This window comes from Halioglobus maricola, from assembly GCF_009388985.1.
Classification (GTDB): Bacteria; Pseudomonadota; Gammaproteobacteria; order Pseudomonadales; family Halieaceae; genus Halioglobus; species Halioglobus maricola.
On record NZ_CP036422.1, the window covers coordinates 1,225,049 to 1,340,391 of the forward strand.

Sequence of the window (115,343 nt, forward strand, 5' to 3'; positions counted from 1 at the left end):
TTCTCTGCCTTGAAGACCCAGGTGCTTTCGACAGAGGTGCTGCTTTTTTCGCGTTGGGCGGCTTCATCGGGCGTGACAATGAATTGCAGCTCCTGTGACTTCTGCGCTTTTTCGTAGCGTTTCAGTTGTTTGCGTGACAGAACGTCGTCCGCGTTTTGTAGTACACCGGTTGCGGCAACAATGTGGTCAGCGGGCACCGTGATGGCAACTTCGTAGTCGCCGAGTTCGAGGGTGAACTCTCCTTTTCCCAGAAACTGCTTATTGTTCCAGCCTTCATAATCAGTATAGGCAGAGACACGCGGGAACCATTGGGCTATTTCATAGATGTAGTTCCCGTCTTGCTCGAAGTGCTCGTAGCCGCCGCGGCCGAACTTGCTGGCGTCGACAATGGCGTGATCCCACGCCACGTTGAATACGAATTGCTCGCCGGCCCGCAGGGGTTGGGGCAGGTCGATCCGCGCCATGGTCTTGTTCAGCGCGAACGGCAGTTTGTTGCCCTGGGCGTCGGTGATCGCGAGGTTGTTGACGCCGCCAGCGAACTCCATGCGGTAGAGCAGGCTGGCCATGCTCCGATAGGGGTACTTTTCGAAATTGGGCGCCGTTTTGGTGAGCATATCGTCCGAATCCTGGCGGAAGCGGTTCTGGTCCAGCTGCAGCCAGATGTACTTCAGCGAGTGCGGGCTGTTGTTGTAGTAGGTGACGGTCTCCCGCCCGGTCAGATGCTGGCGCGTGTCGTCGATGGTGACATCGATCTTGTAGTCGGCGCGTTGCTGCCAGTAGTCCGGACCGGGGGCGCCGCTGGCAAGCCGAACCTCGGTAGGCGTGTCCAGCAGGTGACCTAGCTGGGCGAATTTTTTGGCGCCAGAGCCGACCTCAGCGAGGGCGAAACAGGGCAGTGTGATGGCGATGACGGCCAGGAATAAGCGGAGTGTCATTGGTCGAAGCTATCTCGAATTATGAAACGGATAGTCGATGTGACGAATAGCGGTGCTAAACCCTCAATTTTAGTTAGGAGGCGGCTTGCGTAGGTCATAGAATCGGAGGTGCCAATTAACAGAGGTTCTTAGATGAGGGTTGCGAGATTTAAAATACTATTCCTGATGCTGATGCTGGCGACTGTTGCCCGGGCAGATGAGCGTTCGCTGGTTTTGGTAACGGGGGCTAGCAGTGGTATCGGTTTGGCGGTTGCCAATCACCTTGCCCAATCCGGGTACCGAGTTCTGGCCGGTGCACGCAGTGCCGAGGACATGAAGCGCTTGAATGCGCTGCCCTATATCGATGCATTTGCTCTTGATGTTACCTCTCAGGAAGACGTCGATAGAATGGTGCAGTATATTCGCGAAGGAGAATTTAAATTGTCCGGTGTCGTCAACAATGCGGGGGTGTTGATTGTCGGGCCGGCAGCCGAAGTGTGGGATTCCGAGCTTGATTATATCTTCGGTGTAAATGTACGCGGCGCCCATCGCGTGATCCGTGCGGTACTCCCATTGCTGATTGAGTCGGGCGGAACAATCGTCAACATGAGCTCTATCTCGAGCTATATGGCACCGCGAATGCTAGGTGCTTATGTCATGAGTAAGAGTGCCCTGGAGAGCTACAGTGAGGTCATGGCAGGGGAGCTGGCACCTCTGGGAGTGCGTGTGGTTTCGGTGCTGCCGGGACAGTACATCTCAAATATTGGTGATTCCGCCGCGGCGAGGGTGGAGGCACAGGAAGCTTCATTTATCGAAAGCCCTTTCAGGGCGGAAGCCGAGTCGACTCTCAAGGCGTTGCAACAGAACAGGCGAGCAGGGAATCCTTTCGAGGTCGCTGTCGTTGTTGAGAGTATTTTTTCGTCCGGCACAGAGGGGCAGAAGTTTGTGGTAGTGCCGCGCCCGCAACAACACAAGGCAATGATGCGCGATGCGATAGGGCGCGTGCTCGAGCTGAACCGGAACAGCTCTCACCCGTTGGGGCGGGAGGAGCTCCAGCGGCTATTTGTAAAAGAACATGAGGACCAATAGCTGGGCTTCTAACCCCCCTCTAGTGAAAACTCTTGGCGCAGGATATTCAGGAACCCGTAGCGACGCACGGCTTCTTCGAGTGAGCCGTGGCCGGCAAAGCCTTTCAAGGGCTTTAGGGTGACCCTGGCGGCGCCTCTGAGAAATTCCGCATGCATGGCGTCAAATTCCTGGTCCGGGCCGTAGTAGATGCTTACGTCTGTGGGTTTTGGGGCCATGTCAATCGCTCTGCGCATGCAGAGGTCGTCCGCGGTGAAGTCACCGAATACTTTGGCGGTTGCCGCTCTGCCGCGAATTTCAGGGCCGTTGAGGGTAAACTCGGCGGTCGTGCCCGGGCTGAAAGCGCAGACTTTGTCTGCCCCCAGCTCGAGCCCGTAGCGGAGCGCTCCGGTGGCGCCCGCGCTGAAACCAAACGTGTAGAGCTTCTCACTCCCTCTTTCCCGTATGATCTCGGCCAGCTTGGCTAAGGTTGAAGGACGATCGTGCCCCAGGGATGTGATGCCTTTGTAGTAGAAAAATTTCGGGGAGTCACGGAGGTAGATTGCGCTGAGGCCGAGACGGGCAAGAAAATAGTCGAAGGCCCGCACGGGGAGTCCGATTCCACCGGTACTGCTGTGAAAAACCAGAATCGTTGCAGAACAATCTCCCTTCGGACTGAAATAACAGTCGTCCAAGGGCGCATGTTCCAGTGGAGGCCGGAGCAGCTCTTCTTGCATAGGGATTTGGAAAACCCACTCTTTGTAGGAAGCCAATTCAGGGATGTCAGGGGAGTCGTGTAGGATGCGCTTCGCGCGCTCTATATTTCCCGCATGCAACTCACTTCTGGCCAGAATAGCATCGTGTTTTGGGTTTTCTCGAAGCGCTGCGGAATCGAGCTCTTTAAGTTTGACGGCGCCTTCGGGGTAGTAGCTATCGCAGAATTTCAGTATTTTTTGGAAGTAATTTATCTTCAGCGCGTCCCAGTTCGACTTCACTACTTCAAGGGCATTTTCATAGTCTGCTACCGATAGGTAGTGGACCAGGCGGCCATAGGCAATACTGGGATTTTCTGGATATCTCTTGTTGAGGGTCTGTAATTGGGTGGCGACCTCGTCTATAGGTTTCTCGAGGTACAGCAACTCCACCAGTTTTTGAAACGACTTGGTTTTGGTGTCTGGGGCCAGTGTCATCAGATCTTCAAAGGCGGCGAGGCCTTCGTTGGGGTTGCGCAGCGCCACTGCATATCCCAGTTTTCTCTGGAGTGCGACAGCGGGGGAATTGTAGTGCTTCGCTTCGAGTCCGCGGGTGACCAGAGACAGGGCCTCCCTGTTGTTGCCTAAGAGGGCAGCTTGTTTCTCCTGCAGTGGTAGTAAAACCTTCGCCGGGGCATCACACGCCACAAGATGTTGTAAAACCCGCGCTGCTTCTTCCCTCTCTTTAGCGTTCAGCGCCTGTTGGCATGCCAGTTGCAAAATCTTGGCGTCTTTTGGAAAGTGATGGACTAGGCTCTTTCGATAGTCTCGAATTGCTCCTTCGTTGCCTTCTTTTTGCAGTAGCTTGAGTTTGTGAGCAGCGGCCTCGGAGTGCTCTGGGTTGGCCTGCAGGTAATGATCCAGTTCAGCCAGCAGGCCGTTGTATTGCGCGGAAGTGTAAGAGTCATCCAGCCGTTTTATCTCGGCCTTAATGGATTTGAATAATTTGGGTTTCGATGCGGTGGTCATGGTCCGTTCTCTTACTGCTTGGGGTGGAAATGAAAGTTCTGAGAATTGCTCATTTGACTTCGGGCGCCTGCAGTCCGAACAACTGATAATACTCTCTGAAATCTACTTCATAGAGTTCTTCGCTTGAGCGAGGAATGGCGCTTTCAACACCTGAGGTGCGACGTGTCCTGCCCGCAGCATATTTGTAGGCAGGGCCCGAGATGGCCTCATCACAGGCGATACATGGACGGAGCCTGCCATCGGCATCGACAGTACGCTTGTCTTCAATACCGAATAGCAGGCGGAAAAATCCGTAGTCCGACAAGCAGATGCCACGGCACTCCGTTCGGGTGTGTTCAGCGTTGTAGGCCCAGACTTCGGCGCAGGGGCGACTGAGTCCGAGGGCTTCGCTGCATCTAGCCATATCTTCCACTTCGGATTCCCGGGTGCATTTTCGTGACGGTGTGGTCATGTCCCGAACGCGTAGAAAAGCCGCTAGGTCGGCTAGCGACGAACAGGCACCGCAGTGGCTGGCATGCGTAACGAGGTAGCCCGACTCGCGAGCCTCTGCGCTACTATTGAAGGTCTTTAACTTGTACTCCTGTTGCCGCTCCGAGGTAAAGCGCAGGGCACAGACTTTGGAGTTTGCGTCGCCGGCATTTATTCTCCGCGTCCACTCATAGATAGATTGCTGATGGTGTATGGCCGGTGCTAGCCCCGGCAATGTAATCTGCATTGGATCGTCTTCGATGGCCATGTAGTGAGGCTGGTAGGGGTTGGGTACGGCGAAGTTGTCCGGCGAGCTTTGGGGGGAGCGTTCCAGCTCGAGTGCAGCAACCACTTCATCCAAGTTGACTGCCCTGGTCTGTTCCATGCGCGAGATGAGTTCTTCAGTAATGTCTGTGTTCTGGGCGCCGGCGAAACTCACAACGAGTATCGGGGTGAATACTGTTAGAAAGCAGAGGGCGCGAAGGCTCATTGCAAGGGTGTGAAAGCACGATGTCATATAGCAAATCTCTTGGGGGCAGGGCGCCACTCAGGTGGTGCCGTTGGCCCTACATTTTCTGTTTGTCAGTACCGCGCGGCCATTTGGTAGAGAACAGGTCCGGGTTCAATTGCAGGTTGCGCGCCACGAAGCTATAGGTGAGGGTGATTTCCTCGCCTTTGCTGGAGGCTGAAATCACCTGCTGGGCGGGCATCCAGGACGCCTGATCAATCCACAGCTGGGCTTTGCCCATTACTGCGCGGGCCTTTTCTTTTTCTGGCGTAAGCTCCAGGCCCAGAGTGCGGTTGCTGTCGATGTCGCGCTCGCCCAGGGAGGTCAGCAGATAGTCGTCTTTCAGGTCCTTGCCGCTGTTGGTGAAGCCCAGGCGGATGTAGGGTTCCATACGGCCTTTGTGCTTGGATAGCTTGTAGGACTCCACTCGCTCCTGTTTGGGGTAGTGAATATAGAGATAGCTCTTGGTCACCATCAGTGTGCGTGGATCATCGCCATCGACGTTCAAGCGGATATTGCCCTTCTTGTCCATAAACACTGTGCCGGTCTCACGGCTGAGTTCACTGCCACCATTGTCGCGTCGCACCACTTCCACGCGCGCCATGGCCGATTGGAAGTCATCGGCCTGACGGTCCACCTGCTTCAGGGCATCGTCCAGGTCCCAGGTGATCTTGGGGCCATCGGCGAGGGCAGGGGTGGCGAGCGCTGCCAGCAGGGTCAGTGGTAACAGGATGTTCTTACTTAGGTTCATCATTTTTCTCCTTGGGGAGCAGGAACTGCTGGAAAAACAACACAGTGGCCTGCTGGTAAATATCGCGATTCTCTTTCTTGCGGTAACCGTGGCCCTCGTTCAGGGCATTCATATACCACACGGGCTGGCCCTGCTCGCGCAAGGCTGCGACAACCTGAATTGCCTCTGTCACCGGTACGCGGGGGTCATTCTCTCCCTGTACCACAAGCATCGGCAACTGGATTTTTTCCACGTTGTTCAGCGGGCTGATCGCTTCGAGGTGGGCACGCATTTGCGGGTCGCGTTCATCGCCATACTCGCCGCGGCGGTGGTCGCGGCGGTAGTCCTGCGTGTTTTCCAGAAAGGTCACGAAGCTGCTGATGCCAACGATATCCACGGCCGCCTTAAGTCTGTCACTATAGTGCGCCGCGCTGGCCAGCACCATGTAGCCACCGTAACTGCCGCCGAGCACTGCGACGCGGTCGGTGTCCAGGTCACCCTGGGTGGCGATCCAGTCGAGCAGAGCGCCAATGTCACGCACCGAATCCTCGCGCTTGAACCCGTTGTCCAGCTCCATGTAGTGCTTGCCGTAGCCGTTGGAACCGCGCACATTCGGTACCAGCACTGCAGCGCCGAGTTTTTCCAGCCAGAGCTGGTAGGTACTGGAAAAGTAGGGGCGCGCCTGAGATTCCGGGCCGCCGTGGATAGAAATTATGACCGGGTGCGGGCCTTTTCCAGCCGGTTTGTAAAACCAGGCGGGAATGGCTTCGGGGCCACCCGAGTCGCTGTCGAAAGTGGGGTATTGGATCAGCTCCGGTTCGACAAAGCCTGCGGTGTCCAGGCCGCCCACCTCGCTGAAGGTCCAGCGTGTCAGGTCGCCATAGCTGGTGGCCTTGCGACCCAGCTCCAGGACGAAAGTGTCCGAGGGTGTGGCGGGGGTGTTTAGTGTCAGGGCCAGATGCTTATTGTCGGGGCTGAAACCCATGCCTATGAGTACGCCGATGGGAATATCCTTAACTGGTTTGTAGCGCTTCTTTGCGCTGTCCAGCAGGTAAAGCTGGGAGAAGCCGTTTTCGTTGGCGGCAAACGCGAGACGGCCGCGGTCCTCGCTGAGGCTAACGCGGTCGATATGCCAGGGGATGTCGGCAGTCACCAGTATCGGTTCGTCACCCAGTTTCACCGATTGCCAGGCCAGCTGGCGGAAATCACCAGCCATGTCGGTGGTGTACCAGAAGCCTTGTCCGGTTTCGTCAAAGCCCACCGCATCGCTGCGGCTCGGTGATGCGGGGTCACCCGCCAGCCGCTGGTGATCGCCGCTTTCAAGATCCAGCAGATGCACCCTCGAATCGCCGTTGCTCACCAGGTTGGAGAACAGCAGGAAGCGGCCGTCGGCGCTGAAGTCCACGGGCAACCAGTAGCTGCCGTCGGGTGACTCAAACACCATTCTCGCTTCGTCGGGTTTGCCTACTTCCATTACCCAGATGTCATTGGAGGAGCCGTTGCGCCGGGTGCTGCGATAGGCGATGCGCTCGCCCGCCTGATCCCACACCAGGCTGGCATTAAGCGACTCGCCATCGGTGAGCATGGCAGGTTCATCGCTTGAGTCCGGTTCCAGTAGGTAGATCTGGGCATTTTCGTTGCCGCCAGTGTCCATGGTGAAAGCCAGCGCTGAACCGCCGGGCTGGTTTCGCACGCTGCGCACAGGCTCATCAAAAAACGTTAGCTGGGTGCGCGCCCCGCCGGGCCTGGTCACTTTGTGTAGCTGGGCGACGTCACCAAAACGGGTGCTTACATAAAGCCCGTCTGCATCGGGTGTCCAGGCGCGGAAGCTCGCCGAACGTACATTCTGGTAGCGCCGCAGATCGGTTTCGATCTGTGCGGGAATGGCTGGAACGTCTTCCATTACCAGTTGCCCGTTATTCGCCGTGGAGTGGGCTACCGTTGCCATGTTGGCCGCAAAGTTGGGCGCGGATATGAGCAGGGCGGCGCAGGCGAGGGTGGCGACGATGTTTTTCACGGTGATCTCCAGCAAAACAAGGGGTCAAGGATACCCCAAAGCCACGCTCCTGCGGAGCCTACTTGCGGGTCGAATTGCGGTAGCCCCGTGGCGATGCGCCGATGGTTTTGCTGAACAAGCGAGAGAAGTACATCTGGTCGTCGTAGCCCACCTGACGAGCGATTTCGCCGATGCCGAGGTCGGTGGCATCTAACAGATGGCAGGCGTGCTCCATTTTCATGTTCAGGAAATGTTTGATGGGCGAATATCCGGTGAGCTGCTTGTAGCGATTACTGAAGTGGTATTTGGACATGTTCGCCACAGCCGCCAGATCTTCCAGAGTGACTTGTTGGTCGATGTGTTCCAGCATGAAGGCCTGAAGCTGCTCGAGCTCAAAGCCCGATTGCAAACGTCCGGCATGCGCACTGATTTCCATGCTGACCTGGGTCATGAGGTGGCGCAGGTGATTGGAGGCATTGATAAATGCTCGGGTTGAGTAACCGGTGCGGCGAACCTCGAGCAAATTGGCGAAGGCGCCGATCAATAGTGGCGATACACCGGCTTCGGCCACAGGTTTGCCGTCGCGGTAGCCAAGGTACTGCATAAATAGCAGTGTGCTGGCACCCTGAAAGTGGATCCAGTAGAGCGTCCAGGGGTCCTTTTCGTCAGCCTGATAGGCGTGGGGTAGCCCCTGGGGCAGCAGCATCAATTGTCCCGGGGTGATTTCGCCGCTCCATTCATCGGTTTCCAGCCTGCCCTTGCCGGTAGTGCAATATAGGAGCAGGTTGTCATCGTGGCGATCGCGCAACATACGGTGGCCTGCGGCCTCTGGGTAGTAACCCATAGCGGTGGGGTAACACTCTTTGGTTAAAGGGTGTCGAGCGAGTTTCTCGACCATGAAGGTGGGGGTGATAAACCGCACGCCGCGGGTCGGAAGGGGCCATTTTGAAGGTGCACTCATAGCGCAATATAGTCCATAAAATTCGCAACTTAGTCAATGTGGCCCCCCTGAGGCCGGTGCTAGAATTCTCCGCACTTTAGAAAAGCCCTTTTTGAGAGGAACAGTCATGTCAGAAGAGAAGAGCCCCGCACAGGAAGTTGCCGAGATGATGGCGCGCGCCCGCGCCGCCCAGGAGCAGATCGCCGACTACACGCAGGAGCAAGTGGACGAGCTGATTACAGCCATGGTCTATGCCGTAGCTCGCGAAGATCGCTCAGAAGAAATCGCCCGCTTTACCGTCGAAGAGACTCAGCTGGGTAACTACGACGGCAAGTATCTTAAAATCCATCGCAAGACCCGCGCGACGCTGCTGGATATCATTAACGACAAATCCGTCGGCGTGATTGAGGAATTGCCTGAGCGTAATATCGTCAAAATCGCCAAGCCCGTAGGTGTGATTGGCGCACTGTCGCCCTCCACCAACCCGGAAGCGACACCGGTGATCAAGGGAATCTCAGCTGTAAAAGGCCGCAACGCAATCATTGTGGCACCGCATCCCCGCGCCAAGCTGACCAACAAGAAAATCTGTGACTACATGCGCGACGCCCTGGAGCGCTGTGGCGCCCCGGCAGATCTGGTGCAGAGCATCGACGTGCCGTCGCTGGACAAGACCAATGAGCTGATGGCCCAGTGCGACCGGGTCCTTGCCACAGGTGGAGAGGCCATGGTGACCGCGGCTTACTCTTCCGGTACCCCGGCTCTTGGCGTGGGTGTGGGTAACGCGGTTATCACCGTCGATGATTCTGCAGACCTCGATGAGGCTGCTGACAAGATCCGCACGTCCAAGACGTTGGATCTGGCTGCATCTTGCTCTTCCGATAACTCTGTACTGGTCTTCGAATCTATTTACGACGAGTTTCTGGAAAAGCTGAAGCACGAGGGCGGCTTTGTTGTTGAAGGCGAGGATAAGGCCAAACTGCAGAGCGTGATCTGGGAAGACGGCCACCTGAATGCCGGCGTTGTTGCCCAGTCGGCAATGAATATTACCGGCAAAGCTGGCATTGACCTGCCCGAGGGCAAGACTTTCCTGATCGTTCCGGAAACGGGTGCCGGCGCCGACTACCCCTTCTCCGGCGAGAAGCTGACTGTCACTATGGCCCTGTATAAGGTCAAGGATATCGATGAGGCTATCGAGCTGACCAACCAGATCCAGGCCTACCAGGGTCAAGGCCACAGCTGTGGTATCTACTCCTACAACGATGAAAACATCATGAAGCTGGCCGGTGCCACTCGCACTTCCCGAGTCATGGTGAATCAGCCCCAGGCGGCCTCTAACTCGGGCAACCTGTGGAACGGCATGCGCCAGACCTTCTCCCTGGGCTGCGGTTCCTGGGGTGGCAATTCCATCAATCACAACATCACCTGGCGCGACCTCGTCAACGAGACCTGGGTATCCAAGCCATTGGCAGAGACCAAGGTGATCCCATCCGACGAAGAGTTGTTTGGTTCCGTGATGGCGAAGTTCGACTAAAACCGGAAGGAGAAGAGCCTTGGATTTTTCCCTGAACGAAGATCAGATTGCCTTCGCCGACAGCGCTCGCGCATTTGCTGAAGGTGTTCTGGCTCCCAATGCCGCGGAGTGGGACGAGAAATCTATCTTCCCCAAGGATGCCCTGGCCCAGGCCGGTGAGCTTGGCTTTATGGGTATGTATACCCCGGAAGAGGCTGGCGGTCTGGGTATGAGTCGCCTCGACGCCAGCCTTATCGTCGAAGAATTGGCCAAGGGATGCACGGCAACCGCCGCGTTCCTCACCATCCACAATATGGCGACCAATATGATCGGCAAGTACTGCTCGGCGTCGACCATAGATGCGTGGTGTCCCGAGCTGGTGATGGGTAGCAAGCTCGCCTCCTACTGCCTCACCGAACCCGGTGCCGGTTCCGATGCGGCCTCCCTGCGCACAACTGCAGAACGGGATGGCGAGGACTATGTGGTGAACGGTGCCAAGGTGTTTATTTCCGGTGCGGGTGATACCGATGTCCTGGTGGTCATGCTGCGTACGGGTGGCCCCGGTCCCAAAGGTATTTCTGCGCTGCTTGTTCCCGCGGACGCCGAGGGCATTACCTACGGCAAAAAGGAAGAGAAAATGGGCTGGAACGCCCAGCCTACCCGTATGGTTACCTTCGACAATGTGCGGGTGCCCGTGGCAAATCGTCTGGGTGAAGAAGGGCAGGGTTTTTCAATCGCGATGGAGGGGCTGGACGGCGGCCGTATCAATATCGCCACCTGTTCCATCGGAACAGCCCAGCAGGCGCTGGAAGAAGCGGTGAACTACGTGCAGGAGCGCAAGCAGTTCGATACTGCGATCGCCGAATTTCAGGCGACCCAATTCAAGTTGGCAGACATGCTCACTGAGCTGGTTGCAGCGCGCCAGATGGTGCGCCTGGCCGCGAGCAAGCTGGACAACAAGGACAGTCAGGCTTCTACCTATTGCGCCATGGCCAAGCGCTTCGCCACTGACGTGGGCTTCAATGTCTGTAATGACGCCCTGCAATTGTATGGTGGTTACGGTTATATCAAGGAGTACCCCATGGAGCGGCATGTGCGCGATACGCGCGTGCACCAGATCCTCGAGGGTACCAACGAAATCATGCGAGTCATCGTTTCCCGCCGCCTGTTGATGGACGGCGCACTGGAGGTCATTAAATGAGCCTGAGCAACACTGAAAAACTAAAAGTAGAGATCGTTGGCCACGTTGCCAAAATCACTGTAGACAACCCCGCCGCTAACACCTGGGACACCGAAAGCCTGCCCGGTCTGGCTGACCTCGTCGAGAAACTGAACGCCGACAAGAACATCTACGCTCTGGTTATTACGGGTGCGGGCGAGAAATTTTTCTCCGCTGGCGCCGACCTGAAAATCTTTGCCGACGGCGATCCCGAGGCGGCTGGCATAATGGCCGCCGATTTTGGTAAGGCCTTCGAAACTCTGGCAGATTTTCGTGGAGTTTCCATCGCAGCTATCAACGGCTTTGCCATGGGCGGCGGCCTGGAAGTGGCCATGGCCTGTGATATCCGTATCGCTGAAGAGCAGGCCCAGATGGCCCTGCCTGAAGCCAAGGTGGGTCTGTTGCCCTGTGCCGGTGGAACTCAGCGCCTGACCCAATTGGTCGGTGAGGGCTGGGCAAAACGCATGATTCTGTGCGGTGAGCGTATCAAGGCTGCCAAGGCAGAGCAGATTGGTCTGGTAGAAGAAGTGGTTGCCACCGGTACCGCTCTGGAGAGTGCGATGGCTCTGGCTGAGCAGGTGGGCGAGCAGAGTCCGATTTCCGTATCCGCCTGTAAGAAACTCATTCATACAGCCCGTGACGTCTGTATCGCTCAGGGCCTTGCCGATGAACGAACCGAATTCGTCGATTTGTTTTCTACCGAAGACCAACGCGAAGGTGTCAATGCCTTCCTCGAGAAGCGCAAACCCGAGTGGAAGAACGCCTGATGAGTGCTCCTGTACTGTTTGAAGAACTTGCTGCGGGTAATGGCAAGCTCGGTCGCATCACACTGAGTGTCGCGGCTACCCTCAATTCACTGACGCTGGAAATGGTAGATCTGCTGCAGGAGAAGCTCGATGCCTGGGCAACCGATGACAGCATATCAGCCGTGTTTATCGAGGGCGCCGGAGAGAAAGCGTTTTGCGCTGGCGGCGATGTGCAGGCACTGCACCAGTCCGCGGTAGAGAAGCCCGGCGGTCCCTGCGATTACGCTGAGGCATTCTTTGCCCGCGAGTATCGCATGAACTATACCCTCCACACTTATGCCAAGCCGATTGTATGTTGGGGCCACGGCATTGTGATGGGTGGCGGTCTGGGGGTGATGGCGGGATGTTCTCACCGGGTCGTCACTGAACGCACCCGCATTGCCATGCCGGAAGTGACTATCGCCCTGTTCCCGGACGTGGGCGGCAGTTGGTTTCTGAACCACGCGCCGGGTAAGACCGGTGAGTTTTTGGCCCTGACTGGTGCGTCGATAAATGCCGCGGACGCTATCTATATCGGTATTGCAGACCGCTTTATTGCCAGTGATCACAAGCAAGCAGTCATCGATGAGTTGCTCGCGCAGCAGTGGAGTGGCGAGCCTGAGCGCAATCACGCGCTTGTGCGTCATGTGCTGCGGCCTTTCGCCGAGCAAAGTATTTCAGCCTCCCCTGCGGGGCAGGTAGAGCCGCATGCGGCGACTATCGCCCAGTTGCTGGATGGTGAAGATATTCACGATATCATTGATCGTATTACCGGACAGGACACCGACGATCCCTGGCTGGCCAAGGCGCGCGAGAGCCTGGGCCACGGTTCCAAACTGGCGGCGCAGTGGATTCATCGCCAGCTGTGGGAAACCCGCCACATGGGGCTGGCCGATATATTCCGTGCCGAAATCCAATTGGTGACCAACATCGTGCGTCATCCTGAATTTACCGAGGGCGTGCGCGCTCTGTTGATAGACAAAGACCGCAACCCTCAGTGGCAGTACAGCGCAAGCCGCGATGTGCCGCAGGATGTTCTGGATAGCTTCTTTACAGCGCCGTGGGCTGAAAACCCGCTGGCGGATTTAGGATAAGGATAGAGACAATGGCAACAATAGCATTCATTGGCCTGGGCAATATGGGTGGCCCCATGGCCAAGAACCTGATTTCGGCCGGCCACGCTGTCACCGTGTTCGACCTGGTGCCTGAGGCCTGTGCTGACCTGAAATCTGCAGGTGCATCCGTCGCGGCTTCGGCCGGAGAGGCAGCTGCCGGCAAGGACTACGTGATTTCCATGCTGCCCGCAGGCAAGCACGTGGCAGCCACTTACCTGGGCGACGATGGCCTGTTGGCCCAGCTCGATAACAGCACAACCTGCCTCGATTGTTCCACGATCGACGCGGCCACTGCGCGTGAGGTGGGCGAAGCTGCCGCGGCTGCCGGTATTGGTTTTATGGATACTCCCGTATCCGGCGGCGTGGCGGCTGCGGCAGCCGGTACACTGGCCTTTATGTGCGGCGGCACTGCTGAGACTTTCCCGAAAGCGGAAGCTGTTCTATCCGCGATGGGCAAGAATATCTTTCACGCTGGACCCGCTGGCGCCGGCCAGGTAGCCAAGGGATGCAACAATATGTTGCTGGCGATCCATATGATTGGCAGTGCCGAGGCCTTGGAAATGGGTGCCCGCAATGGCCTGGACCCGAAGGTGTTGTCTGAGATCATGCTAGCCAGTTCTGGCCGCAACTGGTCGCTGGAAGTCTATAACCCCTACCCGGGGGTGATGGAAACAGCACCGGCAAGCAATGACTACAAGCCCGGTTTCATGACCGATCTGATGGCGAAGGACCTGGGCCTCGCGCTGGAAATTGCCGAACAGAGCGGTGTGGACAACCAGATGGGAAAACTGGCCAAGGCGCTGTACAACAAGCATCAGGATGAAGGCAACGGCCAGCGTGACTTCTCCTCTATTCTGGAACAGCTTCAGGCCTGATGCCGGCCCCTGAGCAAACTCTCGCGGCCCTGCATGCCAGGGCCACTATCCGCACCACCGAACACAGCGAAACCCACATCACCTGGCAGCACTGGGGTGGTGAGGGTGCGCCGTTGTTGCTGGTGCACGGGGGTTTTGGGTCCTGGAGCCATTGGGCTGCAAATGTAGAAGCGCTCAGCCAGTCGCGGAGTGTATGGACCGTTGATTTACCCGGGCTGGGCAGTTCGGGAGAAATGCCACGGCCCTGGACGACGCAGCACTTTGCTCAGTTGGTGTTCGCTGGTTGGTGCGAACTGATAGGTGACGAACCGTTTGAGTTATCCGGTTTTAGTTTTGGCGCGATGGTCGGCGGGCAACTCGCCGCGCTTGCCGAAGAGCAGTGTTTGCGCTGCAGCCTAATCGGCGCGTCTGGCTTCGGCCCCCTGCATCGGCAGGTGGCGCTGCTGGCGCCTCCGGGGCCTGAGGTGCCCGTGGAGAAAGCGACTGCTGTTCACCGCGAGAATCTGGCGCGGCTAATGCTGCATACCCCAGGAGCTATCGACGATTTTGCGGTGTGTATCCACAGTGACAATCTCGCCCGGCACCGGTTTCGAAGCCGCTCGATGGCGAGAAGCAGTGATCTCGCGGATATTTTGCCAGAGATTCAGGCGCAGTTAGTGGGTATCTGGGGCGCTTGTGACGCTACTGCAGGAGGCCGGTCCAACATTGAGGCGCGCCGTGAACTGTTCCTCGCGGCGCAATCCGGGGCGGAGTTTTATGTGGTCGACGGTATCGGCCACTGGGCGATGTACGAGAGCCCTGAACGCATTAACCGCCTAATCCTGGGGGAGTAGGCGCATTACCGATTTGGCAGCGCTGATCTTGCCCTCGTCGAAGTACTCTTCGTGGTTGATCTCGATCTTATCCAGATCGTACAAGTAATTGACCATGATGCTACCTGATTGCTCCAGCCCCTTGCCCGTCAAATCTGCGCCCCAGTGCAAGCGGTGAAGGCGTGCGCCATTGCCGAGATGGAAGCGCGCTACGGGATCTTTCGCTAACGCACCCGATTTTTCCCGTATCAGATAGTGAGCGCAAAGCCGGGTGAGGGCGGCCTGCACCTCGGCCTCGACAACGGTGCGATTGACGGGTGCCTTGACCTTGTCAATCAGTGACGGGTCTACCAGTCCTTCGAGATCGGCATTCTTCAGCCAGCGGCGGAAACCGGGCACCGGCGAAAGGGTGACAAAATTTTTCAGCCCTTCGACTTCTTTCCTCAGGACTTCCACCACATTCTTGATCAGGAAGTTACCAAAGGAGACGCCCGCCAGCCCCGGGTGGCAGTTACTGATGGAATAGAACACGACGGTGCTGAATTCATCGGGATGCATGATCTCGCGGTTGCGATCGATGAGCGGTGCGATGGCACCGGGAATACCATCGGTGAGAGCCACTTCCACAAACACCAGTGGATCGTTGCCCATAGCCGGGTGAAAGAACGCGAAACAGCGACGGTCTTCCCGCAGGCGGCCGCGCAGGTCTTCCCAGCCGTTAATTTCGTGGACCGCTTCGTAGTCGATAAGCTTTTCCAGTACCACTGCGGGAGATGCCCAGTCGATGCTCCTTAACTCGAGGAAGCCCTTGTTGAACCAGGACACGAACAGGTGTTTCAGGTCGGCATCAACCGGCTTGAGTTCTGGGTGCTGACGCAGCAACTTGAGTAATTCACCGCGCAGGGCGACCAGGGTACGGGTGCCATCGGGTGCTGTATTAATGCGGCGGAATAGCTTCTGCCGGGGGGCTTCGGTTGCGCGTGTGATTTCCTGCAGGTTGGCGTATGCAGGGTCCTGTCGATAAAGCTCGGCTGCGGTCAGCAAGGCCTCGCGATCGATGTCGAAATCGGTAGCGAGGCGTTTGAAAAATTCCAGCCGGTCGTCGGTGGAGAGTTGCCGATAGCTTTCGGTGATCTCCTGGGCAAGTGCCAGCCCCGACGCTTCACCCCGATGCTCGATGAGCTCACTGCACAAGTCGACCAGGGCCTGGGTGGACCCGGCTGCGGCCGTGGTGACGGGACGGCGTCGGGCAAGAATTTCCCGACCGGCGGAGAGTACTGAGTTGAGCGCGCGGCCGAGGACGGTCACGCTTTCGTCGCCAGCTTGAGGGGCGATGTTTTCACTGGAGTGGGTCGAAGACATGGGGGCTCGCGAATTGGACAACTGTTCACTGATACAGTCTAGAGCATGCCATAACTCAGGGCGACCTCAACACTACTCCTTGAGGGTAGATTCGCAATGTACGGTCTGTGATCGTGTCCGAGCGTGCAGTTTCAATCACCCGCAATGAGGCGTAGCATGAATTCATATGACCCAGGGCACGTTGATACAAGAAGAGCTTCACACCAGGTTGGTGGCGACGTTTCCCGAGGCGGAAGCCGCTTCTGCCGCGAGGGTGGCACTTGGCCGCCAGTTTAATCTCGATCTCGCCAGGATGAGCTTGCTGACACCGGACCAGGCCGGTCTCATTACTCAGGGGAGCAAGTTTGATCATGGCCCTAGCGGCCGGGTTCTGCAGCGGCGCCAACTCAAATTTACCTTCATTGCGTTCGGCCTGATGCTGGTGGGGATGCTCGTGTTACACATCCTCGCTGAAGTTGGGGTCATTACTGAAGCACAGGTGACGGTGGGGCTCGGGGTTCTGATCACGGCCGCGATTGTGCTAACGGTGCACGGCCTGCTCTCCTGGCAGCACGTCCGTATTCTGGGTAATGCACGGGCCGGGATTGAAGAGGGCGCCTTACTGCTTATCGACCTGCACGACATCAGTGAGTCCTACGAGATCTGTCAGGCCCTCGATGACATGGGGGTGAATGTCTTCACCTCTTCTATAGGCGGACACGAGTGAACGACCTACCTGCCTGAATTGGCTACATGTGATTTCCTCCGGCCTAAATTAATGGCTTGGAGGGGTTGCAATTCAATTTCAAAGCACTGAGTATATATACAGTAGTTTTGCTGTATGGAATTGCGTGGGTAGCAGTCCATAGGGCAGTTTGGAATTAATCGAGCAGTTTTGACTAGTACGTGGGATGAGATGAAAAAAGTGGCTAAAGTAGCTAAAAAGGGTAAAGGGAGCATAAATATGGACGCAAATAAGGAAAAAGCACTCGACGCAGCGCTGTCCCAGATTGAGCGCCAGTTTGGCAAGGGAACCGTTATGCGCATGGGAGAGCAGGAGCATGTTGCTATTCCTGCAATCTCCACTGGTTCACTGGGGCTGGACGTCGCCCTGGGTATAGGTGGCCTCCCCAAGGGGCGGATCTGTGAAATCTACGGCCCTGAATCCTCCGGTAAGACAACCCTTACGCTGCAGGTGATCGCCGAGGCCCAGAAGGCCGGTGGCACCGCCGCATTTATTGATGCGGAACACGCCCTGGACCCCATTTACGCTGAGAAATTGGGCGTTCAAATGGATGACCTGATCATGTCTCAGCCGGACACCGGTGAGCAGGCATTGGAAGTTGCGGAGATGCTGGTGCGCTCTGGTGCGATCGACGTTCTCGTGGTCGACTCCGTGGCAGCACTCACACCCAAGGCCGAAATTGAAGGTGAGATGGGGGATTCTCATGTGGGTTTGCAGGCGCGCTTGTTGAGTCAGGCGATGCGCAAACTGACGGGCAGTATCAAGCAAACCAATTGCCTGGTGATCTTTATCAACCAGATTCGCATGAAGATCGGCGTGATGTTTGGTTCTCCAGAGACGACCACCGGCGGTAACGCCCTCAAGTTCTACTCTTCAGTACGCCTGGATATCCGTCGCATTGGTGCGGTTAAGGATGGCGATGAAGTGGTCGGGAACGAGACCCGGGTCAAGGTTGTCAAGAACAAGGTTTCGCCGCCGTTCAAGCAGGCTGAATTCCAGATCATGTACGGTAAGGGTATCTACCATATGGGCGAGGTCATCGACTGGGGTGTGAAGCTCAACCTGGTAGACAAATCTGGCGCCTGGTACGCCTACAAGGGTGACAAGATTGGTCAGGGTAAGGCCAATGCTTCCAAGTTCCTTGAAGATAATCCGGCCGTGGCGAACGAGATCGAGACTGCTATACGTGCCCAGACCCTCAGCACAGGTGAGCCGCCTGCAGCCAAAGAGGAGGCTCCTGCAGAAGCAGAAGAAGGCGCGGAGCAGGAATAAACCTGCCGATTTTCCCACGAGGCGCCGGGGCTCCACAGATCCCACTCTCGGCCCCGGCGCCTTTTTTATTGCTTTGTCTTTCGACTCCAGCGCATAGCTAGAGCTATCCATCGCGCCATAGAGCAGCACACCCCGGCAAAAATCAGAAACACGATGGGGAATGCGTCAAGCCAGGCTTTCTTGCGGTGCGCAGTAGTGTTGATGATGTATTTGTCTGGATGTAGAGTTTGTGGATGTCTGACCCTTGGCCCGATAACGACGATGAAGCAGGCGAGTTTGATCAGCTCACTGCTATCAATCCCAATGATGTTCGTATCGCCGCGATGAACTTTCTCGCCCGGCGAGAACACTCCCGCAAAGAACTCCAGCAAAAACTCCATAAGCGCTTCAAGGCGGCAGATTTGGTCGAGGAACAACTCGATCGTCTCGCGGAGGAAAACCTGCAGTCTGATAAGCGGTATACCGAGAGCTTCCTGCGTCAGCGTATCGGCCGCGGCCACGGGCCGTTGCGTATCCGCCAGGAAATGCGCCAGAAGGGCCTTAGCGACGGCGATATTGCGCGAGCCATGGAAGCGGAAGCTCCGGACTGGTTTGCACTTGCCGAGGCCACCTATCAACGCAAGTTCGGCGCGCAAGCGCCCGAGGATATCAAGGAGAAAGCCAGGCGTAGCCGTTTCATGCAGTATCGGGGTTTTAGCCATGATCACTACCAGCATTTGCTGGACTAGAGCCTACGTTTTTGTATTAGCGGGATGTCCATTATTGTCTTACCAATCGGAATGTGGTGTATTACCGCTCTAGACAGATGAATTTTGGGCCGCAGTGATAGCGGCCTCATGGTGGTGTGGCATGGCCGAGACTGAGACAAATAACCGACAGCGTCTTTACCGACAGATCGTTGAGCAAATCCTCCAATCAATAGATGCCGGCGAATTTCCCGCTGGGACACGCCTGCCGGCGGAGCGTGAGCTATCTGAAAAATTTGGCGTGAGCCGGCCGACAGTTCGCGAGGCCGTAATTGCCCTAGAGGCGATGGGGCGGGTGTCAGTCAAAACAGGTTCTGGCGTGTACGTGCTTGAGAGCAAGGGCGTTTCGAATGTCGGCGACAGCGTCAGCCCATTCGAATTACTGGAAACCCGCGTCCTGATAGAGGGCGAAGCGGCAGCGCTCGCTGCCTCAATGATCAGTGATGAGCAAGTCGAAGAATTGAAGCATGCGCTGGATGACATGGCGAGGGAGAACGAGAGCGGCAACCATCAGTCCGACGTCGCTGACAGGGCGTTCCACGCGGTTATCGCCGCTGCAACCAATAACCGGCTGCTCACCGCCATGATCGAGAATCTCTGGGATGTACAGGAGGGGCAGCATCATATTCGGGCGGCCCATCACTCTGTGTGTAAGCGAGATCCCGAGGCACGCTTGCAGGAGCACCAGGATATATATGATGCGCTCTCCTCACGTGACCCGCAGGCCGCGAGAACGGCAATGCGCAATCACTTCGGTCGTGGCATAAATGCATTGCACCAGCGCACGGAGCAGGAAGCGGTAGAAGCGGTGCAGCGTGAATTGTCGAAAACGAGAGAAAGGTTTTCCCTTACAAGGCTCAATCAAACCTCAACCTGAAACCGTTGGAGCGAAAGAAAATGCGCCAGGATCAAATAGATGACCAGGTTTTTGAACTGTATGACGAGTACTGTCACGGCCATATAGATCGGCGCGAGTTTTTCCGGCGAGCAGGGCAGCTGACGATCGCAACTGCTGCGGCGCTGGCGATGGCGCAAGCATTGGTGCCCAATTACGCTCACGCTCAGGAAATTATGTTTACCGACGAACGGATTAAAGCCACGTGGGTAGACTATCCATCTCCCGGTGGCACTTCCGGGCAAATGCGCGGCTATCTGGTCGCGCCCGCGGGTGAGGGGCCGTTTCCGTCCGTGCTCGTGATGCACGAAAATCGCGGTTTGAATCCATATGTGAAAGATGTCGCAAGACGTTTTGCCGTCGCTGGTTTCCTGGCACTGGCGCCAGATGGATTGGCTCCCATTGGCGGATATCCCGGAAACGACGATGACGGCCGCACCATGCAGAAAACCCTGGACCAGGCCAAGCTCAGGCAGGACATGCTTAACAGCGCGCTCTATGTTAAATCGCATGAGCTATCCAACAACAAGTTGGGGGCGACCGGTTTTTGCTGGGGTGGGGGTACTACCAATTTCCTGGCTACCGAGATGGGAGATGCCTTGAACGCAGGCGCTCCCTTCTATGGTAGCGCCGCCGCTTCCGACCAGGTCCCAAAGATCAAGGCTGCGATACAAGTCCACTATGCAGAAGAAGACAAGCGGGTGAATGCAATGCGCCCGGATTTCGAGGCGGCGCTGAAATCTGCCGGAGTCGATTACGAAATGCATATCTATGAGGGGACTCGCCACGGTTTCCACAACTACTCCACGCCGCGCTACCATGCGGAAGCTGCCCAGCTCGCCTGGGAGAGAATGGTTGCCTTCTTCCAGGCCCATCTGGCCTGATTGCCGCTCAATGACAACCGATCTTCGAGTTTGCTGCCCTAAGCACTTGTAAAGACACCTTGTCTGCAACTTTGCCAGACACTTCTACAGGGGTGTCTGACACTTCTTACCGTCATATAGCGCTATTTGATATTTCTCAATGAATTCCTCTTCGGGAAAAACCGTTTAAAAACAGCTATTTGCCCCTTCTGGGGCGCTTTCTGCCACCTTTTTCTTGGGTGTAAGACAATATTGGTCATATCAATTGTGTTGACACTTAGTTGGATATTGGCTAGTTTGTGCCGTATCGCATCACCTCATAATTTTAAAAGATGGAGAATAGAATAATGCGAGCTAAGACCCACACACACTCAAAAACCCGTAATCTCGCAGCACCTTTTCGTCTGTCACTAGCCGCCGCGCTAGTGTCAACCTTCTCAATGGGCCTTCAAGCCCAGGAATCTGAGGAGCAGGTGCTGGAGGAAGTAGTTGTCACCGGTATTCGTGCATCGCTTGCGAATGCCCTGGATCAGAAGCGCGATTCAGCCAACCTGGTGGAGATCATCCAGGCGGAAGATATCGGTAAGCTGCCTGACCAAAACCTGGCGGAAGTGCTGGAAAACATTCCTGGTGTACAGATTACCCGTACTGCAGGTGTAGGTTCCGGTGTCCAGATTCGTGGTACCAACGCGAACCGTACTGAGATCAATGGCGTTTCCACGTCAGGTTCTGGTACCGGTCGTTCAGGTATCGATTTCGAAGACGTTTCAGCCTCCATTATCGCTGGCATTGAAGTTACCAAGGCTTCAGAAGCCAAGACGATTGAAGGCTCCGTCGGCGGCACGATCAACCTGAAGACAATTCGCCCACTGGACATCGATGAGCCGCTGGTTGCTGCCCGCATCCAGGGTGAGAACAGTTCGCTGGCAGAAGACTCCAACGATCTTCAGCCTCGCATTTCAGGTACCTTCGGCAACAACTGGGATACCGACTATGGCAGCTTCGGCGCTGTAGCCAGCATCAGCTGGGCAGAGCAGGATGTCAGAGCGTTCCGCCCTCGTGCAGACCGCGATAACTATGTGGAAGCCGGTGTTAACCCAAGCTCTGACGAGCACTTCCTCCCGGCACAGTTCTTCGTGCAGGATTACGACAACTACCAGCGTGAAACTACAGTGTTCGCCGGTACCCTGGAGTGGGCGCCTAGCGAAGAGCTGAGTTTCTACTTCGATGCCATGTATAGCGAGCAGGATGAAGAGCAGCTCAGCTCACGCGTACAGACTTCCGGTATCAGTACTCTCAAAGACACTGGCATCGTCACTCAGTTTGAAACTGTAAACTTCGGAAGCCTGGACGGTGAGAATGGCCGTCAGAACCTCGGTAGCATCCCTGCCGCGGTCAAGGGCATTCTGCCTGCGCAAAACGATGACCGTTTTGACCCCAACCTGCGTCTTTCTACCGACACCAACTCTCGCGAGACTGAGAACAGCATCTTCAGCCTCGGCGGTACCTGGGATAAAGACAAGTGGCGGGTAAGTGCAGAGATCTCTACTTCCGAGAACGATACAACTACGCCTAACGTTCTTTCCACATTGAACTTCATCAACCCCAACACAGCGGTGGGTGATAACAATGAGAACGGAACGCCCATTCAGTACGACTTGACTGGCGGTTCGCTGGAGTTTGGCATTGCAGAAGGCGAGGCCAATGCGCCTACCAGGGAGCAGTTGCTTGACCCTGCCAACTATCGCCTGCGTGATTTCAACCAGACTCAGGATGAAGCAGAAAACGGCGAAGATGCTTTCCGCATTGACGCGACCTACTTCTTTGAAGACCTTCCCGTGTTGACGTCTGTTGACGCCGGTTATCGTTTCAACAAGACAACCAGTTTCCAGAATCAAATCCGTTCTAACTACGGTCTGAGAAGCATGGCAGATGCGCCTTCCGGTGATATGTTTGCCTCTGTTCTGGCCGCTGGCCCGGACAACTTCGATGACGCCGACGGTCGCGATCTTTACTTCCCGGATTTCCTGGTACTCGATCCCAAGCAGGCAATTAGCAGCCCGCAGGCAGTGCAGGACGTGTTGAACGCCGCTATCGCTGAGCACCAGGCGAACACCGGCTCGGACAAAGGCGGTATCGATTCGCCGACCTCCAGCACTAGCGGTTTCTTCGATATCGAAGAAGAGACTGACGCCTTCTACCTGCAGGCCAACTTCGAGTGGGGCATGTTCCTGGGTAATGTCGGTGTGCGTTATGTCGATACCGACGTAGAGTCCACTGGTAATACAGTTACAAATGATGAAGTAACCAGGACAACCACCAAGGGCAGCTACGACTTCGTATTGCCGCGCATTAACCTGGTGGCGAACGTGACTGACGACGTGCTGATTCGCGGTGGTTGGGGTGAAGATATTCGCCGCCCTGACTTCGATGATCTCTCAACGTCATTTACTTTTGACACAAGCCCCAACCCTGCTGTCGAACTGGGTAACCCAGGTCTTGAGCCGGAAGAAGTTGAATCCTTTGATATCGCTGCTGAGTGGTACTTTGCCCCTCGCGCTGTTGTGAGCATTGGTTATTTCCACAAGGATCGCACCGGCTTGTTCACTCGTCAGGATACGGACCCGGTTGAAGATGAGAACGGCTTCCGCGATACCACGCCTCCTTGTGAAGCGGGTGGCGTGTTCAACCCGATTGCTGACCCCAACGTATTTGCACCTCCCGGCACCCCTCCCGGTGTCTGTGTGCCAACGTCACAGGTCATCAATGGCGCGGGTGAAACCACTCAGAAAGGTTGGGAACTGGTATTCCAGTACGACCTTGGTGATTTCGAAGACTCACTGGGTTGGGCGTCAGGCTTCGGCGTGATCGCGAACTACACGACTCAGGAGTTTGACGGCAGCGAAGAATACTTCAGTGCCTTCAGTCGTCCGACCACTGTATTTAATGCACTGGGCGCAACCGATACTGTGACCATGGAGATTCCTCTCCTGGACCTGTCAGAAGATGCTTACAACATCACTGCGTACTATGAGAAATACGGTCTCTCTGCCCGGATGCGTTACACCTGGCGTGAAGCGTATCGCTCAGAAGACTTTGGTAGTACTTCCAGCTATCCCTGGGGCTTCCCAGTGGTGCAGGAAGATCGCTCCCAGCTCAATGCCAGTATCAGCTATGAGATCAATGACAACTTTGTCGTAGGTGTTGAGGCAATCAACATCACCGAGGAAGAGGTTGAGCAGAGCTGTGTGAACGAAGGTGCGCTCCTGTGTTATCAGGGCCTGACGGATCGTCGCATCACCTTCGGCCTGAGCTACCGTATGTAATTTGAAGTAACCCCTAGCGGTTGGCGGTTGGCCTCGCGGCTCAGGTTGGTTGGAATCTCCGGTCAATTTGGTCACGAGGCCTTTTTTATGAGCGCTGGATCAGGGTTGGAATCAGTAAGATTATGACTACGAGCAGGTTATACAGTCAGGTAGTGGAGCAGGTCTCTCAACTGATCGAGTCAGGTGAGTATGCGATAGGTAGTCGCCTGCCTCCTGAACGCGAGTTGGCAGAGCGCTTCAGTGTAAGTCGACCGACCGTGCGAGAAGCGATTATAGCTTTGGAGGCAGTGGGCAAGATTGCGGTTCGCTCTGGCTCGGGTATGTACGTGGCTTCGAGCGCAGCAATTACCGGCCCTGGTGCGAATATCAGCCCTTTCGAGTTGATGGAGTCCCGGGTCTTGATCGAGGGTGAAGCGGCAGCGCTCGCGGCCTCGCTAATATCGTCGGACCAGCTTGAGCGTCTTGCGGAGGAGCTTGAGGTGATGGCGCAGGAAAATGCTGTCGAAGGCCTGGGTCGCGATTGTGCCGATCGGAGATTTCACCTCATTATTGCCAGGGCGACTAAAAATCAGATGCTCGAAGGACTGATTGAAAAGTTGTGGGATACCCAGCAGGGACTGGCGCACATTCGTACTGCGCATCAGTCGGTGTGTAAGCCCGATCCTGAGATCCGTCTGAATGAGCACCGGGCAATTTATGACGCACTCGCAGCGCACGATTCGCAGGCGGCGCGAGCAGCGATGCGTCAACACTTTGCTCGATCGATTGAGGCTCTTCACGCGGCGACAGAAGAGGAGGCGGTAGCGGAGGTCAGGCGCCGTTTGTCGCAGACCCGTGAGCGGTTTTCATCCGACCGTATTATCGATTCAGGTGCACACAGATAGCCGCGGGCGGTTAAATTTATTTGTATGACCAATTATATCCAAATGTATTAGCCAATTATATTGACAGTTTTGACTGTCAGAACTAACATTATTGCTACTGTAATACCTCTAAAAAAACAGTAGGTCCTCGCCGATCACTAGTGCGGTGAGGCTATCCAAGGAGCTAGACGTTGTTTGAACACCCTCCCAAGCTGGCAGGTCGTGGTGCCAGCATTAACCTGAGATTGACGTGGTGGCCTGTGTTGGCTGCTCTGTTGAGTATTGTCAGTGCAAGCGCGTTTGCTGAAGAGCGGCTGGTCAGTGATCAGCAGGAGTATCGCGAGGCAGTTGCGAAGCTCGAGCCCGGCGATGTGGTGGTTCTGGCCAACGGTATCTGGGAAGACTTCGAAATCGTGTTTGAGGGCAAGGGCACAGAGTCCCGGCCTATCACCCTTACTGCGCAGGACAAGGGCAAGGTCGTTATATCCGGCCAATCCAACTTGCAGCTGGCGGGGGAGTATCTGGTTGTGTCCGGGCTGGTTTTCAAGAATGGTTACACACCGACCGACGCGGTTATTTCGTTTCGCAAGGGAAAGAGCGCATTCGCTAACCACTCACGCGTCACTGAAACTGTTATTGATGGCTTCAGTAACCCGGAGCGATTTGAGACCGACTACTGGGTTGGAATCTACGGGAAGCACAATCGCTTTGACCACAACCATCTGGAAGGGAAAGGCAATAAAGGTGTACTTCTGGCAGTACGCATGAATACGCCCGAGAGTCAGGAAAACCATCACCGCATCGACCACAATTACTTTGGCCCGCGTTCGACCCTGGGCTCCAATGGCGGCGAGACTTTACGTATTGGCACCAGCCATCACTCACTGACCGATTCCTTTACTAGAGTTGAAAACAACTACTTCGATCGCTGCGATGGTGAAGTGGAGATTATCTCGGTCAAGGCCGGGAAGAATCAGGTGCGCGGCAATGTGTTCTTTGAGTCGCGCGGAACACTCACGCTGCGTCATGGCAACGACAATGTAGTCGAGGACAATATATTCTTTGGCAATGGTGTGGATCACACGGGTGGAATTCGGGTAATTAACAAGCGCCAGACGATTCGCAACAACTACCTGGAAGGCCTTACCGGATATCGGTTTGGTGGCGGTCTGGTAGTTATGAATGGCGTGCCGGACTCTCCTATCAATCGCTACCATCAGGTAGACGGGGCGTTGATTGAAAACAATTCTCTGGTCAATGTAGAGCACATTCAGCTTGCTGCCGGCAGCGATAGTGAGCGCAGTGCAGTACCTATTAATAGCGCCTTCAAAGCTAACCTGATCTACAGTGAAAATGGGCGCGATACGTTTACGCTTTACGATGATGTCAGCGGAATCGAGTTTGCCGGGAACGTCTTGAATGAAGTGAAGGACCCGCAGCTGGCTACTGGGTTTGAGAGTCAGAGCGTCAAGATGAAACGGGGAAAGAATGGCCTCTTGTACCCGACATCAAAGGCTTTGGCCAACGTCGGGGCAAAGCGCGATCTGGCCGTACTGGATAAGAGTGATACTGGTGTTAGCTGGTACCCGAAAAATGACTCTCGTATTCGCTTCCGCACCGGCAAAACCATCGATGTCGAGGCGGCACCGGGGGCGCTGAAAAGTGCTGTTGCTCGTGCTGAAGCCGGCGATGTTCTCCGTCTGGCTGCAGGTGAATATCTGGTCGGAAAATCAATTCTTGTAGACAAACCGGTTTCACTGATTGCTAAAGGCAAGGTGGAAATTGATTTTGAGCGAACCACACTGTTCGAGATCGCCGACGGCGGTAGCCTGGAACTCAGTGGCCTCACTATTTCCGGCGCCAGCGCGCCTGACAATGTTGGCAATTCCGTGATTCGCAGCAGCCGTTACTCAATGCTCGTCAATTACCAGATCAGGATCGAGAATTCGCAATTCATCGACCTTGATGTGAATCGGCACTTCAATATTGTGAATGTGTCCAAGAGCACGATGGCCGATAGCATTACGATCTTAAACTCCAGCTTCAGTGATGTCAGTGGCGCGATTCTCAAGTTGGACAAGGAATACGACGACTTCGGTATCTATAACGCGGAGTACGTAGAGATACGCAACTCCAGCTTTACCAATGTGCAAGGCGCGATCGCTGACCTTTATCGCGGCGGTACTGATGAAAGTACCTTCGGGCCTCACTTTTTGTTGAGCGGCTCTGAAGTTCGTAATGTGGGTAAGGGCAGTAAAAACAAACAAGCTTCTTCTGTTTACTTGCACGGTGTTCAAGTGACGAACATCAGCGATAACAACTTTGTTGATAGTGCACCCATCAAATTGTTCCATACCGTGGGAGAGCCTGTGAGCCGAGTTACAGGCAATACATTCGCAGCTACTCCGCCTCCAGAGGTTCTGGAGTTGAACAGTGATAAAGAAAACACCGCGATGATTGAAGACAACATCGTCAAGTAACGCCGTAACTGAGGCAGGAAACAGAATATGCAGACAGAAGCTTTCCTGATGGGGGCCGAAACGCCTACTGAAGATCTGGGGGAGGGGATTACTCGCCAGATTCTCGGGTTTAATGACCAAATCATGATGGTAAAAGTTTGGTTTGAGGAAGGGAGTGAGGGTTACCTGCACGACCACTTTCACTCGCAGGTGACTTACGTGGCTGCGGGCGAGTTCGATGTCACAGTAGGTGATGAAACAAGAACACTGGTCGAAGGGGATTGCTTCTTTATGCAGCCAAATATCCCTCACGGCGCAGTATGTAAGAAAGCTGGCGTCCTGATCGACGTATTCAGCCCGAAACGGGAAGACTTTCTCGGGGAAGAAAAATAATGAAAATGAAGAACCTCCGCTGGTGGGTGATTGCGCTGATTGCTTTGGCCACCATTATTAACTATATCGACAGGCAATCGCTTAACGTACTGTGGCCCGCCATTTCGGCAGATCTTTATCCGGATAAAACCGAAACTGAACGCAAGGAAATCTACGCGTTTATCTCGGTGGTGTTCGTATTCTCCTATGCGTTTGGCCAGGCCATCTTCGGCAAGATATTTGATTGGGTCGGTACCCGTATAGGCTTCGTGCTGTCCATCGGTATCTGGTCCCTTGCCACCGCCGCGCATGCGTTTGCGCGCGGTATCGTAACTTTCAGTATTTTCCGCGCGATTCTCGGCGTTGCAGAGGCGGGAAACTGGCCAGGTGCGACCAAGGGTAATGCTGAGTGGTTTCCAACCAAGGAACGCGCGCTCGCGCAGGGTATCTTTAATTCGGGAGCGGCTATTGGCGGAATTATTTCGATCCCCCTGATTGCTTTTCTCACAGTTTACTTCAGTTGGAAGGCCATTTTCGTGCTCGTCGGCATAGCCGGTCTGTTGTGGTTGATCCCCTGGCTGGTGCTCGTTAAGGCGCCGCCCAAAGAGCACCCGTGGATTACTGATGAAGAGCGTGAGTACATTCTTTCAGGTCAGCAAAATACTGTCGAAGACGACGACACCAGTCACGGTGACGGATACAATCCGAACACCTCGGAATTACTCTCACGGAAGCAGAGCTGGGGCGTGATCATCGCCTCTGCCGCCATCGATCCTATTTGGTGGCTGTTCGTATTCTGGATTCCTATTTACCTGTCCGAAGTGTACGGCATGGATGTCAAAACCATCGGCATCTACGGTTGGGTTCCCTATGTTGGCGCGATGTTTGGCGCCTGGTTTGGAGGCCTTCTTGCGCAGAATAGACTTAAGGCTGGCTGGACCGTAGATCGCACTCGCAAAGTTGTGATCACCCTGGGTTGTTTCATTATGCTGCCCTCACTGTTGGCAATGGCGGACCCGGGTGAGCCGGTGAATGCAGTGCTGTTGATGGCTGTCATCCTGTTTGGTTTCCAGACAGCGATCGGTAATGTACAGACCCTGCCCAGTGACTTCTTTGGCGGCAAAACAGTCGGCACCCTGGCTGGTCTTGCTGGTATGGCCGCGAAACTGGGCGCAGCGGCACTGACTTCACTTGTGCCCTGGTTGACCTCAGGGGGCAACTATACGCCTGCCTTCGTAATCGGCGCCGGGCTGGCCGTCACCGCCTTGCTCGCCATATGGATTTTGTGTCCGAAAATTGAACCGCTCAGGCCGAAAGCCTGAAAGAACACTGGGCCGACGAGTTGAACACGTCGGGCTTACTGAAAACTAATTTATCAAGAGACGAGAAAGCTTATGAAACACGCGAACAAAGTAGCAGTAGTTACAGGTGGTGCAAGAGATATCGGTAAAGCGGTATCCCTGCAGCTGGCTGCGGAAGGTGCAAAGGTAGTGGTTAACTACTATGGCAGTCAGGAAAAGGCCGAGGAAACTCTGGCTGAAATCAAGGCCGCCGGTGGAGAAGCGATTCTTTACAAGGGCGATATGACTTCTCCCGCTGATGTGGATGGCATGATCGCGGCAACCCAGGAAGCCTTTGGCTCCAATATCGATATTCTGGTGAATGTGGCTGGTGGTATGGTTGCTCGCAAGACCCTCGATGAAATGGATCTGGACTTCTTTAACCATGTTATCCAGCTCAACCTGAATTCGACCTTCCTCGCTACCAAGGCTGTGGTTCCGCATATGCCCGAAGGTAGCTCGATCGTGAATTTTGCCTCACAGGCGGGTCGCGATGGTGGTGGCCCAGGGGCAACGGCCTATGCTACTTCCAAAGGTGCGGTAATGACTTTCACCCGGTCACTGGCCAAAGAATTGGGCCCGAAGAACATTCGGGTGAACTCTCTGTGTTGCGGCATGATCAGCACCTTGTTCCACGATACCTTCAGCAAGCCTGAAGGCCGTCAGGCTGTGGCCGGGAACACCCCACTGCGCCGTGAAGGTAATCCTGCGGAGGTTGCCACTACCGTGAGTTTCCTCGCGTCAGATGAGTCTGGTTTCCTGACCGGTACCAACATCGATGTGAACGGCGGTCTCGCGTTCTCCTGATTGCTGCCTAAGTAAATCGCTATGCGACCGACGATCGGTATGATCGGGGAGTGCATGCTGGAACTCAGCACGCAGTCCCCACAACACTCGGGCAGCTCGCTGCCCATGAATCTCTCCTATGGCGGCGACACGCTGAATTCGGCGGTCTATCTTGCCCGCCAGGGTATCGCTGTCGACTATGTAACGGCTCTGGGGGACGATCCCATGAGTGCGTGGATGGTCGCACAGTGGCGTTCCGAAGGCGTGGGTTGTGATCTTATCGCTACCGAGGCGAACGCAGTGCCCGGCATGTATCTGATTGAGACGGACGAAGGCGGTGAGCGCTCTTTCTACTACTGGCGTGATAATGCGCCGGCGCGTCGCTTGCTGGACGATTCGACAAAGGCGTCCGAGCTTTTAGCGAGTTTGGCAGATCACGCGTATGTCTGTCTTTCAGGTATCACACTTGCCATCTACGATGAGGCTTGTCGCGAGCGTCTTTTTGGTCTGCTCGAGCAGTATCGTAGTGGCGGCGGCAAGGTCATTTTTGACGGTAATTATCGTCCAAAGCTTTGGCCGGATATCGGGGTCACGCGCGAGGCGTACAAACGAATGTACGCCCAAACGGATATTGCCCTCCCTACTATCGAAGACGAACAGCAGATTTTCGGCGACGAGGATCAGGGTCAGGTGCTTCAGAGGCTCCAGTCCTGGGGCGTTGATGAAATCGCCCTCAAAATGGGTGAGCAGGGTTGTCTGGTGGTGGCTGGCGATACAATGGAACTGGTGGCGGCCAATAAAGTAACGGTCGTTGATACCACTTCTGCCGGCGATTCTTTCAATGCTGGTTATCTTGCAGCTCGTATGAAGGGGCACTCCGTCTCTGAAGCTGCGAGTGCAGGCCATGCCCTTGCCTCTGTGGTTATCCAACACCGAGGCGCCATTATTCCAGTGTCGGCTATGCCGTAGTGACCCAACCATGAATATGCTTAAGATTGCTTTACCCGCGCTGATACTTCTCCTGCTCGCGGTATTTTTTCGTCCTACTCCCGGTGAATATCCCAGACTTATCCTGACCGCAGAAGGCGTCGGAGAGATAAGAAACGAGTTTGGTTCCGTACCCTTGTTCGATGCCTCTCTGGCGAAGGTCAAGGAAGATGTCGATGCGGAAATGGCCGTTGGCATCGATGTCCCAGTGCCGAAAGATTTTTCCGGTGGCTACACCCATGAACGGCATAAACGCAATTACCTGATGGCGCTGCAAGCCGGGCAGTTGTACCAGATTCTGGGCGAGGAGCGTTACGCCCAATATGTCCGAGATATGCTGTTTGAATATGAAGCGATGTATAGCGGCCTGCCGCTGCATCCGATGGAACGCTCCTATGCGCGCGGCAAGTTATTCTGGCAATGCCTGAACGAGAGTGTCTGGCTGGTTTACATGGCGCAAGCGTATGACACCATCTACACCTGGTTACCGGCTGCAGATCGCGAGCGCCTGGAGAACAACCTCTTTCGCGTGGTTGCAGACTTTATCTCTGTAGAAAATCCACAGTTCTACAATCGCATTCACAATCACAGTACCTGGGGCAACGCTGCAGTTGGCATGATTGCGCTGGCGATGGACGACGACGAGTTGTTGCAGCGTGCGTTGTACGGCCTTACTGATGACGGCCTTGAACTCGGCGTTAAAGACGATGACGGTGGCTTTATCAAGGTGGCGGGGCAGAAAGCTGGTTTTCTCGCCAATCTTGAAGATCCCTTCTCGCCAGACGGTTACTACACAGAGGGGCCGTACTACCAGCGCTATGCCATGTACCCGTTCCTGGTGTTCGGAATTGCACTACACAATGTAAAGCCTGAGCTTAAAGCGCTTCAATACAAGGAAAACGTACTGCTGAAAGCGGTTGATGCCTTGTTGAGCCTGACCGACTCTGATGGAGAATTTTTCCCTCTGAATGACGCTCAGAAGGGCATGTCCTATCACTCTGCGGAGCTGGTCACGGCGGTTAACATCGCTTACCACTACGGTGGCCAGAACCCACAGTTGCTGAGTGTTGCGGAGGCCCAGGGTCAGGTATTGCTTGACCAGGCCGGGCTGTCAGTTGCCATGGGAATTGCTGCCGGAAAAGCTGAACCGTTTATCAAGACATCGGTCAATCTGTCTGATGGCCCTCAGGGCCAGAAAGGCGGCGTGGCAGTGCTGCGCGCGGGCCGCGAGGATCTGACGGTTGTGTTCAAATATGCCGCACAGGGACTTAGTCATGGCCACTATGACAAGTTGTCTTTTTCCATGTTCGATAAAGGAGAGGAGGTGCTGCAGGATTACGGTCTGGTGCGCTTCGTCAATATCGGCCAGAAAGGCGGCGGCAATTATCTACCGGAGAACGCTTCCTGGGCCAAGCAATCGATCGCACACAATACATTGGTCGTGAATGAAACATCGCACTTCGGTGGCGACTACGAGACCGGTAGCCAACATCATTCGGAGCTCCATTTCTTCGATGCTGGCAATGAAAATATTCAGATCGTAAGCGCCTCGGAGAGCAACGCTTATCCCGGCACACGAAAGTTGCGCACGCTTGCGTTGATCAAGAATGAGAAGTTCAGGGAGCCGTTTTTACTGGATCTGTGGAAAGTCGATGCCGATGTGGAGCAACAGTACGACCTGCCCTACTATTATCTGGGGCAGCTGTTGGAGACCAACTTTGCCTACTCAAATCCGCGTGTACTCGAACCCTTGGGAGAGAGCAGTGGCTACCAGCACCTGTATCTTGAAGCCCAGGGCGAATCTGAAACAGGTAATGCCAAGTTCAGTTGGCTCGGCCCTAATGGTTTCTACTCGCTGACCGCGACGACTGAAGCCGACGACCAGTTGCTTATGGCCAGAGTCGGTGCGAATGACCCTGACTTCAACCTGCGCAGAGACCCTGTGCTTATACTGCGCCGACCGGCGACCGCGGGAACAGTATTTGCCACTATCATTGAGCCTCACGGAAGTTACAGCCCGGTCAGTGAGCTGGCGCTGGAATCGCGCACGGCAGTCGAGCAACTGGCGATCGTTTACGACGACGACAATTACACGGCTATTTCAATTGCCGATATCAATGGCTATTCCTCTCTGTTTGTACTCGCCACCCAGAGTTCCTCTGAGGATGAGCAACACAGCGTAGTAATTGATGGTAAGACGTGGTCCTGGCAGGGGCCCTATCGTTACTTTGAACAAGGCGGTTCAATCCAAAAATAACCAGAGACCCACATGAGCCAGAAACTGAGAGTGTTGGTACACGGAACTGGTTTTGCCGGTCAGGGCCATACCGATGCGTTTCGGTTTGGCGGTGCAGAAGTCGTTGGCATGGTAGGCCGCACGGCCGCTGTGGTCAGCGAAGTTACTGAAAAAATGGGCATACCCTACGGTGGTACTGACTGGCAGCAGGCGCTGATCGACTGTAAGCCGGACATCGTATCCATCGCGACTCCCGGTGGCGCGCACGTGGAGCCGATCAAGCAGGCTATCGCACAGGGCTGCCACGTTTTCTGTGACAAGCCTCTTACCGAGAGTGGCGCTACCGCTAAAGAATTAGCCGACCTGGCTGAGGCGAGCGGTGTAAAGACGGCATTCGCTGCGAGCTTTCGCTATATGCCCGAAGTCTTACACGCAAAAAAGCTGGTTGCTGCGGGTGCTATTGGCGAGCCATTGGAGGTGGAGTGTATTTCGCACTTTAATCTGGAGCGTGACATCCCCTTCGGTTGGTCTCATCGAGCCGAGCATGGTGGCGGCCGCTTGAACAATAATTTCACCCATAAGCTTTCAATTGTGACGTCCGTCGTGGGCGAGAAAATTCTCTCCATCATGGGAGAAGTTCGAGATGATCTTGAGCGGGCGCCCATCGTTGAGGGTGTCCACAACTTCAAAACCCGGCGTGAGCATATCCCTGAAAATCTTGATGACCCGGAGTTGAAGTGGGGCGAATCCAACGTCGAGTGGAGCTATACGGTCCTCGCACAATTGGAAAGCCAGTACGCCGGAAAACCCGTGTCGGTCATGTTCAGGCATGGGGGCCTGCAACCCCGCTTCAACGAAGATCACATTGTCTTTTATGGGAGCGAGGGTGCGATCTATATCAAAGGGCACTATGGAGCGGGCCCGTTGTTTCTCTATGGCAAGGATGGCGAGTGGCGTGAACAGCCGCTGCCAGAAGAGATTTCAGCCGACATCCCCCATATTGAAGGTGATACTGAACGCAACTGGAGCTATCTGATTCGCGAGCTGTTGCAAGACGTTCGGGGTGAGCCCGTAGCGCCTTACCAGACCTTCAGGGAGGGCGCACAGTACCAGCAGTTAATCGACATGATTCGGGAGAACAGAAACTGGGTTGACGTCAGCCGGCTGAACTAGCGAATGATCTACGAGTATTTGGTCATCGGGGGCTACTTCCTACTCATCGTGGGGATCGGCTTCACATTCAAGCGCATGGCCAGGCAGTCCACCAGCGACTATTTCCGCGGTGGCGGTCGCATGCTCTGGTGGATGGTGGGCTCCACGGCGTTCATGATGCAATTTTCGGCATGGACTTTCACCGGCGCGGCGGGTAAGGCTTTCTCCGATGGTTTTGCTGTCTGCCTTGTGTTTCTGGCCAATACGTTTTCCTATTTCTGTGGCTGGGCCTATTTTTCCCATCGCTTCCGCCAAATGCGGGTCGATACTCCCACGCAGGCAATCAAGCGCCGGTTCGGCGACCAGAACGAATTGTTTTTCGCCTGGGCATTGATCGTGTTTGCCCTGATCAATGCCGGTGTGTGGCTGAATGCGTTGGGCGTATTCGCCAGCGCGGTGTTTGATGCTGATATCGGGCTTACCATTATCATTACCGGCCTGACCGTGGTCTTTGTATCGGTAATGTCTGGAGCCTGGGGCGTTGTCGCTTCAGACTTTGTCCAGACACTCGTGGTGGCCGTGGTCTCGATAGCTTGTGCGATCGTTGCTTTGGTTAAGGTTGGGGGGCCAGTGGAACTGGTTACCAATTTCCCGTCCGGCTTCATGTTGGGCCCCGATATGAATTATCCGCTGTTGCTCGTAGGCACGTTTGTGTTCTTCCTGGCGAAACAACTCATCACCATCATGAATCTCAATGATTCCTTTCGCTTTCTCAACGCGAAAGACTCGGAAAACGCGCGCAAAGCGTCTTTGCTGGCGATGGGCCTGATGGGCGTGGGGAGCATTATCTGGTTTATTCCGCCCTGGGCATCTGCCATTTTGTATCCCGATGCCGCAGCGGCGTATCCTGAAATGGGGAACAAAGCTGGCGATGCGATCTACCTCGTGTTTACCCGGAACGCCATGCCGCTTGGTACGGTGGGTCTGCTTCTCGCCGGCCTTTTCGCCGCCTCCATGTCGTCGATGGATTCAGCGCTGAACAAAAATGCGGGCATCTTTGTCCGCAGTGTCTACCAGCCCTTTCAGCTCAGAAGAGGCCGAGAGGTCGCCGACGAAAGATTGCTTGGCTGGAGCCGCCTCGTTAGCTTTGGCAGTGGCCTGATCGTCATCGCCATGGCCCTGTTTTTTAAATCACTCAAGGAACTCAGTCTGTTCGACCTGATGATGTCGGTGTCGGCTATGGTGCAGGTGCCATTGCTGATTCCGTTAATCGTCGGGCTCTTTGTCAGAAAGACGCCATCATGGGCACCCTGGGTGACCGTGCTGTTGGGCCTGTCTGTATCGTGGTTTATGAGTGAAGTGTTTGTGCCCCAGACATTCGCGGATATTGCGGGCATGGGTGAACTCACTTCCCGGGAAGCCTCTGACGTTAAGCTCATGCTAACGCTCGCTGCACATGTCTTTGTAACAGCGGGATTTTTCTGCCTGACCTCAATTTTCTATACCGAAGAGCGAGATCGCTATGTCGAGCAGCGTGAGAGCTTCTTTGTCGATTGGGAAACGCCAGTGATTGCCGATGATGCTCAGGACGAATACGACCGTCAGCAGCGCAGCAAACTGGGTACCATGGTCGCTATTATGGCCCTGGGCGTATTGCTGATGACCTTGATACCCAACCCACTGTGGGGAAGGTTCGTATTTTTGTGTTGTGCCATGGCCATAGGGACGGTGGGCGTTCTGCTGAAGAGGAGTGCTCGATGAAGCAACAGTTTTTGCTGCTATTTATGGGTCTATTTACTTTCCAAACTGTATCGGCGCTGGCTCAGGTCGAACTTGACCATGGCACGGATGAGTCGGCGGGCGGTGGTTCTGCCTATATCGTCACCACGCCGGCGGCGACCTACTATCTTGAGAAAGAGGGAGGAGGCCTGTCGAGTGTGCTCGATAGGGACGGCGTGGATTGGTTGGGATTTCACGCCCAGCCCGGGTCCGGCTGGAGAGGCGAATACCGTGGCTTTCCCAACGCGATTCATCGGCAAGATGGTAATTATTTTCATGCGATGAATGCTGGCACCGACCCTTCGAGTTCGGTTGTGGACGTGGAATCCCCAGCGCATGTTCGCATCACATTTACTTCAGACAACGGCAAGTGGCAGGGGCAGTGGGACTTCTATGCCGACCGCTGTGATTTCACCATGAGCAGGGTCAGTCCCGGTTACAGGTACTGGGTGCAGTATGAGGGGGTTCCGGGCGGAGAAATGGATGTAACCGATTACTGGTACGCATCTGTCGATACTGAACGTCACCCCATCGAGGAATCCCATATCGGTGACCTGCCCGCGCCTGAGTGGATGGCCTTCGGTGACGCCAGCTCGCCCCGCATGCTCTATGTGTTACATCATGAGGATGACGACTATCCTGACGACTATGTTAGCCGGCCCTATATGACTGTGCTCGGTTTTGGGCGTAGGGAGAAGGGGAAGTACCTGGATACCGTGGAGACTTTTTCCATTGGCTTTGTTGAATCGACCAAGCACGCTGCATTGGCGCAGGCCATGGAAAAAATACTGGATACCCAATAGCCTATGAAACCATCGATCGGAGAGAAATTCAGCAAGGCCCTGGCACTGTTCCTTCCGGGAATATTCTTACTGGGTTTCAATATAGGTACTGGCAGCGTTACCGCGATGGCGAAGGCCGGGGCGACGTATGGCATGTCGCTGCTCTGGACTATCGTCGCGTCATGTCTCACCACGTTCTTTATGATTTCGCTTTATGGCAAATTCACGCTTGTGACGGGAGAGACTGCGCTGCAAGCGTTCCGCAAGTATATACACCCGGCTGTCGGTATCTTTTTTATCGTTGCACTCACCGCCGGCGTCGCGGGTAGCGTGATGGGCGTGATGGGGATTGTTGCGGACATCTGTTACGAGTGGTCGAAAACTGTTGTCGACGGCGGAGTTGCGCCTGTATGGTTCGCGGCCTTCTTTATTGCCCTGGTTTATTTCATCTTCTGGGGAGGCCGGACTCAGGTTTTCGAGCGCTCCCTGGCAGTCATCGTGGCTGTTATGGCAGGCTGCTTTATCCTGAATTTCTTCATTCTGATGCCGCCGCCTGTCGATATTTTTATGGGTCTTATACCTAACCTCCCGGATGTGCCGGCGGATGCAGGGAAAGGGCCCTTTCTTGTCATAGCCTCAATGGTGGGAACTACGGTATTTGCAGGCCTGTTTATCATTCGCACCACGTTGGTAAAGGAGGCAGGCTGGGGGATAGAACATCTTCGACAGCAACGCAGCGATGCTCTGCTGGCAGTCGTTCTGATGTTTGTGATCAGCGGGTCCATCATGGCGGCTGCCGCCGGGACGCTGTATGCCGAGGGCATCGGGCTCTCGAGTGCGTCCCAGATGATTACCCTGCTGGAGCCGCTCGCCGGGCCGATTGCTGTGAGTATTTTTGCGCTTGGTATCGTGGCGGCGGGAGTGTCATCGCAATTTCCCAATGTGTTGATGCTGCCCTGGTTGTTGTGTGACTACAACAATACGGAGCGGGATATGACACTGCCCCGGTATCGCGTTATTGTTTTGCCGATCTCCCTGCTGGGTCTGGTGGTTCCCATATTTGAAGCCAGGCCGGTGTTGGTCATGATTGTTTCTCAGGCATTCAATGCGACTATCCTGCCTGCGACTGTGGCCTGTATTTTCTATCTAGGCAATCGGAAAGACCTGATGGGCGAGCACAGGAATTCGGCCTTGGATAATGTCTTCCTCACCGCCATTCTCGTGTTTTCGGTTGTCACTTCTTTCCTCGGGATGCGGGGGGTATGGCAGCTAGTGCAGGGCCTGTAGGCCCGCCCGAAATGAATTAAATCCATGTAATGCACTGATGTTAAATGGAGTTTTGGGTATATTTAGTGCCCATAGCCCTCCATCAGGATATGAACATGCTCCCCTCGCGTTTTTCGGCCCTATTAATACTGTTCGCCGTCGTGTTAGCGGTGCCTGCCAGCGCCCAGAGCATGCGCGTGGACGATTTCGTTTTGCTCGACCAGCACGGCCAAGCCCATCGTATGCACTATCATCAGGACGCGTCGGCCATTGTGCTGATTGTGCATGGCAATGGCTGCCAGATAGTGCGTTCAACACTGCCCGACTACAAAGCTTTGCGAGACAAATACGCGGCACAAGGCGTGCAGTTCGCGATGATCAACAGCAATCTGCAGGACAATCGAGAGAGTATTGCAGCTGAGGCAGCGGAGTGGGAGATAGATTTCCCGATTCTGGTGGATGAGACTCAGGATATCGGGCGTTCCCTGGCTCTGACCCGCACGGCTGAGGTGATTGTCGTCGACCCGAAGACATGGCGCATTGTGTATCGCGGCGCGATCAATGACCGCGTGCATTACGAGCGGCAGAAAGACAAGGCCCAGCAGCATTACGTGGCGGACGTTCTCGATGCAATGATCGCAGGCGACGCGCCAGCATTCTCCGAGATGCAGTCTCCCGGCTGTATTGTAAATATTCCAGAGCAGCAGGCCGCGGTCAGTTATAGCGAAACTATCGCGCCTTTGTTGATCGAAAAGTGCGCGTCCTGTCATGTCGAAGGCGGAATTGCGCCTTGGGCGATGTCTGAGTACCGGATGATTCAGGGCTTTGCGCCAATGATTCGCGAAGTATTGCGTACCCGGCGTATGCCACCGTGGCATCTGGATCCTGCCGTGGGGGAGTGGCAGCACGACGGGGGCTTGTCGAATGAAGAGCGCACAACGCTGATGGCCTGGCTGGAAGCGGGTGCCCCCCGTGGTGAAGGTGCCGATCCATTATTAGAAGTTCCGCCTCGGGAAAACGTCTGGACCCTGGGGCAACCGGACCTCGTTATTGAAGTGCCTGCTTTCGCTGTGCCGGCGACCGGCACGGTTGAATACCAGTTCCCGCAGGTGGCCAATCCGCTGAAGGAGGGTGCTTGGGTGGTCGCGGCCACGGTTATACCTGGCGATGCCCAGGCTGTGCACCACGTGTTGCTGGGTACAGTCGATGAGAAGATTGATGGGGAGCGCGCGGATGAAGAGGATATCTTCGAGAACTACATCATGGGCTATGCGCCGGGCAATGAGAGCGCCTTTATGCCTGAGGGCACCGGTGTCTATGTTCCCCCCGGGGCCTACTATACATTTCAGATGCACTACACACCTTACGGCAAGGCCTCAACTGATGTGACTCGAGTGGGGCTCTACTTTGCCAAAGAGGCTCCGGAGCAATTCCTGCGCCAGGAAGTGGTGGTAAACCCTGCGATTCTGATTCCGCCGCACGCGGCTGATCATGAAGAAGTAGCGACGGTGCGCTTTTATCACGATGCGACCCTGTATGCGCTAACCCCTCACTCACACTATCGCGGCAAAAGCTCCACTTTCGAACTGATCTATCCGGACGGGCGCGAAGAGCTGATTCTTTCAGTGCCCAACTACGATTTTAACTGGCAGCGCACCTACAATTTTGTCGAGCCCAAGCAGGTGCCCGCTGGTACGCGTATTGTGCACCGAACGATCTACGATAATTCGGCCAATAATCCGGGTAACCCGGATCCTGAGGCAGAGGTATCCTGGGGCCTGCAGAGTGAAGAAGAGATGCTTTACGGCTCTGTGAGCTACGCCTGGACCGACGAAAAAGTCAGTGCCCCGATTCATGACGATCTGCGCTCAGGCGTCTCCCAGTGGGTGGGATATCTGGATCAGAATCTTGATGGCAAAGTTCAGCGCAGTGAAATGCCGGAGCGACTTCGCAAGAATATTGGGCTCAAGTGGATTTTTCTCGACAAGAACTTCGACGGCGGTCTGGACTACGACGAAATGGAAGCCATGATCAGGCGCCGCCAGGAAAAGAAAGACGGGTAGGTCGCCCCCCGCAAAGCAGGGGGCAGATGGTGTTTAGTCGCGCAGTGGCGGGGTGAGATAGGCGGCCGTGGCACCGAGGTTCTCGCGGCTAGCCTTAATTTCCATGCGCGCAATACCCTGCAGATGGACCTCGTCGGGGCCATCGGCGAAGCGCAGTGCCCGGCCCATGGTGTAGATATCTACCAGCGGAGTATCGGGGCTCAGGCCCATGGCGCCGAACACCTGCATAGCGCGGTCGCTGACTCTGCATAACAGTTGCGCCGCCATCACTTTAATCATGGAAATTTCACGCCTTGCTTCCTTGGCGCCCACGTTGTCCATCATCCATGCCGCCTTCAGGACCAGTAGCCGGGTTGATTCGATTTCCATGCGGGACTGGGCAATGGACTCAGCCACACTGCCGTGCTGGTGCAGGAATTTTCCAAAAGTTTTCCGCTCCTGGGCGCGTTCAGTCATCAACTCCAGACAGAGCTGGGCGGCACCGATGGCGCGCATGCAGTGATGAATGCGGCCGGGCCCAAGGCGGGCCTGGGCCAGGGCAAAGCCCGAGCCTTCTTCACCGAGCAGGTTGCTAACCGGTACGCGCACATCCTTAAACACAATTTCGCAATGGCCTTCACGGGAGTGGTGATTCATTACCGTCGGATTGCGCAGTATTTCCAACCCGGGCGTGCCGTTCGGCACTAGAATCATGCTCTGTTGCTTGTGTACGTTCTCGTTGTCTGGATCGGTCTTGCCCATCACGATAAAAAATTTGCAATCGGGCCGTGCGGCATTGGAGATGAACCACTTGCGGCCATTGATGACATACTCATCACCCTCGCGACGCATTAGCGTGGTGATGTTGGTCGCATCGGAGGAGGCCACGTCCGGCTCAGTCATGGCAAATGCTGAGTGAAATTCACCATTGAGCATTGGGTTCAGCCACTGCTCACGCTGTTCCTCCGTGGCGAACATGTGTAGCAGTTCCATATTGCCGGTATCAGGGGCGTTGCAGTTGAACACTTCAGGTGCCCAACCGATACGGCCGGTGAGCTCGGCGACAGGAGCGTATTCAAGGTTGGTGAGGCGAGTGCCGGGCTCATCGTCTTTCAGGTGCGGCAGGAACATATTCCAAAGCCCTTCTGACTTGGCGAGCTCGCGCAGGTCTTTGAGGAAAGAGATTTCGTAGCCCTGGTGCGCTTCCTCGTTGAACTGACGGATGCGGGGTACGACGTGCTCTTCCATAAACGCGTTGACGCGCGCCACCATTTCCTGGGTTTTCGGGGAGTATGAAAAATCCATGATTGTTCCTCTTGTTTAGAAGGCCGAGACACCGCCGTCCACGGCGATAGTCTGGCCAGTCATATAAGTGTTTTTGGGGTCGATCAGGGTCAGCATGACATCGACCATTTCTTCAGGAGTGCCCAGGCGTTTCATCGGGCAGCGTTTTGCCAGTACGTCCCGCGTGCCCTGGTCAGCCACATTGGTCACCATGGGTGTAGGGCTGAAGAAGGGGCAGATCGCGTTTACACGCACGTTTTTGTCAGCGTACTCCGCCGCGGCGGTTTTGGTCAGGCCGACAACGGCGTGTTTGGCGGCGCAGTAGGCACCCAGCAGAGGTGCAGCGCCTAGCCCTGCCATGGAGGCGACATTGAGCACGGTGCCGCCGCCCTGCGTGAGCATCTGTCTGATCTGGTGCTTCAGGCCAAAGAATACACCCTTGGCATTGACCGCGAGGTTGAGGTCGTACTCATCCTCTTCCACGTCGATCAGTGCTTTGAAGCTGCCGCTGATGCCGGCATTGTTGACGGCAATGTCCAATCGTCCGAACGTTTCGACAGCCAGGTTAACCAGCCCGGAAACCTCCGCTTCACTACTGACGTCGCAGCGCACGGTGACGACTTCAGTCCCTGCTGATCGCAGTGTTTCAGCCTGCGCCTGCAGTGCTTCTGTGTCGAGATCGCCAAGTACCAGTTTGGCGCCTGCCGCGCCGAGCTTCTGCGCGAGTAGTTGGCCAAAGCCACCGGCTGCGCCGGTAATCAGAACGACCTTGTTGTCAAAGTTATCAGCCATATTGGGGGTCCTTACAGGGTGAGTCCGCCGTCTACCACGATACATTCACCCGTGGTGTAGCTGGACGCATCGGACACCAGGTAGAGCACCGTGCCAGCCATCTCCTCAGGTTCTGCATGGCGTCCCATTGGAATGCTTTTGATCGCATGGTCGTAAATGTCATCATTGGTAAACAGTGCGCCGGCGAACTTGGTCTTGGTCAGGCCAGGCAGCAGGGCGTTGCAGCGGATGCCCAGCGGGGCGCATTCCTTGGCAAAGGACTTGGTCATGTTTATCACGGCCGCTTTGGTGATGCTGTAGATGCCCTGCATGGGCCCTGGTTGCAGGCCGTTTACAGATGCGGTGTTGACGATAGCGCCGCCGCCCTGTTCGCGCATCAATTTCCCTGCCTCTATGGACATGAAGAAGTAACCGCGAACGTTGACGTCAACGGTCTTGTTGTAGGCACCCAGGTCGGTGTCGAGGATGTGGCCAAAGTAGGGGTTTGTAGCGGCATTGTTGACCAGAATGTCGAGCCTGCCGTGGGTATCTTTGATGGTTGCGAAGGTAGCTGTGATGGCTTCCATATCGCCGACATGACACGCCAGGGCCTCGGCGGCTCCCCCCTTGGCAGTAATGGCATCTGCCACTGTCTGGCAATCGTCGATTTTGCGGCTGGAAACAATGACATGGGCGCCATGGCTGGCTAGCAGGTGGGCAATGGCTTCGCCGATGCCACGACTGGCGCCGGTGACCAGTGCGATTTTGCCGGAGAGATCGAAAATGTCGCTGCTCATGATGAGGTCCTCGAGTAGTGGCTTGTTGATAGTGTCTTGTTCATAGCAGCAGAGAGCATAGCCAACGCTCAAGTATTATTGAAATTTATTGGGTTAATGCTACTGTATAAGATCTATCAATAACGAAGTTTGCCCTGTTGTCATGCGCCTTAATCGCGTTGATCTCAATCTTTTTGTGGTACTCGATACGATCTATACCGAGCGCAACCTTACTCGTTCGGCTGAAGTGTTGTGCGTAACCCAGCCCACCGTCAGTAATGCCCTGGCGCGCCTGCGCAAGAGCTTCAATGACGAACTGTTTATCCGTTCGCCCAAAGGTATGGTGCCAACCCCCCTGACTGAAAATATTATCGGCCGGGTTCGGGAGTCATTGCAGATGCTGGAGACGTCGGTGTTGGAAGGCGATGTATTTGCCCCCGCGTCCTGTGATCGCACGTTTCAGCTGAGTATGAATGACGATACGGCGGCCACGCTGCTGCCGGAACTGATGGAGACGCTCGCCCAGCAAGCGCCAGCGATGTCACTGCAGAATTACCTGATTCGCAGGCGGGACCTGTTTTCGGCCCTGGCTTCCGGGCAGCTTGATCTGGCGATCGATGTGATCGGCCGGGCTGACCCCCAGCTGTGTCACGAGCCGCTATTCAAGGAACGTTATGTCTGCTTGGTCCGTCATGATCACCCAGAGTTGGGCGACAGTATCAGCCTGGAGAAATATCTCTCGATGGGGCACGTGCACGTTAGTAGTCGACCTTCCGGGCTAGGGGTCGTGGACGCCGAGCTCAATCGCCTGGGTTATCAGCGCGATATTAGGCTGCGCATGCAAAATCACTACACGGCGCCGGAGGTGGTGAGCCGTACCGATCTACTGCTGACCGCTCCCAGCCACTGGGCACACCGGACATCGCTAAAAGCACTGGAGTTGCCGCTGGTGCTCCCGGGTCTTCAACTGAACCTGATCTGGCATCGCAGCGCCGACAATGATCAGGCGAGTCGCTGGCTGCGGGAGAGGGTGATAGAAGTGTACAAAAACCTTAGTCGGTAAATCTTTAGTTCAAAAATCTGGGAGAGAACAACATGACTTGGCTCGTATATCTATCGGGGGAAATCCATAGTGACTGGCGTGAACAAATTATTGCCGGGAGCAACTCGCTAGGCCTGCCGGTGAACTTCGTGTCACCGGTGACCGATCATGCGGCAAGTGATGCTGCCGGCGACGTGTTGGGCGGCGAAGAAAAGAGTTTCTGGCGCGACCACAAGTCTTCCAAGGTAAATGCTATTCGTACCAAGACGCTGATCGAGAAAAGCGATCTGGCGGTCATTCGTTTCGGAGACAAGTACAAGCAGTGGAATGCTGCCTTTGATGCGGGCTATTGCGCTGCCCTGGGTAAACCCTACATCACGCTGCACGACGAAAGCATCATACACCCGCTTAAAGAGGTAGATGCCGCGGCAATGGCCTGGGCGGAGGAGCCCGCCCAGGTGGTGGAGATACTGCAATATGTGGTCAGTTCAGGCGGCTCCGACCGATGATCAGTTTCATGACCTCACTGGTGCCGCCATAGATGCGCTGTACCCGCGAATCAGCGTAGGCTCGAGCGATGGGGTATTCCCACATAAAACCATAGCCGCCGTGCAACTGCAGGCACTGATCCAGCACCCGGCCCTGTAACTCGGTGGCGTGAAGCTTGGCTTTGGCGGCGGTAACCGGGTCAAGCTTTCCATCGAGATGCAGTTCGAGGCAGCGGTCAATAAATACCCTGCAGACGCTGATTTCAGTGTCCATTTCTGCGAGTTTGAACTGGGTATTCTGGAAGTCAGCAATGCTTTTTCCAAAGGCCTTGCGCTCTGAGACATACTCAGTCGTGTAGTCCAGGGCAGTTTCTGCGCTGGCGATACCGACTTCGGCAATCTGCAGCCGCTCCTGCGGTAATTCCTGCATCAGATAGACAAAACCCTTGCCTTCTTCGCCGAGCAAGGCGTTGCCAGGCACACGTACATCATTGAAAAAGAGTTCCGATGTGTCCTGGGCTTTCATGCCCAGCTTGTCCAGATTGGTCCCTTTCTCGAAACCGGGTGTGTTGGCTTCGACCAGGAAAAGGCTGGTGCCCGCTGCGCCTTTGCTTGGGTCGGTTTTTGCGACAACCACCACCAAATCAGCATGTTGACCATTGGTAATAAAGGTCTTCGAGCCGTTGATGATGAAGTCATCGCCATCGCGAATGGCCGTCGTCTTTATGCCTTGCAGGTCGGATCCTGCGCCGGGCTCAGTCATTGCGATTGCCGTGACTATCTCCCCTGAGATACAGCCAGGAATATACTTCTCCTTTTGTTCCTCGCTGCCAAAGTTCAGGATATAGGGTACCGAGATGTCGCTGTGCAGAGACCAGCCGATTCCCGTGTGGCCTCCCCGGGCGACCTCTTCATTGATAATGGAGTTATAGCGATAGTCCACGCCTACACCGCCGTATTGCTCCGGAGCGCCGGGGACGAGGAAACCCTGTGCGCCGGCCTTTTGCCATAGTGCCTTGTCTACCTGGCCGGCCTTTTCCCACGCCTGGTGATAGGGTTCTACTTCGGTTTCGAGAAACTTACGTACGCTCTCGCGAAAGAGTTCGTGTTCTGGTTCGTAAACGGTTCTGGGTATCATGGTTCTTCCTGAAATAGCTGTGTTTTAATTGTTGGGCGCGGCCGACGCGCTGTGCTGCAGAGAAAAATGTTGCAAGCTGCAGCCGCCATTAGCTTGCATTTTCGACAGCAAGTGACGATTGCAGCTCCCGCTTCATGAATTTGCCAGTAGCGTTGCGCGGCAGTGGTGTGTCGGTGATCCAGATATATTTGGGAATCTTGAACGGGGAGAGATGATCTTTGCAGAACGCTCGCAGTTCACCTGCGCTAAAACTGGCTCCGGTTTCAGGCACAATTGCTGCGCCTACTTCCTCACCCAGGCGTTCATCGGGCACTGAAAATACCGCGCACTCGGCAACACCGGGAAACTTGAACAGCACTGTTTCTACCTCGGAGCAGTAGATGTTTTCGCCGCCGCGCAAGACCATGTCTTTGGCGCGATCTACCAGATAAACGAAGTCGTCTGCATCAACATAGCCAATGTCGCCAGTGCGTAGCCAGCCATCGACAATAGTTTCTGCGGTGGCGTCCGGGCGATTGAGGTAGCCCTTGATGACCTGGATGCTGCGCAGACAGATTTCACCTATTTCACCGGCAGGTAATGCGTTGCCCTCGCTATCGATAGCGCAGACTTCACAGGTTGGGACGATGCGCCCTGCTGCACCGGGTTTGTCGCTCAAAAAGACACCCAGGCTGCTTGCGACCAGGCCGCAGGTTTCGGTGAGCCCGTAGCCCTGGGCTGGCAGCGCGCCTCGTCCTCGTTCAGAGACTTTGTCTACGAGGTCGGCCTGAACCGGTGCTCCGCCACCGCCAAACATTGCCATACTGGACGTGTCGCGGGTGGCGAAATCGGGGTGGGCAATCATTTCTCTGGTCATGACGGGCACACTGCTAAACGTTGTGATCTTCTCTTCCTCAATAATTCGCAGCGCTTCGCCCGCATCCCATTTGTACATGTGCACCAGCTTGCCGCCGAGGAAGGTCTGCGCCTGGGCCGCGCAGTTGTTGGTTGTGACGTGGAATAGCGGTGCGGCGATGATTGTCGCCGGGCTGGTCGCGGCAGGTGGCATAGGATCATTGCCTTCTTTCTCGCTCAGTTTTCCTACGGCGTTGAGCTGGCTCAGGTTGCTGAACAGTGTGCTCAGCACATTGTTCGTGCACCCTTGGTGAGTTAGCTGGGCGCCCTTGGGTTTGCCTGTTGTTCCCGACGTATAGAAAATGCATGCGTCGTCATCGGGATCGATCTCGACTTCAGGCAACTCCGCGGGCGCAGACAGGAGTGTTTCCCACGGAGTGGCCCAGGCCGGTGTTTCACAGCGCGTAGTGACGACTTTCATGTCGGGAAACGCGTCACGTATTTCCTCGAATCTTTCGAGGCGCTCCTGGTCACAGATGAGCAAGGAGGTTTGGCTGTCGGCGAGGCCATACTTGAGTTCTTCCGGCACCCACCACGCGTTCACGCCCACAGAAGTGGCGCCTGCGCAGGCGATAGCCCAGTAGCTGAGCATCCATTCCGGATAGTTGCGCATAGCGATAGCGACCTTGTCGCCTGGGCCCACGCCATTGGTGTGTAGCCAATTGGCTATACGGGCGACTTGCTCGTGGGCCTGCGCGTAGGTCAGTCGTTCGTTCTGGTAAACCAGGTAGTCTTTGTCGCCGTGCCCGGCAGACGACAGCCAGAAGTCACGCAGATTTGCCGGCGCGTGGGTCCATGCTTTCAGGGTCTGTCCGCGCACTTCCGTTTCTGTGATAGCGAACATCTGGTCGGGCGCGGTGAGTTCATCGATGGTCTGCTGCAGTATGTCGTACATGGTTTCTTAGTTTCCTTTGGGGTCCAGCTGTTGCCACAGCATAGTGGCAGTTGAGTCACACAGCTTTTTCAGTGAGGTGTTGTCGGTGAATACGCCGTCCAATGATAGACGGCTAATGCCATGCAGGGTGCCCCAATACATCTGGGAAAACTGTACGGTATCGAGATCTTGTGCAATCAGGCCGCGCTGTTGTCCGCGCTTGAGGCGCTCGATGTCCTGTCGCAAAACGCTCCTGGCCTTGGTTTTGAGTGCGGGTGTCAGATCTTCCGAGCGCCAAAATTCGCCGGCGAACATCAAGTCGTAGTATTCGCGGTGGCTGCGAGCAAAATCGAGATATGCCTTCACCATGGCGCGGGTGATGGCTTCGCCTCCCTTGTCGCGACTGAGGTCGCGCGCATTCTTCATGCTCTGGTTAAAGCGGGTGAAGCCATCCTCAGCGACGGCGCAGAGCAACGATTGCTTGTTCTTGAAATGATTGTAGGGGGCCGTGCGGGAAACGCCCAGCTTGGCGGCGAGAGTCCGCAGGGAGAGGGCTTCTTCACCTTCCTCGCGAAGAATGCGGGCGGTCTCGTCCAGCAGCGCCTGTTTCAGGTCGCCGTGGTGGTAGTTTCTTTTGCTCGCGGCTTGCGCACTCACGATGCAGGCGTCTCCATCTCTGGGGGATTGGGCAAACTATCATTCAATATTGACACCGTCAATATATGAAGCTATGGTCTGTCTCGGAATATTGACACTGTCTATATTGAGGCCGATATGAGTAACAAAATACCCCGTAACAGCGAGAATGATTTCAGCGCCGAGATCATTGCCGAGCGTCAGAACTTTCTCGAGGAGAAGACTGGTGCAGAATTGAATCACACGAAGCAATTCTCCTTTGATCCTGCCAGCATGGATGGCAACTGTGAGCATTTGTTTGGCGTGGCACAGGTGCCAATTGGTGTCGCTGGGCCATTGCTGGTAAATGGCGAGCATGCCCAGGGTGAGTTCTACGTGCCTATGGCAACGATTGAAGGCACCCTGATTGCCAGCTACAACCGCGGCATGCGGGTCATTCGCGAGAGCGGCGGTGTGACAACGACGGTTTGTGGTGAGGCGATGCAGCGTGCGCCGGCATTCCTGTTTCGCAATGCGCGCGAGGCGCGCGATTTCTCGCTCTGGCTGAAAGACAACTTCGATCAGGTCAAGGCTCAGGCGGAGGCCACAACCTCAGTGGGTAAGCTGGTCGAGATCGAAAGTTATGTGTTCCATAATTGGGTTAATACGCGTTTCAATTACACTACGGGCGATGCTGCGGGTCAGAACATGACGGGTCGTGCCACCTATATGGCGTGTGAGTGGATTCAGCAGCAATATCCCACCCTGCGCCACTACATGCTTTCGTCTAACTTTGATACTGAGAAGAAACCCTCTGCAGTCAATTCCCTTGGCGGGCGGGGCAGGCGGGTCACGGCCGAGCTGACGATTCCACGCGAGGTGCTGCAAAATCTGCTGCGAATTACGCCTGAGCAAATGGCGTACGGCCAGCAGATCAGCCTGATGAGTTCGTATATCGCCGGTTCGTCCAGCAATGCCGCTCACCCGGTAAACGGCCTCGCGGCAATGTATATCGCCACGGGCCAGGATGCCGCCTGCGTCGGCGAGGCGGCGCAGAGCACCGTTTATTGCTATGTGACTCGCAGCGGTGATCTGAGTTTCTCGATAACCATGCCGGCACTCGTCATGGCGAGCTACGGTGGCGGTACCAGTCTCGGTACCCAGCGGGAGTGTCTGGAATTAATGGGTTGTTATGGCAAGGGTAAGGCCTACAAATTGCTCGAGATTGCCGCCGGCACTGTGGTCGCTGGAGAGCTGTCACTAGGTGCAGCTACCAGGAGAGATAAGGATACGGGTAAAAACGAGTGGGTGGATGCCCATGAAACGCTGGGTCGGAATCGCTAAGGGGCTTCCGAAACAGAGCCGCGGCGGAGCTGGGTCAGCTCCGCCATTATCGCCACCGCAATTTCCAGTGGCGTTTTGCTGCCTATGGCGAGCCCCACCGGTGCATGCAGTTTGGCAATGGCACTCTCATCGAGCTCAAGTGCCCGCAGTCTCCGTAAACGCTTCTCTGTGGTTCTTTCCGAGCCCAGCGCGCCGACATACCATGCGTCGGTATTCAGTGCTTCCATCAGCGCCATGTCGTCGATGCGGGGATCGTGGGTAAGTGTGATGACGATTGAAAAACTGTCGGCGGCGTGGGCGCGCACAATGTCGTCGGGCATGCCTTGCAGCAGTGGTACTTCAGGGCCCATCCATTGGTTTAGTGTGGCCTGGCGCGTGTCGGTCACCAGCACCTCGTAGTCCATGGCCAGGGCGAGTTCGGCCAGAGATTGAGCCAACTGGCCCGCCCCCACCAACAGCATGCGCATTTTGGGGCCAAAACATTGACGCAAACTGTCAGTGTCCTGCATCAAGTGGGTAAAGTGTTCAACGTGGGCGGTTTCTGTAGCCCCCGTCTCGAGATTAAGGCGCCGTTCGATGCAGTGCCTTTGTTGGATAGCGGCCACAGCTTTCTCGATCCAGGATATATCCGTCTGGTCAAGCTGCTGCACCAATACGAATAATCTGCCGCCGCAGGGCAGGCCCAGTTTTTCGTTGTCCTCGGGGCTAACACCGTATTCGACGATTTGCGGTTTTTTCCGGTCGATTTTTCCCTGCTGTATGCGCTCGAGCAGGTCTTCCTCCACGCATCCGCCTGACAGGGATCCCACCTGTTCTCCACTGGCAAGGCAGCAGAGCATTGAGCCCACCGGGCGCGGGGAGGAGCCAACGGCCCGCACAATCGTGCACAACCAGGGTGACAGATCCTCGCCGCACCAGTGACGGCTGCGCTCGAGGATGTCCAACTCCATTGTCCGCATCGTTCAGACGCTGAAGGTTTTGTTAAACGGAAACTCGCGGATGCGCTGGCCGGTTGCGGCAAATATGGCATTGGCAATACTCGGCGCTACCGGCGGTACGCCGGGTTCACCTACCCCGGCCGGCAGTGCATCGCTGGGTAGTATGTGGGTTTTTATTATCTGTGGTGTCTGATTGATGCGCGCTACCGGATAGTCGTGGAAGTTGGACTGCACTGCCTGGCCGTTCTCGAACGTGATTTCTCCCATCAGTGCGAGACTCAGGCCAAATATCATGGCGCCTTCCATCTGGGAGTGTACCCGGTCTGGATTGACCACGGTGCCGGCATCGATAGCGGTGTGCATCTCCAGTACGGATAGACGACCGTCTTTCACTTCCACCTTGCAGACCACTGCCACATAGGCAAGGAAACTGCGTGCCGCGGCAAGCCCCCAGCCCTGACCTGCGGGCAATTTTTCGTCCCAGGCCAGAGTGTTGGTGAGGCGGGTAATCACGTTTTTGAAGCGCCCGGTGTCGTAAGGGTAGTCGTCGAGGCTGCGGCCGTAGTTGCTGAACTCCAGGCCTTCCTGTTCGAATGTGAGATGGCGGTCCTCGCCAATACTCTCCAGCCAGAAGTCACGCGGGTTTTTTCCGGCGGCATGCGCCAGTTCATCCATGAAGGAGCCGACACCGAAGGCATAGGGAATGTTGTAGACCGAGCGCAGCCAGCCGATGCGCATATGTGCCGGCGCTTTGTGGCTTTCGATGCGCAGGTTGGGAACGGCGAAGGGGATAGTGCCGAAACTCTGGCCCAGGGAACCAGCCCCCTGGATATCGGCATCGGCGTTGAATATTGACGCGATAGGTGGAGTGGCTTCTCGCGCCAGCCAAGCGGATAGCGCACCGTCGCGATCGAGACCGCCCTTGAAGTACTGGGCCGAGCAGGAGTGAAAGTAATCCTGATGGATGTCATCTTCACGTGTCCATATGACCTGTACTGGCTTGCCGGCGGCTTTGGCAAGTAGAGCCGCTTCCACACTGAAATCTGGTTTGGATTTGCGGCCAAAACCGCCGCCCAACAGGGTGACGTGAACTTTTACCTGGTCTTGGTCCAGCCCTAGCGCGGCGGCGACGGTGCGCTGCGTAGACTGCGGTGTCTGGGTGCAGGCCCAGATTTCACAAATGCCATCATGGATATGGGCGGTGGCCATCGGTGGCTCCATGGGGGCGTGGGCGAGGTAGGGTGCCTTATAGGTTGCTTCGATCGACTTGTCCGCTGCGGCCAGTGCTTTGTCGGTATCGCCGCGCTCGCGTTGGACCACCCCGGGGCCGCTGCTCACTTTTTTCGCCAGGCCATCGATGTAGCTAGCGGAGTCGTAGGAGGCGTGATCGCCGAGGTCCCACTGCACGTCCAGCTGCTCCCGACCGTGCATTGCCGAGTAAGTATCCCGGGCTAAAACAGCCACGCCCTCGAGGGCATTATAGGCTGATGGAAGCGGGCTGCCGTCGATCTTGACCACATCCACCACTCCAGCCACTTTTTTTGCCGCCGCTTCATTGAAGCTTTTGGCTTTGCCTTGCAGTGCCGGCGTTCGCTCAATACTGGCAAAGAGCATATCGGGTATGCGCACATCCACGCCGTAGGTGGTGCGGCCAGTGCACATGTCGTCCAGGTCAACTATGGGTACGCTTTTGCCGATATATTGGAAGTCCTGCTTATCCTTGAGATTGAGACTGTCCAGTTCGGGCATGTCTTGTTGTGCTGCAGCCACCGCCAATTCACCGAAGCTGAGCGAGCGTCCATCCCGGTGGTAGACCTTGTGTTCTTTCGCTGAAACGTCACTGGAATCGGCGGACCAGCGCTCTGCGGCGGCCTGCTCCAGCATGTGTTTCGCCGCTGCGCCCATCTGCCGCATGATGTGGTAGAAGTCGCGGATCGAGCGAGATCCGTCGGTATTCTGGCTGCCGTAATCGGCATTGGCGAGTCCCTGGATGACTTTCACCTGGTTCCAGTCAGCCTCCATTTCGTCGGCGACGACCTGGGGCAGGCTGGTGCGGATACCGGTGCCCATCTCCGAGCGGTGAGCGATGATCTCAACGACACCGTCAGTCCCAATGCTCACGAACAGGTTTAAGGGCTTACCTGCAGGCTCGTCGAGTACGCTGGCCAGGGCGGTGCCAGTCAGGCTGCCCATGAGTACCACGCCTGAACTGGCGAGCCCGGTGAGTTCGAGGAAGCGACGGCGTGTAATAGTCTGGATGTTGTTCATGATTTGTCCCCCTTCAGTTCGCCCGCTGCTTGCTTGATCGCCGCGCGGATACGGGGGTAAGTGCCACAGCGGCAGATATTGCCGGACATGGCGGCGTCGATGTCGCCGTCGGAAGGCGCGGCATTGCTTGCCAGCAGGGCGGCAGCGGACATGATCTGCCCCGACTGGCAGTAACCACACTGGGGCACATTGTTGTCTTTCCAGGCTCTCTGCACGGGGTGAGAGGCGTCTACCGCGAGGCCCTCAATGGTTACTACGCGTTTGCCTTGCGCGGCTGAGACCGGGGTTGAGCAACTGCGAATGGGATTGCCATCCAAGTGGACAGTGCAGGCACCGCACAGGCCCTTACCGCAACCAAATTTAGTGCCGGTGAGGCCTGCGTGGTCGCGCAAAGCCCATAGCAGTGGCATGTCGGGGGAGACGTCCAGGGTGTGAAGCTGGCCATTGATGTTGAGTTGCATGGCGTATATCCGTAGGTGAGGGTTACTGTGGGCTTTGCTGTGGTGCGAATTATAGTACTTTGCGCCTGTTAAGCGATGCTGATTGTGGTGATTTGGTTGCGTGCAGGTGGTGTTGTGCCTAACGTGTAGTCAGACACTAAATAAAGATAAAGAGGTAGTCGCAATGTACGACCTGATTATTCGCAATGGCCGTATTGTAGATGGCACCGGCCAGGATGCCTTCATGGGTGATGTGGCGGTAAAAGATGGCGTGATCGCCGCCATCGGTCGAGTAGAGGGCGATGCGGCCCGTACTATCGATGCAGCTGGCAAAATCGTCACGCCGGGCTGGGTGGATGTGCACTCCCATATGGATGGTCAGGCCACCTGGGATCCCCTGTGCAGCCCGGCAGCCAATCACGGTATTACAACTCTGGTGATGGGAAACTGCGGTATCGGTTTTGCGCCCTGTAAACCCAATGATCAAGCGCGCGACCAACTGGTCTCGGTAGTGGAAGACGTTGAGGATATTCCAGGCTCGGCCCTGCATGAGGGTATTGAGTGGAACTGGGAAACCTTCCCTGAGTATCTCGATGAACTGGAAAAGTTTCCCCGCGCCGTGGATGTGGCGGCCCAGGTGCCGCACTGTGCGGTGCGCACCTACGTCATGGGTGATCGCGGTACACACAATGAACAGGCGACCCCCGAAGATGTGACGCAAATGGCGGACATCGTTAGAGAGGGCATTGAGGCTGGCGCACTCGGTTTCACTACTTCGCGTACCGAACTACACACCACGCGGCTGGACGAGGTGATGCCAGGCACTTACGCCGACGAGAACGAATTGCTGGGCATTGGCAAATCCATTGGGGAAATCGGCAAGGGCATCTATGGCCTTGTGTCCGACTTTGCCAACTGGGAAGAGGAGATGGACTGGATGAAGCGTTTGTCCATCGAGAACAACTGCAAGGTGAACTTTGTACTGTTCTTCCGGGAAGAGGAAGACTGGCCGCGAGTGCAAAAGCAGCTGGCTTATGTGCGCGAAGCGCGCAAAGAGGGTGCTCAGCTCATTCCACATGTAGGCGCCCGGCCCGTGAATATCCTGTTGAGCTGGGAGGGCACGATCAATCCCTTCAGTTTTAATCCCAGCTACGCCGAGCTCTCCATCCTGCCGGATGATGAGCGCTTGCAGCGCTTGCAGGATCCGGCTGTGCGCGCCGCTATTCTGGCGGACGAGCCGCCGCTTATGGGCGACGAGTTCATGGATACCATTATTGCCGGTTGGGACAAGCTCTATGAGCTGGGTACGCCGCCAAATTACGAACCCGCTCCCGAAGAGTCTATCGCTGTTCGAGCGAAGCAAGCCGGTGTTGAGCCGGCGGCTTACGCCTTTGATGTGATGATGAAACGAGGCGGCAAGAACGTCCTGTTCTTCCCCTGTTTCGGCTACAGTGCCAACGACCTCAGTCGACAGGTTGAGATGCTGGAAGACCAGGACTCGGTAATCAGCCTGGCGGATACCGGCGCTCACTGCGGCGTCCTGTCAGACGCCAGTGTGCCAACCTACCTGCTGTCCTATCTCACTCGCGATCGCACGCGAGGTAAACGCTTCGATCTTGAGTGGGCAGTGAAACTGCATACACACGACACAGCTCGCTGTGTCGGCCTCGAGGATAGAGGCACACTGGAAGAGGGGATGAAGGCCGATATCAATGTGATCGATTTCGATGCTCTACAAGTGCATGCCCCCGAGATTGTGCACGACCTGCCCGCCGGCGGGCGTCGCGTGTTCCAGGGCGCGGATGGCTATGAGGCCACAATTGTCAGCGGCCAGGTCATTATGGAAAAAGGTGTGGCGACCAGTGCCCGTCCGGGCAAGCTGATCCGCGGCACCCAGCCTAGCCCTGTTGCAGCCTGAAGATTGGCTGCTGGAGTACCAGCGATGACGATAAAAACGGAATCCCGCGCTGCGTTGCGCGAGTTGATTGACACCCTGGAAGAAATTGACTCGCGTTGGGCGAGTGAAGAATGGAACCTGTTCTCACAGGACGATGTGGTGGGAGCTCACCGAAACCTCATGCATTTGCTCGAAGGTGGCCTGGTTGGCCATTTCGAATACGATGCCATGAACCCTCAGTTTCGGCGCATTGTGACACCCTCGCGCAAGTTCACTGGCGACAATGCCGATGCCTTGTACTTCGATGCCCCTGTCAGCGAAGAGGGTCAGTACCGCGTTGTGGGTGAGATGGACGGTGCCGTTTATGTTTCCATCACGATCGAAACCGGGACTGAAACTGGTTGTATGGGTACCGGGACTGCCGGTGTTATCAATAGTGAAATGTTCGACATCGTCGATGGCCGCTTCGAACTTTTTCTGGGCGGTGAACCGCGAGGGAAAAACTGGTTAGGGCTTGAAGATGCGTCGCGGATCACTGTCCGCTACTACTGGGAAGAGCTGCAATCCGTCGCCGCCGACCTCAGCCGTGAACCCAGGATATTCATTGAGCCGTTACACGAGGTGCCGCCGGCACCAGCCCCCAGTGATAAGAGTGTTGCCGCAGGTATGCGCCGAGTGAGCGAATTTGTGCGAGCACGCACGCTTGGTATTGTGCCTATGGCGCAGCGCGAACAACCTGCCTTTGTCAGCATTGTCCCCAATGATTTTCCTCCGCCGGTCAAGCCCGGTGACTTTGCTCTGGCAGCGTTTGATGCGGCTTATTCTATGGCCCCCTATTATCTGGATGACGACCAGGCGTTGGTTATCAGTGGGCGTTGGCCCGAGTGTAAATTCGCTAACGTTGTCCTGTGGAACCGTTTCCAGCAAAGCTACGATTTCACTACGCGCCAGATATCTCGAAATCGCAAGCAGACCCAACTGGAGGCCGATGGCAGTTTTCGTTTGGTAATTGCCCACCGCGACCCGGGGGTGCCGAACTGGATTGACACCCAGGGAGTATCGCTAGGGCTGGTCTTTTGGCGCTTCATGTTGCCCGCAGGCGACATCGAAACACCCCGTGCAGAGGTCGTAAGTTTTGCCGAAATTGCCGCAGCGGGACCCGCCTGATGGCAGACCCGGTTCGAATTACCGATCTTGGCCAGCCAGACCAAACAAAATTTTGTCAGGAAGTGATCGCAGCCACTAGCGAGGTTGTAGCAGATATCACGGTAGAGGCGGTATATCGTGAGGCCGGATCACAGCTGGGCGACACGCCTGTCTACCGTGACGCTGGTGTGTTGGAGCGCCTGAATATTATTTGCACCGCGATGGATGCCGATGCTGATTTGTCTTCTCTCGGACGCATCACCAACCAGGCAATACTCGTGCGATACCTGGTGCAGCGCAGTCGTCTCGAAGCGCTGTATTTCCAGCATCCGGAGATAGATGATGTGGTTATTGAAAAGCCCATCGTTATTGCCGGGCTGCCCCGCAGTGGCACAACCCACCTGTTGAATCTGATTTCATGTGACCAGCGTCTTCGCAGTTTGGCTTACTGGGAGTCACTGGAACCCATACCCACTGAGCAAGATCGAGCCGTCGTCGGTGAAGATCCGCGCGTCCAGCGCTGCCGCGACACACAGCTGTTGCAAGATCAGATGATTCCTTTATTCAAGAATATGCACGAGATGACACCCGAGCATATTCATGAGGAAATTGAGCTGATGGGCATGGACTTCTCGATGGTCTTGTTTGAGAACTACGCTCTTGTGCCGGCCTGGCGAGATCACTATCTCGCCCACGACCAGACTCCGCATTACGAATTTCTCAAGCGCGCCTTGAAAGCTTTGCAGTGGCTGCGAGGCCCGCAGCGCTGGATTCTCAAGTCGCCTCAGCATATGGAGCAGTTGGGCCCGCTCAGTAAAGTATTCCCGGATGCGACATTCGTGTTGCCACACCGCGATCCAGTTTCTGTGATCGCCTCTATGCTGACTATGCAAACCTATGTCAGCAGAATTAGCCGTGACCCGGTTAGCCCCGAAGAGATCGGCCACTACTGGCAAGATCGATTGCTGCGGATGCTGCGGCAGTGCGTGCAGGATCGCGATTTACTGCCGTCCGCACAAGCGCTGGATCTTTACTTTGACGACATCACCAGCGATGCCCTGGGTGCCGTAGAGCGTATCTACAGCTTGGCAGATATTCCCCTCGATGAGGAAACACGCGCTGCAATGCTCAGCTATATCCGGAAAAATCCACGAGGCAAGCACGGGCAGATCCAGTATGACCTCAAGGATGATTTCGGCATTGATGAGCATGAACTTGGACAAAAGTTGGAGTTCTACTACCAACGATTCCCAGTACGCAGGGATAAGTAATAAATGATCAAGCTGGGCGTTGACAGAAATGGCCCGGCCCTTTAAAACAAAATAATCAAATAAAAATAAAAGTGGGTGGGTTATGTCGAGTCGTGTGTTCAAGCAGAGTGTCATGGTGGCGGCTATCGCTGCATACTCCTTTCCAATGGTTGTATCCGCCCAGGGGATGGCGCTTGAAGAGGTGATTGTGACCGCGGAGAAGCGCGCTCAGTCGCTGCAGGATGTGCCCATTTCGATTGTCGCCCTAAACGCGGAAGCCCTTGCGGCGCAGGGTATTGATGAGCTCGATGATCTCGCAACCAGTATACCCAATCTGTATGTCAACAACTTCAATAACGACCCGGTAGCGGTTCGCCTGTTTATTCGGGGTATTGGCCAGAACGATCTTCAACTCACTCAGGATCCCTCGGTCGCCCTGTATCTCGACGGTGTATATATAGGCACGACCTTCGGCGCCGGGTTTGAAGGCGTTGATCTGGAACGCATTGAAGTATTGCGGGGGCCACAGGGAACCTTGTATGGACGCAATGCTACCGGCGGTGCCGTGAATCTGATCACCCGCCGCGCCAGCCCCGACCAGTTCGAGTTTCATCAGACCCTGACCGCGGGCAATCTGGATCTTTTCAAGAGCCGCACCTTTATCAATGTGCCGATAGGCGACAGTTTTGCAGCCAAGGTCGGTTACATCATGACTGACCGCGATGGATATGTGGAAAACACGGGGGTGGGGGAGGACTTTGGTACGGAGGATCGCGAGAGTGCAGTAGTAGACTTGCACTGGGATGCAACAGATACCCTGGTTTTTGATTATCGCTATGAAACCGCAGAGATAGCAGATTCGGGGCGGATGGAACAATCCATTATTGCCGGGCAGGAGCAGGAGCTTCCTCCCGGGGTGCCCAACCTGAGTTTCCTGACCACGCCAGGTACGGTCTCAGAAGATCGTCAGGACAAGGTCAATTCCCTGTGGCAAAACGGCCCGACCGATCTCCAGATAGACGCACACACGCTGCATGCCGATTGGGAGATCGGTGACGTGTTCACCCTTCGCTCAATTACTGCGCAGCGCGACATGGACTCGTTTGTACACGCGATCGTGCTACCGGACTGGCAGATGAACCTGATCCCTGGGGGTGGGTCGGTCAGTACCATGATCAACGATGTAGAGTTTGAACAGTTGTCCCAGGAAATTCAGTTCCTCGGTAGCTGGGACAGTGTCGAACTGGTCACAGGTTTTTACTATTACGAGGATGAAGGCACTCACGATTCCAGTGCCAGTTCTACCCTTGGCTTACCGGGGCCGGAATATGACATCACCTTCACCGACAACACGTCGATGGCCGCTTTTGCCCAGGCCACCTGGAGCCCCGCTGCATTAGATCAGCGGTGGCACTTTACTCTCGGCGGACGTTACTCGCAGGATGAGCGCAAAGCTTTTCGTCGCAATACTCGCTCTGCAGACTTCGCTGCCAGCGCGCCCGAAGGTGCTTACTACGACGAAGATTTCAGCAATTTCAATCCATCGTTTACCGTGGCGTGGGATATTTCTGATGATGCCAACCTCTACGGCAAAGTGGTTAGCGGTTACAAATCCGGCGGTACCTCTACACGCTCAGCAAATGCAGACTTGTTTCGCGGTGGTTTTGAAGAAGAGGACGTTCTGTCCTACGAGCTGGGCCTGAAGGCTGATTTTCTTGATAGTCGGCTGCGCTTTAACGGGGCGCTGTTCTACATGGATATCGATGGCTCCCAGACGAGTATCCAGACAGGCACCACTGCAGGAGAGCGTGATTTTCTTCCGGTGGATGGAAATGTTATCCAGGGTCTGGAGGTCGAGCTGACTGCTGCGCTGACCCAGAATCTGGTGGGCTCACTGAATTACGGTTACCTTGATACCGAAGTGGGCGAAGATTTTGTCGACAGCCCCGTGGGTACCTTCTACCTTGCCGACAGGTATTCCTACGCTCCAGAGAACAGCGTGTCTGCTTCGCTGGACTATCGACGTGACCTGGACAACGGCTCGCTCCATGGGCGCATTGCTTATTCTTACCAGGACGAGACTATCAGCTCGGTGAATCTGCTGGATCTAACAGATCAGGACGATCGCAGTCTGTGGGATGCCAGCTTCAGTTGGTCCGGTATTAGTTTGGGCGACGTGGCTGGTGAGGCGAGCGTCATGGTGTGGGGCAAGAATCTAACCGATGAGGAGTACATTATTGTCTCCGCTGCTTCCTGGGGTTTTGTCGGCTCGAACTACACAGGGACTTTCGGTGATCCGCGAACCTATGGTGTGACTCTGACCTGGGACTACTAGGCGCGCTTGAACCTGCGCTGCTGCTCTGCTAATTTGCCCGAGCGCCCGCCGAGGAAGACAGCATGAGTCACGACCAGCCCGCCCAAAGTAAAATTCACGAAGAGTTTCCCGAGGAGCATCCGGATCCTTTGATTCGCAGCCTCCATGGGGTGATTCGCGTCGCGGTGAAATTCCTCTCGATTTTGATGGCGCTGGTGATTTTGTGGGGCGTCGCCGATGTGATCTGGGTGCTCTATTCGCGGCTGAGCTCACCGCCCTATGGGCTGCTGCAGGTAGCCGATATTTTTCAGGTTTTCGGTGCCTTTATGGTCGTACTCATTGCCATAGAAATTTTCATCAACATACGCCTCTACCTCGGGACCAACACCTTGCCGATCAAGCTGGTGCTGGCGACGGCACTGATGGCGATTGCCCGAAAAGTCATTGTCCTTGATATCAACACGGTAGATGCGATTTACGTGTTCGCGATTGCAGCTGTGGTGCTGGCACTCGGTGTTTCCTACTGGCTTGTGGGCAAAACCAGCCAGTTCTTTGCCTCTACGTCACAAGTGTCTTCCGACTAGCGGGCTATATCGGTCGGCGGTAACTGGCCAGTGCCACCAACATTACCCCAATGGGTACCAGGCACAGCAATAGCAGCGATTGCCAGCTCAATAGTGTTATGGCGAGCCCGGCGGACAGCGAAGCAGCAGCCTGTATCGAAAATACGACAGAATCATTCAGGGCCTGGGCCCGGTACTGTTCTCCCTCCCGATAGGTGGTAGGCAGCAGTGCGGTGCCGGCTACGAACAGGAAATTCCATCCCACGCCCAGCAAGACGAGCTGGCCCCAGAACCCAAGTACGGATACATCGAACAAACCGATAACAATCATCGCGCCGTAGCACACCAGGCCCATGGCCATCAGGCCGCGAATGCTGAGTGCCTTGAACAACCAGGCAGTGAGGAGAGAGGGGAGAAACATTGCCGCAATGTGTGACTGGATGACCCACTTTGTGTCTTCCAGGCTATGGCCATGGTGCACGTGCATGCTGATCGGCGTGGCGGTCATTATGAAAGACATCACCACATAGGCGATAGCGCCACTGGCGACGGCCAGAATCAAGGCGGGGTTGGCCAACATGGCTGTCCAGGGGCGTGCCTCTCCCTGGTGTTGGTGAGCAAATTGTCGTGGTGGACGGTAAAAACTGAGGAGTAGGCCGGCGCAGACGAAGCAGCCGATGGCCAGCATGAATGAGCCAGCGTAGGGCACCGAGGTCAGGTTCTGGCCTAGCAGCGCCAGCTCGGGTCCCAGGAAGGCGGCGACGATACCAGCACACATGATGATAGACGCAGCGGTGGGGCCCTTCTCCAGTGGTACGCACTCCATCGCCGCAAAGCGCGCCTGCTGTAGCGCTGCATTAGTTACTCCCAGAATGAGCGCTCCGAGGCAGAACAGTGAAAAGCTTTGTTGGTAGAGTGCGGTGCTTGCTACTGCGCAGGCACCTATGCCGATAAGCAGGAATATTAGAAAGGTCCACTTCCGGCCCAGCCTGGCCATGCCGCGAGCGGCGGGGATGACGCCCAATGCGGTTCCGATCACCATCAGGGCAATAGGTAGCGTAGCCCAGCGGGCACTCGGCGCTAGCTCAGTACCGATAATGGCGCCGATCAGCATCATCATCGGCGTTCCGCTCATTGCCACTGCATTGGCAAGAGCCAGCAGCCAGACTGTTTTGAATCCATTGTCCATGACGAAAGGATAACGGAATCCTCGAAAGGCTGCCGTGAGATGCGTAAAATACCAGTTTTATTCGACGCGGAGTCATCATGCGCTATCTCAAACATCTGTCTGTGCTCACTCTTGGCTTGATTCTCGCCGGTCATGCGCTGGCGCAGGGCCCCACCGAGGCCCAGTTAGCGAAATCCGAGGAACTGGCGCGCTGGGCGTTAGAGCAGAATCTTGGATACGAGATTGTGGAGTCCTTGACCACCGAGGTGGGGGCTCGCCTGGCGGGCACGGAAGCGGAGGAGCGCGCCCGGCAATGGGCGGTGACCAAGCTTAAGAAACTGGGATTCAAGAATGTGCGTGTAGAGCACTTCGACTTACCTGTGTGGGAGAGAGGGCTGGAACGGGCCGAGATCCTCGCGCCTTATCCCCAGGCCCTTGTTATCACCAGTCTTGGCGGCAGTACCTCCACCGGCCATCAGGGCGTGGAGGGTGATGTTGTTGGTTTCTCAAGCCTGGCCGCATTGAAGGCCGCTGACGCGGACACGCTAAAAGGAAAGATCGCGTACATCGGTGAAGTCATGACCCGCACTCAGGACGGCTCCGGCTATGGTGTGGCGGGTGCCAAGCGTCGCGAGGCGGCGTATGTGGCGAAAGAGAAAGGCGCGCTGGCAGTACTCATCCGCTCGGTGGGTACCAGCAGCCATCGCTTTGCCCATACCGGCCAGATGCGCCGGGTAACCAGCCAACCCATTCCTGACGGCGTGCCAGCGGCAGCGTTGGCGGCGCCAGATGCCGATCAGCTCGAGCGTATTCTCGCCAGCGGTAAAACAGTCACATTGCACCTACTGCTCACGCCCGAGACACGGCCGGCGGGTCGCTCCGGCAATGTAATTGCCGAGATCCCCGGCAAGAAAAAGCCCGAGGAAATTGTGTTGCTGGGCGCCCACCTGGACTCCTGGGATATGGCCACGGGCGCGGTGGATGACGGTGCAGGCGTGGGGATTGTTGTCGCCGCGGCCAAGCACTTGATGGATGAGACCAAGCGGCCGGAGCGCACTGTGCGAGTCGTACTTTTCGGCGCGGAAGAAGTGGGCCTGGTAGGTGGCAAGGCCTATGTCGAGATGCACAAGGATGAATTAAAGAATCACGTTATCGCTTCGGAATCTGACTTCGGCGCCGGCCGGATCTGGCGCTTTGAAACTCGCGCTGGAGAGGGTCGCGTGGCGGCAGCCCAGGCACTGGGTCACGGGGTGCGCATGCTTGGCGCTGCTCCAGGCGGCAATGCAGCGAGTGGTGGTCCGGACTTGCTGTTTATGCGCGGTGAAGGTGTGCCGGTGGTTACCCTGAAGCAGAACGGCTGGGACTATTTTGATCTGCATCACACGCCGAATGACACGCTGGACAAAATCCACCCGGCCGACCTGGCGCATAACGTGGCTGCATGGTTGAGCTTTGTGTACCTCGCTGCGAATACCGGCGAGTACTATCGCTAAAGGTAAACCCGGCCGCGTGTAGTGCAATCTGTTGGACCGGTCTGGATTGAGCCGGCGCGTATAATCTCCCGCTCTTAAGGCAGGAGTAAAATCAATGCAGCGTTTAGCAGGTAAGGTCGCCATCATCACCGGTGGCGCTAATGGTATGGGTGAGGCCACCGTGCGCGCCTTTGTTGAACAAGGTGCCAGGGTCGTGATCGGCGATATCGCCGAAGAACAGGGCCAGGCGCTTGCTGCGGAGTTGGGTGATGCCGCAGTTTTTTTGCGCATGGACGTCACGTCTGAAGACGATTGGGCCTCAGCCGTCGCTGCCGCGCAGAAGCTGGGTACGCTCAATGTGCTGGTGAACAATGCCGCCATTCTGCATATTGCTTCCATCACCGACACAACTCCCGAAGACTATATGCGCGTTGTAAAAGTGAATCAGCTCAGCGCATTCCTCGGTATTCGTGCGGTGATTCCGGCGATGAAAGAGGCCGGTGTCGGATCAATTATTAATATCTCTTCTATCGATGGCCTGCATTCCCAGGCGGGGATAAGCGCCTATTCCTCGACCAAGTGGGCCCTGCGTGGCCTGACCCGGTCTGCAGCGATCGAACTTGGCCAATATAATATTCGTGTGAATACGGTACATCCCGGCGGCATCTTCACGCAGATGGGCGGCAAGGGCATGATTGAAGAAGAGGACATCAACAAAACGATATACAGCAAACTGCCTATTCCGCGGGTGGGTCAGCCTGAGGAAGTTGCGGCGGTCACTCTATTTCTCGCCACGGACGAGGCGAGTTACAGTACAGGGTCTGAATTTGTCGCCGATGGCGGTTGGTTTGCAGGCCAACGCGGCAATGGTATGCCTACTTCATAAGCGATAGCTTACTTTTATCCCGTACGTCCGCGGCACTCCCCAGAGGGAGTCGTCGCGGTAGTTTTCATCCGTAATGTTCTTCGCAAAACCGGTCACACTCCATAATCCGTAATGGGCTCCGAGCTGTGCGTCCCAGCGATCGTAGCGCTTCACCAGGTGGGGATTCTCGATACCTAGCGGAGTGACATACTGTTCATCGACAAACAGGTAGCTAAGGCTGGAGTTCATGCGTGCCCATGACCATGTCCAGTCTGCTACAACGTACAGACTGAGTTCGTGCTCGGGCGAGAGCGGGAAGTTGTCGCCTTCCAGCTCCGATGCTGCAGTTTTCTGATAGCGAGTGTGGTTGTAGGAGTAGCTGCCACCGGTAGCGATTTTTTCTGTGAGCGGCAAGGAAAACTCGATCTCAGCTCCCCATCCATCGCCTTCGCCAGCTATGCCTCGGCTGTACAGGTTTAAACCGTCAGCCTGACTCCGATAGGTCAACCGCATGTCCTGGTAGTCGTAGTAGTAGACGGCGGTCGCCAACTGCAGGCGTTCGAACAGGGCGCCTTTGTAGCCTAGCTCAATGGCCAGGACATCTTCTGGCGCCAGTTCCTCGACGGAGGGTGTAGCCGAAGACTGGCCCAGATTGAAGCCGCCGCTGCGATAGCCAGTTGCCAGTGAGGTGTACAGCAGCTCGCCCTCGTCACTGCGGTAATCCAGTCCCAATCGCCAGTCCAGTCGGTCCCAGGTTTGATCGGTCTCACGCCGGGTCTCGTCATCGTCAAACCACTGCGCCCAGGTGATATCGTCGGCTTCTTTGTCATCAAGGGAGTAGCGCAGTCCCAGCGTAAGACGATAGTCGTCAGCGAAGTCCCACTCTCCCTGGCCATAGCCCGCCCAGGAGCTTGTTACCATGCCCGTCTCTGCGCGATAGACGCTGGGGCCATCGCTGTTTGCGCGAATCGTCTGGTGCTGGTCCTCATCGCTGCGCCGGTAATAGAGCCCGGAAACAAAGTTGAATTCGCCGCTGAGTGCCGAGTAGAACTGCAAATCCTGTGAGGTTGTGCTTGATTCGCGCAAGGTCTGGTCGCTGTTTGCGAAGCTTGGGTTGTTGGCGCCACCGCGCTCGAATTCGTACTCGTTCCATGCGGCGATGTGCTTGATGCGGTAGTCACCTAATGCGATTTCGTTTAACAGGTAGCTGGCGCGTGTTTCTGTTTCCTGGTCTGGCCATTCCTCTGCATTGACGCCCGCAAACTGGATTCTGGAATACCAGTTGTGGGTCCAGTGGTACTTGAAAGACAAACGCAGGTAGTCGCTGCCCAGTGTATTTCCATGGCTTTCGCTGCGCTCGATCGAGGAGGCTGCGATTGCCATTGAAAACTGATCTGTAATCGGGCCCGTCATCAAACCCTGCAAGGCCTGGTAGTCGTTGTTGCCTAACTCTGCATTGACGCGGGTTTTCCAGGTGACGCCGGGGGAAATACTGATCGTATTAATCGCTCCCCCGGCGGCATTGCGCCCGTAAAGTGTTCCCTGGGGGCCGCGCACTACCTCTACACGTGCGGTGTCGAACAGGTTGGTGTGGTTGAGTATGCTGCTGTCCGCGATATAGACGCCATCGCTGTAAATGGCGACGCCGGGGTCGGACCCGAAAGAGTCGTTACTGTGGCCAATACCACGAATACTTGCGCTGTGTACTGCTTGGCCAATGGTCAGAGAGGGAGTGTGCAGCGCCAGGTCCTGTGCATTTTCAACAACTAATGCAAGCACCTGCTCCCTACTGAAGGCGCTGATGGCCAGTGCTGTGTTCTGCAGTTGGGTGTTTCTATAGGTTGCGCTGACGACCTGTTCTTCAAGTTGCAGGGCAAGGGCGGGCGTACAGCAAAACAACGCCAGGCTAACGAGGGCGTTTTTGCTGTAGGGGCCGACGCTCATCTGCCGCGATACCTCGCCAGTGCTGGCTGCATCAAATCAAAGCCCTTGTAGATACTTATCTCGGGCGATGCGGCATCAATGGCGGCAAGGAGCGAAGGTATTGCACCTTTGGTGCTGGCCAGCATGTCCAGAGGGTGCACGTAAACGCGAATGGAAAACGCAATTGCGCCGGTCTCTGGCAGACGGACCAGCGACTGCCGCTCGACGCGGTAGAACAGCGGGGTATCAGCTGTGACTGTGGCTTCTTCGCCGGGCAGTTGCGCGAGATTGTCCTCCGCCAACACCGACCAGTTGAAGCGTACCACCGGATGATTGGGGCGCAGATGTTCGAAGAATCGGTCAATACGCGGAGTCAGTTTTTCATGAAACCCGGGGATCGGGTCGTGGATATCGCGCATGGCCAGGCCCACTTTTTCTGCCAGTAGCCAGTGGCTGGGGCTGCACAGGCTGGCGGCAGTGAGATGATACTGGCTACTGCGCTTCTCCATGATTGCCAGGTCGTCGGCCACCGCCAGAGAGATGTCCCACAGGCATTCTTCGCCAGCAAGCGGTATCTGAAAATCACCGGGGCGACAGTTGAGCGAGTCTGCCTCGCGCGAGTAGCAATCTGCGTGGGCATCGAGGAGGTGTGTTGTCAGTGCAGCTCGAAGTTCGCGTTGGGCCGGGATGGATTCATCATCGCCGCGATAGACTGCGTCGCCGCGTATTTTTCGCTGCTGAAGTTTGTGCTCATGATAGCGGCCAATGTCGTTATCGGGCTCAATCCAGGGCGCGTCGCCCTTTGGGCTGAGGCCCATTAGCAGCACCTCGGGATGAGGTATGTGCGGAAGATAACGGGGCGTGCTGTTGTCGTACAACATCGTGTGAGGTCACGATCCTTGTCGGTTGACGGTCTGGCCATCGCGCAGTCGTTCCAGCCCTCTGATGGCCACCCAGTCGCCGGGGCTTAGATCACCATTCACGCTGACCCAGTCTGCTGCGCCCTCGCCGACAGTTACGACGACCTTGTGGGCAGTGTCGTCGTCACCAATGCGGAACACGAATTTTCCCTCGCCGCGCAGGACGATCGCATCACGTGGAACCTGCAGACTAGTGTCTGCGCTGGCCATTGAGAGCTGCAAGTTCACAAGTTGCCCTGTGAGTACTGCCCCGGTATCCGCTGTATCGATATCCGCGCGTACCTGGAAGGTTTGGGAGTTCGCGTTTGCTGTCGGGATGATGGTGCGAATTCGAGCCTGAAAGCTTTGAGGCGTATCTCCGAGCAACTGGCTGCCCTGAGCGGCGAAGTTCACTAGCTGGCCGCGGCTAATCCGCTTCTGATACACCACGGGAATCTCGAAGCGCAGTTCAAGATGGGTTGGATCTACCACCCGTGCAATGACGTCTCCAGGCCGAGCGTACTCACCGGCTTCCTTGTGGCGCTCTGCGATAACACCAGCATAGGGCGCCACGAGTTGAGAGCGACGTAATTCGTCATTCACCTGGTCGATGCGTGCTTCCAGCGAGCGGATGTCCATCCGTGAGGCGTCTCGCTGCATGGATCCTTCGTCCAGCATGCGTTCTGAAGCATTGTTGTCTTCCCGCAGCTGACGCAGCCGCTGCAGTTCCTTGTCGAGATAGTTTACGTTGATACGCTCTCGCTCCACCAGATGCTCGAGCTCGAGTTTACGTAGCTCGATGGGTAGCTGGTCCAACTCTGCGATGACATCGCCTGCGGCAACCTCGGTGCCGGGTTCCAGCACCCATTTGAGCTCGCCCGCCAGTGTCATGCTCATGTCCGCATCATTGCGCGAGTGCACTCGGCCCGACAGGGGGAGGTTGCGTGCAAGTGCTGCTGAACGTACCTGCTCCACCTGCACCAGCGCAGGTGGAGCCTGGCCAGAGGCCATCGGAGCACTAACTGCTGCCACCAGTCCGAGGCTCAATAGAAGTGTCTTTCTCAAGGCGTGTTCTCCGGTTTTACATTGCCCAGGCGCAACAGGCTGGGGAGCAGTAACAGGGTAAACAAGGCACATATAGTCATACCTCCCACGATCACCGTGGCGAGGCCGCGATAAATTTCAGAGCCCACTCCGGGAATGACCATTAGCGGTAGCATACCGAAGATACTGGTAAGTGTGCTCATGAAAATCGGCCGTGCGCGATAGAGAACGGCCTGATGGACAGCGTCTGCTTCAGACATGCCATTGCGCTGGGCAGTGCGCGTCTGATCTACCAGCAGAATGGCGTTGTTTACCACCAGCCCCAGGAGAATGATAAAGCCGATCATCGTCAGCAGATCCAGTGATTGGTAAGTGACGAGATTCAGGAGCTTGAGCCCGATCAGGCCGCCGGCGATGGCCATGGGCATCACCAACAACACGAGCATGGCATCGCGGGCAGAGCGGAATAGCGCTGCCATGATCAGAAACAGTATTAGTACAGCTAGCAGGAAATTGATCGCAACGGTGTTCAGTGCTTCGCTGAGGCGATCGGCGCTACCGCGGTAGCTCAAGCGGGCGCCTGCAGGAAGCAGCGGTTTGACTTCGGGCTCTATCTGCTCGCGGATAGTCTGCAGTGCTTCTTCCATTGGCACGTTGTCGGGAGGCATAACGAAGACCGTGATTGTGCGCTGGCCATCGACGCGCTGTAGCTGCGCCGGCCCAACGCCGCGCTGGATTTCGGCAAGCTCGCCGATCGTCTGGATGCCTGCGAGCGGTGTTGCCAGTGGCATTGCGGCGAGTTCCTCTGGCGATTCCCACGGGGGGCTCTTGAGTATCATGTCGTAGCGATGGTTGCCGTCAAAGTATTCCCCCGTCCACAGGCCGTCTGTGTAGGTGCGAACAACATCGCCCACCGCGCGTCGGTCGAGGCCCGCCAGACTCAGGCGCTGTTCTCTTGGGTAGATCCGCAATTCTGCCTCACCCGCTGCCAGGTCGGGTTGCGAGAACGACACAGTCTCTTCCCACAAGCCATTGGCCAGTTCCATGGTTTTTTCTGCGGCCGCCTTGAGGCCCTGCATGTCCGCCCCCTGCAGGTCGATACTGATCGCGTCTGGCCCGCCATCACTGAGATTGAGCATCGACGCCTGGTTGACGTAGGCCTCGGTGTCACTGAGGCCGGTGAAGAGCTCGGTGCGCATTAACGTGAGCATGCGCGGCATGTCTTCAGCGTTTTCTGGATAGAGAAATGACATTGTGTTCTCGGCGCCAAAGCTCGACAGGTTGTAGCCTCGTATATACGGCTCTTTTTCCTGGTCGTAGTAGGGTTTCAGGCGTCGAGCAATTTCCTGCATGATCTCCTTATCGAGTGTCTTGAGATTGATCCCTGGTGGTACCGCGAAGTAGGTCATGACCGTATCGATTCGAGCTTTGGGCAAAAAATCGATCTTGGGCATAAACAGCCAGCTGCTAAGCAGAGACGCGCCGAGAATTGCGCCGGTCCAGAACAGGCGCAGCTGCTTCGAGCGTGTCAGGTGGATGACCTTGTCGGCGAGTTCACGCCAGCGATGTGCCAGCCTATCCGGTGTGTATTCAGCCGACGCCAGCCGGCTGGCGGCTGCGGGGAGTATGGTCATAGCGGTGATGAGCGAAAAGCTCACGGCAGTGGTGAGGGTGATAGCCAGGTCCTTGAACAATTGGCCTTCCACGCCTTCCATGAACAGGATCGGCAGGAAAATCGCCACGCTGGTAAGCGTAGAGGAGAAGAGGGCGCCGGCGACTTCGCGCACGCCCTGTATGGTCGCCGCGTATATCTCCATGCCTGACGCGCGCAAGCGCACAATGTTCTCCTGCACGATGATCGCCGCATCCATCACCAGGCCAACGGCAAAGGCCAGGCCCGCAAGCGAGATGACGTTGAGAGTCTTTCCTGTGAGATTGAGGACCACAAAGGCAACCAGCAGCGAGATCGGTATGGTGGCTGCAATCACCAGGGTGGCTCGCAGGTCGCGGAGGAAAAACAGCAGCACCAGGCTCGCCAGAACCAGTCCCAGAATAAGATTTTGCTGGACCAGGGTGATGGCCCGTCGGATGTGTAGCGAGGCGTCGTAGCTCAGCTCGATGCGCAAGCCTTCGGCGGTCAGAACCTCATCGTTGATTTCATCGATGCTTTTATTAAGCGCGTCCAGTAGCTCGACAGTATTGGCATCGTAAGAAGGAACCATGCTGATGTAGTAAGCAGGAAAGCCATTGCGGTAGGTGACATTGGTTTGCTTGCGCAAGCCGCGCTCGACGGTAGCCACGTCGCGCAATCTGACCGGCTCGCCATTTTGCCAGGTGATGACCAGGTCATGCAGATCATCGAGCTTGCGCTGGCCGAGGTAGCGCACGGTATAACGACGTCTGCCTACATCGGCAAAACCGCCCGACACATCCACGGCGCGGCGCAGCGTATTGGCTACGTCCGGGATGGAAATGTTCCGTGCGGCCATCTGGTGGGGGTCGAGAGTGATATGAACCTCGGGCTCTCGCTCACCGCCGAGGCGCACTCTGGCTACACCCGGTACGCGCGCCAGACGTGGCTCTACCTCTCTGTCGATCAGGTCCTGATAACGGCTTGCGATATCTTCCACCGGATTGTCAGGCAAAGTGTAAATGAGCAGGGAAGCAGCCTGGCCGCGGCTGCTACTGGCTCCGGAGATGACTCGCGGTTCATCGGCGTCGGAGGGTAGATCAATCGCCTGGTTGAGTTGGGTGATAACGTCGATCATCGCACGCTGCATATCCCAACCCACCCGGAAGTCGAGCCGGATATTGCCCTGGCCGCGATAGATCTCGCTGACCATGCTTTCTAGGCCTTCGATATTGCGCAGGACTTTTTCCTGAGGCTGAACAATGGATTCTTCGATTTCTTCCGGCGCAGCAGAGCGCCACTGGGTAGCGATGGAAATCGAGGGTCTTTCCACATCCGGTAACAACTGGATGGGGAGTTCCCTGATACTGATCAGGCCGAAGACGGCGATGAGTATGACCACCACGGCAATCGCGGCGGGGTTGTTGATTGAGAGCCTTGTCATTGGCTACGCCAGTTGCCTCTTGTGAGCTATTTTTATTGTTCGGCCCGCGCAGCCGCTCGATAGTAGTGAGACGGATGAATAAGCATACCCCTCAGCCCAAAAGCGGGACTAGAGATATTCGGGTGTTTTATTTACTATACGGTCGTACAGTGACCGTCTGAAGCCATAGAAAAGGGAGGCATCATGCTATCCAAATTCGACGATTATCCTATTCACCAGACTGCCGAGCCTGTTATTCGGACCGCCAGCAGTGATCGCTTTCATTATGACCGATACTGGTATAACGCCCACGCCCGCGACGGCAGTTTCTATTTTGGGGTCGGCCTTTGCCGCTATCCCAATCTGGGTATCCTCGATGGCAGCCTGAGCCTTGCCATCGACGGCAAGCAGTACGCGTTTCACGGCTCACGTCGCGCGCCTCAAGAGCCTACCGACCTGAGCATCGGTCCTATGGAGCTGCAAATTCTTGAGCCGATGGGGCGGCATCGCCTTGTGATCGCCGAAAACGAGACTGGCATAAGCTGTGATCTCACTTTCACTCCGCGTACAGCCTGTATCGAAGAGGGGCGCCAGACTTTGCGCAATGAGCGCCACATTGTGATGGACGCTACTCGTCTAGACCAATTCGGTGCGTGGTCTGGCTGGATCAGGTTTGACGGCAAGGAGCTGCGGGTGGATGGCGCGACCACATTCGGGCTCAAGGATCGTTCCTGGGGAATTCGTCCTGTGGGCGATGCTTACAGTGGTGGCGCGCCTCTGGCCGATTTTCAGGCAGTGCACTTTAACTGGCTGCCTATTTACTGGGAGGATCACTGCAGCCTGGCGGGTTGGTTCGAGGATGGCGAGGGACATCAGTGGCATACCGATCAGGGCTTTTTGCCACTGTATTCGGGACCCGATGAGATTCCCGGTACTACAGATCCGGGCGCGACCATGTGGCATGGCAAGGTGCAGCACAAGTTGGACTTTATCCCGGGTACCCGGCGCGCCAGGTCCGGGGTGATCACTATGAACGACCAATCGGGCCAGAGCCTCGAGATTTCAATTGAGCCGGTCATCGTGCATCGCATGAAGGGCCTGGGTTACCAGCACCCGGAATGGGGCCACGGCAAATGGCACGGTGAGTTGGCTATTGGCGGCGAAAGCTGGACTGACAGTGAGCTCGATCCGTTGGCATTGGAAAATCTTCACGTCCAGCAAATTGTTGTCGCGCGTTGCGGTGATAAGGTGGGGCACGGTGTACTCGAGCAGATGCACATCGGCCCGTCACCGACCCACGGCTTTGACGATTGGTTTGACGGTGCGAAGTAGACGCCGCTAATTTTTCCGCCAGGGCACGGTTGTAGAACGCTGTCCGTTGAGAACTTGGCCGATCCAGCTGTTGCGTACGAACAGCTGGTAGCTCGCCAGGCATATTGCCGAGGTCGCGGTGCAGATGACCAGAAACTTCCACTCAGCTGCGACCTCCCAGCCGTGCAGCGGTATGGCCAGCATGACCATCGGGATCGAGTGGAAAATGAATATCCAGTACGCACTGTCGGAGAGGTATCGCGTCCAGGGATTGTAGGAAGCGCAATGCCTGCTGAACAAGCCGACGAACGCCAGCATGTAGTAGCCCACAGAAAATCCTGTTACCAGGGACAATAATGCGTGCATGGGCAGGTAGCGCGCGTCGTCGGGAGTGCCCTTGGCTAATAGTGTCACGAGCGCAACAGCGCACATCACCGATGCGAATATCATGTATGGTTTCCACTTCTCCGCCAGGGTATCGAGATCGTCGATCCGCCGGTAGAGCAGCCAACCAAAACCGAAGCATATGCCATAGACAAGATAGACATCGAGTGCGGGGATGAAATTCAGCTCAGCCCGCGCTCGCCCCGGCCAGTTCAGGCTGCCCAGCAGGGCCAGCGTCAAGCACAATGGCACCATGGTAGCGAGCGATTGAATGGGGCGACGAGTGAGTGCGTTGTTGCCGTGACTGCACTTCGGCCGAACTTTTAATGCAAGCCACACGGTACCCAGGTAGAGCATGAGGTAGTAGAGGAACCAGAGGTTATGCGTGTTGTTCCAAAGTTTAGCCGGGTTCTCGATATAGCTGAGATCGAAGCCCGTTTCCCCCGTTGCCATGACATTGCGCGCGACGATGCGCAAGGTAGTCATGATGATAGCCAGCGGTGGCAGGAAAATAATAAATGGAACCACAATGCGCCGGTAGCGGTTCTCAAACATGGCCTTGGGGCCATGTCGCTCCAGCAGCATGGCGGTGAAAAACCCTGACAAGAGAAAGAACACAGGCATGCGATAGGTGTTTATCCAGAACAACAACACATCCATGCTCAGCGATCGCGCAGGATCCCAGTAGTAGTCCAACACCGGGTTTACCATATACAGCTGGCAGGCGTGCAGCACGACTCCGAGTAACATCATCAGGGCCCTCAGAAAATCGAGGCCGTGTAATCGCTGTGATGCTGGCATGGAAATACCTGTGAGTATGTGTGCGTCAGCCTACAGTATTCCGGCTTCCTGAACGTATTCTGAATGTAGGATCATCTGGAAAGCATTCTCCCTGCAGGTGTTTTCGAGCGGTGGTCTATACTGCAGGCACAACTATAAAGCCCAGTCTGTTAGCGGGTGTATGCCCGCGAGGATCTTAGCCATGAAACGACGTGCTTTTTTGCAGTCCGCCGGTCTCACTCTGTCCGCCGTTACCGCTAGCTTCGGGGCAGCTCGACAGGCACAAGCCGTCGAGAAGTTCGATCCGAATAGCTGGTCTTCGCTGCGGGAACTGTTTCCTCTCACGCCCGACTACATTCATCTCGCCACGTTCCTGCTCGCATCGCACCCACGTCCTGTGGCGAGGGAAATCGAAAAGCATCGTGATGCCCTTGATGTTAACCCTGCCGCCTACTGGCATGAACATTTCCAAACTATCGATGGTGAGGTGTCCGCTGCTGCCGCGCGCTATATGGGCGGTAAGGGTGCCGATATTGCCCTGACTGACAGCACAACCATGGGGCTGGCTATGGTCTACAGTGGTTTGTTACTCCGGCCAGGAGATGAAATTCTGCAGACCACGCACGATCATTATTCAACCGATCTGTCGATTGCGCAGCGGGCGAAGCGCACCGGTGTCAGTGTGCGTAAAACGGCGCTTTACAGCGATCCAGCTAGCGTCACTGTGGACAGCATTTGCGCCAGGGTAAAGCGGTCATTGAAGCCCGAAACCCGTGTTTTCGCCTGTACATGGGTGCATTCTTCAACCGGTGTGAAGCTCCCGATTGCCGCGATCTCGGATGTCATTCGAGAGGAGAACGACCGGCGTGATGCGACCGAGCAGATACTGTTTTGTGTAGATGGTGTACACGGCTTCGGTATTGAAGATGTAGACGTTAGCACCCTGGGATGCGACTTCTTCGTGGCAGGCACACACAAGTGGATATTCGGACCCAGGGGAACAGGGGTGATCTGGGGCAATGATCGGGCCTGGGGTATGAGCGAGTCCGTTATTCCCAGTTTCAGTGCCAGCTACGATGTCTGGCTGGGTAAGACTACTCCCGACAATGTTCCTATCGGTGAGCACATGTCACCTGGCGGGTTTCACTCTTTTGAGCACCGCTGGGCATTGCCAGCGGCATTTGACCTGCATCTGGCCATGGGCAAGAAGCGCGTCCAGAAGCGTATACATGAACTTAATACACAGACGAAGGAGGGGCTCGCTGCGATCGACGGCGTTAAGCTCTACACACCGATGTCCCCGGAGTTATCCTCGGGTCTGGTCTGCTTTGATGTGGATGGCAAAAAGCCGGCAGAGGTTGTGATGGAACTCTACGGTAAAGGTATCATTGCGAGTGATACGCCTTACCGGGAGTCCTATGCGAGATTTGCGCCTAGCCTTATCAATAACTCGGGGGAGATCGATTCAGCTGTCGCTGCTGTTGCCGCTATGGTCTAGAAGGCAAGCTGGTAGAAATAGCCCGCGCTGATGGCCATGCCCAGAATCACAACCAGGAAGGCAGCAACCAGTGGATTTCGGAACAGCGATTTCAGTAGGATCACTTCTGTCAGGCTGGCGCCAGCGCTGCCAATGATCAGTGCCATCACCGCGCCCAATCCCATGCCTTTGGCCGCCAGTGCCGCGCTCAATGGAATAACAGCCTCTGCGCGGATATAGAGCGGAATACCGATGACAGCGGCGACCGGTATAGCGAAGGGATTATCTTCACTCGCGACGCTTGCGACGATGTCAGAGGGCATAAAGCCGTAGATCATTGAGCCGACGGCGATGCCCGCTGCAAGATAGGGCAGCACTTTCTTGAAATCTATCCATGTGTCGTTCCAGATCACGCGCCACTTGCTGGGTTGGGTTTGATGTGCCCCGCAGCTCTGTCCGCAACCAGAGGCCTTGGGTTCGATATAGGCTTCCGGTTTAATGAAGCGCTCAAATCCAAGTTTCTCCAGCACGAAGCCTGCGATTACTGACGAGGTCATTGCAATCACGAAGTACGTGGCTGCCACTTTCACACCGAAGGTAACGACGAACAGGCCGATAATGATCGGATTGAGCAGTGGCGACGCAAACAGAAACACCATCATGGTGCCGAAGCCTGCTTTTGCCCTCAGTAGTCCTTTGAGGAAGGGAATAGTTGAGCAGGAGCAAAACGGAGTGACGGCGCCGAGGAGGGCGGCGATCACATAGCCACTCCCGCCTCGAGCCGCCAGGATCGACTGTATTTTTTCCGGGCCAAGGTACGACTGCAGTACCCCAACGCCGTAGCTGATAACAAGGTAGAGAAGAGTCAGCTCCACACTCAGGAAGACGAACATGTTCAGGGCGTCCAGCGCCATTTGTGTATCGATGTGCATTGCGATTAACCTATAATACTAGAAAAGTCGAAATATAAAGCGGGAGTATTGGCTTGTCAATATAATTCTAGTAATATCGAAATATGAAAAAGCAGCAGACACTACCGCTGGAAGTAGCGGCGAAAGCATTAAAGGAATTAGGGCATCCCATGCGCCTGGCGATTTATCGTCAGTTGGTCAAGGCCGGCGCCGAGGGTTTGCCAGTGGGTAGTCTCCAGTCGGTGCTGGAAGTACCCGGTTCTACATTGACCCACCATATCTCCGGGCTGGTATCCGCCGGCCTGGTGAGCCAGAGACGAGAAGGGAGGGTGTTGTATTGTGTCGCCCAGTACGGCCAGCTGGATGCGCTGATCGCCTATCTGCAGGATGAGTGTTGTGCTGGTGGCGACTAGTCTTGCGGAGAGAGATGTCCCGGCCTAGTGATCGACTCTGCCACGCAGGGACTTGACCCGCCCGCGTTTTGTTTTGCTGTCCATGCGCTTGCGCTTTGAGGAGCGGGTGGGTTTGGTAGGGCGGCGTTTTTTCTGCACCACACCCACTGAGTGGATCAGCGCCTGCAGGCGCTCCAGCGCATCTGCACGATTTTTTTCCTGAGTGCGAAATCGCTGCGCTTTCAGCACCAGTATGCCGTCACTGGTAATCCGCTTGTCGCGCAGTGCGAGCAGGCGCTCCTTGTAAAAATCGGGCAGTGAAGAGCCTCTTATATCGAAGCGAAGATGAATGGCTGAAGACACCTTGTTCACGTTCTGGCCGCCGGCGCCCTGGGCGCGAATTGCCTGCATGTCGATCTCTTCCAGAGGCAGATGCACCTGATTGGAGATTGCCAGGCTGTTGTCGCTGGGCGGGGTGCTGCTCATGGTCTCGCCTTATGGGATGGGTTTAAGAAACTACGCCGAAGCGACGATTGGGTCAATGTATGAACGACAAGTAATACGCGGGTATTAGGACTTGTGGCATAGTTCAGCCTTGCTTCCCGTTACCGAGGTAATTCAAGGTGCGTATTCTAATAACATTGCTCTTAACGTCACTTCTTATTGCAGGTGCAACCGCTGCCGAACGCCCCAATATCATCATCATGGTGGCCGATGACCTGGGCTGGGCTGATGTGGGCTTCCACGGTGGTGAAATAGATACACCATCGCTCGATAGACTCGCGGCCGAGGGTGTCGAACTGAGTCGCTTCTATACCACTCCAATTTGCTCGCCGACCCGGGCGGCGCTGATGACAGGCCGGGATCCTATTCGCCTGGGTGTAGCCTATGCGGTGATCTGGCCCTGGACTAATGCGGGTATTCATCCTGAAGAGCACTTCATGCCGCAGAGTTTTCAGGCGGTGGGTTACCAGACCGCTATGGTTGGAAAGTGGCACCTCGGGCATGCACTGCAGGCTTACCACCCGAATGAGCGGGGTTTCGATCACTTCTACGGCCATCTGCACACCGAAGTAGGATACTTCCCTCCCTTTGCCAATCAGGGCGGCAAGGATTTTCAGCAGAATGGCGTGTCTATAGAGCAGGATGGCTATGAGTCCTACATTCTCGCTGACGAGGTATCGCGCTATATTCGCGAGCGAGAGGAGGACAAGCCGTTCTTTATCTATATGCCGTTTATTGCTCCACACACGCCACTCGAAGCACCCGATGACCTGGTCGCCAAGTACGCTGACATGGAGGACAAGCGGGCGCCGGCGCGCAGTCGCAACACCGACGAGTCGCGCAAAATCAGCCGCCTCACTGGCCAGCCAAGCGCCCGGCCGATGTTCGCAGCAGTCGTCGATGGTATGGATCAGGCGATTGGTCGGGTGCTCGACACCCTGGACGAGGAGGGCATCGCTGACGATACGATCGTCCTGTTCTTCAGCGACAATGGCGGTGCGGCATATGCGTCTGGCGGAGCGGACAATGCGCCATTGCGCGGCGGTAAAGGTGAAACCTGGGAGGGCGGTATTCGGGTGGTCTCTCTGTTGCGTTGGCCGGAAGCACTGCCTGCCGGCCAGAAGATGGGGCAAATCATGAGCGCAATGGATGTATTCCCGACGCTAGCCGAGGCCGCTGGCGTGGAGCCGGGCAATACATCTTTCGAGCTGGATGGGCGCAGCATGTGGCCCGCAATTGCGCAGGGTAAAAAGATACCGCGTGAAGATTTGTTGTTCTTCACTTCTGAAACACCCATTCGCGGGCGATTCATGTTTACCGCTTTCAATGATCACTGGAAGCTGGTGCAGGAAGTGGATCAGGGCCTGCTCTCAGCAACTGTCACCAATCATCTGTTCCGTATCTCCGACGATCCGAATGAGTACAATAATCTGGCAAGTGAGTATCCGCAGGTCGTGGAGGAGCTCGCCGGAGAGATTCACTACTGGCGCACACTGTACCCTGTAGCCGGTACCCGCTCTGAGCTTGTGCCTCCGCCGGGTTGGCGTGCGCCGCTTGACTGGGCGACTTACCCGCGGCCCATCGACGAAACCCAGAGCGACTCAGCGCCGGGTATGCCACCGCCCTATGCGCTCAAACCATTGGATTGGCAGCACGGCGAGGCGGGGCGTTTGATCTACAACTGTGAACCTTACAAATTGATTGGTGGAGGCCTGTGTAAGTAGTGTTGAGGGCGCGGCGGCGGGCTATCCGAGGTGAGCGTCAATCACCGCGATAAACAGTTCGCCATACTTTTCCAGCTTGCGCTCACCGACACCGCTGAGGCGGCCGAAGGCGGTTTTATTGCGGGGCAGGGCGGCACACATTTCCTGCAGGGTGCGATCGTGAAAGATGACATAGGGCGGTACCCCTTGTTCCTCGGCCAGGCCGCGACGACACTCACGCAGCGCCTCCCAAAGCGCGACATCGATATCATCCGGCAAAGAGGTGCGGGTTGTGCGCTTTGCAGACTTTTGCTTTACGTCGCGCCGCAGATCAATTTGTTCCTCTCCCTTCAGCAGTGGCCGGCACTGCTCTTCCAGCTTCAAGGCGCCGAATCGCTCCAGGTCTACGCTTAGATAGCCGCGCGCGACCAGTTGGCGGAATACCGAGCGCCATTGATTGTTGTCCAGGTCCTTGCCCACACCATAGGTGGGTAATTGGTGGTGGTCATACTGGTAGATTCTTTCGCCTTCGCTGCCGCGCAATACGTCAATCAGATGGTTGACGCCAAAGCGCTGACCAGTGCGGTATACCGCCGACAGGGCTTTGCGCGCAGCTTCCGTGCCATCCCAGGTATCGACAGGCTCCAGACAGGTGTCGCAGTTGCCACAGGGCTCTGAAAGGCCTTCGCCGAAATAGGCCAGCAAGCTCTGCCGTCGACAGCTGGTGATCTCGCACAGGCCGAGCATGGCATTGAGGCGGTGCTGTTCGGCGCGTTTATGCTCCTCGCTGCCCTCGGAGTTGTCGAGCATCTGGCGCAGCTTGATCACATCCTGCAGGCCATACACCATCCAGGCATTGGCCGGTTCTCCATCGCGGCCGGCGCGGCCTGTCTCCTGGTAATAGGCCTCCACCGTTTTGGGCATATCCAGATGCGCGACAAAGCGAACGTCGGGTTTGTCGATGCCCATGCCGAAGGCGATGGTCGCTACCATAATGACCTTGTCCTCGCGCAGAAAGCGAGATTGATAGTCAGCGCGTATCGAGGCGTCTAGCCCGGCATGATAGGGCAATGCCTTGAACCCCTGTTCCTGCAGCCAGAAGGCGGTGTCTTCGACCTTTTTGCGTGAGAGGCAATAAACGATGCCAGCATCCTCCGGGTGCTCTTCCTTGAGGAAGCGCAGTAATTGCTGGCGAGCATTGTGCTTGAGCGAGATCCGATAGCGAATATTCGGGCGATCGAATCCGGCAATGAACTGGCGCGCTTCTTCGAGGTTCAGGCGCTGGATGATTTCCGCTCGGGTGCGTTCGTCTGCAGTTGCGGTGAGGGCAATGCGCGGTATTTGTGGAAAGCGTTCGTGCAGGAGGCTTAGTTGCAGATAGTCGGCCCGGAAGTCGTGTCCCCATTGTGATACGCAGTGCGCTTCATCAATGGCAAAGAGGGCGATCGGGGCGCGCTCTAGCAGCGCGAGACAGCGTTGCTGATTCAGGCGCTCAGGTGCGATATAGAGCAGGTCTAATTTGCCTTGTACCAGATCTTCCTCGACCTGCATCGCTTGATCTGGTGGCAGTGTGGAATTGAGGAAGGCTGCGCTCACACCCAGCTGGCGCAGGGCGCTCACCTGGTCCTGCATCAGGGCGATGAGTGGGGAGATCACCACTGCGCAGCCCGGTCGCGCCAGCGCCGGAATCTGGTAGCAGAGGGATTTCCCTCCACCGGTGGGCATTAGTACAAGCGCGTCGCCGCCATTGATTACCGTATCGATAATCTGGTCCTGGGGCGGGCGGAAGTTGTCGTAGCCGAAGGTGGCGCGGAGGATATTCTGGGCTGATTTCATCGTCCGGCATTATACCCCGGCAGCGGAATCTGGGGGCATCAATGCCGCTCAATTATTGAAGTTGTTGCTCGAGTGTCAGGCGGGTGGTTCGGTGAGGTCCTGGGGTGGGTCCACTTGCAGGCTTGCCAGTGCCAGCACGGCCTGAGTCCGCGAATGTACGCCCAATTTGCGGAAAATTTCGGTCATGTGCGCTTTGATGGTGGCTTCTTTGACATCGAGCTCGTAAGCGATCTGTTTGTTCAGCAGGCCTTCCACCAGCATTGAGGCCACCCGAAACTGCTGTGGAGTCAGGGTCGCGAGGGCGTCTGCCACATCCAGTGACTGCAGACTGGCGCCGTTGGCATTGGCGTCGAGGCCTGGGTGCAAACCGCGTTCGCCGGCGGTGACCCGGTTGATGCAGTCCTGCATGTCAGAGATATCGGCAGACTTCGACATAAAGCCTGCAGCGCCGTGATCGATTGCGCGACGCACGGTTTCGGGGTGTGAATTGGCGGAGACCATGACGACAGGCGTATCCGTCTTGTGGCCCACAAACCATGATAGAGCTGAGAATCCCAGCGCCCCCGGCATATGCAGATCCAGTAGCAGCAGGTCCAGGTTCGGGTGTCGCTCTACTTCTGTCTGCAGCTCAGCAACACTCGCCGCCTGATAGAGGGTGGCTTCGGGGAACAGTTGTCCGAGTACCTGCTGTAGCGCGTTGCGGAACAGGGGGTGGTCATCTGCGATGAGGATCGATTGCGGTGTGTCACTCAATGGGAAGTCACCATGTTTTTATTGTGGCTATTGTTACGGGGAAATACGGCCTCTGTAAAGAAAAAAACCGGGCGTGAGCCCGGTTAAACACTAAGACCCCAAAGGGTCCGTGGGGGTGAGAAACACGTTTGCCAGTGTAAGCAACCGGGCGCCGATGCCCATTGGACCTTAGTCCAAAGGCCTGCTGGTACCGCTCTGACTATACTCTGTCGGTATAAATCTAAACCTGGATGCTGATCATGAAATTCTCACGAGTAACCTTACCTGCGGCGTTAGCGCTAGCGTCTGCGCAGCTGATGGCAGGCGAGCTTCACATCCCCATGGCATTTGAATTTCTGGCCGTCGATGGCCAGAAAGTGAAGCGTAGTGTCGTTATGCGCACATCTGAACTGGAACTCGATTCAGGACAGCGTGAAATCGCATTGCGCTACTCAGATATGGTGGATTCCGACTTACACGATGCACAGGATTCAGTCAGGTCCGATGCCTTTATTGTCAGTCTGGATGTGGAACAAGGCGTCGACTACTACCTGAAGCCCGCCGGTGGCGTGATACGCAAGCCATTGGAATTCGCTGAGGCCCCCCAGGTTGAGATCGAGCGCAAGGATGGCGGTGCGGTGAGTTACACGCTTACAAACACCAATATCGGCCAGAAAGAATTTGAGACGCTGCTGTATAGCGCTAATCAGACCGGCACTTATGCGGCGCCCTCCGAACCCAGGCCTGAAGCCTACTCGTGGGCGGCGGACAGTGGCGGTCAGATTGCTGCGCCGGCTGCGGTTACGTCAGCAGCTGCATCAGCCCCTGAATCAGCGGCTAAGCCAGCATTAGCATCGACGCCCGCAGCTGCGGTGACAGTGATAGAGGAAGATCTCTCTCCCAGGGCCTCAGCTGAAGGTGAGCCTGCAGACATGCTGAAGCAATGGTGGCAGCAGGCTGATCAAAAGACCCGCAAGGAATTTCTCAGTTGGGCGGTGCAGCAGCTGTAAAGCGGTTATAAAAAAAGGGGCAGCTCAATGAGCTGCCCCTTTTTTTTGCGTGCTTGGATTAGATGCCGAACTTAAACGAGAGCTGGAAGTAGCTGGAGTCGCCATTTTCGCCCAGGTCGTCGTCCACTGAATACTGGCCAATTTCCCCGCCTACGGAAAGCGCCGGGGTCAACTGTTTGATCAGGTTAACACCCCAGTGTGAACGGTCGTATTCCAGAACATCAGTGGTCGCTTCACCATAGTACGCTGTGCTGCGCCAGCTATCGCTCCACAGGTGCCGGTAGGCCACGGTGAAGGCGGTGGTGTCTTCTACTTCCTTCTCACCTGTGACTGGGTCGATGACGACGTCCTGCACCATGCCGGCGCCGACATAGCGTCCGGATTCACCGACATTGAGTTGGAACCGAATATCGTCTTTCCCGATATTGATCTTGCCGCCGATGTTACCGGCGACAGCGGTTTCGTCGATACCGCCCTGTTCCAGTGCTCGGCCAAGAACGCCGACCTGTACTTCACCCCAGTCGCCCTTGAAGCCGTAGGTAGCGATCAGGTCAGGTGTATCCTCATCTGCGTCGATATTGTTTGAGCCACCGCCGGCGCTATTGCCTCCGGTGGGTGTGTCGCCGCCCCAGGTCTCGGGGTTTTCAACCGAGATGGTGAAACCGCCGCCGGACCAGCGAACGCCGGGTTGACGTACGAACACTTCACCGACGATGGGGCCGCCGAAGTCCAGAGAATCCGGAAACGCTTTTAGCGGAGTGAAGGCTGTCCAGAATTGTCCAGCCATCCAACCCTTGTACTTGACGAAGGCGTGACGCAGACGCGGGTTGGTGGAGTTGGTTGCGACTTCATTGCCGTCGCCGCCATAGAAGTCCATCTCGATAAAGGCAGTGACATCACCGTGGGTGTACTTGGTGTTGAAGCGGGTCTCCTTGACGTTGAAGTGGGTGTGGGATGTGTCTTCAAAGCCGGGGTTGTTGCCGCGCCAATAATCCTGATACTTGAGGTCGCCGTCTACGTAGCGGGCGTCTGCCTTGATGTAGCCGCCGAAGCTGAGTTTGTTGCCGTCGCCGAGATCGAATTCATAGCCGGCGAATGCCTGCGGCGCTGTAGCGAGGACGACTGCTGCGGTGAGTGCCTTCGTTTTTATGTTTAACATAACCTTCTCCGTGTAGGTGGTCGATTGACACGGCTAGGTTCTTCTCTTTGCTTTGTAAAACCAATTGGACCTTGGTCGATAAAAACGAAACTATCAGTTTTTTTCGTTGTCGCGTTTTCTTTTTCTTCAATTATGTTCTTTATATATAGCTTTTTATCGGCCTGTGATTTTCTCTGCGTAGACCAAGGTCTAATTTCTTTAAGGCATTGGTAGGCAGAGTATAGGTTGCGCGTTACCTCAGATACCTTGTCTTGATAGACCAAGGTCTAAGGGTATGAATTTTTCGCCAGGAGTAGAATCCGGGTGGCAATAATCGATAACAACACCGAAGGAGGTGTGTGATGTCCTCACTAAACGAAGATCAGGCGAAGGAGTACTGGCGCCGCAACGTGTCCTTAATGGTCAAGTTGATGGTGATCTGGTTTGTCGTCAGCTACGGCTGCGGCATTATCCTTGTTGATGTCCTGAACAGCATCCAGATCGGCGGCTACAAGTTAGGCTTCTGGTTCGCCCAGCAAGGTTCTATCTACGTATTCGTAGGTTTGATTTTCTATTACGCCAAAAAAATGGGCGACCTGGACCGTGAGTTCGGCGTCGACGAAGACGAATAGGAGATATCGAGATGGAACTTCAAGCATTAACTTATATCGTAGTCGGCTTTACGTTTGCCCTCTACATCGGTATCGCTATCTGGGCACGCGCGGGTTCTACCAAGGACTTCTACGTTGCGGGCGGTGGTATCAACCCTATACAAAACGGTATGGCTACAGCGGCTGACTGGATGTCAGCGGCATCGTTTATTTCTATGGCCGGCCTTATTGCCTTGAGCTACGGCGGTTACGGTGGCTCGGTTTTCCTGATGGGCTGGACCGGCGGGTATGTAATTCTGGCCATGCTGCTTGCGCCTTACTTGCGCAAGTACGGTAAGTTCACCGTACCCGAGTTTATTGGGGATCGCTTCTACTCCAAATCGGCGCGGGCCGTGGCGGTTGTCTGCTTGATTATCTGTTCTGTTACTTACGTAATCGGCCAGATGAAAGGTGTTGGCGTTGCCTTCTCCCGCTTCCTGGAAGTGGACTACGACACCGGCCTGTATGTGGGTATGACAATCGTGTTCTTCTACGCCGTACTCGGTGGTATGAAAGGAATTACCTACACGCAGATTGCTCAGTACTGTGTACTGATTCTGGCTTACACCATTCCGGCTATCTTTATCAGCTTGCAACTTACCGGTAACCCGCTGCCTCAATTGGGCCTGGGAAGCACGCTGATAGGCACTGATGTGTATCTGTTGGACAAGCTCGACATGGTGGTGACGGACCTTGGATTTAAGGAGTACACGACGAACGTGCGCTTGAGTGGCATTAATATGTTCGCCTATACCCTGTCACTGATGATCGGTACGGCAGGTCTGCCACACGTGATCATTCGTTTCTTCACCGTACCCAAGGTTAAAGACGCGCGCTCCTCTGCGGGTTGGGCTCTGGTATTCATTGCGATCCTGTACACCACAGCACCTGCTGTTGCTGGTATGGCTCGTCTGAACCTGATGCAGACTATCGAACCCACACCTGGTGAGTATCTCGCAATTGATGAACGTCCCCAGTGGTTCAAGAACTGGGAAAAGACCGGTCTGCTGGCTTTCGAAGACAAGAATGGCGACGGCCGTATTCAGTACAGCGCCGATCCTGAAGTTAACGAAATGACCAAGGTCGATAACGATATTATCGTTCTGGCTAACCCGGAAATCGCCAAGCTGCCTAACTGGGTCATTGCTCTGGTGGCCGCCGGTGGTCTTGCAGCGGCACTGTCGACTGCGGCGGGTCTACTGCTGGCGATCTCTTCGGCGATATCGCATGACTTACTCAAAGGCATGCTCACGCCGAATATCAGTGAGAAAACCGAGCTCAATGCTTCGCGAGCCGCAATGGCGGTGGCGATTGCCGGCGCCGGTTATCTCGGCCTTAATCCACCGGGATTTGCGGCGGGCACGGTGGCACTGGCCTTTGGCCTGGCAGCGTCTTCAATCTTCCCGGCACTGATGATGGGTATCTTCTCCAAGGGTATCACCAAGGAAGGCGCCATCGCTGGCATGGTTGGCGGTATTGGTGTCACCCTGTTCTACGTGTTCCAGCACAAGGGCATCATGTTCATCCCGGGCACTGCCTGGATTGAGCCCGGTGGCGCGAACTGGTTCTTCGGTATCGAGCCAAACGCCTTCGGTTGTGTTGGTGCGGTCGTGAACTTCGCTATCGCCTTTGCGGTATCCAAGGTAACCGCTGCTCCACCCAAGGAAGTGCAGGAGCTGGTGGAACATATCCGCGTACCGGCGGGAGCCGGAGAGGCCACTGGCCACTAATTTATCCAATGTCCATGTTGAAGGAGGTGCCGTTTGGCGCCTCCTTTTTTTAATAGTAGATATGATTCTTGTCACTTTTGCCCAATCTGCATTTGATGATGTTCCAACCGAGTGTGGATCGTGCAACAGTGAGAGCGAGTGACGCTTGAGAGATAACACAAACAATGTTCACCAATAAGCACGTAATTATCGCCATGATTGTGGCACCTATACTCGCCGTACTGGCTTGGTTTGCCGTCGGTCAGTTTACCGGCGAGCAGCCGCAAGCCGCGCAGGCGGGAAAGTCCTACCCACTGGTCGAGAAAAGTAATTGTCGCTACGAAAGTGGTGCATGTGATCTCGAGAACGAAAATTTCAAATTGCGCCTGTCTCTCCAGGATGGCCTGGCCGGGCCTGAATTTTTGCTAAGTGCCTCACATCCCCTGGAAGGTGTGGTGCTGGCAGTGGGTCCAACCGGGGACGAATTGACCCCGATGCCCATGCGAGCCGTCGACGGTCAGGGTCTGACCTGGCTCATTCCCCTGGATGGCATTCCGGGTCCGGAAGAAAAAATCCGGGTCGTTGCCAACGCAGAGAGCAGCAGCTTTTTTGCAGAGGCATCAACAACATTTCTCCAGCCAGAAAGTTGAGAGGTTGATTAATGGCGAGTGAGAGTAAAGAGCGCAAAGCCCGGGAAGCGGACGTCGGGGTCGATCACCCTGGGCTGGATACGCCGGAGCTCATTTCTCTCGCCGAGTTTATTCAGCAAACACTGCCATTCAACGAACTCGCCGAAGAAATACTTTACCCCATTGTTGGCAAGATCCTGGTGCAGTATCACTGCCAGGGAGACATGTTCGATGCAGCGACTCCGGAGAAGGGCCTGCGAATTCTGCGCAGCGGAGCGGTAGAGCTCCGCGATAGCGACAATAAACTACTTGATCGTTTGGGGGAGGGGGAGAGCTTCCATATTGCCGGCTTGAACGCCGGGCGTGGCGAGGTGATTGCGACGGTCATCGAGGACGCGCTGTTCTACTTTGTGCCGCATGATGTCTACCTGCAGCTGCGCGAAAGCGATCGCGATTTTGATCGGTATTTTTCCGGCCAGCGAAATCGACGGTTACGCCGTGCCGCGCGCTACCAGCCTGAGCCGAATACGATGATGCAGGAGGTGAGCACTGTGATGAGCACCCGGCTGCTCATCGTAAAGCCTACCGATACTGTGCAGCATACGGCGCAAGTCATGACTGAGCGGCGAGTCTCTTCCGCATTTGTGGTCGAGAATGACCTCTTGCTCGGCATCGTTACCGATCGCGATCTTCGGGTGCGTTTCGTGGCCGAGGGATTGCCCGCTACCTTGCCGGTGAGTGAAATCATGACTCCGGATATTGAGTGCGTGGACGGCTCTACTACGATTTTTGCGACCACGCTATTGATGACCCAGCGGCGCTTTCATCACCTGCCCGTGAAGATAGATGGCGAAACCAAAGGTATTGTAACTACATCGGACCTTATTCTTGCCAAGCAAGACGACCCGGTCTACATGGTGCAGCATATCTCGCGCCAGAATGATGTGCAGAGTATTAAAGAGTTGGTTTCGGGCATGGCCAATCTGATGGTGCAGTGGGTTAACTCCGGGATGCGCGCCCAGCAGGTGAGCCAGGTACTTACCGCTATTTCCGACGCCATTACTGTTCGCCTGATTCAATTAGCCGAGGAAACCTTCGGTCCCGCGCCGGTGCCCTGGTGTTGGACGGGGTTTGGTTCTCAGGCGAGAGCAGAGCAATTGCTTGGGGCTGATCAGGATAATGGCCTGGTGATTTCGGACGGGGTCAGGGCGGATCAGCTGCCCTGGTTTAAAGATGTGGCCAATTTTGTCTGTGATGGACTCAACGAAGTAGGCTATGTGTACTGCCCGGGTGGAATCATGGCCACCACCGATGAGTGGCGTCAGCCTCTGGGCGTGTGGCAGGACACAGTACGCAAATGGACCCGATCCCCGACGCCTGATGCAGTGATGCGGGTGAGTATTTTCTTCGACATTCGTTGTATCTATGGCGACAGCCGTCTGGCGGCGCAGTTGCAGGAAACCATGTTGGATCTCACTTCACGCAACTCTATTTTCCTGGCGGCGCTCGCTGCCAATGCGCTGGATAGCCGGCCACCGCTGGGAATCTTCCGCCGCTTTGTGGTTGACCGTGACGGTGAGCACCGTTCTGAGCTCGATTTAAAGAAACGGGGAATTCTGCCCGTGACAGAAATTGTCAGGTTGCACGCATTGGCTCACAAAATTGAAGCTGTGAATACCGATGAGCGACTCAAGGCCCTGGCCAATGGCAAGCACATGACAATTGCCACCAGCAGGAACCTGGCGGACGCACTGCACTTTGTCCAACAGATGCGGATCAAGCATCAGTGCGAACAAATACTCAGAGGCGAAAAAGTCTCGAACTTCCTCAACCCCCGTGATTTGCCCAAGATGGCGAAGGAGCAGTTGCGCGATGCATTCACTATCATCGATGAAGCCCAGTCCTCAATCCGCCAGACCTATCGGGCGGGAATGGGATAATGTGGCAACTGCGGTTGCGACGGCTGGCTTATCGCAGCCGGATTTCGGGCACAGCGCTGCAAAACTGCTGGCAAGCGCCCTTGCCATCCACTTCGAGCGACTGGCAGAAGGTGTCATATCTCGTGGTGGACGCGGAGATGTCTTCGCTGGACGTCAACACAGGTGAGCTGCTCAGCGTTGGCTGGGTGGTGGTTGAGAATGGCGCTATCAATCTGGGTACGGCCGAGCACCACTTGATTCGCGCTGAGAAATCAGTTGGCCAGAGTGCAGCTATCCATAATCTGCGTGACTACGACCTTATCGATGCGGACAGGGTAGATCGGGTATTGACGCAATTCCTCCAGATTGCCCGAAGCAAGGTGCTGGTGTTCCACAACGCAGTGCTGGATCTCGCTTTCCTGAACAAGATCAGCCGCCGCTACTTCAATGCCCCTATTCTGATGCCGGTTGTCGACACCATGATGCAGGAGGAGGGGCTGCTGAGGCGCAATGATACCCCGATCAAACCCGGCGATTTACGCCTGCAATCCTGCCGTGACCGCTACAACTTGCCTCACTTTCACGGTCACAATGCCTTGCTCGACGCGATTGCCACGGCAGAGTTACTGATCGCATTGGCTTCCCATCGGAGCCGGGGTGCTGCCCTGAGTCTGGACAGGCTGCTCTAAGCCGATACAGCGGATTTACAATTCTTTATCATTTTTCAATCTGTATGACGTTGTTCTCGCGTAAAATAGGCACCCGTCTTTAGGCGAGCCCGTTTGTGGGCGAGCGTCCTCTGAGAGTCTGGAATGCCGAAATTAGTCAAAAACCTGCTTGTACCCATAGCCGTCGTTGCCCTGGCGGCGCTTATTGCATATGTGATGTTGAATAGCCGCGGTGATTTGCCAAGAAGAGATAGAGCTGTCGTCGCACCGCATGTCGATACGCTCACAGTAGAGCCCGGGCCAGTCAGCGTGCAGATTCACTCCCGGGGGATTGTTACGCCGCAGTACACGATCGAGTTGGTGAGCGAGGTTAATGGCCGGGTAGTCTGGGTAGATCCCGGGTTCCTTCAGGGGGAAGAGGTGTCTGAGGGGCAGGTGCTGCTGCGAGTTGATCCGATCGACTATGAGGTAGCTGTATCTGAGGCCAGATCTGCGGTCGCTACAGCAGAACTTTCCTTGCGAGAGGCAACAGTGTTGGTGCAGAAAGCGTCCATGGCTGAGGCTGAGGCGCGAGTAGCCGCTGCCAAAGAGCGTCTGCGTCAGGCTCAGGTGGACCTGGAGAATACAGAAATCCGAGCGCCTTTTAACGCCGTGGTTGACATCAAGCGAGCCGATCTCGGTCAGTATGTGACCATGGGCACTGCTCTGATGAAACTTCTCAGCACGGATATTGCGGAAGTACGGCTGCCTATTCTGACCTCGGATATAGCGTTTGTTCGCGCTGGGCAGAACCAGGCTATTACGCTCACCGCGTCCTTCGGTAAGCAGGATTTAAGTTGGGAAGCGAGCCTGACCAGAGTAGAGAGACGGGTCGATGAAGAAACGCGCGTGTTCTACGGGGTAGCCCAAATAGAGAATCCCTATGATGTCCAGCTGCATGACCAGATTCTCGCTCATGGTCTGTTTGTGGAGGCGGTTTTCCCGGGCACTGCAGTGGAGGATGCCGTTCGTCTGCCGCGTTCTGCTGTGCATAACAGTGCTCATGTGTACCTCGTGGAAAACGATCAGTTAGTGCGTCGGTCTGTGACGGTCCTGCGCCGCGAGGGCGATGCGGTGGTAATCAGTGATGGCCTGGCTTACGGCGATCAGGTCGTGCTTAGCCGATTCGACCTGATGGTCGAGGGCATGGTTGTTGAGGCGGGCGAATAAAGTGGTGAGTTCGCAAGAGACAGGGCCTATCGCCTGGATGGCCAATAACCCGGTGGCCGCCAACCTGTTTATGTTGGTGGTGTTTCTCGGGGGGCTGGGTTCCATCAATAATCTCACCAAGGAAGTCTTCCCGACCTTTCCCACTGAGATGATTACCGTGACTGTGCCATACCCCGGTAGCGCGCCGGAAGAGGTGGAGTCGGGTATCGTGCGGGTTCTCGAGGAAGAGTTGCAGGAGCTCGTTGGCGTGGAGGAAATCTCCTCAGTCGCCCGGGAAGGGGCGGGGGTCGTTACCATTGAGATGGAAGCGGGGTCTGATATGGCGCAGGCCCTGGTGCAGATTAAAACCAAAGTGGATGGTATCGCCTCTTTCCCAGTGGATGCGGAAGAGGCGATAGTGGACGAGGTGCTTGCTCGAACACGGGCGATGAATCTGACTCTCTACGGCAATTTGGACGAATACCAGCTGAAAGAGCTGGCCGACGACACGCGTGATGAAATTCTTGGGCTCGATGGCATCAGCCAGGTAACCGTCGTCGGTACCCGCGACTACGAAATTGTCATCGAAGTATCAGATGAGGCTCTGCGCCGCTACGGACTCAGTTTTGACGATGTTGTGGCGGCGATTACCATGCGCTCTCGTGACCTGCCCGGCGGAAAATTGCGCACCAGTGGGGGTGCGATAACACTGCGTTCGGTTGGGCAAGCCTACAGTGCAGAGGAGTTTGAACGGCTCAGTCTGATCACTCGCACCGATGGCACCGTTCTGCAAGTGGGTGATGTTGCTACTGTTGTAGATGGTTTTGAAGACCAACCCATTCTCAATCGGCTGAATGGCCAGCCATCAATTACCCTGCAGGTAGATCGGGTGGGCGACCAGGATGTGCTGGCGATGACTGATAATCTGCGCAAATTTGTTGAAAGAAAACGAGCAGAACTGCCACCGGGTGTAGAGTTTACGGCCTGGGCTGACCGCAGTGAGATCCTCAAGGGGCGTATTAATCTCATGCTCAAAAGTGCCTTTCAGGGCGCAATTCTGGTGATGATCACGCTGGCTCTTTTTCTCAACGTGCAATTGGCCTTTTGGGTGATCCTGGGAGTACCTTTCTCTTTCCTCGGGGCCTTGATGGCGATCGATATTCTCGGTATCGGTGTTTCGATCAATGTGATGTCGGTATTCGGTTTTATCCTGGTATTGGGTATGTTGGTTGACGACGGCATCGTCACCGCCGAGAGCGCTTATGCTCAGCTGGAGGAAGAGCAGAAGGGTGTGGAGAGTGTGGTGCGCGGTGTGCGCCGGGTCACAGTAGCTACGGTATTCGGGGCCTTGACCACGATGATTGCTTTTTCGCCTGCATACGGGCTCACCGAAGGCATCGGTAGACTGGTGTCAGTGATCACGCCGATCGTAGTATTCAGTTTGCTGTTCTCTCTACTTGAAACGAAATTGATCCTTCCAGCGCATCTTCGGCACATCAAGATTGACCATGAAAGTGATCCGGGGCGAGGCCCGCTGGGCTGGCTTAAACGGGTCCAGCGCAGCTGTACTCAAGGCATGGTGACATTCAGCGAGAAGGTCTACCGTCCCCTGCTGGAGCGCGCGGTGGAGTTTCGCTATATCACACTCGCGATTTTTATCGGATCCCTGTTCATTACCCTGGCCTTGATTCCCTCAGGTTTCGTGAGATTTGTATTCTTTCCCAATGTCCCATCGAACAGCGTAAACGTTGACCTGCAGATGCCCAATGGCACGCCCTGGCAAACCACTCACGAATACGCCATGCGCATTGAACAGGCGGCCATGGCGATGAACAATCGTTACCGCCAGGAGACAGGACTGGAGGACGGCGTGATCGTGGAACTGCTCACCACCTCCAGTGCCGATACCGAGGCTCGAGTGCAAGTGGAATTGCTGCCAAGCACCGAGCGCAACATCACGTCGATGAGTCTCGCCGGCTGGATGCGTGAAGCACTGGGTGAGTTGAGCGGCGTGCAGGCGCTCACTTTCGATTCCAATGCCGGTCCAGGTGGCTCACCGGTGGACGTTGAACTGTCTGGCGACGACCTGGATGAGATGCGAGCGGCAGCACAGGAATTGAAGCTGGCCCTGGTTGATTTCGTGGGCGTTTCAGATGTCAGAGATACTTTCGATGCGGGTGGGCCCGAGCTGGATATTCGGGTAACACCGGAGGGTGAGGCGCTGGGGCTGGGGCAGGTGGAGCTGGCCCGCCAGGTGCGGCAGGCTTTCTTCGGTGCAGAAGTGCAGCGCATCCAGCGCGGACGTCACGAGGTACGGGTGTATGTCAGGCTGCCGGCGCAGGAGCGTGAATCGCTGGATGCGCTTCACTCGCTTTGGATCGACGTGCCGGGCCATGGCAAGGTGCCCTTTGATGTCGTGGGCGAGGCGGTGGAACATACCGGAATTAGCGTGATCAATCGCTTCAATCGACAGCGCGTGGTCAATGTTCGCGCTGATGTGGAGCGCGCACTGGTAGAGCCGGGCAAGGTCAACGCAGAAATCGTCAATAATATTCTCCCCGATATTCTTGAGCGCCACCCCGGGGTGCAACACAGGCTCACCGGTGAGGCCGAGCAGCAGGAGAAAACGACCAGTGCTCTCGAGCTCGGTTTCGTGGCTATCCTGTTAGTCATCTACGCGGCTCTGGCGGTGCCACTGCGCAGCTATGGTCTGCCCTTGATTATCATGGCGGTGATTCCTTTCGGTATCACCGGTGCGGTGCTGGGGCATCTTATCCTGGGTGCGGCCGTCAGTATGTTGTCAGCCATTGGTATATTGGGCCTGACCGGGATCGTTGTGAATGACAGCCTGGTATTGGTTGATCACGTGAATCACCGCCTGAAAGATCGGGGGGAGTACTGGAAGGATGCGGTGATCACCGGAGCGGTGCGACGATTCCGGCCGGTTGTGCTCACATCCATGACCACTTTCGTTGGCCTGCTTCCGATTCAGCTGGAAACGGCCATCCAGGCCCAGTTCGTCAAACCCATGGCGATATCGGTTGGTTTTGGCGTGTTGTTTGCGACTGGGGTGACCCTGTTGCTGGTGCCGGTGCTGTACTTCGTGGGCCGCGACATTCAGACCCTGTTCGGTGTGGCGGAGGTCGAGCACGAGGTGACACCCACATGACACTGACACCCTTTCACCTGGCAGTGCAGGTTCGGGATATCGCTGAGGCCCGGGCATTTTATGGTGAAGGGCTCGGCTTTGCAGAAGGCCGCAGCGCGGAGCATTGGGTGGACTTCGATATGTTCGGCCACCAGTTTGTGGTGCATCTCAATCAGGCGCTGGGAGTCGATGGCAAGCTATCCCAGATCAGTAATCCTGTGGATGGGCACGGTGTGCCAGTGCCACACTTTGGCGTGGTGCTGGAGTTGCCCCAGTGGCAGTCGCTTGCCGTGCGCGCCCGAGGTCTGGTCGATGAATTTATTATCGAACCCTATGTGCGTTTCGAGGGGCAACCGGGAGAGCAGGCGACGATGTTCTTTGCCGACCCATCGGGCAATGCACTTGAATTCAAGGCCTTTCGCGATATTGAGCAAGCGTTGTTCGCTCGCTGATGGCGTCATTCGCTGGCGATAAAGGGAGCCATTTGCACATAGTTACCGCGCTCGATTTCATCCACGATGAACCTTGCAAGTTCACCTGCTCGCAACAGTGTACCGGGGGGTGTCTCTAGAGAAGCCGTGGCTGAACCCTCGCCATCGGTAGCGTTTATGAGCGGGCATCGAATCAAGGTCCAGGGAACGTCGCTCTGCGCCAGTAAACCGTATTCCAGCTGCCTGTCGCGGACGAGATTCGGGTAGCGGATGAGCGCCAGTTGACGCACCCACCAGCCAGTCATAGTGCGATGGTCCTGTTCCAATTCAACAGCCGCTCCCGTCACGACAAGGTAAGGTCTGGCTGTGGTTATGCTCATCGCGGCAATGACATTCGCGGTTGTTTGGCTGTTCAGGTCGGTCGGCGCCCTGGCCGATGGGCCGATAGCACTCACAATGACGTCACTCCCAGCCAGCAGGGTGGCGATCGTACCTGGGTCGCGCGCATCACCCACAACGACCTCGATACGGTTTGAGAGATATGCCAGTTTTTCGGGGGAGCGCGAAAGCGCGCGCACGCGATAACCTCGTGCAAGGGCCTCGCGCAGAATGTAGCCGCCAGACATCCCTGTGGCGCCTAGCAGAGCGATGGTGGTGTTACGTGATGGAGGTGTAGTGGCAGCTTCAATTGAGCTGGCCGGCAGTTTCTGCTGTGACAGGGCACAGCCAGCCAGGATGGCGGTGAATAGCAGTAGGGCAAATGCCCGAAGAGAGTTATGGCGTCGGATTGAGTTCATGCCAGAACATGGCCGCGGCCTGGTCGCAGGCCGGGCCCATGGCTTCCCGGTCCAGATAGACTCCGTCGATGAGCAGGCGACTCATGCCGTGCAGCGTGCTCCAACTAACCTGGGCGTAGCGCAGGGGGTCCAGGTCGGCCGACACAGCACCATCGGCCTGCCATTTCCGCACTTGATCGAGATAGAGCCTGAAAGAACTGTGCGCCTCCTGTTTGAGCGTGGCGGTAATCCCTTCCGATTTCCACAAGCGGCTGCCGAACATCAGGTCGTAGTACTCAACGTTGTCCAGGGCATAGTCGAGGTAGCCCCGAACGAAGGCGCGTAATCTCGCTTCTGACAAGTTTGCGCTGTCTAGGGTCAGCACCTCAATGTAGCGCTTGAATCCCTCTTCAGCGATGGCGCATAACAATTCCTGCTTATCCTTGAAGTGGTGATAGGGCGCTGTGCGAGAGACGCCGACGCGCGCGGCCAGCTGGCGCATGGACAATCCCGCTTCGCCTTCCTCCCGGAGCAGGGTGGCAGCGGTGTCCAGCAGGCTGCGGCGCAGGTCGCCGTGGTGGTAGCTTGTCTTCTCGCTCATGTGGGCATCATACATTTAATCTTGACAGTGTCCAAATTGACGTTAGAATCGATGCTCTAAACTTGACGTCGTCCAGATGGGCGCAGCTGCCTGCTCGGAGAGAACACCATGACCGCTTATCCCAAAATGCTCGAACCCCTGGACCTGGGCTTCACGACCCTGCGCAATCGCGTCTTGATGGGCTCCATGCACACTGGCCTGGAAGAGGCCCCCAATGGTCACGAGCGCATGGCTGCGTTTTTTGCTGAACGTGCCCGGGGTGGAGTGGGCCTAATCGTCACTGGCGGCTTTGGTCCCAACAAGCGCGCGGCCACGCATGAACACACCAAGATATTGGCCACAGAAGCCGACTGCGACGATCACAGGATCATTACTGACGCGGTCCATGCTGAGGGCGGTAAGATCTGCATGCAGATCCTCCACACTGGCCGCTACGCATTTAACGAAAATCCGATAGCTCCCTCTGCGGTGCAGGCGCCGATCAATGTGTTCAAGCCCAAAGCGGCCACCGAGGACGAAATCGACCAACAGATAGAGGACTTTGTCCGGATGTCCGTACTGGCCCAGAAGGCGGGTTATGACGGGGTCGAGATCATGGGCTCTGAAGGCTACTTTCTGAATCAGTTCCTGGCCGCGCGCACCAATCATCGCGACGATGAGTGGGGTGGCAGCTACGAGAATCGCATGCGCCTGCCGGTGGAGGTAGTGCGTCGAGTGCGCGAGGCTGTCGGCGAAAAATTCATCATTATCTATCGCCTGTCGATGCTGGACCTGGTGGAAGGCGGCAGTACCACCGAGGAAATTATTCAGTTGGGCAAGGCGGTAGAGCGCGCCGGAGCAACCATCATCAACACGGGTATCGGTTGGCACGAAGCGCGCATTCCGACGATCGCCACCAAAGTGCCCCGGGCAGCATTTACCTGGGTGACAGCGCACTTTCGCAAGGAACTCTCTGTCCCTGTTGTGACCTCCAATCGTATCAACACGCCAGAAGTCGCCGAGGAGGTTTTGGAGAGAGGTGATGCGGACATGGTGTCACTGGCGCGACCTTTCCTGGCTGACGCCGACTTTGTCATCAAGGCAGCGGAAAATCGCGCAGACGAAATCAATACCTGCATCGGTTGTAATCAGGCCTGCCTCGATCATGTATTTATCGGCAGGATGACGAGCTGTCTGGTAAACCCCCGTGCATGTCATGAAACCGAACTGGTGATCGAACCGGCGCTGGAGAAGAAGACCTTCGCCGTTGTTGGCGCTGGCCCCGCAGGACTCGCATTTGCGACCACCGCCGCAGCTCGCGGCCACGCCGTGACCTTGTTTGACGCGGCCGAGGAGATCGGTGGCCAGTTCAATATCGCCAAACAGATCCCCGGTAAAGAAGAGTTCTACGAAACCCTGCGCTACTACAAGCGCCAGCTGGAGATTACCGGCGTGTCTGTAAAACTGGGCGCCAGGGTCAGCGCTGAGGACCTGGTCGGCGACGAGTTTGATGAAGTTGTACTCGCGACCGGTATCACTCCTCGCGTCCCCGGCATCGAGGGCGTTGATCATCCCAAGGTGCTGAGCTATCTGGATGTGCTCAGGGACAAGAAGCCAGTCGGTGATAAGGTCGCTGTGATCGGTGCTGGCGGTATCGGTTTTGATGTTTCCGAATACCTGACCCACGGCGAGGAGTCTCCCTCCACAGACATCGAGCAATTCATGCAGCAGTGGGGCGTGGATATGGCCTTGGCTGCGCGCGGTGGTATCGAAGGCATACAGGCGATCGTGCCTCCTTCGCCCCGCGAGTTGAGCCTGTTACAACGCAAAGCCAGTAAGGTTGGCGGTGCTCTGGGCAAGACTACCGGATGGATCCATCGGTCGGGTCTGGAACGCAAGGGTGTGCGGATGATGCCGGGTTGCGAGTATCGCAAGATCGATGACGCGGGCCTGCACATTACTGTCGGCGGAGAGGAAAAGATTCTAGACGTGGACAATATCGTGCTGTGTGCAGGACAGGAGCCAAACCGCGAGCTGGTGGCGGGCTTAAACGGCAAAACGGTCCACCTGATCGGCGGGGCGGATGTCGCCGCGGAACTGGATGCCAAACGCGCGATCGATCAGGGAACGCGTCTCGCGGCTTCAATTTGATGCAATTTTTTGCACTCTAACGGCGAGCGTCTATGCTTACTGAGAAATAACGCATACGCGACCGCCGCTGGAGATTTGCCATGGCACTTGCCCAGGCAATCATGACATCACTGTTAGACGCCGACCTATCCGGCTCTGAATTAGCCCGGGATTTTGAGAAATCCATGGGCTTTTTCTGGCAGGCATCTCATCAACAGATATATCAGGAATTGCGCAAGCTGGCTGAGAAGGGTTGGCTGAACAAGCGTGAAGTTAACCAGAGCGGCAGGCCCAATAAGATCGTTTACGGTTTGACCATGTCCGGAAGAGAGGCATTGGCGGACTGGGTCTTCGGACCAACCAAAGTCCAGGCGACCAAAGATGAACTGCTGCTGAAGTTGTACAACCTGACCGAGAACAACGTCGAACACATGGTGGGAGAAATCAGCCGTCGGCGAGAAGAAGTAATGCAGCGGCTTTACCTGTATGAAGCGATCCGCCGTCGGCACTACGCAGCGCCCGAAGACCTTCCGGTGCGACACAAAGGCGTTTTTCTGGCTCTGCAGTCAGGAATTCACCAGGGTGAACAGTTCCTGACTTGGTGTGATGAAGCTATGCAGTTATTGGGCACAGTAGAAAAGGTCGACTCTACTCCAGCCACTTGAGCTTCTCGATCGGGTAGCCCAGGTAAAACTTGGGGCGATCAACCACAATCCGCGTAACGACTTTGCTGATACCCAATTCTGCATTGCTGCTTAGCTCGTCGCATAGTCGATTCAGCTCAGCGATACTGCTGCTGCAGGTAAACGAGATGTAGTCTATGTCGCCACTGAGGCGGAGACAGTCCATAAACTCAGGGATGAGTTCTATTGCGTGCTCAAATTTGCGCCGCTGGGCCAAACTGTTATTGCTCAGGGTGAACTCGACATAGGCAATAACGTGTTCGCAAATGCGGTCGAGATCGACCTCACTATGGCAGTTGAAATAGTAGCCAGCGTCCCGCAGAGCTTTGGTACGCTGTGAGCAGGCCGCAGGTGAGAGGTTGACCAATTCTGCCAATCGGGCGTTGGTGATGTCAGACTCCAGGTGGATGGTCGCCAGGATCTTGCGATTGATAGCGTCCAGCTTGACGGGCTTCTTTTCCTGCATAACGAAATATTCTTCAGTATTTCCTCTAGTATTCAATAGAGTCTAAAGCAAACCAGCTGCACTTCAATAAGCTATTTGTCTGTCCCCTAGGCATAATTTAGTGAAAAGAGAAGATAGGGTTAGCAATGGAAGCGCAGACCACTGAATACGCCACCGAGCCGGTGCCAGACGACAGCACCGTCGCGTGGTTCAGGGTGGCTATGGTCGCGGCCATGGTTTCCTTCTCCCTGCCTACCTTCCTCACAGGGCTCGAGTTGTCCGCAGTTACATCGCCTCGGGAAACTGCCAACATCCTTCTTGCGGGTTCCCTGATTCTCACGGTGCTTGGCAGCCTGACAGCAGCTATCGGCTCAAGTACCCGCCTCAGCTCGTATATGCTCAATCGAATCGCGTTTGGTTCGAAAGGCGCCGCTATCGTGAACCTTGCGTTCGCGGTCTCTTTGCTGGGATGGTTTGGGGTCAATATCGACCTGTTTTCTGGCGCGGCAGTGCGGCTGGCCATGGACCTGTTTGGATACGAGTTGCCCGTGTGGCTGGTCGAGTTGTTCGCCGGCCTGATTATGACTGTCACTACCTTCTACGGTTTCAGGGCTATCAATATGCTCTCGGCACTGCTGGTACCAGTGTTAATGGTAGTGACTGTGATGCTAATCAGCGGCTCTTTAGCTGAGGTGTCCCTTGCTGATCTGTTGGCAAGAGAAGGCGAATCCGCCATCAGTTTCGGTGATGGGGTGTCGTCAGTCGTTGGCGCGATAATTGTAGGTGCCGTCATCTTACCCGATATCACTCGCTTTATTCGTCACTGGAGGGGTGCTGTTTACACCATTGTCATTTCTTATCTAGTGGTAAATCTGACTGTTATGGCTGCCGGTGCTATAGCAGGTGCCGCGCTGGGAGACAGTGATCTGCTCAATATTATGATTATCCTGGGAATAGGTTGGGCAGCCTTCGCGGTGGTAATACTCGGGAGCTGGGTGCTTAATTCCCTTAATCTCTACAGCACGATGCTGAGTGTGGAGTCCACCGCTCCAGGGCTCAATTACCATGTGTTGATCATGGTGTCCGGGGCACTGGGGACGTTCGCCGCGTTTTTCAATATTCTCGATGTGTTCCTTTCATTCCTATTCTACCTGTCTATCGTTTTCGTTCCGGTGGCTGGGGTGATCGCAGTTGATTACTTGCTGATGCGTAGATCGGCATACCACGAAGCCCGTGTAGATATGGAATGCGAGTACCGGGGGACCGCGTTAGCCAGCTGGGCGGTAGGTGCCTGTGTGGCGCTGGCGGGAGATCTCGGTTTGGTCACGCTCTCAGGCATGGCTGCCGTGGATGCCATGCTGATTGCGGCATTGGCGTACTACCTGATATGCAAAATTCTGGCTCGGCGTGGTCCCGCGCCGATTAAGCAGGGGAACTAAGATTGCGCATTGGAATTGATGTTGGCGGTACGCATACGGATGCCGTTCTTTTGGAAGGCCGTAGCGTTCGCTCGGCCGTTAAAACGCTAACAACAGCGGATGTGAGTACAGGCGTATTCAACGCCCTGGAGCATGTTCTCAGTGACAGCGGCGTTCTCGAGTCTGCTGTTGATGCCGTGATGCTGGGGACGACTCAATTCACCAACGCGGTTGTGGAGCGAAGACAGCTTTCTGAAGTAGCGGCCATCCGTATCGGCCTGCCCTCAGGAAATGGCCTGCCACCGATGATTGCCTGGCCGGAAGATATCGCGGAATCACTGGGCGGTCATACTTATATGCTCAAGGGTGGTACCTTGTATGACGGGCGTCCGGTTGCTGAGCTCGATCACGATGAAATTCAGTCCACCATCGAAGATATCAAGTCGAAGGGTATCGACACGATAGCTATCTCAGCCGTGTTTTCTCCGATGAGCGCTGAGCCTGAGTTGTTGGTCGCGGAGCAATTACGTCGTGCGATTCCCGGTGCCAACATTACCTGTTCTCACCAGATCGGGCGCCTCGGCTTACTGGAGCGCGAAAATGCAGCGCTACTTAATGCATCGCTATTGAAATTTTCCGACCAGGTGGTCAGCTCTTTTGGCGAGGCGTTGCGTGACCGCGGATTGGAGTGTCCGTTTTATATCAGCCAGAACGACGGCACATTGATGGACGCGGAGTTTGTGCGCCAGTTTCCAGCGCTTACCTTTGCCTCTGGCCCCACCAATTCGCTGCGGGGAGCATGTGAACTCACGGGCCTGAATGATGCCATTGTGATCGACATCGGCGGGACGACTTCTGATATAGGTATTCTTCAGGGAGGTTTCCCGCGAGAGTCAAATATCGTTATCGATGTTGGCGGTGTGCGTACCAATTTCCGTATGCCCGACATTCTGGCCCTGGGTCTGGGGGGAGGAAGCATCGTCAGTGAAGACGGCCTTAGTATCGGGCCACGTTCTGTTGGTCATGATCTGGTGCGAGAGGGTCTTGCTTTCGGCGGCAATACATTTACGGCAACTGATTTGTTAGTCGCGGCCAACAAGCTTGACCTTGGCGAGGCAGGGCAAGCGGTTGAGCTGAACCCCGAGGTTCTCGCCAGTGGCCTGGCGACGATAAAAAAGATGCTGAACGAGGGCATCGAGAAGATGATGCCCAGCAGCGATCCACTACCGGTTGTGCTGGTGGGCGGCGGTGCGGTGTTGGTCGCAGATAAACTCGAGGCAGCCTCAGAAATGCACTGCCCGGAGCATTCGGGCGTGGCAAATGCTATCGGTGCGGCGATTGCCCAGATCGGTGGTGAGGTAGAGCGTATGGTGTCCTATAGGGAGATCCCCCGCGCTGAAGCTATCGAACAAATATCTGCTGAGGCTAGAACGACGGCCATCGCGGCGGGTGCAGATCCTGCCACGGTAAGAATCGCTGATATCGAAGAAACCACCATTTCTTATATGGCCGAAGGCTCGACCCGCGTCCGGGTCAAGGCGGTCGGAGATTTGGCGTCGAGCAACAGGGAGGAACCAGCGTGAAAAAATTTGGCAGAGAGAGCCTTGCTGATCTATCGGCAGGAGCTGTCTTTCTTGCGACTGGTGGTGGCGGCGATCCATATGTGGCTGAGCTGGTTGCTCAACAAGCGCTGGAAAAATACGGTTCGGTAGATTTGATCGATCCCGAGAATTTGGACGACGATGCCTACGTTGTTGCGATAGGCGGAGTAGGTGCTCCTACAGTTAGTCTGGAATTGCTGCCTTCTATCGACGAGGCAGTTAATACGTTGAGAGCATTCGAAGATCGCGTAGGTCGCAAAGTCGACGCCGTTGTCTCTTTCGAAATTGGCGGAGGCAATTCGCTGATTCCCATTGTTGCTGGGGCTGTGATGGGCATTCCAGTGGTAGACGGGGACGGCATGGGGCGTGCGCTACCGGAAGCACAGATGATGACTTACCCTATTTCGGGAGTGTCACCCACCCCCGCGGTAGCAACCGATTATCAAGGGACTGTCACCGAATTTCATACCAAAGATATTATGGAATTCGAAAAAGAGATACGACAGTGCGCCCTGAGCTCCGGGGGCATGATTACTTCCGCAGAACATCCCATGACAGGTAAGCAGCTCAAAGCCGCGATTGTGCCCGGAACGGTAAGTTTTTCTATTGAGCTCGGGCGGCTACTGAGAAAGTACCGAGGCAATGCCCATCGTATATATGAGCCCCTCGCTGAACTCTTCAGCGGCTCTATTTACGGCGATTTGTTTCATCTCTATACGGGAAAGGTGATCGACAGCTCTACCCGGATAGTTGGCGGTTATGACATTGGCGCGGCAACTATTGCCCCCTTTGACGGCAGTGGCGCGGAGCTCACGATCAGTATCAAGAATGAGTATCTGGCTGCCGAAGCTAACGGCAAGGTGATCGCATCGGTGCCTGATCTCATCACTATTGTGGACTACGAAACATCGACACCGATCAATGCCGAAAGGCTCCGTTACGGCCAGCGCGTCACGGTATTTGGTGTAGGTTGCCCAAGTTTTTACCGAACTCAACGTGCGCTGGAGTTCGTCGCGCCGTCCTGTTTCGGGTTTCCATTTGAATACAAAACGATTGAAGAATTGAACCTATCAAATTGAGGTATACACGATGAAGATGCCGTACAAGAAAACGATTCTCTCAGGCGCAATAGTTAGCGCAACACTGGGTGGTGTTCCCGCTGTAGTTATCGCTCAGGAGTCTGCGCTTGAGGAAGTGATGGTGACGGCGACTCGTCGCAGTGTCTCTGTACTCGACGTACCTTATAATATTTCTGCGCTGACAGGCGATGACCTGCGTGAGCAGGGTGTGAGTTCAGCTGCTGACCTGTTTCGCATTACTACGGGGGTCAGTTTCGTGGATCAGGGGCCGCGCAGTGGGGTGAATAACTCCAATCTCATTATTCGCGGCGTCAACTCAGAAACCTTATCGCGAAATCAGGGTCCGCTGGCGACAGCACCTGTAGTTTCTACATATATCAACGAGACGCCTGTGTTCGTAAACCTCCGTCTGACCGACCTTGAGCGGGTGGAAGTGCTCCGGGGGCCCCAGGGCACGCTTTACGGCTCCGGTTCGCTCGGCGGGTCGGTTCGTTACATCTACAATAAGCCACAGTTTGATGAATTCGCAGGCGAGATCAGCGGTGGTGTCAGCCAGACCAAGCGTGGCGATGGAGTGAACTACGAAACTGATTTGATGCTCAACATACCCCTGGGCGACTCGTTGGGCATTCGCCTGAATGCCGGTTATGAGGACAGAGCCGGGTTTATTGATCAGCCCGCTCGCTACGTTCGCAATGGAGATGGCTCTCCGGTGCTGGACAATGGTGCCACGGACCCATTCGGCGACTCGGCCAATTTCTTCGCGGGGCAGCCGGTCTATGAGTATGTCGAGGGCGTGAACGATTCAGAAACTGAAAGCTTTCGCGGTGCGCTCGCATGGGCGCCGGGAGACAGGTTTGAAGCTAACTTGAATTATCACCACCAGACTAACGACGTGGGTGGCACGCAGATGACGTCACCGGCCCAGTACGGTGAGGACACATTGAAGAACGCCTCGCTCATTGCAGAGCCCTTTGAGCGCGACGTCGATATTGTGGCGCTCGATATTGACTTTGATATGGGCTTTGCCAGTTTTACGGCTTCGGCTTCAAGCTACAAGTCAGAGGGAGAGGGGTCTCGTGATCTAACAGGATTCTACGAGCTGTTCAGCTTCTACGAGTCTTACTATGGGACCAGCCCCAGACCACTGATCGAAGACGTTTCTCGGTTCGAGGACAAGGGCGACGTATTTGAGGCGCGGCTTGTGTCTCAGACCGATGGTGCGTTTGATTGGGTAGCCGGTGTCTTCTATATGGAGCAGGACACTGATTTGTCTGCGCGCCAGTACTACTATGGTTACGACGACTACGCCAATTCCTGCTTTATTGAGACCGACACTTTTGGCGGTGCGCCGTGTGGCTTTGGAACGCTGTTTGGCTTTGAGGATTTCAATGGCCCCGTGCCGGTGGTGAAAGATGAGGCTTATCTGGTTGACCAGCAGAACGAGTTCACCGATAGCGCCATATTTGGTGAGTTAACCTGGCACATTACCGACGCGTGGCAGATCACGGGAGGCGTGCGCTATTACGACCAGGACTTTGAGACCACCCAGGTCGGCGGGCTTGAATTTGTTCCCGGGGGTGTGGAATCCCGCAGCCTGGATACCAGCGATAGCGACTCGCTGTTCAAGTTGAACACGTCTTACCAGTTGAACGAGAATATGAATCTCTACGCGGTGTGGTCAGAGGGTTTCCGTCGCGGTGGTGCGAATGGCCTTCCCAATGAGGCGTTTGGAGCCCCGATCAACGACAAGGCATTCCTCTATGCACCCGATACCACGGAGAACATTGAGATTGGTATAAAGGGCACACTGGCAGCCCGCTACCAGTATACGTTGGCCTACTATGACATCGACTGGCAGGACATGCAGTCCAACCTCTCGTGTACTGGCCTGGCATTGTTATGCGTGGTCAACGTCGGTGAAGCCTACTCCCGTGGTATTGAGGCTGAGATTACCGGTAATCTCACCGACAATATCGATGTCCGTGCCTCCTATACCTACAACGATTCGGAGTTGGAGTCTCTGTCAGATACGCTGCAGGAGTTTGTGGTGGATGGCACATCGTTCGCAGAAGTCGAGCCCGGTATAAGTCTGCCAGGTGCGAGTGAAAATACGCTATATCTGGCGGCCAATTACAATCAGAACCTGTCAAATGGCAATAGCCTGGTGTGGAGCGCGAACGCTTCCTATCGCAGCGACGCGGAGTCTGCTTTGGACGTCTACAGTGTGAAACTTGAGAGTTTCTGGCTATGGAACGCGGCTGTTTCCATGGAGGCAAGCGAATGGACTGTCCGCGGTTTTGTGAATAATATTGCCGATGAACGTGGCTTCACCGCGGCCGATCCCGTAGAACTCTGGGGTATCGGTGCGAATGCGATTATCACTACGCCGCGAACCTATGGCGTGAGCGCAAGCTACCGCTTCTAACGGGAGAACAACGCCAATTCAAAGCGAAGAGAAGCTGTACGAGGTCGCATGGAGCGCCTATCGGGCTGGCCGATTGCAAGAAGCATGGCAGGCGTGCACTGCTTTACAATCTGACCATAAAGGGTCTGGGCGGGCCTGGGATGTCTCCAGTCGGGTTGCCCTGGCAATGGGTGGGCGCCAGGCAGCACTGCAGTGCTCAGAGCGTGCCGTTCATCTAAAGCCAGACAGTTTCGCCTTTCTTTCCCAGCAGGCTCAGTGCCTGCTGGTGCTCAATCGCCAGGCTGATTCAGCTGCAATTACCGACAAGTTGTCAGGCGTGACACTCGATCATGCCGTCCAGTTCGATACTTTGGGCAACCTCTACAGCCAGTTAAACTCGCATGCAAAGGCCCTCGGTTGTTTTGAACAGGCTGTAGCACTGGAGCCCGCAAACCCTCACTTTCATTTCAATCGCGCACTGATTCTACAGTCCATGGGGGAGCTAACCGAGGCCGAGCAGGCCTTCGATCGCGTTATCGATCTTGAGCCAGATTTGGCAGAGGCCTGGCTGCATCGCTCACGTCTGCGAACTCAGCGGCAGGAAAGTAATCATGTAAATGAACTGGCTGTGGCATTGGGCCGCCCAGAGCTGAGCTGGCGAGAGGAGATGAATCTGCGTTATGCGCTGGCTAAAGAGCATGAGGATCTTGGTCAGTACGATGAATCGTTTGCTGAGTTGGGACGTGCTTCACGGTTGCGTAGAGGACATATGAAGCACGATGCTGTGGCTGATCTCCGCGCGATTGACGGGATAATCGATGCATTCGGCGCGTCCTATTTTTCGGTCGAACATATTGGCGCTAACACCCGCGCGCCTATTTTCATCGTCGGCTTGCCAAGGACAGGAACTACGCTTGTAGAAAGAATCATCGGTGCCCACAGCGAGGTGATCGCCGCTGGTGAACTCAATAATTTCGCAGAGTGTCTGGGTGTTCAACTGGCGGCCCAGAAGCCGACCGATAGATTGGATTTCATACGCAGGGCGGCGGGCGTGGATCATGCGAGCCTGGGCGAGGCCTATATCGAAAGTACTCGCCACCTGGCAGGCAACAGTGCGCGCTTTATCGACAAACTGCCGTTGAATTTTCTGTACTGTGGGTTGATTCATCGAGCCATGCCCAATGCAAAAATCGTGCATTTGAGTCGGCATCCTATGGACACTTGTTATGCCATCTACAAAACTTTGTTCAAGCAGGCCTATCCTTTCTCGTACGAATTGTTGGAGCTTGGAAACTACTACCTGAGCTATTGCAAGTTAATGGCTCACTGGCGGCAGATGATGCCGGGCGCAATCTACGACGTGAGTTATGAGCGCTTGGTTAGCAACCCTGAATATGAAACCCGGCAGCTAATACAAGCATGTGGGCTCGAGTGGGAGGATCGGTGCCTGCAGTTTCACAAGAGCTCAGCGCCCTCCATGACAGCGAGTCTGGCTCAGGTGCGCAAGCCTATGTATACATCCTCTGTCGGGCGTTGGCAGCAGTATCGTGACGGACTGAGGCCTCTTGAAGATTTGTTTCTAAGCGAAGGTCTCAATCTTTAGACCGCCAGAAAATCCAGGGACTGGTCTTGCATGTCCCTGACCGGCGGGCAGTTTCGTGAGATTCCCCAGAGTAATCTTGGCAGCGCCAACATGTGGCTTCCAAGCACCGGCTTGCCACTGTTGAGGATCGCTACGGAGATGTCTCGCTCTGGGTCGGCCCAGCAGAAAACATTGGAAAGGCCCAGGTGGCCGTAGGCGTAGTGGCTGCCCTTGCCGTAAATCCCCGCCGGGCTGCCGCCCAGCATGAAGCCAGGGCTGTAGCGCATCGGGAGTTTCAGCGAGGCGTCCATCTCGGCTTTGCCGGCTTCCTGTATCGCCCGGTGTACCGTGAGCGGCTGCATAATTCGCTGGCCATTGTACTCGCCGTAATCCAGCATCATTTGAAAGAAGCGACTGGCCTCTTCGGCGGTGGCATACATGTTCCCCGATGGCAGGACGGCGCCCATGAACTCATCGGTATTGGTGAGCTCCATCACTTCCATGTAATCGAGGCCCAGGACATTCTTTAAAGTTTCACCGATCTGGTTGCCCAGTGGCAGGCCGGTGAATCGATTTTCTGCCGCGCTGGGCATATCCCGTTTAGTGAGGCCGTAGCGAAAATAACGCATGTCCAGCGGTTTGCGGATGTGAGTATTGAGGAATTGGGAGACTGTCTTGCCAGTAGTTCTGCGGATCAGCTCGTCCAGCAGGAATCCCCCCGTTATTGCGTGGTAGGCCGAAGTACGCCCCAGATGATCGATGGGATCAGCTTCGCAGATTGCCGCTACGGCAGCCTCGCGGTCGAACAGCAGAGAGGAATCTACATTCTCGCCCAGCCCAGGGACTCCGGCCCGATGTGCCAGCAGCTGGTAGATTGTGATATAGCCCTTGCCGTTTTCGGCGAATTCAGGAATGTAGTAACTGAGGGGGTCCATTAGGTGGATCTTGCCTTGCTCTTCCAGCAGGTGCACCAGCATCGCACTGATCGACTTTGACGCGGAGAAAAGGCAGACCGGCGTGTTGATGCTGGCCACAACCGCATCCTCGCTGTGGGCATCGCCGCGCTGATAGCCGATACTTCGGTTGAGCACAATCTTGCCGCGGCGGCGCACACAGATGCTGAGCATGGGGTGCATGCCGGTGCGGAATAATTTGAGTGTGTCAGCCCAGATATTGTCGACACCGGCCTGGGTCAGGTCGGTGTCCTCAGGGGCTGACTCATTAGCGGTGTCGATATCGATCAGCGATTCGATGTCGCGAGGTAGGGGAGTTGCGTTAAAACGTGATGCCAGTTTCTTGCGGAGCAAGCGCATAGTTATCTCCTGTGCGTCTAGCTCCAGCTTACTCCCCTTGTGCCTTGCATAAAAGACGCATTACAGCATGAGCAGCGATTCATCCAGGTCCATGATTGAATCAGCGCCAGCAACGGCCGCTCTGGCATGCGCTTCCGCCCGGGGCAGGATGCGCTGGAAATAAAAGCGCGCAGTGGCTACTTTTGCGGCGTAGAAATCGCCTTCCTTGGCCAGGCTGATCTCCGCCATCTGCGCCCACATGTAGGCCAGGGCTACGTAGCCGCCGAACAAGGTGTAGTCGACACTCGCCGCGCCAATCTCATCGGCGTTTTCAACTGCTTTTTCGCCCACTTTCATGGTGATCTCGCCCCACTGGGCATTCACTGCGGCAAGCGGTTCGATAAATTCAGTCATCGCGTTATTGTCGTTGTGAGCTTCGCAGAACTTGTGGATGCGCTTGGTAAAGCCGCGCAGCAGTTTGCCGCCGGACCCCATCACTTTACGCCCGAGCAAATCCAGCGACTGGATGCCGGTTGTGCCCTCGTAAATCGTGGCGATGCGCATGTCGCGCAGCAGTTGTTCCATGCCGTGTTCGCGTATATAGCCGTGGCCACCAAACACCTGTACGCCGATGTTGGTCACCTCCACGCCGGTTTCAGTGCAGAACGCCTTGGCTATGGGAGTCAGCAGCGAAAGCAGGTCGTCGGCCTCGGCTATCTGCTCTTCATTGCCATGTTGGGTCAGGTCGTTCAGCCTTGCCAGCCAGTAGATAAACGCTCGAGAGCCTTCTACCAGCGCTTTCTGGGTCATCAGCATGCGCCGCACATCGGGGTGAACCACTATCGGGTCGGCGGGGCCATCGGGGTTTTGGGCGCCGGTGAGAGAGCGCATTTGCAAGCGCTCGCGAGCGTAGGCGAGGGCGCCCTGGAATGAAGCTTCACCGAGGCAGACCCCCTGCAGTGCCGTGCCGAGACGAGCGGTGTTCATGATTTTGAACATTACCTCAAGGCCGCGATTCTCTTCGCCCAGCAGAAAGCCCTTGGCATTGTCAAAGTTCATTACGCAGGTTGCGCTGCCCTTGATACCCATTTTCTTTTCGATGGAACCACAGTGCACCGTATTGCGCTCACCAAGGCTGCCATCGTCATTGACCATGACCTTGGGTACCAGAAATAGGGAGATTCCCGAGGTGCCTTCCGGTGCGCCTTCCACACGCGCGAGCACTGCGTGGATAATGTTCTCGGTCATGTCCTGCTCGCCGCCAGAGATGAAAATCTTCGTTCCACTGATGCTGTAGCTGCCATCGCCGTGCGGAGTCGCCTTGGTACGCAACAAACCCACATCTGAGCCACAGTGCGACTCGGTGAGACACATGGTGCCAGCCCATTCGAGGGAGAAGAGCTTGGGGAGGTAGGTCGCTTTTTGCTCTTCTGTACCACCGGCGCGAATGCAGGTGATGGGTGCGTGGGCCAGGCCCGGATACATGCTCCAGGCGTAGTTGGCAGCCGCGGTCATCTCGGTGAGGAGGGTGCTCATTGATCCGGGCAGCCCCTGGCCGCCTTCAGCTTCAGGGATGGAGAGAGTCTGCCAGCCGGCGTCGCCGTATTGCCTGAGCGCTTCTGCGAATCCGCTGGGGGTGCTCACCTGGCCATTTTCAAAGCCACAGCCCTCTTCATCGCCCGCGCGATTGAGTGGTGCTAGCACGTTTTCGGCAAATTTGGCTCCGCCGTCGAGGATAGCGTCCCACAAGTCCTCACTGAGGCTCTCGCAGCCATTGAGCTGCTGATAGTGGTCCAGCCCCAGTAGTTCTTTGTTGACGAAGGCCATGTCGGTAAGAGGTGCGCGGTAGTCAGGCATATCAGGTTCCGTAGTGTTTTCGGGGGTCGTACTACAACAGCGCGCGGGGTATGCCACAATGCTCCCTTCGGCCAATAAAAAATGTCACAATGCTCACTGATAATTGGTGTTTTCCGTTTAGTTTTCTAGGGAGTTCCCCCGAATGAATGTTGTCATGATTGGTGCCGGCTATGTTGGTCTGGTATCTGGAGCCTGCTTTTCTGAATTCGGCGCCAATGTGATTTGTGTGGATGTAGACCCGGCGCGCATCGATCGCCTGAGTGCGGGAGAGATGCCGATCTATGAGCCCGGTCTCAAGAGCCTGGTGCAGCGCAATTTTGACGCCGGTCGCCTTGCCTTCACGACCGAGCTTGCGGACGCCGTGTCCGCAGCAGACCTGGTCTTTATCGCTGTGGGAACACCCACCCGCAGAGGTGAGGGCTACGCCGACCTGGGCTATGTCTATCAGGCGGCGAAAGATATCGCCGGCCATCTCAGTGGCTATACCGTGGTGGTCGACAAATCTACAGTGCCTGTGGGAACCGCTGCCGAGGTAAAGCGTATTATCTCCGAGGCGAATCCTGAGGCGGATTTCGATGTGGCGTCCAATCCTGAGTTCCTGCGTGAGGGCGCTGCGATCAGCGATTTTATGCGGCCGGATCGCGTCGTGCTGGGGGTGGAGTCGGAGCGGGCTGAGAAGTCCCTGCGCGAGCTTTACCGGCCGCTCAATCTCATTGAGGCGCCGATCGTGGTCACGGACCTGGAGAGTGCAGAGCTGATCAAGTATGCGGCCAACGCCTTTCTCGCAACCAAAATCAGCTTCATCAATGAAATATCCCAGTTATGTGAGGCGGTCGGTGCCGACGTGCATTCCGTGGCGAAAGGTATGGGGCTCGACGGACGTATCGGCAAGAAATTTCTCCATGCGGGCCCCGGCTATGGTGGTTCCTGTTTTCCGAAAGATACGTTGGCGCTCGTGCGCACCGCTCAGGAGCACGGCGTGTCTTCGCGCATTGTGGAGGCTGTGGTCGAGGTCAACGCGGCTCAGAAAGCGCGCATGGTGAAGAAGATCCGCGGAGCGCTTGACGAGTCGCTGTCCGGCAAGCGCATTGCCGTTCTCGGCCTTACTTTCAAGCCGGAGACTGATGATATGCGCGATTCACCGGCGCTGACTATCTTGCCCCAGCTGATTGACCGGGGTGCGGACATAGTCGCTCACGATCCTCAGGGGATCGAGGAGGCGAAACCGCTGCTACCTCAACAAGTCAGTTACAGTGACGACATCTACGCCACGATCGAGGGTGCCGATGCAGTTGTGTTGATGACCGAGTGGAACGCCTATCGGGGTTTGCATTTTGACCGGGTGAAAACCTTGATGCGCGGCGATGTGTTTGTCGACCTGCGCAACGTCTATGAGCCGGAAACCATGCGCGCGCTCGGTTTCAAGTACTCGTGTGTGGGGCGCTGAGCCGCGACGGGCCGAGGGGTGCCTGAATCAGGCGTTAATCTGGTAGTCGGTGAGTTCGATGCCGTGGCTACCCGGCGGCAAACTGGTGGCGATCGCCACTGTTTCCCCGCGACTGCGGTTGGCTACTTCTTGTAAATCTACCATCTTGGGCGAACCGTACTCGCGTTTGCGCGGGTCCAGCACCAAAATGACTTTCGGCAGCAGTCTGCGTGTGCGGCTGTCCGCCACGACGATGCCCACTTCGCCGCTGGTGAGTTCAACCAGCGTGCCTGCGGGGTAGATGCCTATGGCCTGGATAAATGCTTCCACCAATTCTGTCTGGAACAAGCGGTCGCGCTCCTGATACATCTCGCGCAATGCATCGGCCGGGGCCTTGGCGGGTGCGTACGGTCGTTCCGAGGTCATGGCGTCGTAGACGTCAACAATGGCGGCGATTCGGGCAAACGGTGGAATCCGGTCGCCGCTGAGACCGCGCGGATAACCGCTGCCGTCCCAGCGCTCGTGGTGAAAACCCACCATGTCGAGCACGTCCTGATTCTGGATGCCGCTCTTTTTCACTAAATGCACGCCGTGCGCCACATGGTGGCGGACCTCCCGCATTTCTTCGTCGGTCAACGGCCGGTCTGCTTTCAGCAGTTCAGGATCGACCAGTAATTTGCCTACATCCATCAACATGCCGCCCACGGCCAGCGAGCGCAGATCGTGCCGTTGCATGCCCAGTTGCCTGCCCAGTGCGATGGCCCAGATGGTGGTGCTGATGGAGTGATGGTAGCTGTATTCGTCGTGTTGCTTCAGGCGGCCTAACCAGAGACAGGCATCCGGATTGCGGCTGATACTGTCGATCAGCGGGTTGGCAATTTTCTTGATGCGGACGGCATCGAGCTTGCCGCGTTTGGCTGCCTGCTCGTAGATACCTGTGATATCGAAGACCAGGGTGTCCAGGGCGGCTCGCGCCCGGGGGTGTTCCTCGCGCCATTCGTTGACATCGTTGTAGGGGGTGAGGTTGCGGCCAGTGAAGATGCTATCCAGTGGAATGCGCTGGCGATCCACCTGGCTCTGGCGAGCGACCTTGGGGGTGATATAGCGGCTTTTGCGCGTGTCGATATAGACGAAGTGACACAGCTCGCGGACCTGGTTGATATCAGTCTCGGATTCGAGCAGAAAACCCTGGGTATAGAACGGCGTTCCCAGCCACGGCCGGTCCAGTCCACTGATGAACATGCCGATGGCGAGATCCGAAACTTCTACTTTCAGGGTTTGGAGCATAGCGCCCAGCCCAAATCACAACTTATCCATTGTTCAACATATCCCATGCCCCATGGACTGTCCGGCAAAAACTCCACTTTTATGCAATTACTGTGACGCAGGTCCAGATCGCACTATTGGGGTTATTTGTGGCCAAAAAGGTGGTGTCAGCTGGAATTCGCTGCTTGCTGGCTGCGCGCCAGGAATATGGTGAGGAGTCCGCCACTGATCACCAGAGCGCTGCCGAGCAGTGACCAGGTGTCCGGGACCTGATCCCAGATCAGCCAACCCCAGAATCCACCCAGCACCACGGCCAGATAATTGATCGGGGCAATCGCGTGGGCGGGCGCCAGAGCATAGGCGCGTGTATAAAGGCGTAGCGTGTAGTAGATCGCAATGCCCACGTAGAGCATCGCGGCCCAGACCTGCCAGTCCAGCCCGGTGAAATCACCGAGACTGAAAGGCGCAACGCAGGCCAGGGACAGCACGAAGTAGTACAGAAGTATCCGCGAGGCGGGTTCGGTAGACGCGAGTTTGTGGGTAGCCACCATGGAGATGGCCAGGCACAGGGCGGATAGAAAACCACCCGCGTGCCACCAGCTCAGGCCCTCAGGGCTGGGCCGGAGAATCACGCCAACGCCAATGAAACCGATTAACAGTGGTACCCAGGCGCTCGGCGCAATCCGCTCGCGGCTCCAGAGCCAGATCACCAGCGGTACGGTCAGCGGTGCGCTCTGGCGCAGCAGCATGGCATCTACCATGGGTATGTTGTCGAGAGCGGCATAAAAAAGGTAAAAACCGAGAACACCCACCGCGCCGCGAAACAGGTGCAGACCGGCGCGCTCGGTGCGCAGGTTGACGAGGCCTGGGCGCAATGTGATGGGCAGGCACAAGATCAGGCACACCAGATATTGCACAGTGACGATGGCCTCGGTGCTGGCCTGACGCGAGGCGAACTTGGTGGCCACCGCCGCGGTACTCGCAATGATGATCATCAGTAGGGAAAGTGAGATCGCCTGGCGTATCTGCGGGGCAGACGCCGGCATTACTGACCCTGGTAGCGTTCTTCGCGGGCGTATTTGAGCACTTCACCGGTGCCGGTGTGGTCTTCCTCGAGGCCATTCATGGAGGCACTGAATTTCGGCCCCCAGCGGCTGTCCAGACGTTCGGTCCAGGATTCCAGTGTTTCGCCGGGGCCTATTGTCGCTGTGCGCAGACGTATTCCGGTCACACTAGCGCGCTCCGCTGACGTCAGTGGGCGCATGCTCATGACCGCTTCGCGCATTTGTGGACGGAATTGATCAAGCCCCAGCGCCATCATGGTGTAGCTGCCGCGAGGAGTGGCAAGGAAAACATAGTGCATACTCACCGGCTCCTCGCCACTGGCGTCGGTGTAGGTCACCAGGTGTGCCGGCCACTCGCCGATTTTCAATGGGCGGGTCTGGTCCGGTTCGATACCGCCGCGCTCGCGCATGCGGGTAATGAGCGCCGCAGCATAGCCGTCGGGGGTGAACTCCCCTGGGTTGGCACCAAGCGCCATGTAGGCGCCTTCTTTCTCGGTTTCGGTAGCGCCGACAAAGCGGGGGGTGTTGATGGTCTCCCAGCCGCTGGGGAAGGCAATGGTGAAGTCCATGTCAGTACTCAGGAACCGGTCTTCCAGAAAAATACCCTGCTGCGGGTTCTGGGGCCCCCACCAGATACCGTCCAGGTGCTGGTATAGCTGTGTGCGGGTCGCGATAGGGGCGGTGGTGGTGTAAGTCAGCTTGGCGATCGTGGTTTCAATGTCAGCCACGCGTTGTGGCGTGGTGGGGTGGGTGTCCATGTAGTTGGCTTCGTGATGCTCGCCCGTGAGCAGGAATAAGGTGCGCTCGATGCCTTCCAGTGCGCCCGCGAGCGCTTCTGGATCGTAGCCGGTTTTGGCTGCAAGGCGCAGGCCGTATTCATCAGCTTCGGTCTCCTGGTCGCGGCTGTAGCCGGACAGATACACCTTGCCGGCGTGTTCGATGGGTGAGTTGATCATGTTGCCCAGGTCGTCGCTGACCACGCCCACGGCGCGGCCGGGCAGGGTGAGCAGGCCAGTTCCGAGGGAGCGACCCATCTGGCGCACGTGATGTCGCTGGGTGACGTGGCTGATCTCGTGGGCGAGTACGCATGCGAGTTCGTCTTCGCTGTTCATCTGTGAGAGCAGGCCGCGCGAGATGTAGATGAAACCGCCAGGGCTGGCGAAGGCGTTGGGTTCAAACTGGTCCACGACAGCAAACTGGAATTTATAAGGACTATCGACCAGTCCAGCGGTGAGGCGCTCGCCAACACTTCTTACATATGCTGTTAATTCCGGATCGTCGTAGAGACCGATTTGCTCGCTGACCTGCTGCGACATGGCCTGGCCCGCTGAGGTTTCTGCTTCCGGTGTTACTACCGTGGTGATGCAGCCTCCCAGGGAGAGCAGGCCGAAGGCAGTGAGCGCACGGGCGAAGTGACGCGAGGTAGTGACAGCAGATGACAGCATGGTGAGAGGCTCGTTCAAATCCGGGAAAGTGACTGCCATTATCCCAGTACAACACGAGGGGGTCTATCTTTGCATCCGGCTTCCCCCACGGCGGTGTGATCTCGGCGTTGATCGTGCATAATGCCTCGCATGTATCACCAGTACTTTGGCCTCAACGAGGCGCCTTTCTCCATTGCCGTGAACCCGCGCTACCTGTTTATGAGTGCGCGGCATCGGGACGCTTTGGCGCATCTGCTTTACGGCGTGGGTGCCGGCGGAGGGTTCATCCTGCTCACGGGCGAAGTGGGCACCGGCAAAACCACGATTAATCGCTGTCTGTTGGAGCAGTTGCCCCAGGACACCGATGTAGCGATTATTCTGAATCCAGCCCTGAACGCGATGGAGTTGCTGGCGACGGTCTGTGATGAGTTGGGCATTGAGTACGATCGGCAGGGACATACCCTCAAGAGCCTGACCGATGCCCTGCACAGCTATCTGCTGGAGAATCATCGCAAGGGTCGTAAGACGGTGTTGATGATCGATGAAGCGCAGCACCTTGATTTTGAAGTGCTGGAGCAGATTCGCCTGCTTACGAACCTCGAGACCAACAGCGAGAAATTGCTGCAAATCATTCTGATCGGCCAACCCGAGCTGGCGCAGCTATTGGCGCGCCCGGAATTACGTCAGCTCAATCAGCGGATTACCGCTCGCTATAATCTCGAGCCACTGAATCTGGCCGAGACCGGTGCGTACATACAGCACCGATTGCAGGTGGCCGGTATGACTGCAGACCGGCAAATTTTTCCACCGGCGGTAGTGAAAGGCATTTACCGTCAAACCCGCGGTATTCCACGGCTGATCAATGTGCTGTGTGACCGAATCATGCTCGGCGCCTACGGCCGCGGCAAGAGTCGCGCCGACATGGCCATGTTGCGGCTCGCCACCCGCGAGGTTATGGGAGAAGAGTTGACGCCAGTCTCATCTGCGGCCTGGCTGCCCTGGGTGGGTGCCGCCGCCGTGCTGGCGTTGCTTGCCGGGGGCGGCTGGTGGTATATGCAGCAGGCACCCATTGCCTCGAACCCGGTTGCTCAGGAGCCGGTAGCACAGGAGCCAGTAGCACAAGAGCCAGTAGCACAAGAGCCAATCGTTGCTCAGTCAATGGAGGCTGCAGAGAACTTCCCCGAGCCGGAAGCCGCAGTAGCGCAGACAGCGACTGCAGCAGTGCCGGCGCCTACAGACAACTGGTTGCTGTCGCCCGCCGATGCCGAGGCGTTGCTGTGGTCGTTCCATTCGCCGCAGGTTTTTGGCGGTGAACTGTGCAGTATCGAAATTGAACCAGCTCTCGTATGCAGTGACGGCCAGGTGACCACCTGGGATGAGTTGACCGTGTTTGACCGTCCGCTGTTAGTACCACTCG

92 protein-coding genes (2 of these 92 running past the window's edge) are annotated in these 115,343 nt (G+C 56.0%); 57 read left to right on the forward strand and 35 right to left on the reverse strand.

Annotated features, from left to right (window positions below; translation table 11 throughout):
- Positions 1-935, reverse strand: the beginning of a protein-coding gene (locus EY643_RS05605) for a M1 family metallopeptidase (RefSeq protein ID WP_152661271.1). The gene continues 1,405 nt to the left of window position 1, outside the view; 935 of the gene's 2,340 nt are visible here — the first part of the coding sequence; its start codon is at positions 933-935; its stop codon lies beyond the left edge, outside the window.
- Between the two features lie 132 nt (positions 936-1,067).
- Between EY643_RS05605 and EY643_RS05610 the strand changes: the two genes are divergently transcribed.
- On the forward strand, positions 1,068-2,003 hold the full coding sequence (locus tag EY643_RS05610; protein ID WP_152661272.1) for an SDR family NAD(P)-dependent oxidoreductase: 936 nt from the start codon (positions 1,068-1,070) through the stop codon (positions 2,001-2,003).
- Between the two features lie 8 nt (positions 2,004-2,011).
- Here EY643_RS05610 and EY643_RS05615 read toward each other — a convergent pair whose 3' ends face one another.
- The 5 genes from EY643_RS05615 to EY643_RS05635 all read right to left on the reverse strand — a co-directional run bounded on the left by EY643_RS05615 (position 2,012) and on the right by EY643_RS05635 (position 8,363).
- Positions 2,012-3,700, reverse strand: a complete 1,689-nt coding sequence (locus tag EY643_RS05615) for a tetratricopeptide repeat protein (protein WP_152661273.1) — start codon at positions 3,698-3,700, stop codon at positions 2,012-2,014.
- A 49-nt stretch (positions 3,701-3,749) separates the two neighbouring features.
- Positions 3,750-4,658: a hypothetical protein gene (locus EY643_RS05620; RefSeq protein ID WP_205743158.1), complete on the reverse strand. Its 909-nt coding sequence runs from the start codon at positions 4,656-4,658 to the stop codon at positions 3,750-3,752.
- A 76-nt stretch (positions 4,659-4,734) separates the two neighbouring features.
- Positions 4,735-5,427 carry a LolA family protein gene (locus EY643_RS05625; RefSeq protein ID WP_205743159.1) on the reverse strand — a complete coding sequence of 231 codons (693 nt, stop codon included), beginning with the start codon at positions 5,425-5,427 and terminating at the stop codon, positions 4,735-4,737.
- Positions 5,414-7,423 carry an alpha/beta hydrolase family protein gene (locus EY643_RS05630; RefSeq protein WP_240732832.1) on the reverse strand — a complete coding sequence of 670 codons (2,010 nt, stop codon included), beginning with the start codon at positions 7,421-7,423 and terminating at the stop codon, positions 5,414-5,416. Before EY643_RS05630 ends, EY643_RS05625 begins: the two co-directional genes overlap by 14 nt.
- Before the next feature lie 58 nt (positions 7,424-7,481).
- Positions 7,482-8,363: an AraC family transcriptional regulator gene (locus EY643_RS05635; protein ID WP_152661276.1), complete on the reverse strand. Its 882-nt coding sequence runs from the start codon at positions 8,361-8,363 to the stop codon at positions 7,482-7,484.
- Positions 8,364-8,469: 106 nt separating this feature from the next.
- On the opposite strand from EY643_RS05635, the gene EY643_RS05640 reads away from it, so the two are divergent.
- The 6 genes from EY643_RS05640 to EY643_RS05665 are packed head-to-tail and all read left to right on the forward strand — an operon-like array spanning position 8,470 to position 14,679.
- On the forward strand, positions 8,470-9,873 hold the full coding sequence (locus EY643_RS05640) for an aldehyde dehydrogenase family protein (protein ID WP_152661277.1): 1,404 nt from the start codon (positions 8,470-8,472) through the stop codon (positions 9,871-9,873).
- A gap of 19 nt (positions 9,874-9,892) precedes the next feature.
- Complete coding sequence (locus EY643_RS05645; protein WP_152661278.1) at positions 9,893-11,053, forward strand: acyl-CoA dehydrogenase family protein; 1,161 nt, start codon at positions 9,893-9,895, stop codon at positions 11,051-11,053.
- Entirely contained in the window at positions 11,050-11,838 is a 789-nt protein-coding gene (locus tag EY643_RS05650) for an enoyl-CoA hydratase (protein WP_152661279.1), read from the forward strand. The genes EY643_RS05645 and EY643_RS05650 overlap by 4 nt, the downstream gene beginning before the upstream one ends.
- Entirely contained in the window at positions 11,838-12,950 is a 1,113-nt protein-coding gene (locus EY643_RS05655; protein ID WP_170287293.1) for an enoyl-CoA hydratase/isomerase family protein, read from the forward strand. The genes EY643_RS05650 and EY643_RS05655 overlap by 1 nt, the downstream gene beginning before the upstream one ends.
- Before the next feature lie 11 nt (positions 12,951-12,961).
- Positions 12,962-13,846, forward strand: coding sequence for a 3-hydroxyisobutyrate dehydrogenase (gene mmsB / locus EY643_RS05660; protein ID WP_152661281.1), 885 nt, complete (start codon positions 12,962-12,964; stop codon positions 13,844-13,846).
- Positions 13,846-14,679 carry an alpha/beta fold hydrolase gene (locus EY643_RS05665; RefSeq protein ID WP_152661282.1) on the forward strand — a complete coding sequence of 278 codons (834 nt, stop codon included), beginning with the start codon at positions 13,846-13,848 and terminating at the stop codon, positions 14,677-14,679. The genes mmsB and EY643_RS05665 overlap by 1 nt, the downstream gene beginning before the upstream one ends.
- On the opposite strand, the gene EY643_RS05670 is transcribed toward EY643_RS05665, so the two are convergent.
- Complete coding sequence (locus tag EY643_RS05670; protein ID WP_152661283.1) at positions 14,662-16,020, reverse strand: malonyl-CoA decarboxylase; 1,359 nt, start codon at positions 16,018-16,020, stop codon at positions 14,662-14,664. The two genes, EY643_RS05665 and EY643_RS05670, sit on opposite strands and share 18 nt — an antisense overlap.
- A gap of 166 nt (positions 16,021-16,186) precedes the next feature.
- Here EY643_RS05670 and EY643_RS05675 point away from each other — a divergent pair, with 166 nt between their 5' ends.
- The 18 genes from EY643_RS05675 to EY643_RS05760 all read left to right on the forward strand — a co-directional run bounded on the left by EY643_RS05675 (position 16,187) and on the right by EY643_RS05760 (position 39,931).
- Entirely contained in the window at positions 16,187-16,726 is a 540-nt protein-coding gene (locus EY643_RS05675) for a hypothetical protein (protein ID WP_152661284.1), read from the forward strand.
- 237 nt (positions 16,727-16,963) lie between these two features.
- Complete coding sequence (gene recA / locus EY643_RS05680; RefSeq protein ID WP_152661285.1) at positions 16,964-18,016, forward strand: recombinase RecA; 1,053 nt, start codon at positions 16,964-16,966, stop codon at positions 18,014-18,016.
- 233 nt (positions 18,017-18,249) lie between these two features.
- Complete coding sequence (locus EY643_RS05685) at positions 18,250-18,744, forward strand: regulatory protein RecX (protein ID WP_152661286.1); 495 nt, start codon at positions 18,250-18,252, stop codon at positions 18,742-18,744.
- Positions 18,745-18,865: 121 nt separating this feature from the next.
- The gene (locus EY643_RS05690; protein WP_152661287.1) at positions 18,866-19,639 is read left to right on the forward strand and encodes a FadR/GntR family transcriptional regulator; all 774 of its coding nucleotides are present in this window, start codon (positions 18,866-18,868) and stop codon (positions 19,637-19,639) included.
- A gap of 20 nt (positions 19,640-19,659) precedes the next feature.
- Complete coding sequence (locus EY643_RS05695; RefSeq protein ID WP_152661288.1) at positions 19,660-20,541, forward strand: dienelactone hydrolase family protein; 882 nt, start codon at positions 19,660-19,662, stop codon at positions 20,539-20,541.
- A gap of 326 nt (positions 20,542-20,867) precedes the next feature.
- The gene (locus tag EY643_RS05700) at positions 20,868-23,846 is read left to right on the forward strand and encodes a TonB-dependent receptor (protein WP_152661289.1); all 2,979 of its coding nucleotides are present in this window, start codon (positions 20,868-20,870) and stop codon (positions 23,844-23,846) included.
- A 122-nt stretch (positions 23,847-23,968) separates the two neighbouring features.
- A complete protein-coding gene (locus EY643_RS05705) occupies positions 23,969-24,730 on the forward strand; it encodes a FadR/GntR family transcriptional regulator (RefSeq protein WP_152661290.1) in 762 nt (253 codons plus the stop codon).
- A gap of 170 nt (positions 24,731-24,900) precedes the next feature.
- Complete coding sequence (locus EY643_RS05710) at positions 24,901-27,189, forward strand: polysaccharide lyase 6 family protein (protein ID WP_240732833.1); 2,289 nt, start codon at positions 24,901-24,903, stop codon at positions 27,187-27,189.
- Positions 27,190-27,216: 27 nt separating this feature from the next.
- A complete protein-coding gene (locus EY643_RS05715; RefSeq protein ID WP_152661291.1) occupies positions 27,217-27,561 on the forward strand; it encodes a cupin domain-containing protein in 345 nt (114 codons plus the stop codon).
- Positions 27,561-28,862: an MFS transporter gene (locus EY643_RS05720; protein WP_152661292.1), complete on the forward strand. Its 1,302-nt coding sequence runs from the start codon at positions 27,561-27,563 to the stop codon at positions 28,860-28,862. The genes EY643_RS05715 and EY643_RS05720 overlap by 1 nt, the downstream gene beginning before the upstream one ends.
- Positions 28,863-28,934: 72 nt before the next feature.
- On the forward strand, positions 28,935-29,687 hold the full coding sequence (locus EY643_RS05725) for an SDR family NAD(P)-dependent oxidoreductase (RefSeq protein WP_152661293.1): 753 nt from the start codon (positions 28,935-28,937) through the stop codon (positions 29,685-29,687).
- 21 nt (positions 29,688-29,708) lie between these two features.
- Positions 29,709-30,635 carry a sugar kinase gene (locus EY643_RS05730; protein ID WP_152661294.1) on the forward strand — a complete coding sequence of 309 codons (927 nt, stop codon included), beginning with the start codon at positions 29,709-29,711 and terminating at the stop codon, positions 30,633-30,635.
- A 10-nt stretch (positions 30,636-30,645) separates the two neighbouring features.
- Positions 30,646-32,910 (forward strand): alginate lyase family protein, encoded by a 2,265-nt coding sequence (locus EY643_RS05735; RefSeq protein ID WP_205743160.1) that lies wholly within the window; start codon positions 30,646-30,648, stop codon positions 32,908-32,910.
- A gap of 12 nt (positions 32,911-32,922) precedes the next feature.
- Complete coding sequence (locus EY643_RS05740) at positions 32,923-34,062, forward strand: Gfo/Idh/MocA family protein (protein WP_152661295.1); 1,140 nt, start codon at positions 32,923-32,925, stop codon at positions 34,060-34,062.
- Positions 34,063-34,065: 3 nt separating this feature from the next.
- On the forward strand, positions 34,066-35,802 hold the full coding sequence (locus tag EY643_RS05745; RefSeq protein ID WP_152661296.1) for a sodium:solute symporter family transporter: 1,737 nt from the start codon (positions 34,066-34,068) through the stop codon (positions 35,800-35,802).
- The gene (locus tag EY643_RS05750) at positions 35,799-36,623 is read left to right on the forward strand and encodes a hypothetical protein (protein ID WP_152661297.1); all 825 of its coding nucleotides are present in this window, start codon (positions 35,799-35,801) and stop codon (positions 36,621-36,623) included. The genes EY643_RS05745 and EY643_RS05750 overlap by 4 nt, the downstream gene beginning before the upstream one ends.
- 3 nt (positions 36,624-36,626) lie before the next feature.
- On the forward strand, positions 36,627-37,889 hold the full coding sequence (locus EY643_RS05755) for an Nramp family divalent metal transporter (protein WP_152661298.1): 1,263 nt from the start codon (positions 36,627-36,629) through the stop codon (positions 37,887-37,889).
- A 65-nt stretch (positions 37,890-37,954) separates the two neighbouring features.
- A complete protein-coding gene (locus EY643_RS05760) occupies positions 37,955-39,931 on the forward strand; it encodes a redoxin domain-containing protein (RefSeq protein ID WP_240732834.1) in 1,977 nt (658 codons plus the stop codon).
- Positions 39,932-39,964: 33 nt separating this feature from the next.
- Here the strand turns inward: EY643_RS05760 and EY643_RS05765 are convergent, their stop codons facing one another.
- The 3 genes from EY643_RS05765 to EY643_RS05775 are packed head-to-tail and all read right to left on the reverse strand — an operon-like array spanning position 39,965 to position 42,762.
- Positions 39,965-41,215, reverse strand: a complete 1,251-nt coding sequence (locus tag EY643_RS05765) for an acyl-CoA dehydrogenase family protein (protein ID WP_152661299.1) — start codon at positions 41,213-41,215, stop codon at positions 39,965-39,967.
- Between the two features lie 15 nt (positions 41,216-41,230).
- A complete protein-coding gene (locus tag EY643_RS05770; protein WP_152661300.1) occupies positions 41,231-41,986 on the reverse strand; it encodes an SDR family NAD(P)-dependent oxidoreductase in 756 nt (251 codons plus the stop codon).
- Positions 41,987-41,997: 11 nt separating this feature from the next.
- A complete protein-coding gene (locus tag EY643_RS05775; RefSeq protein ID WP_152661301.1) occupies positions 41,998-42,762 on the reverse strand; it encodes an SDR family oxidoreductase in 765 nt (254 codons plus the stop codon).
- Positions 42,763-42,904: 142 nt separating this feature from the next.
- On the opposite strand from EY643_RS05775, the gene EY643_RS05780 reads away from it, so the two are divergent.
- On the forward strand, positions 42,905-43,804 hold the full coding sequence (locus tag EY643_RS05780) for a LysR family transcriptional regulator (RefSeq protein WP_152661302.1): 900 nt from the start codon (positions 42,905-42,907) through the stop codon (positions 43,802-43,804).
- 32 nt (positions 43,805-43,836) lie between these two features.
- Positions 43,837-44,292 carry a YtoQ family protein gene (locus EY643_RS05785; RefSeq protein ID WP_152661303.1) on the forward strand — a complete coding sequence of 152 codons (456 nt, stop codon included), beginning with the start codon at positions 43,837-43,839 and terminating at the stop codon, positions 44,290-44,292.
- On the opposite strand, the gene EY643_RS05790 is transcribed toward EY643_RS05785, so the two are convergent.
- The 3 genes from EY643_RS05790 to EY643_RS05800 all read right to left on the reverse strand — a co-directional run bounded on the left by EY643_RS05790 (position 44,267) and on the right by EY643_RS05800 (position 47,834).
- The gene (locus EY643_RS05790; protein ID WP_152661304.1) at positions 44,267-45,409 is read right to left on the reverse strand and encodes an acyl-CoA dehydrogenase family protein; all 1,143 of its coding nucleotides are present in this window, start codon (positions 45,407-45,409) and stop codon (positions 44,267-44,269) included. The genes EY643_RS05785 and EY643_RS05790 overlap by 26 nt on opposite strands.
- Positions 45,410-45,497: 88 nt before the next feature.
- Positions 45,498-47,198, reverse strand: a complete 1,701-nt coding sequence (locus EY643_RS05795; RefSeq protein WP_152661305.1) for a class I adenylate-forming enzyme family protein — start codon at positions 47,196-47,198, stop codon at positions 45,498-45,500.
- Positions 47,199-47,204: 6 nt separating this feature from the next.
- Positions 47,205-47,834 carry a TetR/AcrR family transcriptional regulator gene (locus tag EY643_RS05800; protein ID WP_152661306.1) on the reverse strand — a complete coding sequence of 210 codons (630 nt, stop codon included), beginning with the start codon at positions 47,832-47,834 and terminating at the stop codon, positions 47,205-47,207.
- A 117-nt stretch (positions 47,835-47,951) separates the two neighbouring features.
- Here EY643_RS05800 and EY643_RS05805 point away from each other — a divergent pair, with 117 nt between their 5' ends.
- A complete protein-coding gene (locus EY643_RS05805; RefSeq protein WP_152661307.1) occupies positions 47,952-49,136 on the forward strand; it encodes a hydroxymethylglutaryl-CoA reductase in 1,185 nt (394 codons plus the stop codon).
- On the opposite strand, the gene EY643_RS05810 is transcribed toward EY643_RS05805, so the two are convergent.
- Genes EY643_RS05810 through EY643_RS05820 form a run of 3 tightly spaced genes read right to left on the reverse strand, consistent with a single transcriptional unit; the run spans position 49,133 to position 52,803 of the window.
- Positions 49,133-50,086 (reverse strand): XdhC family protein, encoded by a 954-nt coding sequence (locus tag EY643_RS05810; protein WP_240732835.1) that lies wholly within the window; start codon positions 50,084-50,086, stop codon positions 49,133-49,135. The genes EY643_RS05805 and EY643_RS05810 overlap by 4 nt on opposite strands.
- A 12-nt stretch (positions 50,087-50,098) precedes the next feature.
- The gene (locus EY643_RS05815; RefSeq protein ID WP_152661309.1) at positions 50,099-52,342 is read right to left on the reverse strand and encodes a xanthine dehydrogenase family protein molybdopterin-binding subunit; all 2,244 of its coding nucleotides are present in this window, start codon (positions 52,340-52,342) and stop codon (positions 50,099-50,101) included.
- Positions 52,339-52,803, reverse strand: coding sequence for a (2Fe-2S)-binding protein (locus tag EY643_RS05820; protein WP_152661310.1), 465 nt, complete (start codon positions 52,801-52,803; stop codon positions 52,339-52,341). Before EY643_RS05820 ends, EY643_RS05815 begins: the two co-directional genes overlap by 4 nt.
- A 163-nt stretch (positions 52,804-52,966) precedes the next feature.
- Here EY643_RS05820 and EY643_RS05825 point away from each other — a divergent pair, with 163 nt between their 5' ends.
- From EY643_RS05825 to EY643_RS05845, 5 genes are all read left to right on the forward strand, one after another.
- The gene (locus tag EY643_RS05825; RefSeq protein WP_152661311.1) at positions 52,967-54,700 is read left to right on the forward strand and encodes an N-acyl-D-amino-acid deacylase family protein; all 1,734 of its coding nucleotides are present in this window, start codon (positions 52,967-52,969) and stop codon (positions 54,698-54,700) included.
- 24 nt (positions 54,701-54,724) lie between these two features.
- A complete protein-coding gene (locus EY643_RS05830; protein WP_152661312.1) occupies positions 54,725-55,846 on the forward strand; it encodes a DUF1214 domain-containing protein in 1,122 nt (373 codons plus the stop codon).
- Positions 55,846-57,096, forward strand: coding sequence for a sulfotransferase family protein (locus EY643_RS05835; protein WP_152661313.1), 1,251 nt, complete (start codon positions 55,846-55,848; stop codon positions 57,094-57,096). The genes EY643_RS05830 and EY643_RS05835 overlap by 1 nt, the downstream gene beginning before the upstream one ends.
- Before the next feature lie 82 nt (positions 57,097-57,178).
- Complete coding sequence (locus tag EY643_RS05840; RefSeq protein WP_152661314.1) at positions 57,179-59,410, forward strand: TonB-dependent receptor; 2,232 nt, start codon at positions 57,179-57,181, stop codon at positions 59,408-59,410.
- A gap of 62 nt (positions 59,411-59,472) precedes the next feature.
- A complete protein-coding gene (locus EY643_RS05845; protein ID WP_152661315.1) occupies positions 59,473-59,973 on the forward strand; it encodes a phosphate-starvation-inducible PsiE family protein in 501 nt (166 codons plus the stop codon).
- Between the two features lie 4 nt (positions 59,974-59,977).
- On the opposite strand, the gene EY643_RS05850 is transcribed toward EY643_RS05845, so the two are convergent.
- On the reverse strand, positions 59,978-61,141 hold the full coding sequence (locus EY643_RS05850; protein ID WP_152661316.1) for an MFS transporter: 1,164 nt from the start codon (positions 61,139-61,141) through the stop codon (positions 59,978-59,980).
- Positions 61,142-61,218: 77 nt separating this feature from the next.
- Here EY643_RS05850 and EY643_RS05855 point away from each other — a divergent pair, with 77 nt between their 5' ends.
- Both EY643_RS05855 and EY643_RS05860 read left to right on the forward strand, forming a co-directional pair.
- Entirely contained in the window at positions 61,219-62,613 is a 1,395-nt protein-coding gene (locus tag EY643_RS05855) for a M20/M25/M40 family metallo-hydrolase (RefSeq protein ID WP_152661317.1), read from the forward strand.
- A gap of 94 nt (positions 62,614-62,707) precedes the next feature.
- Complete coding sequence (locus EY643_RS05860; RefSeq protein WP_152661318.1) at positions 62,708-63,478, forward strand: glucose 1-dehydrogenase; 771 nt, start codon at positions 62,708-62,710, stop codon at positions 63,476-63,478.
- Here EY643_RS05860 and EY643_RS05865 read toward each other — a convergent pair.
- The 4 genes from EY643_RS05865 to EY643_RS05880 are packed head-to-tail and all read right to left on the reverse strand — an operon-like array spanning position 63,473 to position 70,397.
- Positions 63,473-65,401 (reverse strand): TonB-dependent receptor, encoded by a 1,929-nt coding sequence (locus tag EY643_RS05865; protein WP_152661319.1) that lies wholly within the window; start codon positions 65,399-65,401, stop codon positions 63,473-63,475. The two genes, EY643_RS05860 and EY643_RS05865, sit on opposite strands and share 6 nt — an antisense overlap.
- Positions 65,398-66,261: a heme-dependent oxidative N-demethylase family protein gene (locus EY643_RS05870; RefSeq protein ID WP_152661320.1), complete on the reverse strand. Its 864-nt coding sequence runs from the start codon at positions 66,259-66,261 to the stop codon at positions 65,398-65,400. Before EY643_RS05870 ends, EY643_RS05865 begins: the two co-directional genes overlap by 4 nt.
- 9 nt (positions 66,262-66,270) lie before the next feature.
- Complete coding sequence (locus EY643_RS05875; protein ID WP_170287294.1) at positions 66,271-67,344, reverse strand: efflux RND transporter periplasmic adaptor subunit; 1,074 nt, start codon at positions 67,342-67,344, stop codon at positions 66,271-66,273.
- Complete coding sequence (locus tag EY643_RS05880; RefSeq protein ID WP_152661322.1) at positions 67,341-70,397, reverse strand: efflux RND transporter permease subunit; 3,057 nt, start codon at positions 70,395-70,397, stop codon at positions 67,341-67,343. Before EY643_RS05880 ends, EY643_RS05875 begins: the two co-directional genes overlap by 4 nt.
- A 183-nt stretch (positions 70,398-70,580) precedes the next feature.
- Between EY643_RS05880 and EY643_RS05885 the strand changes: the two genes are divergently transcribed.
- Positions 70,581-71,708 carry an Rv3169 family protein gene (locus EY643_RS05885; protein WP_152661323.1) on the forward strand — a complete coding sequence of 376 codons (1,128 nt, stop codon included), beginning with the start codon at positions 70,581-70,583 and terminating at the stop codon, positions 71,706-71,708.
- A gap of 6 nt (positions 71,709-71,714) precedes the next feature.
- On the opposite strand, the gene EY643_RS05890 is transcribed toward EY643_RS05885, so the two are convergent.
- Positions 71,715-72,824 carry an acyltransferase family protein gene (locus EY643_RS05890; protein ID WP_205743161.1) on the reverse strand — a complete coding sequence of 370 codons (1,110 nt, stop codon included), beginning with the start codon at positions 72,822-72,824 and terminating at the stop codon, positions 71,715-71,717.
- 229 nt (positions 72,825-73,053) lie between these two features.
- On the opposite strand from EY643_RS05890, the gene EY643_RS05895 reads away from it, so the two are divergent.
- Positions 73,054-74,349: an aminotransferase class V-fold PLP-dependent enzyme gene (locus EY643_RS05895; protein ID WP_152661325.1), complete on the forward strand. Its 1,296-nt coding sequence runs from the start codon at positions 73,054-73,056 to the stop codon at positions 74,347-74,349.
- Here EY643_RS05895 and EY643_RS05900 read toward each other — a convergent pair.
- Positions 74,346-75,260 (reverse strand): permease, encoded by a 915-nt coding sequence (locus tag EY643_RS05900; protein WP_152661326.1) that lies wholly within the window; start codon positions 75,258-75,260, stop codon positions 74,346-74,348. The genes EY643_RS05895 and EY643_RS05900 overlap by 4 nt on opposite strands.
- Positions 75,261-75,343: 83 nt before the next feature.
- Here EY643_RS05900 and EY643_RS05905 point away from each other — a divergent pair, with 83 nt between their 5' ends.
- Positions 75,344-75,652, forward strand: a complete 309-nt coding sequence (locus tag EY643_RS05905; RefSeq protein WP_152661327.1) for an ArsR/SmtB family transcription factor — start codon at positions 75,344-75,346, stop codon at positions 75,650-75,652.
- A 24-nt stretch (positions 75,653-75,676) separates the two neighbouring features.
- Here EY643_RS05905 and arfB read toward each other — a convergent pair whose 3' ends face one another.
- Positions 75,677-76,117 (reverse strand): alternative ribosome rescue aminoacyl-tRNA hydrolase ArfB, encoded by a 441-nt coding sequence (gene arfB, locus EY643_RS05910; protein ID WP_152661328.1) that lies wholly within the window; start codon positions 76,115-76,117, stop codon positions 75,677-75,679.
- Positions 76,118-76,254: 137 nt separating this feature from the next.
- On the opposite strand from arfB, the gene EY643_RS05915 reads away from it, so the two are divergent.
- On the forward strand, positions 76,255-77,859 hold the full coding sequence (locus tag EY643_RS05915; protein ID WP_240732836.1) for a sulfatase-like hydrolase/transferase: 1,605 nt from the start codon (positions 76,255-76,257) through the stop codon (positions 77,857-77,859).
- A gap of 21 nt (positions 77,860-77,880) precedes the next feature.
- On the opposite strand, the gene recQ is transcribed toward EY643_RS05915, so the two are convergent.
- Together recQ and EY643_RS05925 are read right to left on the reverse strand one after the other, a co-directional pair.
- The gene (gene recQ / locus EY643_RS05920) at positions 77,881-79,674 is read right to left on the reverse strand and encodes a DNA helicase RecQ (protein ID WP_152661329.1); all 1,794 of its coding nucleotides are present in this window, start codon (positions 79,672-79,674) and stop codon (positions 77,881-77,883) included.
- A gap of 75 nt (positions 79,675-79,749) precedes the next feature.
- A complete protein-coding gene (locus EY643_RS05925) occupies positions 79,750-80,427 on the reverse strand; it encodes a response regulator (RefSeq protein WP_205743162.1) in 678 nt (225 codons plus the stop codon).
- A gap of 239 nt (positions 80,428-80,666) precedes the next feature.
- On the opposite strand from EY643_RS05925, the gene EY643_RS05930 reads away from it, so the two are divergent.
- Positions 80,667-81,416: a DUF2057 domain-containing protein gene (locus EY643_RS05930; RefSeq protein ID WP_170287295.1), complete on the forward strand. Its 750-nt coding sequence runs from the start codon at positions 80,667-80,669 to the stop codon at positions 81,414-81,416.
- A gap of 58 nt (positions 81,417-81,474) precedes the next feature.
- On the opposite strand, the gene EY643_RS05935 is transcribed toward EY643_RS05930, so the two are convergent.
- On the reverse strand, positions 81,475-82,575 hold the full coding sequence (locus EY643_RS05935; RefSeq protein WP_152661331.1) for a porin family protein: 1,101 nt from the start codon (positions 82,573-82,575) through the stop codon (positions 81,475-81,477).
- A gap of 341 nt (positions 82,576-82,916) precedes the next feature.
- Here EY643_RS05935 and EY643_RS05940 point away from each other — a divergent pair, with 341 nt between their 5' ends.
- The 8 genes from EY643_RS05940 to EY643_RS05975 all read left to right on the forward strand — a co-directional run bounded on the left by EY643_RS05940 (position 82,917) and on the right by EY643_RS05975 (position 92,917).
- Entirely contained in the window at positions 82,917-83,186 is a 270-nt protein-coding gene (locus tag EY643_RS05940) for a DUF4212 domain-containing protein (RefSeq protein WP_152661332.1), read from the forward strand.
- 11 nt (positions 83,187-83,197) lie between these two features.
- Entirely contained in the window at positions 83,198-84,934 is a 1,737-nt protein-coding gene (locus EY643_RS05945) for a sodium:solute symporter family protein (protein ID WP_152661333.1), read from the forward strand.
- Positions 84,935-85,098: 164 nt separating this feature from the next.
- The gene (locus EY643_RS05950; RefSeq protein WP_152661334.1) at positions 85,099-85,563 is read left to right on the forward strand and encodes a hypothetical protein; all 465 of its coding nucleotides are present in this window, start codon (positions 85,099-85,101) and stop codon (positions 85,561-85,563) included.
- An 11-nt stretch (positions 85,564-85,574) separates the two neighbouring features.
- Positions 85,575-87,482: a putative nucleotidyltransferase substrate binding domain-containing protein gene (locus EY643_RS05955; RefSeq protein WP_152661335.1), complete on the forward strand. Its 1,908-nt coding sequence runs from the start codon at positions 85,575-85,577 to the stop codon at positions 87,480-87,482.
- A complete protein-coding gene (locus tag EY643_RS05960; protein WP_170287296.1) occupies positions 87,482-88,150 on the forward strand; it encodes a 3'-5' exonuclease in 669 nt (222 codons plus the stop codon). Before EY643_RS05955 ends, EY643_RS05960 begins: the two co-directional genes overlap by 1 nt.
- A 123-nt stretch (positions 88,151-88,273) precedes the next feature.
- Positions 88,274-89,338 (forward strand): efflux RND transporter periplasmic adaptor subunit, encoded by a 1,065-nt coding sequence (locus EY643_RS05965; protein WP_152661336.1) that lies wholly within the window; start codon positions 88,274-88,276, stop codon positions 89,336-89,338.
- Between the two features lie 4 nt (positions 89,339-89,342).
- On the forward strand, positions 89,343-92,486 hold the full coding sequence (locus EY643_RS05970) for an efflux RND transporter permease subunit (RefSeq protein ID WP_240732837.1): 3,144 nt from the start codon (positions 89,343-89,345) through the stop codon (positions 92,484-92,486).
- Positions 92,483-92,917, forward strand: a complete 435-nt coding sequence (locus EY643_RS05975) for a VOC family protein (RefSeq protein ID WP_152661337.1) — start codon at positions 92,483-92,485, stop codon at positions 92,915-92,917. The genes EY643_RS05970 and EY643_RS05975 overlap by 4 nt, the downstream gene beginning before the upstream one ends.
- Before the next feature lie 5 nt (positions 92,918-92,922).
- Here EY643_RS05975 and EY643_RS05980 read toward each other — a convergent pair whose 3' ends face one another.
- Both EY643_RS05980 and EY643_RS05985 read right to left on the reverse strand, forming a co-directional pair.
- Positions 92,923-93,693 carry an NAD(P)-dependent oxidoreductase gene (locus EY643_RS05980; RefSeq protein ID WP_152661338.1) on the reverse strand — a complete coding sequence of 257 codons (771 nt, stop codon included), beginning with the start codon at positions 93,691-93,693 and terminating at the stop codon, positions 92,923-92,925.
- Entirely contained in the window at positions 93,671-94,273 is a 603-nt protein-coding gene (locus EY643_RS05985; RefSeq protein WP_240732838.1) for a TetR/AcrR family transcriptional regulator, read from the reverse strand. Before EY643_RS05985 ends, EY643_RS05980 begins: the two co-directional genes overlap by 23 nt.
- 108 nt (positions 94,274-94,381) lie before the next feature.
- Between EY643_RS05985 and EY643_RS05990 the strand changes: the two genes are divergently transcribed.
- Complete coding sequence (locus tag EY643_RS05990) at positions 94,382-96,403, forward strand: NADPH-dependent 2,4-dienoyl-CoA reductase (RefSeq protein WP_152661340.1); 2,022 nt, start codon at positions 94,382-94,384, stop codon at positions 96,401-96,403.
- Between the two features lie 80 nt (positions 96,404-96,483).
- Positions 96,484-97,047 carry a PadR family transcriptional regulator gene (locus tag EY643_RS05995; protein WP_152661341.1) on the forward strand — a complete coding sequence of 188 codons (564 nt, stop codon included), beginning with the start codon at positions 96,484-96,486 and terminating at the stop codon, positions 97,045-97,047.
- Here EY643_RS05995 and EY643_RS06000 read toward each other — a convergent pair.
- Positions 97,031-97,531, reverse strand: coding sequence for an Lrp/AsnC family transcriptional regulator (locus tag EY643_RS06000; protein ID WP_152661342.1), 501 nt, complete (start codon positions 97,529-97,531; stop codon positions 97,031-97,033). The two genes, EY643_RS05995 and EY643_RS06000, sit on opposite strands and share 17 nt — an antisense overlap.
- A 125-nt stretch (positions 97,532-97,656) precedes the next feature.
- On the opposite strand from EY643_RS06000, the gene EY643_RS06005 reads away from it, so the two are divergent.
- From EY643_RS06005 to EY643_RS06025, 5 genes are all read left to right on the forward strand, one after another.
- Positions 97,657-98,949 (forward strand): cytosine permease, encoded by a 1,293-nt coding sequence (locus tag EY643_RS06005; protein WP_152661343.1) that lies wholly within the window; start codon positions 97,657-97,659, stop codon positions 98,947-98,949.
- Positions 98,950-98,951: 2 nt separating this feature from the next.
- Positions 98,952-100,511, forward strand: a complete 1,560-nt coding sequence (locus EY643_RS06010; RefSeq protein WP_152661344.1) for a hydantoinase/oxoprolinase N-terminal domain-containing protein — start codon at positions 98,952-98,954, stop codon at positions 100,509-100,511.
- Positions 100,508-101,608: a DUF917 domain-containing protein gene (locus EY643_RS06015; RefSeq protein WP_152661345.1), complete on the forward strand. Its 1,101-nt coding sequence runs from the start codon at positions 100,508-100,510 to the stop codon at positions 101,606-101,608. Before EY643_RS06010 ends, EY643_RS06015 begins: the two co-directional genes overlap by 4 nt.
- A gap of 10 nt (positions 101,609-101,618) precedes the next feature.
- Positions 101,619-104,036, forward strand: a complete 2,418-nt coding sequence (locus EY643_RS06020; protein WP_152661346.1) for a TonB-dependent siderophore receptor — start codon at positions 101,619-101,621, stop codon at positions 104,034-104,036.
- Between the two features lie 166 nt (positions 104,037-104,202).
- Positions 104,203-105,618, forward strand: a complete 1,416-nt coding sequence (locus EY643_RS06025; protein ID WP_152661347.1) for a tetratricopeptide repeat-containing sulfotransferase family protein — start codon at positions 104,203-104,205, stop codon at positions 105,616-105,618.
- Here the strand turns inward: EY643_RS06025 and EY643_RS06030 are convergent.
- Positions 105,615-106,910, reverse strand: a complete 1,296-nt coding sequence (locus EY643_RS06030) for a serine hydrolase domain-containing protein (protein ID WP_152661348.1) — start codon at positions 106,908-106,910, stop codon at positions 105,615-105,617. The two genes, EY643_RS06025 and EY643_RS06030, sit on opposite strands and share 4 nt — an antisense overlap.
- A gap of 60 nt (positions 106,911-106,970) precedes the next feature.
- Positions 106,971-108,746 (reverse strand): acyl-CoA dehydrogenase C-terminal domain-containing protein, encoded by a 1,776-nt coding sequence (locus tag EY643_RS06035; protein WP_152661349.1) that lies wholly within the window; start codon positions 108,744-108,746, stop codon positions 106,971-106,973.
- 142 nt (positions 108,747-108,888) lie between these two features.
- Between EY643_RS06035 and EY643_RS06040 the strand changes: the two genes are divergently transcribed.
- Complete coding sequence (locus EY643_RS06040) at positions 108,889-110,193, forward strand: UDP-glucose dehydrogenase family protein (protein WP_152661350.1); 1,305 nt, start codon at positions 108,889-108,891, stop codon at positions 110,191-110,193.
- Positions 110,194-110,220: 27 nt separating this feature from the next.
- Here EY643_RS06040 and EY643_RS06045 read toward each other — a convergent pair whose 3' ends face one another.
- The 3 genes from EY643_RS06045 to EY643_RS06055 all read right to left on the reverse strand — a co-directional run bounded on the left by EY643_RS06045 (position 110,221) and on the right by EY643_RS06055 (position 113,986).
- Complete coding sequence (locus EY643_RS06045) at positions 110,221-111,459, reverse strand: HD-GYP domain-containing protein (protein ID WP_152661351.1); 1,239 nt, start codon at positions 111,457-111,459, stop codon at positions 110,221-110,223.
- 146 nt (positions 111,460-111,605) lie between these two features.
- A complete protein-coding gene (locus tag EY643_RS06050) occupies positions 111,606-112,484 on the reverse strand; it encodes a DMT family transporter (protein WP_152661352.1) in 879 nt (292 codons plus the stop codon).
- Positions 112,484-113,986 (reverse strand): M48 family metallopeptidase, encoded by a 1,503-nt coding sequence (locus tag EY643_RS06055; RefSeq protein ID WP_152661353.1) that lies wholly within the window; start codon positions 113,984-113,986, stop codon positions 112,484-112,486. The genes EY643_RS06050 and EY643_RS06055 overlap by 1 nt, the downstream gene beginning before the upstream one ends.
- 90 nt (positions 113,987-114,076) lie before the next feature.
- Here EY643_RS06055 and EY643_RS06060 point away from each other — a divergent pair, with 90 nt between their 5' ends.
- Positions 114,077-115,343: the 5' portion of an ExeA family protein gene (locus EY643_RS06060; RefSeq protein ID WP_153240928.1), read on the forward strand. Its footprint extends 437 nt past the window's final position; the window shows 1,267 of its 1,704 coding nt (coding positions 1-1,267); the start codon lies at positions 114,077-114,079; its stop codon lies beyond the right edge, outside the window.

Bases quoted from the DNA above. Each gene is read 5' to 3' on its own strand.
- EY643_RS05610 (WP_152661272.1), top strand. From the start codon at position 1,068: ATGAGGGTTGCGAGATTTAAAATACTATTCCTGATGCTGATGCTGGCG.
- EY643_RS05615 (WP_152661273.1), bottom strand. From the start codon at position 3,700: ATGACCACCGCATCGAAACCCAAATTATTCAAATCCATTAAGGCCGAG.
- EY643_RS05620 (WP_205743158.1), bottom strand. From the start codon at position 4,658: ATGAGCCTTCGCGCCCTCTGCTTTCTAACAGTATTCACCCCGATACTC.
- EY643_RS05625 (WP_205743159.1), bottom strand. From the start codon at position 5,427: ATGAACCTAAGTAAGAACATCCTGTTACCACTGACCCTGCTGGCAGCG.
- EY643_RS05635 (WP_152661276.1), bottom strand. From the start codon at position 8,363: ATGAGTGCACCTTCAAAATGGCCCCTTCCGACCCGCGGCGTGCGGTTT.
- EY643_RS05640 (WP_152661277.1), top strand. From the start codon at position 8,470: ATGTCAGAAGAGAAGAGCCCCGCACAGGAAGTTGCCGAGATGATGGCG.
- EY643_RS05650 (WP_152661279.1), top strand. From the start codon at position 11,050: ATGAGCCTGAGCAACACTGAAAAACTAAAAGTAGAGATCGTTGGCCAC.
- EY643_RS05655 (WP_170287293.1), top strand. From the start codon at position 11,838: ATGAGTGCTCCTGTACTGTTTGAAGAACTTGCTGCGGGTAATGGCAAG.
- mmsB (WP_152661281.1), top strand. From the start codon at position 12,962: ATGGCAACAATAGCATTCATTGGCCTGGGCAATATGGGTGGCCCCATG.
- EY643_RS05665 (WP_152661282.1), top strand. From the start codon at position 13,846: ATGCCGGCCCCTGAGCAAACTCTCGCGGCCCTGCATGCCAGGGCCACT.
- EY643_RS05670 (WP_152661283.1), bottom strand. From the start codon at position 16,020: ATGTCTTCGACCCACTCCAGTGAAAACATCGCCCCTCAAGCTGGCGAC.
- EY643_RS05675 (WP_152661284.1), top strand. From the start codon at position 16,187: ATGACCCAGGGCACGTTGATACAAGAAGAGCTTCACACCAGGTTGGTG.
- recA (WP_152661285.1), top strand. From the start codon at position 16,964: ATGGACGCAAATAAGGAAAAAGCACTCGACGCAGCGCTGTCCCAGATT.
- EY643_RS05685 (WP_152661286.1), top strand. From the start codon at position 18,250: ATGTCTGACCCTTGGCCCGATAACGACGATGAAGCAGGCGAGTTTGAT.
- EY643_RS05690 (WP_152661287.1), top strand. From the start codon at position 18,866: ATGGCCGAGACTGAGACAAATAACCGACAGCGTCTTTACCGACAGATC.
- EY643_RS05695 (WP_152661288.1), top strand. From the start codon at position 19,660: ATGCGCCAGGATCAAATAGATGACCAGGTTTTTGAACTGTATGACGAG.
- EY643_RS05700 (WP_152661289.1), top strand. From the start codon at position 20,868: ATGCGAGCTAAGACCCACACACACTCAAAAACCCGTAATCTCGCAGCA.
- EY643_RS05705 (WP_152661290.1), top strand. From the start codon at position 23,969: ATGACTACGAGCAGGTTATACAGTCAGGTAGTGGAGCAGGTCTCTCAA.
- EY643_RS05715 (WP_152661291.1), top strand. From the start codon at position 27,217: ATGCAGACAGAAGCTTTCCTGATGGGGGCCGAAACGCCTACTGAAGAT.
- EY643_RS05720 (WP_152661292.1), top strand. From the start codon at position 27,561: ATGAAAATGAAGAACCTCCGCTGGTGGGTGATTGCGCTGATTGCTTTG.
- EY643_RS05725 (WP_152661293.1), top strand. From the start codon at position 28,935: ATGAAACACGCGAACAAAGTAGCAGTAGTTACAGGTGGTGCAAGAGAT.
- EY643_RS05730 (WP_152661294.1), top strand. From the start codon at position 29,709: ATGCGACCGACGATCGGTATGATCGGGGAGTGCATGCTGGAACTCAGC.
- EY643_RS05735 (WP_205743160.1), top strand. From the start codon at position 30,646: ATGAATATGCTTAAGATTGCTTTACCCGCGCTGATACTTCTCCTGCTC.
- EY643_RS05740 (WP_152661295.1), top strand. From the start codon at position 32,923: ATGAGCCAGAAACTGAGAGTGTTGGTACACGGAACTGGTTTTGCCGGT.
- EY643_RS05745 (WP_152661296.1), top strand. From the start codon at position 34,066: ATGATCTACGAGTATTTGGTCATCGGGGGCTACTTCCTACTCATCGTG.
- EY643_RS05750 (WP_152661297.1), top strand. From the start codon at position 35,799: ATGAAGCAACAGTTTTTGCTGCTATTTATGGGTCTATTTACTTTCCAA.
- EY643_RS05755 (WP_152661298.1), top strand. From the start codon at position 36,627: ATGAAACCATCGATCGGAGAGAAATTCAGCAAGGCCCTGGCACTGTTC.
- EY643_RS05765 (WP_152661299.1), bottom strand. From the start codon at position 41,215: ATGGATTTTTCATACTCCCCGAAAACCCAGGAAATGGTGGCGCGCGTC.
- EY643_RS05770 (WP_152661300.1), bottom strand. From the start codon at position 41,986: ATGGCTGATAACTTTGACAACAAGGTCGTTCTGATTACCGGCGCAGCC.
- EY643_RS05775 (WP_152661301.1), bottom strand. From the start codon at position 42,762: ATGAGCAGCGACATTTTCGATCTCTCCGGCAAAATCGCACTGGTCACC.
- EY643_RS05780 (WP_152661302.1), top strand. From the start codon at position 42,905: ATGCGCCTTAATCGCGTTGATCTCAATCTTTTTGTGGTACTCGATACG.
- EY643_RS05785 (WP_152661303.1), top strand. From the start codon at position 43,837: ATGACTTGGCTCGTATATCTATCGGGGGAAATCCATAGTGACTGGCGT.
- EY643_RS05790 (WP_152661304.1), bottom strand. From the start codon at position 45,409: ATGATACCCAGAACCGTTTACGAACCAGAACACGAACTCTTTCGCGAG.
- EY643_RS05795 (WP_152661305.1), bottom strand. From the start codon at position 47,198: ATGTACGACATACTGCAGCAGACCATCGATGAACTCACCGCGCCCGAC.
- EY643_RS05805 (WP_152661307.1), top strand. From the start codon at position 47,952: ATGAGTAACAAAATACCCCGTAACAGCGAGAATGATTTCAGCGCCGAG.
- EY643_RS05810 (WP_240732835.1), bottom strand. From the start codon at position 50,086: ATGGAGTTGGACATCCTCGAGCGCAGCCGTCACTGGTGCGGCGAGGAT.
- EY643_RS05815 (WP_152661309.1), bottom strand. From the start codon at position 52,342: ATGAACAACATCCAGACTATTACACGCCGTCGCTTCCTCGAACTCACC.
- EY643_RS05820 (WP_152661310.1), bottom strand. From the start codon at position 52,803: ATGCAACTCAACATCAATGGCCAGCTTCACACCCTGGACGTCTCCCCC.
- EY643_RS05825 (WP_152661311.1), top strand. From the start codon at position 52,967: ATGTACGACCTGATTATTCGCAATGGCCGTATTGTAGATGGCACCGGC.
- EY643_RS05830 (WP_152661312.1), top strand. From the start codon at position 54,725: ATGACGATAAAAACGGAATCCCGCGCTGCGTTGCGCGAGTTGATTGAC.
- EY643_RS05835 (WP_152661313.1), top strand. From the start codon at position 55,846: ATGGCAGACCCGGTTCGAATTACCGATCTTGGCCAGCCAGACCAAACA.
- EY643_RS05840 (WP_152661314.1), top strand. From the start codon at position 57,179: ATGTCGAGTCGTGTGTTCAAGCAGAGTGTCATGGTGGCGGCTATCGCT.
- EY643_RS05845 (WP_152661315.1), top strand. From the start codon at position 59,473: ATGAGTCACGACCAGCCCGCCCAAAGTAAAATTCACGAAGAGTTTCCC.
- EY643_RS05850 (WP_152661316.1), bottom strand. From the start codon at position 61,141: ATGGACAATGGATTCAAAACAGTCTGGCTGCTGGCTCTTGCCAATGCA.
- EY643_RS05855 (WP_152661317.1), top strand. From the start codon at position 61,219: ATGCGCTATCTCAAACATCTGTCTGTGCTCACTCTTGGCTTGATTCTC.
- EY643_RS05860 (WP_152661318.1), top strand. From the start codon at position 62,708: ATGCAGCGTTTAGCAGGTAAGGTCGCCATCATCACCGGTGGCGCTAAT.
- EY643_RS05865 (WP_152661319.1), bottom strand. From the start codon at position 65,401: ATGAGCGTCGGCCCCTACAGCAAAAACGCCCTCGTTAGCCTGGCGTTG.
- EY643_RS05870 (WP_152661320.1), bottom strand. From the start codon at position 66,261: ATGTTGTACGACAACAGCACGCCCCGTTATCTTCCGCACATACCTCAT.
- EY643_RS05880 (WP_152661322.1), bottom strand. From the start codon at position 70,397: ATGACAAGGCTCTCAATCAACAACCCCGCCGCGATTGCCGTGGTGGTC.
- EY643_RS05885 (WP_152661323.1), top strand. From the start codon at position 70,581: ATGCTATCCAAATTCGACGATTATCCTATTCACCAGACTGCCGAGCCT.
- EY643_RS05890 (WP_205743161.1), bottom strand. From the start codon at position 72,824: ATGATGTTACTCGGAGTCGTGCTGCACGCCTGCCAGCTGTATATGGTA.
- EY643_RS05895 (WP_152661325.1), top strand. From the start codon at position 73,054: ATGAAACGACGTGCTTTTTTGCAGTCCGCCGGTCTCACTCTGTCCGCC.
- EY643_RS05900 (WP_152661326.1), bottom strand. From the start codon at position 75,260: ATGCACATCGATACACAAATGGCGCTGGACGCCCTGAACATGTTCGTC.
- EY643_RS05905 (WP_152661327.1), top strand. From the start codon at position 75,344: ATGAAAAAGCAGCAGACACTACCGCTGGAAGTAGCGGCGAAAGCATTA.
- arfB (WP_152661328.1), bottom strand. From the start codon at position 76,117: ATGAGCAGCACCCCGCCCAGCGACAACAGCCTGGCAATCTCCAATCAG.
- recQ (WP_152661329.1), bottom strand. From the start codon at position 79,674: ATGAAATCAGCCCAGAATATCCTCCGCGCCACCTTCGGCTACGACAAC.
- EY643_RS05930 (WP_170287295.1), top strand. From the start codon at position 80,667: ATGAAATTCTCACGAGTAACCTTACCTGCGGCGTTAGCGCTAGCGTCT.
- EY643_RS05935 (WP_152661331.1), bottom strand. From the start codon at position 82,575: ATGTTAAACATAAAAACGAAGGCACTCACCGCAGCAGTCGTCCTCGCT.
- EY643_RS05940 (WP_152661332.1), top strand. From the start codon at position 82,917: ATGTCCTCACTAAACGAAGATCAGGCGAAGGAGTACTGGCGCCGCAAC.
- EY643_RS05945 (WP_152661333.1), top strand. From the start codon at position 83,198: ATGGAACTTCAAGCATTAACTTATATCGTAGTCGGCTTTACGTTTGCC.
- EY643_RS05950 (WP_152661334.1), top strand. From the start codon at position 85,099: ATGTTCACCAATAAGCACGTAATTATCGCCATGATTGTGGCACCTATA.
- EY643_RS05955 (WP_152661335.1), top strand. From the start codon at position 85,575: ATGGCGAGTGAGAGTAAAGAGCGCAAAGCCCGGGAAGCGGACGTCGGG.
- EY643_RS05960 (WP_170287296.1), top strand. From the start codon at position 87,482: ATGTGGCAACTGCGGTTGCGACGGCTGGCTTATCGCAGCCGGATTTCG.
- EY643_RS05965 (WP_152661336.1), top strand. From the start codon at position 88,274: ATGCCGAAATTAGTCAAAAACCTGCTTGTACCCATAGCCGTCGTTGCC.
- EY643_RS05975 (WP_152661337.1), top strand. From the start codon at position 92,483: ATGACACTGACACCCTTTCACCTGGCAGTGCAGGTTCGGGATATCGCT.
- EY643_RS05980 (WP_152661338.1), bottom strand. From the start codon at position 93,693: ATGAACTCAATCCGACGCCATAACTCTCTTCGGGCATTTGCCCTACTG.
- EY643_RS05985 (WP_240732838.1), bottom strand. From the start codon at position 94,273: ATGAGCGAGAAGACAAGCTACCACCACGGCGACCTGCGCCGCAGCCTG.
- EY643_RS05990 (WP_152661340.1), top strand. From the start codon at position 94,382: ATGACCGCTTATCCCAAAATGCTCGAACCCCTGGACCTGGGCTTCACG.
- EY643_RS05995 (WP_152661341.1), top strand. From the start codon at position 96,484: ATGGCACTTGCCCAGGCAATCATGACATCACTGTTAGACGCCGACCTA.
- EY643_RS06000 (WP_152661342.1), bottom strand. From the start codon at position 97,531: ATGCAGGAAAAGAAGCCCGTCAAGCTGGACGCTATCAATCGCAAGATC.
- EY643_RS06005 (WP_152661343.1), top strand. From the start codon at position 97,657: ATGGAAGCGCAGACCACTGAATACGCCACCGAGCCGGTGCCAGACGAC.
- EY643_RS06020 (WP_152661346.1), top strand. From the start codon at position 101,619: ATGAAGATGCCGTACAAGAAAACGATTCTCTCAGGCGCAATAGTTAGC.
- EY643_RS06025 (WP_152661347.1), top strand. From the start codon at position 104,203: ATGGGTGGGCGCCAGGCAGCACTGCAGTGCTCAGAGCGTGCCGTTCAT.
- EY643_RS06030 (WP_152661348.1), bottom strand. From the start codon at position 106,910: ATGCGCTTGCTCCGCAAGAAACTGGCATCACGTTTTAACGCAACTCCC.
- EY643_RS06035 (WP_152661349.1), bottom strand. From the start codon at position 108,746: ATGCCTGACTACCGCGCACCTCTTACCGACATGGCCTTCGTCAACAAA.
- EY643_RS06040 (WP_152661350.1), top strand. From the start codon at position 108,889: ATGAATGTTGTCATGATTGGTGCCGGCTATGTTGGTCTGGTATCTGGA.
- EY643_RS06045 (WP_152661351.1), bottom strand. From the start codon at position 111,459: ATGCTCCAAACCCTGAAAGTAGAAGTTTCGGATCTCGCCATCGGCATG.
- EY643_RS06050 (WP_152661352.1), bottom strand. From the start codon at position 112,484: ATGCCGGCGTCTGCCCCGCAGATACGCCAGGCGATCTCACTTTCCCTA.
- EY643_RS06055 (WP_152661353.1), bottom strand. From the start codon at position 113,986: ATGGCAGTCACTTTCCCGGATTTGAACGAGCCTCTCACCATGCTGTCA.